The organism is Chryseobacterium sp. WLY505 (assembly GCF_030846215.1).
Taxonomy (GTDB): Bacteria; Bacteroidota; Bacteroidia; order Flavobacteriales; family Weeksellaceae; genus Chryseobacterium.
Genome location: NZ_JAVCWI010000002.1, coordinates 1 through 115,343 on the forward strand (window position 1 = coordinate 1; position 115,343 = coordinate 115,343).

The window sequence follows — 115,343 nt, forward strand, 5'->3', positions numbered from 1 at the left end:
ACATGCTTCCCTTTGTGAGATATGTTCTGTTTCGATGGTTTTTAGAACTTTAACCTTGAAATTCAGGGAATAGCTCATATTTTTTCGAGGGTATAGTCCCGAGATTCCGTACTTGCTATAAAAACCAATCCACTTGCGCAGATTGCTTTCATTAAATCCTTTCTCTGTTGCTATAGATTTAATTGAACGATGAGAATTTTTGTGAAGATTAATACATTCTAATTTAAAAGCAACGCTAAATTTTTCTTTTCTATACATAAAAAAATGCCCCTAAAAAGTGTCTAACTTTTTGGGGGCAGTCCAATGAAAGGGATTTTTGTTTTTTACAGTCATTGCGAGCGTAGCGAAGCAATCTCTTTAACGCAAATGACGCAAGGATTTTTCGACTACTAATTGTTTCAATGTTCACAAAGGCGTTCCACTCAGCAAAGCTTAAGCGATATGTTTTTTCGACAAATTAAGAGACTTGTACGACCATCGTCATTGCGAGCGTAGCGAAGCAATCTCAATGATTTTTACTTGCTTTTAATCAGTCCTTCAAGCCTGGTCATCATATCATCTTTTTCTTTCAGCATTCTTTCATAAAGTGCAATTTTTTCTTCATGAAGCTGGATGATTTTATCAATAGGATTATAATTATTGACAATTACACCTGTTGCGTTATCATGGAAGTTGCTTGCAATAATATTGATAGCCTGTTCTTCATCAAAATTTTGAAATGCTTCCACAGGAATTTTTAAAACCTCAGAAATCTTTTGAAGAAGCGGATCTTCAATGGTTTCTTTCTGTTCCAATAAGGAGATTTTCTTCTGGTTCCAGTCATCACCTAAATCCAGCGCCAAAGCTTCCTGTTTGATGCCCAGCATCTCTCTGAATCTTTTTACATTTCTTCCCTGATGTATCTTTTGTTCCATTTGTGGTTTTAAGCTTATTTGAAGGTTTATGATCAGTAAAGATAAAAAAATGTGGTGAATATTAAGATGTGACGCTGAAGATTGTACCAAATTATTTTTAATTAAAACAAAACCTCAAGCTACGCAAAGTCTCCTGACTTTGAGTGCATTATTCCTCATCATAATGGTTATATTTCCAAAATTCAGAACTTCTATTTACATTAATCACTGGATTTTCTGCAATTTCAATTGAATTTATTATTCCTGTACCATTAGAATAATTAGTTGCTGAAGAATAAATGTAGTGATTTGCTTTTGATACAATTCCGGCACGAACCGGGTTCATATGTATATAATTTAATTTATCCCATAGGAACTTTAAGCTGAAAATTTCCTCAGAATGATTTCCATATTGCCAAACCTGAAAATTTTTATTTCTGGAATGAGTTTCAGTAGCTTTAGCCAATCGTTCCAGAATCCAATCTTTTCGGCTTTCCGGTTCTGTTTGTATTTTTTCTAATATTTGTTTCGCTGTAAATTTTTTAAAATCTCTGATTAGATCTGAAAGTTTTCCATCTCTTGACTGTACAATAAAATGTAAATGGTTACTCATAATGACATAACCATAAAGAATCATTCCTTTATTTTTTATACAGAATTCGAAGCATTCTACGATGGTATCTCGATATATTTTTCGGGTAAAAATATCTATCCATTCAATAATGGTACAGGTTAAAAAATGAGGTCTATCCTGATCTCTGATAACATATCCTTCTTTCATCTTTGGTTTTTATCAAAGATAATTAATGGAGTTGTAAATTAGATATTTTACAGCATTTTTTTTAATGCCGCAAAGTCAGGAGACTTTGCGGAGCGTGAGGTCTATCCTGATCTCTGATAACATACCCTTCTTTCATCTTTGGTTTTTATCAAAGATAATTAATGGAGTTGTAAATTAGATATTTTACAGCATTTTTTTTAATGCCGCAAAGTCAGGAGACTTTGCGGAGCGTGAATGCCAGTCATTTAATTAAAATTTTTAAAACAAAATCACCTCCCAAAAATTGAGAGGTGCCTTAGTATTTAAATTCCGGCTGTTATCTTCGTTTAAAGCTATACGCCAGCAAAATAGCTACGCCCATAGTAACGCAGGTTATAATTGAAATGGTTTCAATGGAAATTCCACTTTTCATCTGTGCGTTTTCTTTTTCACATGAAAAAAAGAATAATAATGTCATGAACAGACATACCGATAGTAATTTTTTATCCATAAATGTATTTGTTTGGTTACGAAATGTTTACAGCAAAAAGTATACCGGATTTGTAGACTAAGGAATGAGTTTATTGACTTGTCCCTTTAGTTAATACCTGGGATAACGAGTAACAAAGGTTTTCTTATTAATAGCCCTTCGACAGGCTCAGGGTGACAACCCGAATACCAACCGAAATTTTTAAGCGTTGTCAGGCTGAGCCTGTCGAAGCCCGTATTACTAAAGAGATCGTTTTTACTGCTTAATTTTCGTTTAAATTTTTGGAAACGTTATCTATTACCAAAATATAATGACAATAATGAATAATGATACCGGCAATGAAAAGGAGAAATGCTATTATTATCTCAGTAGTCAGGTGATGTAGGATAAAATGCAGGATCAGGAAAAGTACAGCGGAATAGATCAGGGAAAATAGTATAGAATAAAATGCTGTTGTTTGGTAGGTAAGAATTCTTGTATTTTTATTGTAGTAGAAGTATTCTTTGCCAGGCGAGAAAACTAATGGAGATTTGTTGGCAAAATCAAGTTTAAACATTTTGTTTTCACCTATGATGGTGCCGTCAGCAAGAACAATAGCAGTTAAGCCTCTTTCTGTGATTGAATGACATACTGCATCAGTGACATTTTTAAACGTTTTGCTATTTTTTATTTCTCTCTCAAAAGTATAGGTAAATGGAAACATATAGTTTTAAGCTTCGTTATTTATTTTTCCTTCATTCCAATAATAGCTGTCCGGATAAATTCTCGCTCCAAAAACAGCAGTCCCCACCCGTACAATGGTTGAGCCTTCTTCAATAGCTGTTTCCAGATCTCCGCTCATTCCCATAGAAAGTTCTTTCATTTCTACATTGGGAATATTTTCGGTGATGATGTCCTGCTGAAGTTTTTTCAGGATTTTAAAGCATGCTCTTACTTTCTCGGTTTCAGCACTGAATAAGCCAATCGTCATCAATCCCTTTATCTTTAAAGTAGAGTAGTGAGAGACCTTTCGCGTAAGTTCAATGGCCTCACTAGGATCCACACCAAATTTACTTTCTTCATTGGACGTATTCACCTGAATCAAAACATCCATTGTTCTGTTTTCAGCTAAAAGCTTTTGATGAAGTTTCTCGGCAAGTTCCAGACGATCCAGAGACTGAATACAGGTAACATCATATTTCAGAATATCTTTGATTTTATTGGTCTGAAGATGGCCGATAAAATGATTTTCATGGGGAATATCCTTTAGCCCCTCATATTTCTCTTTCAGTTCCTGGACTTTATTTTCAGCAATTAACGTCTGCCCATGTTCCAGTACGACTTTGATGCGCTCTGCAGAAACAGTTTTCGTCGCCAGTAATAATCTGACTTCATTACTATTTCTTCCGCATTGCTCACAAGCCTTTTTTATCCGATCATTGATCAAAGCGAGATTGTGGAGAATATCTTCTTTCATGATGAGATGGTTTCTTTGGCTTCCAGTTTTTTAATTAAAGCAGCTTTCACGGCTGTTAGTGCGTAATCTTTAGCTTCGGCAAAGGAAATAGAATACTTTCTTTCAATAGTGCGCATATTTTCCGGAAACTGAGCTAATAACCGATCGTAGAAGGTATCCAGAATCTCAGCAGAAGGCATTTCATAATTAATTTTTAATTGGAAACGTCTTAAAAGAGCAGTATCAATAATTTCAGGATGATTGGTGGCACAGATTAATAAAGCATTTTCAGGGTAATAATCAATCAGCTGAATCAAAGTATTAACCAATCTTCTCATTTCGCCGACGTCTTTGTCATCGCTGCCTCTCGCTTTCCCGATCTGATCCAGTTCATCAAGGAATAATACCGATCTTTCTCTGGCGGCTTTATCAAAGATCATTTTAATATTCTGTGACGTTTCTCCAATACGGGCTGAAACAATATTACTAAGATTTAAAATAATAATATTCTTTCCAAGGGCATTGGCAATTGCTTTTGCCGTCATGGTCTTTCCACATCCGGAACTTCCTTCAAGCAAAATTTTATGGTTAACCGGCAAGCCATACTCCTGGAGTTCTTTAACGTAATTATGCTCTTTAATAAGCTGTACAAGCTGCTCTCTGTTGTTGGCATTAAGAAATACTTCGTTAAGGTTTACCTGTTCTTTATCTTGAATAATAAGGTTGTACAGATTCATGATGATTAATGATTATTGAATAAACAAAGATAAAGCTTTATTGAATGTTAAAAATAATCCTGAAAAATAATAAATACCTGGTCCAACGGATACTGAATGATAAATAATAAATGATAAATGATGCTGGTATTAGCAACAATCTGTGAAAATCTGTGAGATCTGTGGGAAAAAGACTATAAAAAAAGAAAAGCCAGACTTGCGGCCGGCTTTTCTCATTTGGATATTAAAATTTGTTATGAAACTAAGATCTTTCTGCTTATGTTTTTGGGCCCTTTTACCCGATGGTAAAAGAGCAATCCGATCTCTCAGACTAAAAACATAAAACAATATAATTAGTATAGATTTTCTATAGGCTTGTTTTGTTTTAAGATTAGTTTCTTTCTCTTCTTACTGTCATGAAATATGAAGTGATTACGACTAAACCTGTTGCGATACCGATATAAGTTACCATTTTGTATTATTTTTAATTATTTGACTTTTTTTTATCAATCTTTCAATTGCAATATTACTACTTTCAAATCATGTGCCAAAGTAAAACACTATGATGTTTATCAGTGTATTACGGTGATTAGTGTTCATGTATTAGTGAATTTTTGTTTACAATAAATTAATGTATTATTTGAAATTTATTAATACTTTTATTATTCTATCTGTAAAATTATGTGAATGTGCTAACTGTTTATTGACTTCTATATTGGAGTTGATAAAACAAATAATAAATAATGCTTAGCATAATATTGTAGTAAAGTGTCATTCTTGAACTTTAATTTGTTACTTTAAATAGATTTTTATGTTAATAAAATTTATTTTTAGCGCTAATTTTTACACTGGAATTTTTGTCAGCTGTCACATTTCATGTCATAGAGAAATATTATTTTATGCCAGAAATGAAAATAAAAGTTGTCTGCTGTCCGATTATTTCAGATCACACCATGAAAATGAATAGCTTTGAAAATAAGATACTTAACGGTATTTAGACTCCTGTGAAAATTATTGAAGTTTCCAAAGAGCAGACCTTTCATGGGTGAGATAAACATTTCTTATCTCGCGAATAGAGAGGGGGGGAGAATTCTCTTTTTGAATTCCCCGGAGGCTTTTACTACTTTTGCAGAAAGAATGAATTTATGGGACGCAGTTATATATTTCTCGCCTTGGCAATCATATTTGAGATTATTGCCACGACTTTTCTGAAGAAATCTGAGGAATTTTCTAAATTATGGCCATCGGTAGTGACGGTGATTGGATATGCGTGTGCTTTTTATTTTCTGAGTCTTACCCTGCGTCATATTCCTGTAGGAATTACCTACGCCATCTGGTCCGGAGTAGGAATTATTTTTATAACGATGATTGGAGTAATAGCATTTAAACAGGTTCCAGATCTGCCTGCCATTATTGGGATTGCCTTGATTGTGATTGGTGTGATTATTATCAATGTATTCTCAAAAATGGGAACTCACTAAAAAATAATTTCCTGATGCTTCTGCTTCTGTTTCCAGTGTTGAGATCGTGTTTTGTATAAAAAGAATTTTCCCAGTTTATATTTGAACTTTAAATATCCGCGGAACTCAATACCGTTAAATAATGTAAACGGAATGGTTGGATTTTCCTTTAATGATTCCCTTATTCCTTTACTGAATACGGTAGGACCAGTAGTAGCATGAATATTATGAGGATAACGGTGGGTGTCTATATTATCAATCATCAATTCTAATGTTTTCTTTAGAAAAGGATGGTTTTTATTGAAAATAAGAGCCCATTGAACATACAGATTTTCGTGTCTTTCTACACTGATCACCGCTTCATCATCTTCACTGATGAGTTTTTCAAAGGGTTTGATAGTGCTGCTGTCTATATCCAGGTATATTCCCCCTTTTTTATATAAAATGGCATATCTGAAGAAATCTGCTTTTGCTGCTCCAATAGTCAGCTTGCGGTAACTGTTAATGTATTCAGGAGGAAATTCTTCAGCAATAAATTTCTCAATATCCTGATCATCATAGAAAAAATAGCGGTATCCCGGATTTTTCCTTTTCATATTCCAGATGTGATACCTTGTAATCAAAGGAAGTTTTTTAGTTATGAAAGTCTGAAATATTTGTTTGGGTACTGCCATTTTCTTTTTTTAATTATATTCTTATATAAAAACCGAAATCATTTTTCACCTGTGACGTGTAACAGTAATAAGGTTTTTCATGAAATAGAGAGAGATCTATCTTTGAAATAGCTTATGCTGAGCTGAAGTTTTGATTCTGTTTTAGACGAATTGTTAAATAGTGTGGAGAAAAATTTTAATTTTTTTTTAATCTTCCGGGTGAGGAACTTCAAGAATAAGGTTCGATATTATAGAGATTGATTGTCTCTTGAATTTATTTTGTTCTCGGTCTTTCAAAAGGGTTATAAGAAATTCCAATATTGAAATAGAGTGAAGGTTTATAAGTTGCTTTCCATAGATAATCATTAAAAGAATCCTGCTTATTAAATGCTCTCGAATTGATATTAGCTCTGATTCCTGTTTTGAAAGTACCAATGAAATTTCCGCCAAGATTATGCTCATAAATAGCTCCTGAATTGATGGCAACCTGCCGGAATTCATAAGTGTTATCATTATGGTAAGTATAAAATGAAATGTTATCCATTTCTGTTCCCAGAGAAATCCTGCCGCTGGAAAAAATAGCTTTTCTTACCAGTACTTTTTTCGGAAGAAGGATGTCCAGTACCCATCCGTTATTGAATCTGTTCTCATAGGTAAAAACAGGGAGCACGGGAATTTGAGAACTCGGGTCAATAATACCGGCCAGTCCGAGACTCATTTTTGTTTTTGGAGTTGCCTTTAAAATTAATGAAGCAGTTACTAATCCTCTGATTCGTTCAAAATGCTGTTCACTTCCATCTGTAGAAATACTGGCGGAATATACTGCGGTCTTATTAAATAATCTTGAAAAGTAGCTTAAATTAATAGCTTCGGAATGATAATGAAAGTTTTCTTCATTCTGAATTCCTGGGATGACAGGATTTTCGTTCGTGATCGAAGTATAACGATAGCTCAATGCAGTACTCAAAAGCCAGCTTCTGTTCTTAATAAAATAAATATTGGCATCTGCCTTCATTTGCTGAAAACTTTTAACCTTATTATCCGGCAGATCCTGGCCTTGTAACTGTGAAGAAAAAGACGATGGACCTACCAGAGTATATTCAAGATTGAAGTTCCGTGACTGCGGGATTTTATCTGCAAAGAATGCACGGACTTTCAATGGAATACTGTCCTTTTTCTGAGCATAAATAATATTTTTAAAAGGAAGTATTGCCAGGGGAACAAGTACTCTTCTCAATGTTTTCATGGGTTGTTTATTTTAATGGCTGAATAATAGATTGGAAAAAGCTGAAGGTAAAAATCCTGTCATAGAAAATATCCAGACTGTTTTCAATAATGGCATCCGTATAGCACGCAGTATCCTGAACATAGGTTTCCTCCACAAAAACAAACCAGAGTTCCGAGAGTCCGTATCTTCTTCTAAACTCTTCAGAGGCATTGCTGTCTGGCACAGCAGAATGTTTAAGGTCACAAAACAGAATTCCTTTTTTCTCTCCTTCATGTTCTACAATATTAATAGAATGGTGGAGATAGCTGAGAATTTTCATTTCCGAATCGAAACATTCTACAAAATGATGCAGATCAATAAGCTGTATTACTTTTTCTTCCTGTTGAGATTCTGTCATAAAAAAGCATTCCAGGGATATTTCCTGAGTGAGTTCGTGAAAAACTGTTAATTCCATATGTGTCATTTTACGGTACAAAGGAATAGAGAAAAGAAGGGTGTAAATTTGTTTTTATACAAAATGGCTGGTATTTTATACAAAATCCCCGAGCATGATAATTGGTATAATAAAATACAGGTTTTGTATAATAAAATAGTTGTAATTTCCGTTATTGAGTATTTTTGTTATCAATAAAATGAGCCAGTCGCATGAAATACAGTCCGTGGAAATTTGAAGAAACCTTTGTAATGGATTTTTTGGTGGAGGCGAAGTACGGGCTCCGGAGGCACTTGCTGTTTCTGATCTTTTTTTTCTTTTTAATGTACAGCGCAAGGTTCTGGCATTGGTATTCCGGAATTTATCAGTACTATGTTCTGTTTTTTGTATATACCATTCTGATTGCAATGGTATACATTAATATATATGTGCTGGTTCCGCGGTTTTTCTTTAAAACAAAATACATCACTTATCTTGTACTGCTGGTTCTTATGGGAGTTGTGGGACTTAATTTCATCGGCTATAGTTTCAGGCATCTCTTTCAGGATTTCAGAACACAATACATTCCGAAAGATAATGAAAGAGGAGGTATTTATGAGGGCGTTTTGATGTGCATTCCGATAATCCTCACGACTACTACCATAAAGCTTTTACAGAAATGGATCAGTGATAATAAAAGGATCAATGAACTGAGCAATCTTACTCTGAATATGGAATTGAATGAACTGAGAAACCAGATCAATCCGCATTTTCTGTTTAATATGCTGAATAATGTAAAAGCGCTCATCAGAACTGATCCGGCAAAAGCTTCAGTGGTAATTGTAAAGCTGTCCGAATTTCTCAGATATCAGCTGTATGAAAACAGTGAAGAAAAGACATTACTGACTTCGGAAATTGATTTTTTGTCCAATTTTTTAAACCTGGAAAAAATAAGGCGTGACAATTTCTCTTTTGATATTCAGATCAATATGGAGAAAAGAATAATGAGCAGCACTTTTATTCCTCCTAATCTGTATACGACTTTCGTTGAAAATGCCGTGAAACATAGTGTAGATCTCAGTGGAGGAGAAACCTATGTAAAAATAGAAATCAATATGGAGAATAAACAGCTTTATTTCAGGTGTATTAATTCAAGAAGTACTGGCTATACCGTTTCAGATAAAAAAAACAGTGGACTTGGGCTTGCTAATATCACCAGAAGACTGGAGCTTCTTTACGGTGATACCTTTGATCTGAAGATAGAATCCGGTGATAAAGAATATGTTGTAAATTTAAAAATTCCTGTGTGATGAATTGTATTATTGTTGATGATGAACCGCTGGCAAGAGCCGAAATGAGATCGCTGATCGCTGAAATTTCTACTATGGATGTCCTGGGCGAATTTTCCAATGCTCCGTCTGCCCTTGAGTTTCTTAAAGATCATGACGTAGATCTTATTTTCCTCGATATAGAAATGCCTATGGTAACAGGTCTCGAATTTGCAGAAATGCTTCCGAAAAAATCCCTGATTATCTTTACCACTGCTTATTCTCAATATGCATTGAAAAGCTATGAACTGGAAGCCGTAGACTATCTTCTGAAACCTATTGATCCCCAAAGGCTGAAAAAAGCAATTGATAAAGCGGTACTTTATACAGAGCTTTTATCTAAAGATACCGTTAAAAATACCGTGGAATCTAATACGGCAGACTTTTTATTCATCAAAGCAGAACGAAGATTCTATAAAATCAGTTTTTCTGATATTAAATTTATTGAAGGGCTCAAAGATTATGTCGTTATTCATACAAAGCAGCAAAAGCTCATCACGGCAATGAATTTAAAAACCATTCATCAGAAGATTTCAGGGGAAACCTTTATCAGAGTCAGCAAGTCCTACGTGGTGAATATGAATTATATAGATTCATTTGACAATCATAATATATATATTGAAGACTCCGAGATTCCTCTTGGAGAAGTATACAGAGCCGAGTTCTTTACAAAATTTGCCGGAGGACTTCTGAATTCAGATTGATCATGAGTAATGAGTAATGAGCAATGAGCAATGGGTAATGAATAAAGAGTAATAGGTTAGATATCATTCAAGTGATATAAAAATCTGTGAAAATCTGTGTAATCCGTGGGAAAAAATAGAATACTATGATTCAATAGCAACGGGCTTTAGCCCGTTAAATAAATAAAAACAATCAAAGGCTTCAGCCAAAACATAAGAATAGCGGTTTATTCAATAAAGCTTCTGATCCTTTTCACAATAGAAACTTCTCCTTTTTCCCACCCCGGTTTGCTTTTTAACTAATTTTTGTCCACAAATGGGGCACACAGATTTTGTATGGACCAGCCAATGTTTTTTCAAAACAAATTCTCTTTTCCATTTCAAAAAATCAAAACTGTAATTCCTGGCTTCAGCAATGAGTTCTTTTCTTTTTTTAGCAGGAAGATTACCCAGTAAACTTTCAGGCTGCACTCCAATTCTGAAAAGAACCTCATTCTTAATAATATTGCCTACACCTGAAAAAATATCCTGATTCATCAATGCATCACAAACCATCATTTTTGGATTGGATTTTAATTTTTCTTCGGCTTTTTTGGGGTTCCATTGGTCGCTCATTATATCGGCTTCCCAATCAATGGTGGAAAGATATTCAATAGGTACAGATTTTACGGAACAGGTATAAAAATAGATGCTTCCGGTAGAGAAAAACAAGGCCAAACGTAAACTTTTATCCGGTTTGGTCTGCTCATCAACACTGTAAGAACCGAACATTAATAAGTGAATTCTGATAGCTGCCTTTTCAAAAACGAGGTAAGTCTGTTTTCCAAAAGTACGGATTTCAAGGAGGGTTTGGCCAATAAAAGAATCTTTCTCAAATTGGGCATTCCCTGAAACTTCTGTTACTTGCTGCCCTGCAAATGGCTGCAGGTTTTCTTTCATTAATATGATGGATGGACCTTCAGGCATACGTTTGTTTTGAGATAAAGCTTCAAATAATATTCCATAGCCGTATACAATCTGATCTTTTATCCCAAAACAAACCTTTTCAATAACTGTTGAGGTACTCAGACCAGTTTTTGTCCCACAAAACGAATGACCGAACCTGTCCCATTATGGAATAGTCCCTCACTGAGCTCAATTTCTGTTTCTGCTAATTCAATAATATCATAATCCGGAAAATCAGCTTTGATTTCTTCAATAGAAAATAAGGATTCAATGTCCTTTGGACCGCCTACCTTTTCGTTTTTTGCAATATATTCAAGATGATTTTTACTGAAAGCTTCGAAAATAATAAAACCACCTTTACGGAGATATTGATTTAACATCTGATGAATAGAAGATTTGATCGCACCCGGAAAATGAGCGTAGATAAGCGCAATAGCATCAAACTGCTCTTTCTGATAATCCAAAGCGGAAAGTTCTCCCACCTGATAATCAATAGTAATTTGTTGTTTCTCTGCAAGCTGTAACGCTTTATCTCTTCCGTTTGCACTGATATCAAAAGCAGAAACCTTCCATCCTTGTGTTGCTGCAAAAACTGCATTTCTGCCTTCACCTTCTGCGGGGAAAAGTATTTTACCGGGAGTTAATTGTGATAATTGTTCTCTAAGATAATTGTTGGGTTCTGTTCCATACGCAAATTCTTCGCTGCTGTACCTTTCGTCCCATCTGTTGAGCCATGTGTTGTCTGTCATAGTTATAATTTAAAATTTGAAAGAAGAATTAGAGGGATTCTTCAACTGTATTGTTTGTATCAAATGTAAAATATTTATTCAAGCTTTCCGATCCCTAAAAAACGTTTACTATAATAGATTTTTTGAATGGAAGATCTCTTTAATAAAAATCTAAATACTATTCCGTACAATTAAAATTTGGAGTAATTTTGAAAAATGATGAATTTAAACCAGATTTTCACCAATCAACGTACAGGAAACAATCCACAGACCAAAGCTTCACGAACTGATTTTCAAAGGGATTTCGATAGAATAATCTTCTCTTCTGCCTTCAGAAGACTGCAGAATAAAACGCAGGTTTTTCCTCTTCCGGGAAGTGTTTTTGTACATAACAGACTTACCCATTCTCTGGAAGTATCATCCGTAGGAAGAAGTTTAGGAAGTATTATCGGTGAATTTATTGCTGAAGATTTTAAAAATGAACTCACTGAAGATTCAAAGAATTTTTATCTCTATAATTTAGGAAATGTAATTGCGGCAGCATGTTTGTGCCATGATGTGGGAAATCCTGCGTTCGGACATTCCGGAGAAGATGCCATAGCCAGCTATTTTGAAAGAAATGAAAAAGATCTGAAATCAAAGTTCAATGAAAAAGAGTGGGCAGATCTGGTTAATTTCGAAGGAAATGCAAACGCCATCAGAGTATTGGCACAACAGCAACAAGGGAAAGATGCTGGTGGTATTCAGCTGACATTCTCTACACTGGCAAGTATTGCAAAATATCCGTGTGAAGCGGTTGCAAAGAAAAAAGGAATCATTCACAGAAAGAAATTCGGTTTTTTCCAGAATGAGAAAGATATTTTCCTGGAAATAGCCAAAGGAACCCAGCTTATTTCCGAAAGTGAGGAACCTCATATTTTCAAAAGACACCCATTTGTATGGCTGGTAGAAGCCGCTGACGATATCTGTTACAATATCATTGATATGGAAGATGCCCACAGATTGGGAATTGTTTCCACAGCAGACTGTAAAAACCTGTTTTTCGAGCTTGTAAAATCGGAAACGGATGATGTTCAGAGAATTGAGACAAAGCTAAGCTCTATCTCCAATGAAAATGAACAGATTTCCTATTTAAGAGCAAAAGTGATCAATGCATTAATCAACAAATCGATTGAGATGTATAAGCATAACTTTGAAACAATTCTTGAAGGAAATCTTAGCAATGGATTACTTGATATTTATAAAAAGGAAAATAAAGCGCTCCAGGATATTGAGAGTTTCTCAGTAGAAAAAATCTACAATCATAAAGCTGTTGTTGAAATTGAAAATGCAGGGTATAACGTAATGTACGAATTGCTGGATCATTTTATTCCTTCTATTCTGAAGTCTAAGGACAACAGAAAATCCTATGATGAAAAAGCTTTGAAACTCATTCCAAAGCAATTTATTTATAATGACGGAACCGATTATCAGAAAGTTCTCGGAGTCATTGATTTCGTTTCAGGAATGACGGATAATTACGCTACCGATTTGTACAGAAAAATAAAAGGGATAGACATCGGAATGACGGTGTAGATCCTATTTATTGTAATAATTCACAGGCCTCTTCTATTAATGATTTCATTAAAGTGGAGGCTTTTTTTGGGTTTAAAAGCGGCTTTTCCGCTGAAATTTGTACTTTAACTCTAATTTTATTTTTCTTATATTTAAACAAACACTGCAAAAAATGCTTTTAACAAAACAGGATTTGTGACGACATATTAATAAAAATTAAAGCTATGAGTATATATTTTGCGCCCGTTATTTTCTTCGGGCTTATTATTTTATTCGCTTCGTTTTTTGTAGTTAAGCAGGAAACAGCAGCGATTATAGAACGCTTCGGGAAATTCCGTGCGGTAAAGCATTCCGGTCTTCACCTGAAGCTGCCGATCATAGATCAGATTGCCAAAAGACTTAATCTGAGAATTCAGCAGCTGGATGTTATGATTGATACCAAAACATTAGATAACGTTTTCATCAAAATGAAAATTTCTGTTCAGTATCAGGTGATCAGAAGTCAGGTGGGAGATGCTTATTATCGTTTGGAAAATCCTGAAAATCAAATTACTTCTTTTGTTTTTGATGTTGTGAGAGCAGAAGTTCCAAAACTGAAACTGGATGATGTTTTTGTAAGAAAAGATGATGTGGCCATTGCAGTGAAAAGCGAGCTTCAGGAAGCCATGAACAGTTATGGTTATGATATTATCAAAGCATTGGTAACCGATATTGATCCGGATGAGCAGGTAAAACATGCCATGAACAGAATCAATGCAGCAGAAAGAGAAAAAACAGCGGCTGAATACGAATCTGAAGCACAAAGAATCAGAATTGTTGCGGTGGCAAAAGCAGAAGCAGAATCCAAGAAATTACAAGGGCAGGGAATTGCCGATCAGAGAAGAGAAATTGCCAAAGGACTTGAAGAATCTGTAAGAATGCTGAATAATGTGGATATCAATTCTCATGAAGCCTCAGCGCTTATTGTGGTAACACAACATTATGATACTTTACACTCAGTGGGGGCCAGCAACAGAAGTAATCTTGTACTTCTTCCCAATTCACCCACTGCAGCCAGCGGAATGCTGAACGATCTTGTAGTAGCGATGACAACAGCCAACACAGTAGGAGAGGCTACGAAAGGAAAATATCCTGATCCACCACAAAAAGAAGCAGGATTTTAAGATAAAGTGGAAGAAATAACCTGAAACAGATGGATGATTGACTGACTTTCCTATAACTTTAGACTTCAGCCTTCGTTCTTCCTACAAAATAAAAAACCGCTTCTGAATTTTCAGAAACGGTTTTTTTTTATTATTTCTTCGTTTTAGAAACCTGTTCTACCAATGTATATTTGATTGAAGAAGCATCTGCCGGAGGATTAGCGATTTTTTCTGTTTTTACTTTTAAAACATATTCGTAACCCGGCTCATAAGTAAAGCCTTCAATATGGCTGTAGAAATTTGTCCAGTTTTCAGAAGCACTTTCTTTTACCTGCATACATTGCATACGGCCAGCTCCGGCAGAACATTCTACGGTTTGTGGTCCTACGATAATGGTTTTTTCATTGGCTGCCAGTTCTGCTTTTTTCGTTTTAGAAACCTGCTTTACCAAAGTGTATTTTATGGAAGATCCGTCAGCTGGCGGATTTTCAATTTTTTCTGTTTTTACTTTTAAAACATATTCATATCCCGGTTCATAAGTAAATCCTTCGATATTGCTGTAGAAATTCGTCCAGTTTCCGGAAGCGTTTTCTTTTACCTGCAGACATTTCATAGGAGCTACTCCTGTACAATCTGCTGTTTGTGGTCCTACGATGAATGTTTTTTCATCACCTGAGGATGCGTTGGCTGTGGTTGTACATTGCGTCATTGCGAATAATGCTAATGCGGGTGCTGCCCCTTTTAGAATTGTTGCTATACTTTTCATAAACTTGATTTTCCCCATACCTCGCAATTACCATGCCGAAAAAAAATCCCGAATTTGTAGTACTTCTGCTATTGTTTTTTACTTTTTTAATCATTTAATTTGAATTTCTTAAACACTAACCAAAATATAATTCTTATAATCAATATGGATAATCAAATGCAAGTTGAAAATTACAGGATTCAAAAACCTGAAATGTGGGCAGGAAATATCGGGGATGAGGAAATAAAAAACCGAATCAAAGACTCCGAATTTGCCAGAAGACAAATTGATGAAGGTCGTGATTACTGCTATTTTTTAGACAAAAAATACTATACCAGCAACACTGAAAACAGTGAGTATGTCTGCATGGCATATACTCTGAACGAACCTGGAAACCTGGAAAGAGCTTCTGTTTCTGATGTGATTGTGGAGGAAAATGAAGTCTATCAGATTCACAGGATCAGTGTGTTGAGGGATGGGGTTTTAATCGATAAAATTCCGGATACGAAAATCAAAGTCCTAGACAGTGAAAACCAGAGCAGTGGAGGCGTCTTGAGCAGTAATAAAAAGATTAATATTACCATCAAAGATTTAAGATTGTATGATGTTCTGATCTTAGAAGATTCAAGAATCAAAGAATTTACAGACCGCGATTTTCTGAGAAAGGAGTTCTCAAAATATGTCTGGGTAAGTCCGGATAACTATTGGGCTTATGGAAGTTTTAAATTCACGTTTATCAATGAGCGTGAACAGATTATTGCTTACAAAAAAACATTTTTCAGAGATCAGGAGGGCCATGTTCTTGAACCGGAAATTAATCACCTGAAAAAAGGAGAAAGGTTTGTGATTGAAGAAGAGAATTATATCAATCCTGTAGACTCAGGACGTGAAATTTTTCCTTATGTGGATTTTGCTACAGAAAGCAACTGGAAAGATCTTTCCAACTATATTGTTCCATTTTATGAGGAGATTTTTAACAAATCTTCTTTACAGGATTTTGCGCCAAACCTGGTTGAAAAACTGGATGCTATTACTGATCAGGATGAAAAACTGCAGTTTGCCATAGAATATGTACAAAATCATATCTATTATGTATTCAATGCAGATGAAATGAATGGTCATAAGCCACAGGAGCCATCGGTAACCTATGAAAATAAACAGGGAGATTGTAAAGCGAAGTCGGTTTTATTGAAAGTGATCCTGGATTATATAGGAGTAGATGCATCTGTAGTGCTCGTGAATTTTAATACGGATTATTATATTAAATACTATCTGCCATCACTGTTAAGTTTCAATCATGTCGTCGTAAAAGTGAATTACAAAGATGAAGAATACTTCATTGATGCTACGATCCGTGATGAATTCGGATTGATTGAAAACAGAGGATTTATCTATTTTATGCATTATCTGGAAGTGAAAAAAGATCAGGAACTTCAGGTTAGAAAATCTTATAAATTCCCTTATTTCTGCATTAATGAAAAAGTTGATTTAACAGCACATGGCAATACCGGAAAACTTACTTTGTCTACGACTTACAAAGGAAACAGAGCCAATGCTATGAGAAGGTATTTTAAAAGTACCAATAAAAGAGAAATCATAGACAGCTGGAACAGCTTCCTCTTCTATGCACTCAATTATTCAGGTGACCGTAACGGTACAGATGTCCGAAATGTATTCAAAGATGCTGCTATTGATGTAGTAAGTGATGATAAGAGACTGAATGAAGTAAAGATCCAGTATACCGCAACTATTGAGAATCCTTATTTTGTAGATCCACAGAAAAACCGTTTCCTGATGTACTTCGATCGGAATGTAGTAAAGGCGAGTGCAAGAGATTTCATTCACAAAGATTTACCGTTCTGGCATAATTTCGACAGCGAAAAATATGAAATCAATTTGCATACGGATCAGAAAATTGATACTGAAGAAAAATATACAGTTCAGGAAAGTACTATTGCCAATCCATATTTTGATTATAAAAGCCGAAAAAAAGTACACAAAAACGGGGCAAGTGTGTCTATTGAATACAATCCTCTGATCAATCTTGAAATTCCGCAAAGTGAGTTTGAACAGTTCAGGACAGATCATCATACCGTTGCCGACAGCAATTTCGGACTGGGAATTGATATCATTGAACCAGGGCTTATGAATATGCTTAAATTCAGTTTTAAGAAGAAGTTTAAATAGAGCTTTGAATTCAAAGTTTAAGGTTTATTGTTTAAAGTTTAAGGTTTAAAGTTTCGGCGGGCGGCGAAGCCGCCCGCCGAAACTCCTTAGTCTCATTATATTCGTTTAAAGTAAAAAAAAACACAAATCCTTTGATGTACAAGATATTTTTTCTTGCTTCTTTTATGACCGTTTCTCTGGTCAGTGCGCAAAAATTAACCAAAGAAAATGTTACAGGATTCTGGAAACTGAAGGAAGCCGGATTCTACGAAGATCAGAAGAAAGTAATAAAACAGTTTGATAACTGCCGTTTGATGAGAAATTATGCCATCAGGGAAGATGGCTTTGCCATTTACAATTATGTAGAAGGGAAGTCAGGTGATTGCAGTGCTTCAGAACCAAGACTTTCTTTTTGGAGGATTGTTGAAAACAGAATCCAGTTTTATGTGGATGATCAAAGCATTCTGGAAGAGGTAGAAGTAACCTTGAATAAAGATAAAACCATCACTTTTTCAAGTTATATTTCTGAACAGAAAAAAGTGAATGGCGATGCTTTTGCTGAGAAAATAGCAAACACTGTTCACTATGATATCCTTGAAAAGCAATATTGATTGTCTGTAATTAAGCATTTTGACGTATGAATTATGTAACCGTAATCTATCTCCTGAATATCGTATTATATGTCCTGTATTTCCTGGGAAGAACCGGAAGTGAGGTGGCAATGTCCAGCCTTGATTATATGGTTACCGGAATCCTGTCCCTCTTTCTGGTGTTTGCAGGATACCTGAATGCAAAAAAAAGAATGATCTACCGAACGGTTCTGTGGGTATTTTTTGTGAATTTATTTTTATTTGTCTGTTCCGGTTTGTTTGATCAGTTTGGAAGTGATTTCAACATCCTTTCTACCAGTAATAGTGACAGTGTTCTTTTTTCATTGGCACTTATTGTTTATAATGGATATCTTTTTCCGTTAACGCTTGTTCTTGACGGATCAGGTCTTGCATTGATAATTCCGGTGGTATTGTCGTTTATTCTGCCTTCATTGGGATATCTGATAGGGAAGAAGCTTCATCACAATAAACAGAATTCTACAGACACATAGTCATTGCGAACCGAAGGTGAAGCAATCTCAATCGAAAAGTAAAGGTTGGAAAACGCAAAGGCGCAACTATTATTAGAATGAATGCTTTTAGGCACAAGATTTTATCGGAGATAAAATTTCAATACTACGTTTATCATTCCGGGCGTAGCAAGGAATCCTGACTTTAATACTCTCGCAGATTAGGCAAATTATGCAGATTACTATGAAAAAACTTTACCTTTCTGCAAGTACTATTTATTGAATGAGTTCACCAGCATTTTTGTCATTCCGAGCAAAGCAAGGAATCTAAACTTTAAAATTCTCTCGCAGATTGAGCAAATTAAGCAGGTGATAGTGAAAAACCTGCGAAATCTCCACAATCTGCGAGAAAAATAATACCATATCATTTGCTGAAAATCTCACATTGAGCAAAGTCGAAATGTTCTTGCGCCTTTACATTTTCCAAAACCAAGAAGAACAAGAAAGTCCTAAATCTATTTCTGTTTCTGCGGCTGATTATTGGAGGTGAAGAATTTCTGTTTACCGATCAAAAGTTCAAAAAACAGTCTGAAATCTGAAATCAGAGACCATAAAGGATATTTAAAAGTAGCCGGTTTATTCTTCTCAATCACGGCATGACTGAACCAGGCAAATCCATAGCCTACAATCGGTATGTACCAAAGAAATCGTTCTTTTCCGGAACTGATGACATACCATATCACGAAAAATACAAGGAATGTTCCAATAAAATGAAATATGCGGGTGCCAGTTTTACTGTGCTCAGTAAGGTAAAACTGGTAAAACTCTCTATATGTTTTTATTCTTTCAGCCATGGTGATTTAGTTTGTTGATTCTATTGCAGTTAAAGCAATAATGCTGCCGATTTTTGAAAGAGCCCTAAAAAAGCAAAAAGGCAGAATAGCCCATCAGTCTCTCCATAGGGATTAACCTCTTTGCTATTCTGCCTTTCCGCAATTTTATTAAGTGCTTATTTAGCTGTCTTTCAATTCTTTTCCAAGCTTACTGTTTTTGTATCCATAGCAGAAATAAATGACCATTCCGATCAGGAACCACATTCCGAACCAGAACCAGTTCTCATGGCTCATTCCTGTAAGAAGGTAAAGACATGAGCTTAATCCGATCAATGGAATTAATGATAAATTCTTTATAAAAGCTACGACACATAGAATCAGATTGATGATAATAAAGAAGAAAATAGAAGCTCTGAATTCTCCTTCATTAGGATCTGACCAGTTCATCAGGTTATCAAAAAACTCCGGCTGCCATTGGTAGAAAGCCAGCAAACCACCAATGAAAATAACAGGGAAAATGATTTTACCATTCACATAAGGAAGGTGGAATCTGCCTTTAATTTTCTCTTTGGCAGGAAGAAGAAGAACTCCCGCACACACCAATACAAATGCGAAAATGGTCCCGATACTTGTAAAATCAAGGATGAAAGTTTTATCTGTAAACAAGATAGGAATACCTACCACAATTCCCGTAACAATAGTTGCGTATGAAGGTGTTTTATACTTTGGATGTATTTTTTGAAATCTTGCAGGCATTAGTCCGTCACGGCTCATGGCATACCAGATTCTCGGCTGTCCCATCTGGAAAACCAATAATACGGTAGTAATAGCAACAATCGCAACGAAAGAAACTACAAGTTCCATCCAGGCTACATTAGCATTGGTTTTTTCAAATATAAAGGAAAGCGGATCTCCCACGCCGTCAAATTTCTTGTAATCCACCATTCCGGTCAATACAAGCGTTAATGCGATATAGATCACTGTACATAATACAAGAGATATAATCATTCCTTTTGGTAAGGTCTTCTGCGGATCTTTAGTTTCTTCAGAAAGTACACTTAAAGCATCAAACCCGATATAGGCGAAGAATACTCCTGATACCGCACTCATTACTCCTGCAAAACCATTTGGCATGAAGGATGGAGTTCCCGTTGCAGGACTTACCGGAGCCCAGTTTTCAGTATTGATATAGGAGAAACCAACCAGGATAACCAGTAAAATAACTCCAAGCTTTAAGATAACCAAAGAGTTGTTGAAGTTTTTACTTTCTTTTACTCCTACATAGCAAAGCCATGTAATTAAGCCATTGATCACCAATGCCGGAATATCTACAATAAATTTCAAACTTCCGATCAATGGAGCAGTTTTCCACGCATTTAAAAGTTCTTTGTTTTCTGAACCATATTGAACGGCTTTTCTCGCTTCTGTATAGCTGCAGGTCAGATAATCAGGAATATGCATTCCGAGACGTCCCAGGAAACTGGTGAAATAATCCGACCAGGAAAAGGCAACGTAAATATTCCCGAAAGAATATTCCATGATCAGAGCCCATCCGATTACCCAGGCAATAAGTTCACCGAAACTGGCATAGGCATAGGTGTAAGCAGAACCTGCAGTAGGAATTCTGCTGGCAAATTCAGCGTAGCATAAAGCGGTAAACCCACAGGCAAAACCGCAGATCAAATATAGTAGAATAACGCCGGGGCCTCCTCTGAAAACGGCTTCTCCCAAACTACTGAAACTCCCTGCTCCTATAATAGCCGCAATACCAAAAAATACAATGTCCCATACACCTAGGACTCTTAAAAGTCCCGTTGAAGTATCTGTATCTGAATAGATTTTTCTTCTAAAAAGTTGACTCATTCAATAACTATATTTGATTTGAAAAAAAGCAAATGTAATGATTTTTTATTTTGATGTTAACAGTTGTTAAAAACATTTGGGTAAAAATGCGCAAACAAAAATCTTTAGTCTTTATAAACAGGTATTTCCACATAGCTGTCATTGTACCATTTGATCTCGAGCGGCTCCCCGGAATCCTTTACTGTTTCATCACTCACATCTTTACCGGAACCATAATTGATCTGCCAGTTAGGATTTTTATTCACTCCAACCAATAGCAGGAGTTTGCTTCCTTTTTCAATCTTTTTACTCATAAAATAAGAATTGTTAATCGGAATCTGTTCCATTGTATGGGGTTCAAGAAGCTGTCGTTTTTCATTGTTCTTCGCATAGCTGGCTCTCACAATGTGAGTTGATAATAAATAGGATTTTCCATCCGGAGAAATCTGGTACAGATAAGTATCCGTATCAAAATCTCTTTTATTGATGGAAACATTGAAAACTCCGGAAAGGTTTCCGCTCATGATGATATCCTGGTCAAGAACTTCACTTTCAAAAACAACAGAATTTGTCATTTTGATGCTGTCTTTCTTGCTGACTTTGTAAAAAGTGTCTTTCTCATCTCTGTTTTTAAAGTCAACAATTTGAGTTGTGAAATTTTTGGTTTCAGGTTTATTAAATACAGAAGATGTGTTTTTTTTGTCCTGAAGGTAGAATTTCAAAGAAGAATTATGCATTTTATCAAGATCGGCTACATGTTTCCATGTATTGGTGTTCATCACCTGAAAATTGATTCTGTCTTTTAAAATTTCTGGTTTTTTACCGCCTTTAAGAATATAGTCAAACCATGAGAAAGCAAGGTCGTCAATACTTATTCTGGCTACCGGATCAATAGGATTGCCATTCACGTAAGTAAACCCGAAACTTTGTGCTCCTCCATGATTATAAGGGCCTATGACCAGATAATGATCCGCATTTTTATTATACAGATGATGCTGTTTAAAATAATACAGCGCACCAATCTGATCATCATCATAATATCCCGTTGTAGTCAGAACAGGAATATTGATTTTAGAAAAATCCTCTTTGTAAGGAACCATTTTCTGCCAGTATTTATCATATCCCGGGTGATCCAGCCATCGTTGGAATATTTTACTTGGCTTTCCGCTTATTTTATCTAACGACCTGAATGATTCCCCGCTTTTATACCATTTTGTAAAAATAGAATCCCATTTTACAGCATTGGTAAAATCTGCTTCATCGGTAAACTTATTATTGGTAACATACTGGATCCACTGCAGCATATAGCTCATAAAGATATTGTTCTGTGCCGGATAATCAATCCCGATGCCTACTGCAACCTGAGGAACAATCGTCTTCAATGCCGGATGCAATTTTTTTACGGCTGCCCACTGGCTGAAGCCTAAATAACTTCCTCCGATCATTCCTACTTTCCCATTGCACCAGGGCTGTTTGCTGACCCAGTCTATCATTTCATAAATATCTTGCGATTCATGCTCAAAAGGATTGTTCGCATCATTACTGTTTCTCTTGCCTCTGGTATTCACAACAACCCCTACGTAATTGTATGTAGCGGCTCTCTTTCCAAAAAAACCATCAATGGGACCTGCATAGATATTATTGGTTAAAATAACAGGAAGTGGGGATGTGTTTTCCTTTCTGCGAACAATAGTGATTGATAAGGTATTTCCATTGATCTTAAGATCTTTCGTTTCAATAATGAATCTTTCCTTATCTTTTGAAGCCAGAAGCTGCATGACCTGAGGCTTGATGCTGGAGTAGGTTTTATAGTTCAGATAACTTTTACATAAAGCCAGCGCTGTTTTGTAATCGATGCTGTCCTTATCTTTTTGTTTATCAAGCAGGTTCTTCAACAGTTTTCTGGATGCGTTCACATCTCCGTTAAGAGCGAGTTCCAGTCTTGGAATCAGTTTTTCCGGAAGGCTTTCGTATTTTTGATTAAATACTTTCTGAAGAGAGGCTGAAAAAGAGGTATTAGTTTCTTTTTGTGCCAGTTTAGCCAGACTGTACAGTTCAAATCCTATATTTCTGTACCCTCCCATATTATGGTCTGCAAAGAGATTACGGTTTTCGAAAAGGGAGGCCAATGAATTTTTATAATCCTGAGCCACCAGCTGCACGCGTAAAAGATTATCCATAAGATCAACCGTATTTTCAGGTTTATACTTTGCAGACTGAAGGAGAGAAATCACTTGCTGTGCAAGTCCCGGCATCTGCTTTTCCAGTATAACGGAGTCATTTACAGCTGTCTTTGGAAAATAAAATTTTTGTGCCTGCAGGAGGTTTACAAAAATTAATGCTAAAAGTATCTTAAATTTCATGGATTGGTGTGTTTATGGTATGTTTTTAGCTGCTGTTGAAAAAGTATCAAATTAAAATGTGTTTTTGATAACTGTTTATTAAAACTGTTTACATTTTATCAGACGAAAGTAGTAAATTTTATCATTGTACAGTGAGAAAATTTTCATTGTTATTAAATTGTTATTTTCGACCATTAAATCTGTTAAAACTTGCTTAAACAATAAGTTTTTAATATTTTCGTTAACTTATTTAGACTAATTTTCTTATATCAAGAAGAATGAAATCAAAAAAAATACTTTTAGCGGCTGCTGTAATTTATTTCGGAATCACCGATGCTCAACAGTCTCAATATTTTACCCAGAAAGAAAATTACAGGTTCAATCTAGCCGAAAATCTTTATCAGACCAAAATATACAACGCTTCCCAATACGAATATGCAAGACAATACTTCTATAATCAGAATTTGTCCCGTTCGAAAAAAGAAGCTGCGCAGTTTTTTGATAATGTAATCGGTGTGATTCTTCAGAAAAATCATGCTGAAGAAGGGTTAACGGCTTTCATCAAAGAATATCCTAATTCTGCTTATTTTGCGCAGGCTAATCTTCCGCTGGCAGATTACTATTTGGCAAAAAAGGATTTCGACAAAGCACTGGAGACTTTGAAAAAAGTAAACCAGTATCAGCTTTCGAAAGAGGAAAATACCCAGTATATTCTGAAACTGGGGTACGCAAAGTTTATGACGGGTGATTCTAAAGGAGCTACTGATGCCCTGGAAGAAGCTTATAAAACTGCAGATCAGTCTCAAAAAGGAGATATCGCGTATATGCTGGGGCATTTATATTACAGCAACAGACAGAATGATAAAGCTTTCCAGTATTTTGATTCGATAAAAGATCAGGATAAATTCTCCAAACTGGTACGTCCTTATTATGTACAGATGTATTATAACGATAAGAACTATGATCAGGCTATTACCGAAGGAAATGCTTTGCTAAATGAAAATATTTCAGATTCTTATAAAGCAGAAGTTCATAAGATCATCGGGGAGAGTTATTTCATGAAGAATGATTATACTTCTGCCTACCCGCATCTAAAAGATTATCTGAGTGTACAGCAGAATCCATCTGAAAACGATTTGTATGAGATGGGATTTGTAGCCGCACAGCTTAAAAAATATGATGAAGCGGTTTCTTATTACAACCAGCTTCTGAACAGCAATTCTGCTTTGGCACAAAATGCTTACTACCAGTTAGGAAATGCTTATCTGGCCGTAGATAAAAAACAGGAGGCTCTTTCTGCATTCCGTTCTTCTTATCAGATGGATTATGATGCAAAAGTGAAAAAGCTGGCTCATGAGCAGTACGCTAAATTAAGTTACGATATCGGTAACCCGTTTGAAAGTCCTTCGGCGGTCATCCAAAGTTATATCAACGAAAATCAGAACGGAGCCAATGCTACTGAGATGAGGTCTCTATTGGTGAAATCCTATCTTTATTCTGGAAACTATAAAGAAACGCTGAATGCGATTGACAGATTGCAGAGTTCAACCCCTGAGATCAACAAAGTAGATCAGGAAGTTTCTTATTTACTAGGGACTGAAGAATTCAACAAAGGAAATTATGATGAAGCGGAGAAATATTTCTTAAGAAGTCTTGGTTTTAATATCAATAAAGAATTCAACAGCAGAGCTTTGTACTGGCTGGCACAGGTATATTACCAGAAAGGAAATTATCCTTCTGCCATTGTACGTTACGAAAAGCTTCTTACTGAAAACTTCCCTGAAAAACAGCAGCTGCCTTATGATTTAGGATATGCTTATTTTAAATCCAAGAAATTTGATCAGGCGGCTACTTATTTCAAACAATATCTTGCCAATCCGAAACCGGAATTTAAAAATGATGCAGAACTTCGTCTAGCAGATATTCATTATGCCAATAATGATCTGAATGAAGCGATTGCCATCTACGATAAAAATGAGGATGCCACGGACTATACTTTGTACCAAAAAGCAATGGCTTTAGGATTCAAGGGAGATACACAGGCGAAGATTAACAATCTTAAAAACCTTTTATCAAAATATCCGGATTCCGAATATTATGATGATGCTCAATACGAAATAGGAACGGCTTACGCAGCTCAGGATGATTTTGCGAACTCCAACGATTATTTCGGAAAAGTAATTAAAGGATCTTCTGATAAGGATTTAATTGCGAATGCTTCTATCTATAGGGCGCAGAATTACATCGACCAGAATCAGAATGATAAAGCACTTTCTGAACTGAAATCTCTGGGTGAGCAGTATAAAAATACAGCTTATGCTCAGAAAGTAGTTCAGGCTGCAAAACCAATCTTTACGAAAAACGGAGATGTTTCAGGATATGAAACTTTTGCAAGAAATATCGGAGTGAATGTAGATGCTGCTGAAATTGATGAGATCAACTTATCTACAGGTAAGCAGTTATTCGCGAAGAAAGATTATAAGAATGCCATTTCTTACTACGAAAAGTATCTGACACAGAATCCGACAGGTGAAGGATTGTACCAGGCTAAGTACGAATTAGGAGAAAGTTATTACCAGACTAATAATTCAACCAAAGCTTTACTTGTGCTTCAGGAAGTGGCTGGAATTCAGAACGATTACCAGGATGATGCACAAACTCGTTTAGCTCAGATCTTCCTTGCACAGGGGAATACTGCGGAAGCTAAAAAGTACCTTGAGGGCATTAAAAACTCTTCCAACATCAGCATTAAAAACTATGCGAATGTGGAACTGATGAAGCTGTATGCAGAAGAAAACAATTTCTCTGAGGCGGAAAAATTAGCCAATGCGGTCATTGCCAATTCTAAAAACTCGGCAGCCGTTATTGAAACAGCGAAAGTGATCAAAGCAAGAAGTCTGATGAACTCAGGAAAAGATAAAGAAGCACAGGCGGCTTATGTTTCTCTTGAAAAATCATCCAATACTTCGGTTGCTGCAGAAGCTTTATATGCTAAAGCGTATTATCAGAACAAAGGAAAAGCTTTCAAGTCTTCCAATGAAACGATCTTTAAACTTGCCAACAACTATGCTTCGGAAGAATTCTGGGGTGCAAAAGCCCTGGTATTGATGGCGAAAAACTATATCGGTCTGAAAGACAACTATCAGGCAAGTTATACCTGTGATCAGATCATTGCGAACTACAAAGATTTCCCTGAGATCGTAGCGGAAGCCAAAGAAGTTAAAAAGCAGATTAAGAAGTAGGAAATGAAGGTGTTTAAGATGGCCATATATTCTTTTTTAATTTCTGCTTCTCTCTGGAGCTGCATTCCTTCGTACAGTGCATATCCAAAGGAATATAACCATGCAAAAGCGGATTTCAAAAAGCAAAAAGTTTTTGTGGTGAATAAGGATCTTGAGAAAGAATTTAAAATTTTAAAACACTCCAATATTTATGAAATTGTAGAAGACAGTACCAATGCAGCAAAGATAATACTGCATCCGATGACGACCCGTACTCCTCCCTGCGGAAACCCAATGATTGGAAGTATGCTTACCGTGGGATTATTGCCTTCAGGATTTCCGTATGATATTTCTTACAGCTATGATGTAGCAGAGAACAGTGAAACAAAAAATTATCAATACAAATTACAAGTTTATCAAAGCCTTTGGCTGTTTAATATATTCAGACTGGGAAGAACTTTTTCAAAACAGTCGGGGAAAGCTTTATTAGGCAGTTATATGGCTTCCAATAAATAAAAGCCCGTTATATATTTTTTTCAAATAAAGAAAATATGAACAAGAAAATTCAATTATTATCCATATTATTTTTAGGGTTCTCGTCGGTGGCGTTTTCCCAGATCAAGGAGGAAAAACTGGTTCTTAATAAAAAGAGAGAGCCGGAAGTGAAGAAGATCGAGAAGAAGAAAACTTCTGTGGAAACCATCAAAAACTATCCGCCGGAGGAGAAATCGCAGACTCCTGTGAAGTATACCATCACGGATGTTCCGGCTGTTTCTGACTTCAAAACGTCAACCATTCAGGGCGAAGATGTGGCTCCGAAATTTGACGGAACGGCACAGAATAACTATTTCCAGTTTGGAATGGGTAATTACGGAAAGGTTCTGGTAGACGGAAACATTTCAAAAACCCTTCAAAACAAGCTTGAAGTAGGAGCAGATGTTCATGTTTTGTCTACGAATGGTCTTAAAAAAGATTACGACTGGAAATCCGGGCAGACTTCAGCTAATATCGGAGCTTTCTTAAATTCTTACGGAGAAAAAGGGAAGTTCAACCTTAATGCTGAGTATGGTTTAGACAGCTATAATTATTATGGAATCTATGCCATGCAGCCTACGGGAGAGCTTGATCTGAAACAAAAAGTAAATCAGTTTAAGGTAAACGGTTACTATGATTTTTATTCCAATGAAATCTTAAATGATGTAAGGGTAAAATCATCATTCCTAAAAGATCATTTTGATGCTTCGGAAAACCAGGTTTCCATCCTTGCCAATTTCTCCAAACATGCTGTTGAATTAGGAAAATCAGGAATCAACCTGAACGCTGATCTGGGAGTAGGTATTGATGCGGTGAAGACCGATTTTGCCATCAGAGATAAAAACTCTTCCAATTTCTTCAATACCAGCCTGTCTCCGAAAGTTACATTCAGAAAAGGAGATTCTTATTTGACGTTAGGATCTTCATTCTCTTTCCTGAATGCTAAAAATTCCAATGACCAGCTGGAACAGCAAAAAAATAATAAAACTTACTGGTTCCCGCAGGCAGAGTTCCAGTTTGCAGCAGCCAATGAATTTAAATTCTACGGAGGGGTAGACGGAGGTTTGAAACTGAACACTTACGGTGATATGTTACAGACCAATCCATTCATCCTTTCTGACCAGTTTTTAAAGCCAACAGAGACGAAATATCATTTTTATGTAGGATTGAGAGGAGATATTGATGAAACGCTGAAATACGACTTCTCTGCAGGTTATGGAAAGATGAGAGACATTATGTTCTTTAAGGCTAATGGTCTTTTCGATAACACGTCTGTAAACCGTTCTGCCTATAATTTTGCCAATACCTTCTCTGCCGTTTATGATGATGGAAATGTAAGCGACATTAAAGGGAGTATACAGTATTTCCCATTGGCCAATCTTATTATAGATGGAGAATTAAGGTTTACCAAGTATGATCTTAAGAATTACGATAATATTTATAACGTTCCTTTATTCAATGCGAGCATCGGAGCAAAATATACGATGCTTGACAAGAAGTTATTGTTAGGATTCAAAGGGATCTTTGCAAGTGACAGAACAACAAACTCTTACGCTATTGAAGGTGTAGGGGTTCCGAATGTAATCTTCCAGTCTACGGAGAATACGAATGATAAAGTTGGCGGTTATGCTGATTTAAATCTTTCCGCAGAGTATAAAATTCACAAAAATTTCAGTATTTTCGCACTCGGAAATAATCTTCTGAGCTCAAAGTACCAGACATACAAAGGATATAAAGTCCTGGGTGCACAGATTCTGGGAGGTGTGAAAATTACTTTCTAAAACATAAAAGGCAATGATGATAAGTAATCAGGTATTACTCATTACTTATCATTCATTACTTATGAATACGGCTGCATAGTTTAATGGATAGAACTTCGGATTTCGGCTCCGACAGTGAGGGTTCGAATCCTTCTGCGGTCACTCAGACGGACAAAACATTTTTTAGTTTTTTGTCCGTTTTTTTTTGTAAACTATTTTTCATTCAAACTCAAGATATAGAGAATTGCATATAGTGTCCGGTTTGTTTCCATTGATTAGTTGAATTGTATATTATAAACATTTCCAATGTTCATCAATTGACCGGAAGACTTTTTAAAAGTTTCTGAATCTATCCTCAGATGTGAATTCTGCCATAGGAGTGGAATATTAAAAACTTAAGTTTTGCAGGAACAAATTCAGGTCCTGATCCTTAGGCAAACCTATCTTTTGTTTTAATCTGTATTTTTGTATTTTCACCGTGTTAGGATCAGTTTTAAGTAGCTGAGATATATCTCTGTTATTCATATGCAAATAGATATATCCGGCGTACTTCAGATCTAAATCTGTGAGCTTCCTGCCTGAAATTTCTATTAATTTTTTGTAAAAACCGGGATGAATTTCCTCAAATAAAACCTTAATATTTTTAACATCATCTGAAATAATTTTGTCTTCTTTTAATTCTCTTTCTATATTGATATCTTCCTGATTGCTTACTTTTGTCGACAGATTATGTAGAAAATTATTCTTTTGCTCCAGCTGTAAAGAAGTCGCAAGTATTTGCCGGTATAATTTTTCCTTTCTTGTTTTTGTTAATTGTAATTCTTCTCTTACCTTATTCTTCTCCTCTTTTTCCCTGATAAATGATTGCTCTATTTCTACTTTCTCCCTTCTGATTATATTCATTTTGCGAAGTTTCAATTTTAATCTGTTACGATAATAGTACAGTAAGAGAGCCATACCTATGAGGGATACAGTAATAATAATGAAAAGGATAATGCTTTTATTCTTTAACTGTCGCAGCTGAAAACCTTCTTTTTTTTCAGACTGGTAAATTACTTCATAGGTAGAATTATAATTATTAAACAATGATTCATAGTATTTATTTGTAATATCACGACCTTCTTTGGTATACTTTATCACTTTATCATAATCTTTCATACTTCCATACAGATTGGCAAGATTATCGATGATCATTACAAGATTCAAAGCGTTGGTATCATCATTATCTTTAGATAAATTATAGGCTTTTAACAGATATTTTTCTGCAGTTTTGTATTCTCCTGATGTATAATAATAAGTGCCTATATTGTTGTATATAAGAGGGGTAAAGTAAGAAAGCTTAGGCTCGTTGGCTGCTATTTGCAGTGCTTTAGCATAAGCCTTCTGACTTTCTGCCTGCTGATTTTTGTAAAGTTCTCCATATTGTAAATAGTATTTTACCAGGCATCTTTCGCGTGCCGCTTGAAATTTTATCTTTTCTGCATATTGATAAGAAACCTGCAGCGCATTTGCGGCCATTTTTCTATAATCCTCATTGTTTGTCTTTGCCAATTGTTTTATATAATAACTGCTCAGGTTTGTATAGGATGAACTTATTGCTATTGGATTTTTGGAGCGTTGTGCATATCTGGTTAACTCTAAATAATATTTTCGAACGTCATTTTTTATATGATGCTGAACATAAAAAGTTACTTTCAAATACGCTAAAACGGCAAGAATAAAATTGTTGTTGTTCTGCTTTTCGAAGATATTGATGCTGCTGTTTACATATTTTCTGAAGAGGTATTTATCATTAAGACCTGCATAATAACTTGCGTAGCCGTAATCAAGGTATGCTGTTGATATTTCTTCCTTATCCTCTGAAAGTAACCGGGATGCTTTTTCCAAGGTTTGTTTGGCTTCCGGGTACTTTTTTAATTTGGTATAATAATCTACAAGATATACCATCCCTATGATTTTCTTAGAATGATCAGTTGAATTCAAAAACTTACTTTCTATATTATCTTTGGCTTTGTCAAAATCTCTCCCGAATAAATAGGCATACGTTTCCTGTTGTTCCCAATCTGTATCACTTTGAGCATAACATTTATTGGTACAACCTAGTATGAAAATCAACAATAGAAAATAAAAACGTTGCATTACTTACATATTTACAAAATGAACTCATTTTTACTACAAAAATATAAGAAATTATACTTTTTTACTAAATGATTTAATTCACGGTTTTTCACTAACGTATTGATGGTTATTGAGTTATATTAAATTGTATACGGAATGTATACCAGTTTTTTCGCTCTGTGCACTCTAAGTATACTTTGGTTTCTTTCCTCTTCAAAATCGTCTGCGGAACTTTGCATAGAAGTTAGGAACAGATCATACTTTTTTCATTTAGATAATGTTTTTACTATTAATCTATTAAAATTAAGAATTTATATCTATAAAAAACGACTAAATGTGAAATAATATTCTAAACAATGGATTTTATTTTAAAAGATCAATAAACAGTATACAGATACTGGTATCTCACTTATCAATTTTTTTTCAGGATGGTGGTAAATACACTAAAATTATTTCAGATTACATTTAAAATTATTCTAAAATGGATAGACCCAACTACAGGCAAATTTATCATGATATTATTCTTGAACAGTTTCCCAATAAAATGAAACAATGTCAAAATATTCTTAGTAAAAGTGTTTTGTCTGCATTAGACGTTATTAAACTTAATAGTATCCTTTGGAGAAAGCATAATGTTAATAACCAGAAACATAAGTCGTATGATAAAGCAAGTATTTTAAAAATGCTTGAATTTCAGAAAAAAAATAAGATGAATAATCTGCAGCTTGCTGCCCATTTTAATGTCAGTAGAAACACAGTAACTGCCTGGAAGAAAAGATTTTTAATAAAATAACAAAATCAGATGATCAATTATAACCATATACATATTGGATCCTATATCAAAATGCGTTGTAAGGAGTGTGAAATAAGTTCATTAAGAATAACTAATTTTTTTGGGTGTTCAGTTTCTGAAATTGATAAAATGTATCAACAGGAAGCGATGTCTACAGATGTGCTGCTGAAGTGGTGCAAATTACTGGAATATGATTTTTTTAGAATTTATACCCAACATTTGATTCTGTATTCACCGCCCTCCAAAGAAAATAATAACAAATCGGGAAAAACACTATTGCCGAAGTTCAGAAAGAATATTTATACACTGGAAATCATTGAATTTATCCTTGGTAAGATCGAAAATGGAGAGGTAACCAGAGCTGAGGTAATTGCTAAATACAGAATCCCGAAAACAACCTTATACAAATGGTTTCAAAAATATAGAAGTGGAAATTTCCCGAATAATAGCAACTAATGTAAATTCTGGTAGTACACACATTAATTATATAATCCAGAGAAAGAGCTACAAGAAAGATCTTTCTTCTTTTTAAAAGCTAAAAATTCTAAAAACAAGATGGTAACAAAAAAAAACATTTTAATAATCTTGACCACATTATTAAATCTATTTTCCTTTGCACAGGTCGGTATCAATACTGATAAACCAGCCAGTTATTCCGGTTTGCATGTCTCCGAAAGAAAAGATCCGGCTAATGCAAATCCTGACAGATACAATGGTATTATTATTCAGCGTTATACTGAAACAGAACGTGATACGCAACTCACTCCCAATATGGGAATTACCCAAAACAGTTTACTTATTTATAATACCAGCGAAGACTGCTATAATTATTGGAATTATGCAGATATGGAATGGAAAAGCCTTTGTGGCGCCCTTGGAAAATCTGCTTTCACCTTTGACTGCTCTGTAGTAACTGTAAGAGGCTCATATGTAGAAGGCAGAGAACTTACGAATTCCAATTTTCTCACTATCCCCGTGGTGGTTACAAAACCGGGAGAATATACCATCATGGCTACAACAACCAATGGATATAGTTTTTTCACTTCAGGAACATTTCTCAATACTGGTGAGTATACAATACAGGTTCCTGGACAGGGGAAGCCTGTAGCTGTTCAGGTAGACACTCTGAATATTAATGCAAACGGAATTGATGTAAATTGTACTCCTCCTGTGCAGGTAAATGTTATGTCTGCAGCGGCCACTTATACAATGAGCTGTGGTAGTGCAACTGTTAATGGGGTTTATAAAGTTGGTAATGCCTTAACAGCAAGTAACACAATTACTTTACCGGTAAATGTTTCCGTGATGGGGAGTTATACTATTACTACCAATACAGTAGACGGTATTTCTTTCACTGGAATGGGTTCATTCACATCTATTGGGCAGCAGAATGTAACACTTTACGGAACAGGAACACCAACTTCTACAACTGTTAAAGCAATGACAATTACATCGGATAGTCAGGGAACTGTAGAAACAACCTGCAGTGTAAATGTTATAGTTGTTGTTCCCACAAAAACTTTTCTCCAGATAGGGAGTTCCTCTTTTTCACTGGGCTATGTAGGAGAAACATCAGCTTCCCGCGCTTTTTTATCTGCTCCTGTTAATTTCGGAGCTGCAGAAAACAGTAAAATAAAAGTGGAAGGATATAATTTTTCTACTGCATATAGTGCTTCAGCCGCAATAACCGGACTTAATAATAATCCTGATATTGTACTAATAGGATATCATTTGGATATTACAGATGATTTGGCCACTGCCTTGGCAAATTATGCTAAAAAAGGTGGTGTTATTATGATGATATCTGAAAATACAAGCGTTGAGCGTTTCTTTCGAAAGTTGTATGGAATGTCCAATATTGATGCTTCGGGATCAACAACGGCCAATACCGGTTCTGCTTATTATTACACTATTCAGGGCATTGATGATGAAATTACAAATGGAGTTTTTGGTGATGTACGAGGATTATATTGGGGAGCAGATGTAGGAAGTACTACGATAAGAATTTCGAATCTTCCTGTTAATGATGCTATTATTTACTCCACATCAAATGCAAGTGGCGGAAATGCAGCGACATTTTTCCGAACAGCAAGTTATAATGTAATTTTCGTTGGTGACGGCGGATGGCTTTCTAATCTGAGTACCGGAGCGGATGTGCCTAATACCGGGCCTACTGCCCATGCAGGTTCATCTACAACTGCTTATGTATTTGCTATTAATCCTGATTTTACTGTCAGACCGCGTACAGGTTATGACGATGGGGTAACCATTTATAACTCCACTGTTTTTGCTAATATGATGGCCTGGGCTGTAAAAAAAGCAGAAGAAAACAGGTTGAAAAAATAATCAGCATAAGCCTTCATGATAATATAATTTTAAGGGTAAGCATCGCAATAATTTCTCAGTATAGCCTCATAGATAAATATAGTCTATGAGGCTTTGATTACCAGTCACATTCCTGTCTTATACCCTAATCATGGAGCAGAGAACATATGAAGTTCAATGAATAGTTCTGTGTCTCTCGGTAATACCAATCTGAATAAGCCCTAAAGCTATTGGAAATAAAGATGCTGCAATCTATGTTCAACTAAAAATATCTAAATCTATTGAAAGACTTATTTTATTATTCGCTGAAAGGGGAAACAAGAGCCAATACCGTTACAAAGCTGAAAGAAAATGCTGGATGCATCATTGAAAATGACGACAGCATTACTGTTATTATCCATAGATGGTATGTAAAGATGGTAATTTCTCTGATATTATTAAATGATTCTGTTACAGTAATTGTTATAAGAAAAAAATGTACACCCTTCTTTGAAAAATATACAGTATTTTAAGGAAAAATGGGTTTGTTATAGATCGATCCACACATAAAGGCAAAAGAGAAAATGTCTTAGAAGTTATGAAGCACCTTGCAAATCTGTAGAGCCGGACGATGTAGAAATAAAGTGAATAACCGGGGTGTTATATTTCTCCAAAAATCAGAACCTGATGAAAAAGGTTGAAAGCCAATTTTTAGCTGACAATTCAAATTTTGCTGAAATTGATATCAACTATTAAAAATATTTCTGGTCTTCAGTTTTCTCTGTTTATAAGGTTTAAGCTATTGAACAGATGCTAATGTTTGATGGATATGTAGAATCAATACTATACTTTTACTTGAGAAATACGTTGATATTTTAAATTTCTGCTAGCAGATTATCTCCAGGGTGACTATCTGTTTCTTCTTCAGGCAGCTGTAGATTTATGGGAAAATATGGCTTGCTTAAAATTGTGAGAACAATACCAGCGCCTTGCCAGTCAAAGTGCTAAAAATCAATTAAAAAATGCGAAGCTCTTTTGAACTTCGCATTTCTAGCGACTTAGATTTCTATAACGCTAGACCTAAAACCATAAAATATAATTTTCACTATTGCCTACCTGATTAATCAGTATTTTTTACATAAGATTGAATGGTGATAGAACTTCTGTTCGTAAAATCACTTGTGTTTGTTGCTGTAGCAGGTTTCTTTCCGACATATAAATCCAGATTCCCACCTAAATAATTGTAGCGTCTGGCTACAGCTACTCTGATAGTATGTTGTCCTGCAGATAAGTTATTTATTGTTGTGGCAACCGTTTCTGTCTGGAACCCGTCAATCACATCATAACCAAAAAATCCAAGTCTTACAGCATGCAGTTTATTATCTATGAAAACTCCTATCGCAAAACTCGTATAAGAATTGGCTGTGGGCAGATTTCCAACAAATTGTATGATGGTTTGTAATGTTATTGATACTTTGTTATCATTGGCTGTTCCGGGAATTGTCATGTTAGTTTTAAGCCCGTCTAAGGGATACCATACCTGTTCGCCGGCATTCGTAGCACTGATGTCCATTCCTTCATTATATGGTATAGTACCACTGTCAGAACTCCCGGATAGAGTTACTCCTTGATTACCGTCTCCATTGATTCCTAAATCAGATATCGATTCTGCATTAGCCAGATAGTATGATCCAGGGGGTACAACTGGAATGTTTACAGTTGTCCATCTTGGAGCTGTGGTGTCACCTGTTGAAACCAAAAACTGACCATTGGCCCCTCCATTACCCATATCCGGATTTCCGGAATCAGGAAATCTTAAGGTATTTCTTACTAATAGATCACCATTTATATCCAGTTCCTGTTTAGGTTCTGCAGTATTGATTCCTACTTGTCCATAACTATTTATTATGGCTGAAAATGCTAGAATAGTTACTATTTTTTTCATTATTTATTGTTTAAATTTTACTTGTAAAAAAGAGAAAGGAATTGTTTTCATTTTCCTTTCTCGGGGAATTAGAATTTAATGTTAATACATATGGAGTTGTGAATGTGAACTGAGAGATAAAAAAATCATTTTTTTGTTGTTTTAACAGATTAATTAAAAAAGAGGAAAAAGGAACGTTATCCTGATCAAGTATTAACAATAGAAATACATGCCTTTTTCCTGATTATTACCGCTTTAAAATCTCAAAGTGCTGCATAACCTATGAGATTTTGCGGCTGTAATACAAAATAGATCCTTATCACAGCCATTTTGAATGAGGGAACTTACGGTTATATTGTTAAAGGGTGCTTTCACTTACTCAGTCCTGTACCGGATTGAAATTGTGGAATCATCTATCCCTATATTTAATTGCTTTATTTTATTTCCAACGAGTATTGTTCGATATCCAAAGTCGACAGATGCGGCGTGGATAGCATATTTAATAATTGCCTCTCGGATAATTTTCCAATAGAAAGGGGATTTGTTTTATTATTTTGTTCTTTTTGTTCATATAGACTTAATTTTAAAAAGTATTGTATAATAAATATCAAATAAGTGTCTTTGAATTTATAATGAAATAACCTTGTATTTTATATTTATTAATTCTTGGACAAAGATCCGCAGATTATCAAAATCATGAAAGAAAACACAGTATACATCTGGTAAATAGCTGGTAGAAGTATGGTATACATTATGTATACGGATTTGCGTAACATTTTGTTTTTCAGGTTTAAACTCTATGGATGCGTGATCGGAATCTGCACTCTGAGAAATGATCTGCTATGGGATAACAATAGTTTTCTCAATAGCTATAGGAAGAAATTACAGTGCTGCTATAAGCTGTCTGTAGCTGGAAAGTTTATCATTTACAAACAATCTACAGGTCTCTGGATAAACTGAAAATAAAGCGAAAAGTGCATTAGTCTTTTTTGAGTAAATAATAATTATTAGTTTTGAATATTGGATTTGGAATATCGTCCATATAAAGTTAAGAAGAAAATAAAAGTACAAAATAGAGCAATGAGCGATTTGTTTGAAAATTACCTATCCTCAACAGGAGAACTATCAGCGGAGGAAATCCACTTTTCTGTGCAGTTTTTCAAACCAACTGATTTAAAAAAAAATGATTTTTTTATTCGTGAGAACGAATCCTGCCGTTATATCGGATTTATTGCCACAGGTGCTGTAAAAGCATATGTTCTTGACAAGGAAGGCAATGAAAATGTAACCTGTTTCAAATTTGAAAATGAATTTATTACCTCATTTCAGGAATTTGTAAAACAGGAAAATTCCATAAGGAGCATCAGGACGATAGAAAACAGCATACTCTATCGGATAAATTTCCAGGATTTCCAGGATCTGCTTACCCGGATACCCGCCTGGAATAACGTTATAAAATCGCTGATGGAAAAAGAGTATAGCCAAAAGGAACGTTATCTGCTGAATTATAATAACAGATCTGCTGTGGATAAATATCAACATGTTCTTTCTAACGAGCCCATGCTTGTTCGGAGAGTTGCAACACAGGACCTGGCATCCTACCTGGGCATCACCCAGCGATCGCTTACAAGGGCGAAAAGACAAATACACAGCCACAATATAGTATAGGACAAATGTCCTTATATTGTCCTGATGAGTAATGTAGCTTTACACAAAAAAATATGCTACGTAAAATTGCTCCGGAAGTATTTCAGATTTCACTGATGCCGAGAAACAGTATCAACTGCTATATTATTGAAGGGGTGCTGGTAGATTCCGGTATACGGAATTCATACAGCGCTGTAAAGAAGGTCATTCAGAAAATTCCCGTTTATCAACATGTACTCACCCATGCGCATGCAGACCATCAGGGTTGTAGTGACCAGATATGTGCTGAATTTGCATTACCCTTACTTTGCCATCCCGGGGAAGTTTTTAGAACCGAAACAGGTTTGGTAACCTACGATTATCCAGCTCCGCAGCATTGGGTAGCAAAGTTACAGCAAAAATACTGGGCAGGGCAGGGACATCAAGTTGAACGGACCATTACTGAAAATGATAGAATCGGAAACTTTAGAGTAATAGAAACTCCCGGACATTCAGCTGGTCATATCTCTTTATTTCGTGAGCAGGATGGTGTACTGATCATCGGAGATGCGGCTACCAATATGAACCTTCTCACTACAGCAACGGGTCTGCGGCTTCCGCCCAGCCTGTTTACTTCCGATCGGAATCGTAATATTGAATCGCTACAGAAGTTAGCAGAACTAAACCCTGCTATTATTTGCTTTGGTCACGGACCGGTGATGTTCAACACAGACAGGAAATTTGAGCAGTTTGCGGCTCAATGCAGTAACGCTCGTTAAGCATAAAACGATTGTGATGTAAGGCTTTTTATTGCTTTTATCCAATTTTTTTTAAATTTAATGATACTTTCTAATAAAGATTGTCAAAAAGCTGTATATTTGCACAGCAAAAAAAGAAAATGATATTGTCTAACTTAAAAAAGGGAAAGAAACAGTACTTACGTCCAACGTCGTGAGTCATTTTCCTGTGGGTTAGAAATTAAATAAACGAGGAGCTTGTCATCACGACAGGCTCTTTTTTTTTTTGATAAAAATTTAACAATTTAATTTATTATGAAAGTATTGAAATTTGGTGGAACTTCGGTAGGAAGTCCGGAACGAATTGAACAGTTATTACCAATTATCAGATCTCAGGAATCGGATAAACACCTGGTTGTTTTATCAGCTGTTTCCGGTACCACAAATGATTTGGTGAAATTATCAGAGTTATATGAAAGTAAAGATGTTGAAGCCGCTTATAAGCATATTGATGTACTCCATCAGAAATATATAAAATTTGTAAATGAATTGTTTAAAACAGAGAAAGGGCTTCTGGAAGCATTAGCTTTTATTGACAAAATTTTTGATCTTTTTTATCAGTTTAAACATAAAAATTTCAATTCCAGTGCCGAACGTATCATACTTGCACAAGGTGAGATTATTTCAACAACGCTGTTTCATTTATATTTAAAGGAAAAAGAAGTATCTTCTGTATTATTATCAGCATTGGATTTTATGGTCATTGATGAGGATAAGGAACCCAACATTGACGAAATAAGAAAGCAGGCAGGTCTTGAAATTGCAAAATTCCAGGAAGAAACCTTATTTATTACTCAGGGGTATATATGCAGAAATGCCCAGGGCGAAATCGATAATCTGCAAAGGGGAGGTTCAGATTACACCGCCTCATTATTAGGAGCAGCATTGCAGACAGAAGAGATCCAGATCTGGACTGATATTGATGGATTTCATAATAATGACCCCAGATACGTCCAGAATACAAAATCTATAGCCCGACTGAGTTTTGATGAAGCAGCAGAATTATCTTATTTCGGAGCAAAAATTCTGCACCCTCAAAGTGTTTTTCCTGCAAGAAAATATAATGTTCCTGTAAGATTATTGGATACAATGAATCCCTCTGCTGCGGGAACATTGATTTCAGGAGAAATCACCAATCAGAACCAGATTGTAGCCATTGCTGCCAAGGATGGCATTACGGCAATTCGTATTCAATCTTCCCGTATGCTGATGGCGTATGGATTTTTGAGAAGGGTTTTTGAAGTTTTTGAAAGGTACAAAACTCCTATAGACATGATTACTACTTCTGAAGTAGCTGTTTCGCTTACCATCGACCAAACGGATAACCTTTCTGAGATTGTAAGAGAATTAAATACCTTCTCGGCAGTTGAAATAGACGGTGAACAGTCTATTGTATGCATTGTGGGAGACTTCAGAAAAAATAATCACGGCTATGCGACCATTGTCTCAGAAGCAGTAAAGCATATTCCCATCCGAATGATTTCCTATGGTGGAAGTGAGAATAATATTTCATTATTGGTTCCGTCTGTTTTTAAAGTAGAAGCTTTAAGGTCTTTGCATAACAGATTATTTTAGAAATAAGCTGGCCAGAAAAAAATAAAGGGTTATTCTGATGAGTGATACTAAAATGTACCACAAAAATTTAGATTTCTTTAAACGGTGATGTATATGGCATAGGCATTGTTAGTGTTAAAGCAGGTTTTTAAGAGAAGACTTATTTAACACCACATCACTTTACTAATAATTCATTTTGAACTTTTGCCTCCCTATTGACACGGGAGGCTTTTTTATGCATACATAAAGAAACAAATGAAAAAGGATGCACTATGGCATCCTTTCCCGTTATGTTTTGCTTAATATACTATATGCTATATCAATGCTTTCCTTCGTTGATTTCTTCTACCAGTTTCGCATTGAAAGCGGGGAGGTCCTCAGGCGTTCTGCTTGTTACAAGCCCGGAATCTACAACAACTTCACGGTCTTCCCAGTGAGCCCCCGCATTTTTTAAATCCTGACTGATAGAGTGAACGGAGGTTAGGTTCCTTCCCTGAACAACTCCTGCATTGATAAGAACCTGAGGTCCGTGGCAGATAGCTCCTACAGGCTTATGCCCGGTAAAGAAATCTTTCACAAAAGAAATTGCCTGCTCATTGGTTCGCAACTGATCAGGATTGATAACTCCACCCGGTAATACCAATGCATCATAATCTGAAGCATTGGCCTGATCTAAATTTCTATCTACAGGGTACTCTTTTCCCCAGTCTTTTTCTGCCCAGGCCTTAATGCTGCCACTTTCCGGGCTTATAATGTGTGTGGTCCAACCTTGCTCTTCAAGATATTGTTTAGGGGAGCTTAACTCACTTTCTTCAAAGCCGTGAGTAGCCAGTATTGCAATTTTCTTTGACATAATTCTTTTTTTTGATGTTAAAAAACAGCTGATAAAATTTTTAACATACCAGCTGGTGATCCTTTGAAGTTTCAGGAAGCAGATATTTATCAGCTCTTCAGATCCTCAAGATTCTGAAATTTATCATGGGAAGCTTTTAGCTGATGAAGCTGATCAAGAACCACACGGGAACTTTCAGGACATAAGTCACCACTATCAAGGGCATCCTGATACGCATCAATAGCAGCGTTCTCACCATATACTACATTTCCAAGTGTAGAGCCGGCTGTATCTCCTGCAAAAGAGTTTTTCACATCAATCCAGGCTCTGTGTATGGCTCCCGCTGCAGATCCCGACTGATCCGGCGTACCTCCTCTTTGCACAATCAGTTCTGTAAGTTGATTTTTCATTATCCTTGACTGCGATACCATGGTGTCATAGTCTTTCCTTAGCAAAGGATATTGTTCCCATACCTTGTCTTCTACTTTAGAAAATCCCTGAATTCTGTCATTTGTAATGTTCAGTAGATCATTTAATACTGAAACTGTTTGTTCGTTGTTCATACTGTATATTTTTAAGATGGTAGTATAAACTTTACAAGCATTATGCCTTAAACAGGCTTTTTCGTGAGATGTGGTACTTAAAGAAATCTTAAAATTATAGATTGATCTGGAAAACCGGAGTATCACAGGCATATCAGACCGTTCGGAGTAAAAGAATAAGACACGCATGGTGATCATTACTTATCTAAGGAATAATTTGTCGTTTTAAGTAATAAGAAAGAAGCTGTATCAAAGTATAAAAACTTTCAATACAGCCTCTTGTTTCATTGGTGCCGTTTGAGTGGAATTATTCAATACAGAAAAACTCAAAAGATGTTCAGCACATTTATCTTTGCAGATGAAACATAATTGATTATTGTGCTTTCACCTGTTCCAGCTTTATAAATATTTTTGAGAGATTAGGCTGAGCACTCCCTGTAGTAGGTGCACCTACCATAATCGTTGCGGTATACGCCGTTTTTGAAGTAGGGTTACTGTCTATCCAGGTATATCTTCTGTGTTCAGGTCCTCCACCGGAGCCGTCTATAATCCCAATATTTCCCCAATAAGCATTTCCTACTGCTCCTGTGCCCTGAGGGAACCAGTTAGTTGTTGCATCTGCCATACCTCCCCATACTCCTGATGTAATATTGGTTGTCGTTACAGCACCACCAATATAACCGCCATATTCGGTATTATAATTCCAGTACAGATTAACCGTAGCCCCTGTATTGTTATATAATTGAACATTAGGAACTGCAGCAGTGGTCCCACTTGTGGTGTCAAATATGACCCTGATAGAATATTTACCATCTGGGGTAGGGAGCGCTAGTGTATAGGCTTGTTTTCCGTTGGCATCGGTTGTTAAAGAAGGGTAGCCCATCACGGCAACAGGTGTAATATCAGCGCGACTGCTGTTTCCTACTGTAGCCGTACAGTTTTGTGCTGCTGTTAAGAAAGGAACTGCAGCAGTGTTGATAGGAAGAGTCATATTATTATCATTGGTAGGAGTTCCGGAAACAGAAAAGACCAATTCCCCATCTCCAAATTCAAGCGTTCCCGGTCTAAGCTGGAAGGTTAACCCGTTCACTGTAAATGGAGTTCCTGCGCTATAGCTCCCTCCGTTTCCCTGACTATAGGTAACTCTTAGGTTACCATTGAAGGGTGTACCCGCAGTATAAGTTGAAGGATTAAGGTAAGCAGAGTTACACTGTAATGCAGTAATGGCGGGAGCAATTGTATTGCCAGCTTCCAATAGTTTTTGCCATACCGTTCCGTCAAAGTAATAGTAACCCATGGAATTAATATTTACACGCTGTCCTGCATTATCTCCACCGGTAACATCAGTAATGTAGATTAAAGCCCCTCTCTGATCACTATTATAGGTCGCTGTATTTACGGTGAGCTCAGCCCTTGTAAGCCTCGGAGCCTGCAACCCGTAAGTTTGTGCATTGTCTGTAATCAGCCCTGAATTGTCTCTTTTAGCTGATACATCCATTATTGTTTTAGGTGTGGCGGTGTTGATTCCTACTTGGGCAAAAGAAATTCCTGAAATAAGAATGATACTCAATTGTGTAAATTTTGTTTTCATGCAAGTATTATTTTATGTGTTTGTAGTTCAGTCAAATATAATATTATTTTTTGGTTAAAAAAAATAATACACTCACATTTTAGTGAACTTTTGTTAACAAAAAGCATCTTCGTTAACAATAGAATTTATTTTTTTCACTTTTTGTTTTTAGGGGTGTGTTTTAGATTTTTTATAGTACAAAATTATTACTATTGAATACCTCAATATTTTGCTGAATCCTGCAATTAATATTTACATCATTATAGTGCAATGTTTACGAATCAAATTATTCAATGTACTGGTTTTTAAATAGTTTTGCATATGCTTTCAAAACCGTTAACAAAACAATAGTATTTAAACTGCAGCTCAAACTATAAGAGGTGAGAATTCTCTCAAGAGCATTATAGTCTGTTTACAACTAAGCGAATGAGCGAAAAGGCTTAATAATATTCCTGATAGAATTAATCTGGCAGAATTCGGGACTTGTTATTCTGACATAAGATGCCAGAAGCAGGTCAGTAAAAAAAAGCTGAAGTTGATCAAAGAATACAATTCTATAGACAGCAACAATCAAATAATAACAATTTTAAAATAAAAAAATATGTCAATTAAATTAGGTGATACTGCACCGGATTTTCAGGCTGATTCGTCGGCTGGTCCAATAGATTTCTATAAATATCTTGGGAATTCATGGGGGATTTTATTTTCTCACCCTGCGGATTTTACTCCTGTGTGTACTACGGAGTTGGGAATGACGGCAAAGTTGCAATCTGAATTTACTAAACGAAATACTAAAGTGATTGCATTAAGTGTTGATGGAGTAGAGGATCATCAGAACTGGATAAAAGATATTAATGAAACACAAATGACTTCTGTTCAGTTTCCGATCATTGCTGATCATAATCTTGTCATTTCAAAGCTTTATGACTTTATCCATCCAAATGCGTCCGCCACAGCAACCGTCCGCTCCCTGTTGATAGTTGATCCGAACAGAAAAGTTCGTTTAATTATTACCTACCCTGCATCTACAGGCCGGAATTTCGATGAAATACTACGCGTTCTGGATTCTTTACAATTGGTGGATACCTGTACTATAGCAACCCCTGTCAACTGGAAGGCTGGTGATGAAGTAATTATTCTTCCGAGTATTTCTACAGAGGATGCAATAAAATTATTTCCCAAAGGAGTTAGAGAAATTACATCTTATCTAAGGTATACGCCTCAGCCCGATAAATAATAAAAGTAAATAAAAAAACACATCTGATGTTATGAATGGGAAAGGAAAAATTTTATTAGTGCTGTTAGCTTGTGGATTAACAATTTTATGTAAAAAAACAGAAAATAGAGAAAGCCAATCAGATAATTCTTTTCATGTTATGACAAGAGACCAGCAGCATAAATTAATCGGTGAAGAGATTCTGAAAGATTTAATCGAAGGAAATAAAAGATTCCAGAATGGAGTGGCAAGAATGAGAGATTATACAAAACAAACAGGAAAGCCTGTACCTGGCCAGTTTTCTAAAGCTGTGGTTATAAGCTGTTTGGATAACCATGTTCCTGTGGAGGATATTTTTGATCAGAGTTTGGGAGATATTTTTGTGGAAAGAGTAGCCGGAAATTTTGTAGATGAAGATTTATTGGGAAGTATTGAGTTTGCTTGTGTAGTAACAGGTGCCAAACTTGTCATGGTGATGGGACATGAACATTGCAGAGCTGTAAAAGCAGCCATTGACAATACTCAGTTGGGTGATATTACAGGGACGCTTTATAAAATAAGACCGGCAGTGAATATTAGTCTGGATTTTACGGGAATGAAAAATTCAAAAAATAATGAGTTTGTAAAGTTTGTTTCTGAAAATAATGTCAGACTGGTACTCAGTGATATACGAAAGAAAAGTCCGATCCTTAAGGAAATGGAGGATAATGGAAAGATCAAAATTGTCGGAACATTTCATAGGCTTACCGATGGAGCATTACAGTTTGTAAAATAGTTCAGACTGTTAATTTGTTTCGAATTGATATTTTCAATATAATAATTCTCCCTGAAATTAGTTGACATAAAATTAACAATACCAAATCTGGAGAACTGTTTTCTCCGGATTTTTTATTTCTTGAGTTTCAGTCTCACAATAATTTAATATTTACTCAGTGATTCTTTATTAACTACAATCATGTAGTCGTATTATGTTGACTCAACAACTTATATCTACAGAACATTTTTTTTGAACATAGCTGAATGGTATATTTTTACAAAATGAGAATTTGCCTTTATGGTTCTCATACCAGGATAAAAAAATGCTGATTACCGACGGTAAAAATACAGATGAATTCTACCTTATACATGAAGATAATTGTAAGTATTTAAAGTGGATCAGAAATAAAGATTTACATATAACATCATACAAATACAATTGATGATGAAGCTTATAATTACATGACAAGAAGCAATGATATTACATAATTTTTAAAATTTAAATAATGAAAAAACCATCAATTTTATTAGGAGCTCTTACTTTGGGAGCGTTTACGTTAGGAACCAACGCTGCTTTTGCGACTGTAAGATCAATGGAAACACATTCTTCTGACGCTGCTTGTGGAAATAAAGCGGAGAAAAGCGGTGAAGCCAAGTGCGGAGGTAAAAAAACTTCAGAAGGAAAATGTGGGGAAGGGAAATGCGGAGGTAAGAAAACAGAAACCAAAACTAAGGAAGGAAAATGTGGAGGTAAAAAAACTAAGAATGGTGCTAAAAAAACACAAAAAACAAAAACAGCATCAACGAAATAGTTTTTTGGGATCGGCAGACTTGTATAACAGGTCTGTTGATTTTTTAAGGACCATCGGCAAATAAAAGATTATGGTAGGAATTGGTTATAGAAAAGAATTCTCGAAAACATTTTTAAATACAGATGTTTTACAACCTGATTTTGTGGAAGTAGCACCCGAAAACTGGATGGGAATCGGAGGATACTGGAAGAAGGAATTAAAGCAGGTACTGGAAAAATATCCACTTTACTGTCATGGATTGTCTCTCTCTGTAGGCAGCCCCGAAGGAATAGATAAGGGTTTTGTGAAACAGGTAAAGCAGTTTTTGGAAGACACTGAGGCTGTATTGTATTCCGAACATCTTACTTTTTCTAAAGTGGATAATGCCCATTTGTATGATTTGCTGCCGATCCCTTTCACCCAGGAGGCAATAGAGTGCGTTTCTGAAAATATTCTTCAGGTCCAGGATATTTTAAAAAGACCACTGATTTTGGAAAACGGAAGCTATTATACAGTTTTAAAAGCTGAAATGTCAGAGTCAGATTTCATCAATGAAATTGTCAGGAGAACCGGCTGCGAATTGCTGCTGGATGTAAACAATGTGTATGTTAATGCCTTTAATTTCAAGTATGATGCTGAAAAATTTATCCAGAGGATGCCCCTGGATAAGGTGAAATACATTCATATGGCAGGCCATTATCAGGTCAATGATCATTTAATTATAGATACCCATGGAGAAGATATTATTGATCCTGTATATAACCTATTGGCATGGGTTATAGAGAAAACAGGCAAAGATATTCCTATCCTTCTGGAAAGGGATTTTAATATTCCGGAGCTGGAAAACTTACAATATGAAATTGATACTCTGAAATTATTAAAAAACGAAATCTTAGAACTTCATTGGGATACTGAATATGGTCAATAAAACATCTTCTCTTCAAAAAGACCTTGCTTTGTATTGCAGAACCGGCTTACTTGAACCTCAAACCAGTATTCAGGAGCATACATTTCACTACCGAAAACTGGTGTATAATGTGATAAAAGACACATTGAAAAGAGCATTTCCTATGACAAGGGAACTGATAGGTAAAAGAAGATGGAAAAAAATGGTAACGCATTTTTTTGAACATCACCAATGTCAGACTCCTCAGGTATGGAAGCTTCCGCAGGAATTTTCAGACTATTATCAGCAACATGGTTTTCCTTTTAAGAAAAAGTTTTCCTTTCTTGTCACTCTTCTACAGTATGAATGGCTGGAGATTGAAGTTTTTATGATGGAGGATTGGCCCATTGATGAATTCGGCAGAGAAAAAAAATCACAGGAAAATGGCATTATCCCTAACCCGGAAATTAAGATTTTATCTACAGAATATCCTATTCACCTAAAAAATGGGAAAGAAATTACAGAAGAAGACAGAGGTCAGTATTTTGTTTCTGTACATCGGGACTATTATACAAAACAAATACAGTTCAACGATCTCTCATATCCTTTTGTGGAAATTATTTTAAAAGCCAATGAAGGCTGCTTTAGCAGAAAGGATTTCATAGAATTATTGGCCGGATATGATAACGACAGGGAAAAAATCGTGAAATTATATCAGGATTTTGAACAGTTTGCACTGCAGAATACTATTTTTTTGGGATATCGGATATAGCCTGATTTACTTTTATAAAGGATCATTGTTATGGTCTTTTCTTAACATTATTACATTAAAATGAAAAAAATACACGAAATAATTAATAGATCTTATAGAATAAAAGATTTTGTTTTATTAGGTTTACGTTTAGTGCTGGCATATGGCTTTTTTAATCCGGCAATAATGAAGTTGAAAGATATCGGCAGTATTGCGGAGTGGTTTGAAAGTATAAACATTCCTTTACCTGTATTGAATGCTTATGTAGCAACAGGAACAGAGCTTTTGGGAGCAATTCTGTTAACCTTAGGCCTGCTTAACAGATGGATTTCAATTCCTTTGATCATCACGATGATTGTTGCAATTGTTACTGTACATTGGGGTAATGGTTTTGATGCGGGAGATAATGGCCTGGAAATCCCATTGTATTATATTATGATGCTCCTTACTCTTTTATCTTTTGGAGCTGGAAAATGCAGCTTAGATCAATTTCTAAAACTAAACAGAATTAAAAACTGAATCTATCCTTATAGATCCCCCTTCGGCAGGCTCAGGGTGACAACCCGTATACCAACTGAAATTTTTGGACGTTGTCATGCTGAGCCTGTCGAAGCAACTATTACCAGAAGAGATTCATACTATTTGTTAGATTATCATAAAATGAAAAAAGCAGGTGTTCTTACACTTGCTTTTTTTATAATCTTTTACGGCGATATGATTCGTAATTCTCTGAAAAAAGGTTATTTATAGAAATATAAAAATCAGTTTTAATAGGGCTTGGGTTCACTCTCATCTAAAAAACATACCATTGCTGGTAAGGTTAGTTCAGTTACAGATTTTTTTTGAAAATTGTTTCAGATTATTGAACCCAAAGCACTATTGGTGTGAAGAAAAATATTTATAAGTGATTTTTATAATGGTAAATTTAGGGAAATTGTTATCATTTGAAGATAAAAGCCAGTAGATATAAAACTACATGGATGACATTATTTATTGTCTTTCTTTCTTTCTTTCTTTCTTTCTTTCTTTCTTTCTTTCTGCAGTTTACATACTTAAGGATGAATAAGGCTGTCCTTTGTGTTGCTATAGTCAGAGCTTCAATTTCTAAAGTTTCGTTTTCTGTATGGGCACCTTTGCCCCAGGTTCCCAGGCTGGCTAATTCCGCTTTTATATAGGGAGAAGCGTAAGAGAGATCAATGGTTAACAAAGGTTTATTATAGATCCCCCTTCGACAGGCTCAGGTGACAATCTGAATACCAATCAACATTTTCAAGCGTTGTCAGACTGAGCCCGCGAAGAAGGGTTAAGTCAATAATTTTTTCTGATTATCAAAGAAACGGATCTGTTGGTTTATCTTCTGTGGTTTTGATGTTTGAAAGTAATTTTTCCATGCCTGAGATTCCTTTTAAAAAGAATATGCAATACTTTCGTTTTGATTGCTGTCATTTGTTTGGGTTGAAGTAATAGTTTTTCCCGCAAATTGTTATTGGTTCTGAGACTCGTCATTAAATAGGAAAAGAGAACAACGGATGCAGTTACAATTGCAATAGTAAGTAAATCGTTCATAGTATCTTTTATTTTTAGCCAGTTTGAATCGTTATATTATTCAAGATCAATGGTCTATTATATAGTGGGTAAAATTATTGATTAAATATTTGAAATACAGGTGATTAGTTGTAGTTATTATACTGCCGGGATGAAAATATATGGGGTGGTTTTGTACATAGATTAAACTACTGACGAATAATATAATAACATCAGAGATACAGTATGATTTTTTACTTATCAGCACGAATAAAAACTACATGATTCCCTGTTTATTCTTACAGTTTTATTTTCTTGCGAATTATCGATTCCCTTAATTTTGCAAATTATTAATAATTAAAAAATAGGTCGTTTTAATTACATTTTATGTAATAGGTAATCTTCTTATAATAGCTTTTTAAATCCATCATGAATCATTGATTGTATATTTTAGAGGTGAGTAGTGAGCTACAAAAACACAGGGTCTCTTAAGTGTATCTGCTGAAGGTAATGTCATTTTTTTTCAGCTCATCAACACGAATAAAAACTACAGGCGTAACGGTTTATTCTTACGGTATTAATTTTCAGTGGATTCTAACACCTCCTAATTTTGCCAATGATTAATAGTTAAACAATAACGGGATTTTAATTACACGTTGCGCAACAGATGTTCTGCTTAAAATAAATGTATTGGGGAACTATTTTCAAAAAATCAGTATTAATAAAATCAGTACAAAAAATGAAAACAAAAACAAATGTCTTTTTAGACTTCGATAACACACAATTCGATGGCCATCTTCATAATACTATGATTAGATATACAGGGGAGTACGAAGATCATGACATTCCCGGATTAACAAAAAAGCAGTTAATGAAGGAGCTTATGGGTACAGGACCTCTTTCAGAGGAATCTAAACAGGCAGTTCAGGAGGCTTTAGCGGATTCCGCAAAGATCGATGTCTTAAAGGCTAAGAATAATCCTAAATATAAAGCTCATACATTTGATTTTTTTGATGCAGAGGGTTTGAATGAATTAGCTGGTAAAAGCAAAGGTCAGGGTGTTGATGTTGTTGTATTAACGGCCTCTATGTTTCCGAATGCGATTAAAGCAGTATATGAAATGAATGGCTTAACTCATTTAAAGGATATTTCAATAATTTCTGTTCCCATTAATACTAATCGTACTAAAATGGCTGAAGATAAGAATACAGAAATACAAAAATATGAAGAAAATCAAAGATTAAAAGATAAAGAGCTACATACTGTTCATAATATTTTTGTTGATGACAGTAAGGAAAATATTCAAGTATTTACCAAAAGCAGAAATCCGGCTACTAATATTGGAATTTTAACACCTGATGGGATTGGTAAAGTAATGAAGAGTCTTGAGAAAGAGATTGAAAATACACTTGAAAAGAAATCTGGTAAACAGGAGTCTGTTTCTGCGAAAGTTAATCCACGTGAGAGTGTGGAAAATCAAAATACAGAAGAGGAAGAGGGGTTGTATGCATATCGTGATAATAAAGGGGAACTTCATTCAAGTAAACATAAATATAAAGAAAATGTATTCTCTACCGGTAAAAATGATATGAGAGGAAATCTTTCAATGTTTACTGAAACTCAGAATCAACCACAAAGAAATAGAGAACAGGGACTTAGAGCTCAGGCGTCTCATTCAAAAGGAATGGATAACATTCAGGTTGCTCCTGCACTCCCTCCTAGATCCCCTAAAGTTGATCCTAACGCTCCTGCACTTCCTCCTAAAGGTAAAGTTGATCAAGCGCCTCCGGTTCCTTCTAGAACTAAAGCAAATCAGGCTCCTGCAATTCCTCCCAGAGGTAAAGTTGAGTCAGCTCCTGCACTTCCTCCAAGATCACCAAAAATGCGTTAAGAGATATTTAATCGATAAAAACACAAGCAAAAATAGTACTTATAGATAAGGTACTGTTGGATTTAAAAATAGTATTTCTAGATGATTATCAATTTGCTACACACTCAAAGGATTCACAGCAGGACAGTAAAAAGCCGCATGGATAGAAGTTGTGAGATAAACCTGTCGCTGCTTACTCTGAAAAGTTTTGCAATTTTAAAGCCCTTTAGTATTCACTCAATATAGGTTAGGGTAATGTGCAGGCTGAGAAAATAGGGATATGCTTCCTGATCAGCCTGCCATTCTTTACGATCAGACCAGATTTCATAAGTGATTTTTTGTGATGTAAAGAACTTTTTCTGGTAAAATAAACACATTTATATGGAATATAAAACCCCAAAAACCTTAGAAAGGGTCCCTTTAATCTTTGGTTATCCCGTAATTACAGCGATGATAATTGTTATATGTCTGATGCTGTTTCTTTTTATTGTCTTTAAAAAGGTACTCTTATCATTAGTGTTTTTGGTAATTCCCGTACTGTATTTATACATCATAAAAAAATATCCCAGAAAAGGAGAGTTTAAGGAATACTTTTTTGATTTTAAGATGGGAGTACAATGTATCAGATTTGATGAAAAACTAGAAAATTTGATTAGTAACAATTCAAAAGATAACAGGGAATTTAAAACAAAAAAATAGGATACTACATTTTCAACACATATTCCGATTACAAATAAACATAAACAAACAAAAATTAAAATTTAGTTTTAAAATAGAATAGAAATGAAAAATTTGAAATTTAATAGAAGGAATTTGATCGCATTATTGTTGCCTATAGGTAATTTATTATATTCTCAAGCAGGAGGTGCAGGAACAATTGATGCAAAAATTTCCGGATGGACAACCACTCTAAAAACTTCATTGAATGCAGGGGTGGCAGCTTTTGCAGTTGTGGGGGCTTTTCTGATATTTGTTCAGTATATGCAGGGTAACGAACAGGCTCAAAAGAATTTTGTCCGTTTTGTAATAGGTTTAGCTATTTTTGGCTTGGTTGATGTTATTACTCATGTATTCATTTAGAAAATACAGCTCTTTAGGTTTAAGCTATACACTTTAAGGAGTTCATAGCTTAAATCTAAACTCAACACTACGATCTCTGCAGGAATATTGGATATTTTTAAAACATATAATCTTCAATATTATTTTTTTGCAATTTCTTCCTGAAATTTTGTTTGCGGCATATATTCTCATCGTATGCCTGTTAAGAACGTCTTTATTTTACCTATGAAATTTAAATCTTTTCTTGAACCTTCAAATAGTGAAGAAGAAAAAGTGAAGTTAGCTTCAGGAGAACCTGGAAATAATGCATCGAAAACTAAAAATAACCTGTTCAATAAAATGTTGTGTGTAAAATGCAAAAGTGACCAGGATGTTAAGTTGGTTAATATTGCTCCTCTATCAGAAAATAAAGATGAAAATCAATATCCTTTATGTGAAAACTGTAGAAAAGCTTCTTTTAAAGTTAAAATATTCAGATAGAATGCTTTTCTGTTATCTGTATCATCATTTATCAATATTAAAAAAACAATGGATTTAAAAAAATTACGTGAGATTCCTTCTACTTATTCTTTAGTTAAAAAAGCACTGTTTCTCAGCTTTTTTATCACAATAATAGCAATCATTTCCAGTTCAGTCTGGGCGGTTTATGTAAGTAAGGTTTTTACCAAAAAGATATATGTTATTACTGAAAAAGGGCAGGCTGCGATTGCAAACTCTATGAATAACGATCAGGACTATGAAAATTACAGACTGCCTGAGATTAAGAATCATATTAAAGTGCTTCACAGGTTATTTTTTGGATATGATCAGTTTAGTTACGATAAGAATATCAATGAGGCTCTTTATCTGATCGGAAATTCCGGAAAACAATTGTATTTATCGCTTAAAGCAAACGGACATTTTGCGAGGATACAATCTCAGAATCTTGTTCAAAAACTGGATATAGATTCCATAAAAGTTAATGAAAAAGAATACCCTTATCACGCCTCTGTTTATGGAAAACTGAGTGTTTCCAGAGTGGATCAGAACGTGAGTACAAAAAACCTGTTCTATGCCTCATTTGATGTATATAATGTGGCAAGAACTGAAAATAATCCTCATGGTTTACTTGTTGAAAACTATCTGTTCAAAAGCAAAGGACTTGAAGATAATTCGGCCCGGGAAGCGGTCAATAACCGACAAGAGGAAACAGAAGGTTCTCAGAAGACAGAGGATAATTAATAGGGTGATAATCCGGAATTTCAATCGGAATTCTGTTATAATTTATGTATAATGAAAAATGACAAATATTCTTTAGATATTTTAATTATATTTTCCTTTTTAATAAGTATACTATTGATTTTGGTAGATATTTATTATTCTAAATACAGTTATGTAGTTGAGAAAGGATTAGGTAACGAATATATCAATATATTCATCATCAAGTTATTTGTAATCTTCCCGTTAATTAAAAATCCTTTAATACTGCGAACTGTAAGTCTTGCTATTGTTACCTTTTGTTGCTTTGGCTTTGAAGTGAAGAGAGAAGTAGGAGAAAATTCTTCTTTTATGAGGAATGTTGTCATCGTAGGATCATCTCTTATCATTTTCTTAAGTATATCGGTTGTGAAGATTGAGATAATCTCTTATACCATCATATCTTTTGTTTCTTATATTGTTTATATCGTCGGGTTTTTAAAGTTTAGAAAATACTTCAATTTTTATGATAAGAAGGATGAATTTAATGATAAAAATCAAATCTTTGAACAAGAGAAAGTCGTTAAGAAAAATCCTTATTCTGTAAATTTTAAAACAGAAAACGGGGTGATTAATGTAGTGAATCCTTTCAGGGCTACTATGGTTCTGGGAACTCCGGGATCAGGAAAATCTTACTCGGTAGTTGAAGAATATATACGACAGCATATTCAAAAGCAATTTTCGATGATGGTGTATGATTTCAAATTTCCCGCATTGGCAAAGGAAACATTTGCTTTTTATGAATACTATAAAGAGCAATACAAAATTGAACCTCGTTTTTGTGTGGTTTCGTTAGATGATCTGGAGAAATCAAATTTTGTGAACCCTCTGGATCCTCAATTGATAAGGAAAGCAGCAGATGCCATCGAAGCATCACAAACCATCTTATTCAATCTGAATAAAGAATGGATTACGGAAAAAGACTTCTTTGCACAATCAGCGATTTCTTATTTCGCTGCCTGTATTTATTTCCTGAGAATTTATGAAGACGGGAAGTTTTGTACACTGCCTCATGCCATATCTTTAGCTTCTTTGCCGGATGAAAAAGTATTTAAGGTTTTTGGGAAATATGCTGAACTGAGATTCTTTATGACTCCCTTTGCAGATGCTTTAGCCAAGCAGGCTTACGAACAGCTTTCTGGTCAGACAGCATCTGCGAGAATACCGCTGTCTCAGTTGGCAACCAAGGAATTGTTTTGGGTAATGGGTAATAATGTTTTTCCTGAAGAGAATATTTCATTAAGTATCAATAATCCGGAAAGTCCATGCATATTAATTATTGCCAACTCACCAAGTACCCAGACCACAAATTCTCCTGCTTTAGGGCTTGTGGTTACCCAGCTTCTGAAAGAAATTAATCAGCAGGGAAGACAACCTTGTTCCGTGATCCTCGATGAGCTGCCAACCATGTATTTTATGGGGTTAGATAATCTGATTGCAACCGCCAGATCCAACAAAGTTTCTACAACCATAGGAATGCAGGATCTTGAACAGCTGAAGCGCGATTACGGGGATAAAGTAGCTGAAACAATATTTAATATCGTAGGTAATATTTTTAGTGGTTCAGTAAGAAGTGAGACTGCAAGCAAGCTTCAGGAAATATTCGGAAAGAAAAAACAAAAATTAAAAAATGTAACCATTGATACCAATAACTCATATTCTATCAATGAGAATTTAGAGTATGCCATTCCGGTATCCGCAATATCCCAGCTTTCTCAGGGAGAATTTGTAGGGGTTATTGCCGATAATTTCGGAGAAGAAATTAACAGAAAAATTTTCAGAGGAAAAATAAAAGTTGAAAAGCGTACTGATCAGATCAAGAAGGAGATCCCGACAGTTATAGAAGGAGAAATGATCAATGAGGTTTTAAATGGAAACTTCGAAAGAATTGTAAAAGAGGTTGATATTCTTATTGAAAACGAATTGTACAGAATTTCCCAGGAGGAAGAAGCTCATATGGACAGTGATCCATCCTCAGATGTGGAAACTCAACAGAATTGATTACTGTAATTGAAAAAATATAAAATGATGATAACGTATTATGGAGGTATGGCTTAGTAAAAGAAATAGGATGCTTCCTGTGTGTTTTATTTTTTTTATCCTATTTCCTGATCAGAAATTTAAATCACAAATGATGATACCGCCGGTTGAATCCTATAAGAAAATTGTCTCATCCCATTATGGGTATAGAAAACATCCTATTGATAGAGTACTTAAAAAGCATCAGGGCGTTGATTTCTCTGTACCTAGCGGAACTGCTGTATTCTCTACCTATTACGGTATCGTATTAAGTTCAACCTATGAAAAAGGATATGGAAATACAATCTTAATTGATAACCAGGGAGGTTTCAGAACCCGGTACGGACATTTAATGTCTTTGTTTGTTGGGAAAGGTGAATATGTAACACCCGGACAGTTGATAGGATTGAGCGGAAATACAGGACATTCTACAGGTCCACATCTACATTATGAAATAATAGTTGAAGGGAAAAGAATTGACCCCTTATTGTTTCTGAATATTATGTGTAAAAATAGTTTATAAAATATGTTTGCAAATCTGGATAAAAAAAAGAAGATCATTATTGGAGTTGTTTTCGTGGCTGCTCTGGGTATTCTTACTTTGATTATGAGTCTGATATTATTCCCGAAAATGAAAGAGTCAGATGACAAGTTGATTGTAACTCCTAATGTGGATGAGAAGCAGCTTGAAGAGAAGTCAAAATTGGAAATTTATAATCAGGATGAAAGGGATTTAAAGAAATACTTTTCAAAGGATGGAAAGTATGGTATAGATACAGAGTTTCCTGAAGATGAAAAATTATTGCAGGGACAGTTTCAGAATTTTGATGGCAAAACGGAAGAAAATGATTATACCAAAAGGCAGGAACGCTATATGAAAGCTTTATCCAATATCGCTTCACCGGGAAGAAGCTACTCTTCCGGTTCCGGGTATAGTTCAGGATATGGTTCCGATTATGGTTCCGGCAGTGAAAGTAGCCTTAGCAAAATATTTGAGCTTCAGGATAAAATCCGTGCAGGCTTAACGCAAGGTGCTGCCTCCCGTAATGCCGCGGGCCTGGAAGATACTTTAGAAATCAGGGAAAATAAAAAGGATTTGGTTAAGAATGAAGTTCGTGATCAAAAGAATTTTTTCCAGGGAACAACAGGAGGAAACAATAATAAGATCTTACAGCTGATTCCTTCAGAAACCATAGAACAGAAGAGAATATTGGATAAAAATATTATCCCTATCAGAATAAAAGAAGACATGAGGCTTTCAGATGTGCCGGGTGGGCTGGTAATCCCTAAGAATACCATTGTTTATGGAAGGATATCTCTAAAGGAAGACCGGATCAGTATTGATATTGAAAGTTATAAAAAAGATAATGTCCTGTATCTGTTAAACTTCAGAGTGTATGACTATGACGGACGAGAAGGTATTCATATGAATAATCATTCCTGGCTGAAAATTCCATCCACCGTATCGCAGGATGTCTTTGATTATGCCATTAAAAGAGGAACCAATGCAGGCAGTTCTGTTTTAGGCGGTGGAGCCAATACCGGGATAGATTTAAAAGAGGCCAGAAACCTGGCCATTTTATCAGCAGGAAAAGAAATAAGCAAAGAAGTGTTCGAGAAAAAGAGAGTGTTTTTACCTAAAAAATACCAGCTGTGGATCAATATAAGATCCGTAAATAATGGCTCCGGTTTTAATTAGAGTCTCTTATTGCGAAAGTAAAGTAAAATGATTTAATAATTATTTCCTAAGATTATGAAAGATATAGATATCAAAAAAGCATTTAACATATTGGCAGTAGATGATGATTTGTTAATCAGTAAAAAGGGAGATGTTGGCTTAGTGTATAAGGTGATGCTTCCTCAGATATATTCGCTTGACAGCGATCAGATTGAACAGATCAGTGTTATTTTTGATAAAGTAATCCGATCTCTGCCTGCCGGAACAATCCTGCAGAAACAGGATTTCTTTTTTGTAGACTCGATCACAGAGCAAGTATCGGACAGTCCTAATTTTTTAGCATCAAGTGATAACAGGTTTTTCCATGAAAAGCCGACCATGAGCCACGAGTGTTATCTCACCATCATAAAGGACTCTAAAAGTAAAGTAAGTATCCTTAATAATTCCAGTCAGTATAATAAATATTTAGATGGAATAGATGATTTTATCAAAGGCGTAGAATCAAGTCTTTCATTTTTAACAAAAGAAAGCTTTTTCACCGTAGAAAGGTTGAATAATAATCAGATTATTAATCTTTTAGGGAAGTATTTGTCTCTCTCAAAGGAAGGGGAGACGAACCTGAGAGATATATTTTTTGATAAGAACTTACAGGTAGGAAATAAATTTGCAGAATTGTATACGATATCTTCCAATAACCAGCTTCCTATTACCATTAACAGTACCATCAAAAGCATTGAATATTCCACACCCAAAACCGATTTCAGAATTCCTTTTATACAGCCGGTCTCTACAGGTCTGGATGTAAACCATATCTATAATCAGGTGATTTTTATTGAGGATTCGGAAAAAGTTTTTTCTTCCCTGAAGACCAAGATGAATCAGTTTAAAAGTATGGCGATTCTTTCAAGAGAAAATCAGGTTACATATTCTCAGGTAGAAGATCTTGTAGAAGATGTGTTGGAAAGGGAACTTGTGTTTGTTTATCAGCATTTCAGTGTTATCGTCTGGAATGTCTCGCAAAAGAGATTGGAACATGATGTCAACTTACTGGAAAATGCTTTCAGGGATCTGGGAATTACTCCTTACCAGGTAAAGTATGCTCTGAATGATTTATATATGAACAATTGCCCCGGTGCACCTGCTTATATTTCGGAGAATCATAAATTTATCGGTATATCCGAGCAAACCTCTTCATTACTGAATTTTGAGTCCTATTACGAGAGCAATAAAGATGGAATTCTTTTCTGTGACCGTAAAAACGAATCTCCTTTACGTCTGGACTTATGGGATGAGCCTGTCAAAAAAGGAATCATCGTAAACAGAAACAGATTAATTTTCGGGCCTTCAGGAACCGGGAAATCCTTTTTGATCAATCATATTGCGAGCCAGTATTATGAGCAGGGCCACCATATCGTCATGATAGATATAGGAAACTCCTATAAAAAGTTATGCGAATTGGTGGAAGGTGTTTACTTTACGTATGACTTAAACTCACCTTTACAATTCAATCCTTTCTATTACTATGATGAAGATGAAATTAATATAGATAAGAAAACCTTTCTCCTGTCACTGATCTTTTTCTTGTGGAAAGGAGAAGAGGGAGCTTCAAGAGAAGAAAAACAAATATTATCCAGCTATCTGGATCTTTATTACGAGCATGTCGTCAATAATGATATTTTTCCAAGTATGTCTACTTTCTATGAGTTTATCTCAGAAAATACCGCTGTTGAAGAAGAATCAACTTATTTTGACAAGGTCAGCTTTAAACTCTCTCTTCGAGATTTTTACGATGGACATTATAAAGATATACTCAATGCAGCAGAACCTGCCAACCTGATTCACGAGCGTTTCATTGTATTCGAAATGGACAATATCAAAGACCACCCTACATTGTTCCCTTTAGTTACTATGTTGTGTATTAATCTGGTGATGACTAAAATACAAAAGATTCCGGGAGTAAAGAAATCAATATTTATAGACGAGTGCTGGAAGCCTATTTCCAAAGGAGAAATGGCTGAATTCATTAAGTATTTGTACAAGACCGTCCGTAAGTTTTATGGAGAAGTTGCTATTGCAACCCAGGATCTGGAAGATATTTTAGATACTGCTGCCGGGCCTGCTATGGTGAATAACACAGATACCTTGATCATGCTTTCCCATAAAAAGAAAATGGCATCTAAAGATAAGTTTTCCAAATATTTATCACTGAGTGAAGCTGATCTTCAAAAACTTTATTCTACAGACAAAGGAGAGGTGTACGTTAAAGTAGGAAGTATGTCTAATGTATATAAAGTAAAAGTATCTCCCGAAAGATACGCCTGCTATTCTTCCAATGCCGATGAAAACAAAATAATCCGGGGAATATACGAAGCCAAAGGAAACATGTCGGTGGCTATTAACGATTTTATTGATTTAAATTCTCAAAAGAAATGAAAAAACACATTATATTATTTATTTTATTTTTTATCTGTTCTCAGGGAGCTTTCGCCCAGGAAATATTGGAACCCTTATACCAGCGTCAGGCCATTGATGTTTCAGATGTGAAGACAACCCACATTATTTTTGATGAAAAAATAAAGTATGTGGATGTAGGATCTACTTTTTTCGTTGCAGACACCATTGGTAATATGCTCAAATTAAAGCATACCGGTGAAGAATTGGAGAACTTAAAGAGCCAGCAGGCGAATCTTACCGTGATTAATGGCAAAGGAAGCTATTATTCTATTGATATGAACTATAACAGAAATCCGGATATCACCACCTATAAGGCCATTGAAACCATTACCACCATAGATTATTTTGCAAAGGAAAGTATTTATAAAGCTGAAAAGGAAGAAAAGACGGCACAGGATCTTCAGGAATTGTGTATGCTCTCTGAAAGTGCTCCTTCTACCGTAAAGATTAAAGATAATAATGATGGATTGAACCTGACCTTAAACGGAATCTATTACAGGAACTTTCAGAATAAAATTGTCTTGCGCGTAGAAATCTATAATACGTCTAAAATCACTCTGGATATAGACCAGATTCTTTTCAGATCAAAACTTAAAAATAATAATGCTGCAAAAAAAGATTATGTCTATCAGGAAAGAATACTGACTCCCGTTAAAATCTGTGGAGAGCAGCGAAATATTAAACTGGGTGAAACAAGGGTTATTACCTTCATCTTCGACAAATTCACATTAAACGAAGATGAGATATTGAGTCTTGAAGTAGGGGAATATGCCGGAGGCAGAAGCGTCAATATCCGTATTCCCAGAAAAAAACTTTTGTTTCCCGAATATATATAAAGATATTTAATGTATTCACTTATGAAATACCTGATTCTGCTATTTCTGTTTTTTTCATTGCAGTATAAAGGACAGTTACCCTACATTGATCCCATAGGTCTATTGGAAAGGTATTTAGAGAACAGTGCCACTGATGATTATGAAAAAGCTACCAAAAAAAGCCTGGATGAGCTGGGCCAGATTGCAGCGATCAATGAAGTTGAAAATGCAGCGAGGACTACCATTTCTAAAAAAGACCTTATCAACTTTGCCGGGTACTCCAACGTCTGCAACCCTTATTTTAATCCCATTAAGAAAAGCAAGTGCAGAAAAAAACTGGCATATATTAAAGCTGCGAACAGCATATTGGAAGATGCATTTATAGCAGGGGTAGGGATAAACATTAACCGCGGGAACAGAGAAAAGCTGGATGCAGGATTTATGAATACGTTAAATTTTCTGATTCAGGAACTGGAAGCAATGAAATATGAGGCAGAACAAAGTAATCTATTCTACAGATTAGGTCTTATCCCTAAGTAACTTCAATATTTACATCTATAATAAGTTTTAATAATACAGTATTATGAAAGTATTAACCATCTTGTGTTTTTTTACATTTCAGCTGTTTTCAGCTCAGTTTGTACATCTTGCCATTCATTTGAATAATACCGATTCAGATACCAGGAAAAAGCTTTTAGAAATTGCTGGGCATACGGCGGCAAGAGCTATACAGCTAAAGCTTCAAAATGATTACCTGGAAGAAATGATTAAGAACGATGAAGAATTTTTAGAAAGGAATTATAAAAAGTCAGCTCAATTTGATAAGCAAAACAGCTTTATTGCTAATTCTGTAAAGACCGGAGCTTTAGGTGCAGGGCCGGTTATATTGAACAAGTTTAAAAAGCTACCCTATATAACCAATGTTAAGAATGATTATTTACAATCTCTGGCACTGGATAAATTAGTACTTCTTTCCTTGCAGAATGTTGATGCTTCCAAAATAAAGGCGTCTGAAAGACAGGAAATTTATAGAATTCGTGATCAGTTAGTAAGAGTATATTCTAAAAACGATAAGGAAGTTTTTGGTGTAATGGCTTTGCCTGCTTTGGCATTTCTGATACAGAGCAGCCCGGAACTTATCCAGTTGATCAAGAAACTTGAAATTGTATTCTAGTTTTTCGATACTATTTTGTTTGTAACACAATGATAAATTTATTTCAATATGTTTAGGTTTCTGATAGTTCTGTTACTATTGACTTCAATTAGAGCTTACTCTCAACCGGTTTCCAATAACCCTATCGGTCCGATTTCAGATGTTCCTTCCAATCTTGGATCAGGTGCAATTATTTTTGAAAAATATGCTTTGAAGGGAAGGGAAGAAACAACCGAACAAAGGACTAAGGATTTTTTAAAAGAATATAGAAAAAGGCTTATCTATTATCCTGGATCTGTTGCCTGGCTGTTTACAGTAGATGGTATCATCAACAATGTTAAAGACAGAGCCCGTCAACTCAGACAGGATAATGAGCAGCTTTCTTTCCTGTATTATTCAAAAAAGAAAGAAAACAGAGTGTATTTGCTTTCAGCACACAGACAGATTGAGAATATGTCTTCCCATTTTTTAAATGGTGAAAAAGCTGCCATTATGGGAGAAAAATTTAATCTGTATGAAGACCTGAGATCCTCACTGTCTGCAATTAACCGCAAGCTTGATAGGGTAGAAGATAATATCAAAGGAAGTACCCTCAAGAGGAAATTAGTGCAGCAGTCTGCTAAATAGTTAATCTAAAATTTTTAAAGTCATGAATAAATTATACATCAAATCACTTGGTGTTAGGACATTTTTCGCAGGACTGTTATTGTTGTCTGTATTCTTCAAAGCTCAGATTGTAATTAATTGGACATGGAGCTGGTCAGCTAATGATCTTCTGTCAAAGGAGTATTACAAGGATATGGCCACAGCGCATAGAAAGCTGAATGGGTATGCGGCACTAAAAACAGGTCTTATGAAAAGAACAAAAGATATTTATATAGAACCTAATCAGGAGCTTACCCGTATCTCATCAGGTTTAACTTCAAAAAAAAGCGATATCCTGAACTTTGTATCCGGAACAAGCTATGATTATATAAAGTATAAGTATCCGATAGTGGCTGTTTCCCCGCTTTCAAGTGGTAAACTTTCCAATGTTTTGGTAAGAAGAAGATTCAAAACAAAATTTGATTCGGAGAAAGAAAATATCACCAATTATCTGGATGCTGCGAACTATATTCCTGAAGGAGAAAGGCTGCGCCTTATTCAGCAGGCACTAGACAAAGTAATACGAGTAACACTGGAAGATGAAACATATTAAATCAATATCCGCGTTTTTGCTGCTTTTTAGCTTTAGTTTTTTTTACACTCAGACCTGGTCTTTTGATATTAATGATTATACCGTTGCAGCAAGCAAAGCTGGAATTGTTCTAGGATTAGGGGGAGAAATTTATCTCAAAGACGAACAAAATAAGTTGTTTGAAAAACTTATAAAACTGGAAAAAGAGATTGATGACAAAAAAAGCATTAAAAGTGTACAAAGCCTCGCGCTTGCTGCTGCTGCCATTGCTACGATTGAAAGCACCAAAAATGATATACAGGATCTCAGAAAGGTAATAAGCATCATAAAATACAATCCATTATTTATTAAACATTCACTGGGAAAGAAATCCGACGATCTGGCCACTGAAAACAGATATTTGGAAGAAGCCCAATCTGACTATTACAGATATTTAGCATCAGGAATCCTTTCCGGAGGTTTGGGACAGGTTTATACAGTTTTTGGAAAACTGTTAACAAGGATTTTGAAAATCAGAGCCGCTGTTTTGTCTATAAAAAAGGATCTGCAGTCTCTGTCGGTAATCAATAAAGTCTTAATAAAATAATAGCAGGAGTAAGATGAGCAACATGCAAAAAGCAGTGATGTTTAAAAATACAAAGTAAATGACAATACAAGAAATTTTAAATCAATACAGATCAATTCTTCAAGGTAGAATTGATCTCTTTATTAACGAGTCGAGACCCTATGTTCTTCTCATGGCTGTTACACTTACTTTTGTTTTCGTAGGGTATAAAGTAATGAAAGCAATGTCTGATCCGGATGAAAAAATGGGCCGGGATGCTCTTTTAAGGCCTATTCTCACTCTTATGGCTATTACATTATACATTCCTTTGGTCAAATTATTATTATTTGATACAGTGGATATTGTATCAGAAATCGTAAAACACGGCGCCTATAGAGTGACAGGACGAAGTCCCGCTGATTTTGAACAGGCCTTTCAAAGCGGGATCACCCATGTGCAGGGAACAGGAGCAGACGGAAATGGAGTATATGATCTGCTGCAGGTCAATCCTTTTTTAGAATTTATCCACATCATTATTTATTTTGTTGCTTCTGTTGTTGGGGGATATATATTAATGAGACAATTATTGATGATATTCATCTATTATATTTTGGGAATGTTTGCTTTACCGTTTTCACTGATTATATCTAATGAAAGAATTCTGAAGTCATGGTTCTTCGGATTCTTGTCAATACTGTTATGGGAACCCATACTAACGATTATGAAGGTGATTATCGTTCTTTTACCTGTTGGAAATACAGCATTTACTAATGTTCTCCTTTCTGTTGCTTTTCAGGTAATTATGATCCTTATGGTATTAAAAGTTCCACAATTTGCGAATCTTCTGGTAGATCCTGAGTCAGGTAACAGATTTAGTAATAAAGCCGGTTCTGTTCTAAGAGGCGCGCCTGGAAAAGCTTATGATACAGCCGGAAAAATTGTTAATAAAATAAGAGGAAAATAATCAATCTTATTAAGCGCTTTGAGTGATAGAGTAGGCACAAAAAATGAATACTTGAAACTCCAATACATACAACAATTATATAACAATTCAAAAAACACTACTCTGAGATGACAGAGAATACTTTTAAAAATAATGCCTGCGAAATAGTATACTCAATACTTCAGGCCAGGCTTTCAGATGTCCAGATGGATTGGATGAAAACAGTGATGCTATTTGAAGATGAGACCCATTTCTTCGAGAACTTCGGACTGATTTCCCAAATGATCTCACCCGTTTCACCAGAATGGAGCTCATCAGAAAAAATTAACCTTGAACAATTGTATCCGGGCCTTACCTCCGGCCAATGGAACCTTCAGCAGCTCTGCCGGTGTTTACTGATGATTTATATTCCTGAAGATCAGAATGTAACTGTCATAAAAAAACTAACGCAGCTAGTAGATATCAGTGAACTGATCAGTATCTACAAAGGAATTTTCTTCCTTGAAAATGCCTGTGAGTTTGTTCCTCTTGTTGAAGAAGGTATCAGTATCAATATCACTTCTGTTTTTGATTCCATAGCCCTTTTAAACCCTTTTGCCGCTAAATATCTGCCTGTGGATTCCTGGAATCAGTTGGTTCTTAAGGCTCTCTTCATGGAACGTCCACTGTATAAGATCACCAATTTGGATCTGCGCAAAAATGAAAAGCTGGTTTTTATCGTTACTCAGTATATTCGCGAAGAATGGGCTGCAGGAAGAACAGTATCCCCGGAGGTATGGCGTTTAATGGATGGATACGTCAATAAGGAGGTCACAGCATGTCTGGTGAAAGTCATCGAAGCAGGCGACCGGCTGTCAAAGCACGCAGCCATTATTGTGCTCAGAGAAAATGCTTCCAATACATGCAATAATATATTAAGGCCTATCAATATTACCTTGTGGAACTATATCGGAGAACAATATTACCGTCAAAATAGAGAAATGTAAAAATTGATCAAAATGATGAGTTTTGTTGATCTCAAAATAACGTGTATTTTAAACTAATAAATAGTAAGATTTAGATTTTGACAATAAAAATATTAATACGTTCCTTATGAGTTTGTAAGTGTCTCAATTATTGCTCTAGGATTGGATAGCATATAAATTTTTACTTTTCATTGGGAGGCAAAATCATCTAAAGAGGTTTTTGCCTCTTTTTTTGTGTAGAAGCTTTGGAAATATCTTTTATATCTGTAAAAGTAAATAAATAGAAGCAGCTGAAATGAATAGGGGATGAAAAAAGAAAGATGGGCATAACGCCCATCTTTCATTGTACACTTACATACTAATAATACACTATATCCTTAAAAAGTTTCCTGGCTTATTCCGACTTCAATACCATAAGGCTTAAAATGATGAAATTTAGTGTTATGAATAATATGATAGTACTAAAAATCGGAAATTGATCATGTGGATATATTTTTTATACTTAAAGAAGTCCTTCTAACTTTTATTTACTTTGAGTATTAATAGTAAGTATACATCAACAACTTAATGATGACAAACTTATTAAAATAGCTTAAGTAATAAGAAATAGAAGGTGTAGATATAAAACCACATCAATGAAGTTATAGATTGCCAAGTGAAGTAGTTTTTGATTTAAGGGTAGAATAAAAAAAAGATGAGCTCAATGAGCCCATCTTAATCCTGTATCATCGTAAAAATACAGGCAGCTAAATAGAATGAATGTTAAATGATTCTTATTTAAGGGATGTCAATAGAAATAAGCATAAACACAATAACTTTAATAGTATTTCTTTTATGAAGCAAAGCTATACAATTATACAGCTTGGCTGACTATCAGAGCTGTAGTTATTTAATGATAGGTCTGACGTTTTTTATTGTGATTATTAAAGGGGGTTAAAGTTGTGGGAAGCCCTGCAGATTTAAAAGTATAGATTTACTTATTGATAACCCATCGACAGTCAGTGACAATCCGAATACCGACCGAAATTTATAAGCGTTATCAGGCTGTGGAAGCAATGATTACTAAAAATGGATGGGACATAATGTTTTATTCAATAAGGTCTTTATTGGGATAATTAAGGCATAGCTGTAGTTGCTTTTTGTCCAGTTGATTCTCCCAGTTAGCCACCACAACGGTAGCCACAGAATTACCAATAACGTTTGTAATAGCTCTGCATTCACTCATAAACTTATCAATTCCTAAAATAAGGGTCATTCCGGTAAGAGGAATTTCAGGTACAATAGCCAATGTTGCTGCTAAAGTAACAAAGCCTGCTCCTGTAACTCCTGCTGCTCCTTTAGAACTGAGCATGGCAACCAGAACGAGGGCCAGCTGTTTTTCAATGGGAAGCTGGATATTGAGAGCCTGGGCAATAAAGAGGGAAGCAAGAGTCATATAAATATTGGTTCCATCAAGATTAAAAGAATAACCGGTAGGAACTACAAAACCCACAATAGTTTTTGAGCATCCTGCTTTTTCAAGCTTTTCCATAATCCCGGGCAGTGCAGATTCTGAAGAACTCGTTCCTAATACCATAAGAACTTCTTCTTTAAGATAAACGATGAGTTTGAAAATATTAAATCCATTGTACCACGCCACACCTCCTAAAATGATAATAACAAACAGGATAGAGGCGATATAAAAAGTACCCACCAAAAAAATCAGATTTAAAACAGAATAGAGTCCGTATTTCCCGATCGTAAATGCCATCGCCCCGAAAGCACCGATAGGGGCAAGCTTCATCAGCATATGAACAATTTTAAAGATAGGAGCTGATAAATTCTGCATAAAATCGATGATATTTTGGCTTTTATCTTTAGTTAATACCAAAGCAACCCCAAGTAAAATGGAGACCAAAAGTATCTGAAGAATATTATCACCCACAAGAGGACTGAATAAAGTGTCCGGAATAATATTGGTGAGAAATTCTGCAATAGTAGTTCCATGGGCTTTCTGCTGGTATTGGGAAATATCACCCGAAAGATTGGCGGGATCAATATTCAATCCGGAGCCGGGCTGCAATAGATTTCCTATAATAAGTCCGATGAAAAGTGCCACGGTAGAGAAGGTGAGAAAATAGATCATCGATTTTACAGCGATTCTTCCCACTTTTGTAAGGTCTGTCATATGAGCAATTCCCAATGTGAGGGTAATAAAAATAACCGGTGCTATAATCATTTTAACCAATTTAATAAAACCGTCACCCAACGGTTTCATTTTCTCACCTATTTCAGGATAAAACTGGCCTAAAAGTACGCCGGCAATGATTGCAATAACAACTTGAAAGTAAAGCTGCTGATATATTTTTTTTGATTTCATAAAGGGGTTATAATATTATATAATAAGGCTGTTATAATTCACGGGAATGCACGGCAAACAGAAGCATAGACGTTCGGCAACGCAAAAAGAAAAGGACATTCTTTTCAAAGGATTATTTTTTATGTGCTTGATTCCGTTCTCCCATCCTTACGAGATCAACGGCGTTTTTTATATTTAATTTTTTATAAATTCTTGCTTTGTAAGTGCTTACGGTAGAAAGGTGAAGGTTCAACTCATTCGATATTTCAATATTTCCATAGCCTTTGATCAACAGATCAAATATTTCCTTTTCTCTTTCGGATAGCATTTCCAGCGGATTGATGGGGGTGTCTTTTTTAGCTGAAGACACGAGTTTTTTTACGATATCCGGAGAATAATATGTTCCGGTTTCAAATATTTGCTGAACAGCTTCCACGATATTATTTTCATCCGATAATTTATTAATGTAGCCGTCAGCTCCTTCAATGATATACTGTACGGCAATATCATTGTCATATACTGAAAAAACCAGGATTTTAAGATGGGGCTGTATTATTTTTATCTCACTAATCATACCCAGGTATTTGCTTTCCGGCATATTGATATCTAAGATCAGCAGGTCAAAAGACTCTGCATATAGTTTGTCTGTGAGTTCCGTATAGGATTCTGCGCAGGAAATTTTCACATCTTTGTGGTGAGATTCCAGAATTAAGGTGGTTCCTAATCTTACTACAAAATGATCATCTGCAATAATAATTTTCTTAATCATATTTTTTAATTTTAATGGATACAACAGTTCCCTTTGGGGTATTGTTTTTAAATTCAATTTTACCATTGATCATCATAAGAAGCTGAAGAATAAGATGTAATCCTAAGCTGTATTTTTGTAAAACCAGTTTTTCATTTTCAATATTATCCTGAAGTTTTTCATAATAGGTCATTTGTTCCTTACTCATTCCTTTCCCCGTATCTTTTACCTCCAGGAAAAAGGTTCTGCTGTCTTCACTTGTAGAAATCTCTATGCTCCCATCAGTAGTATTTTTAATCGCATTGTCTATGAGATTATGGATGATAACAGCAATTACATTCTGATTTTTTTTCGAGTACGTGGGATCTTTAATATTGTTGATAATACGCGTATTTTGCTCTTTGGCAGCGACCTCAAAAAGTGCTTTTTTAGCTTCCACAACTTCGTAGACATTATATTTCTCATTTTTTTCAGAAATGTTATAGATCTCAGCGTATTCCTTCAGGGTCTTCACGAAATTGTAAAACTCTACAGAAGATTTGTAGAAACTCTCGAAATATTTCTTTTGTATGTAGCGGTCATGTTCATCGGTTTCATACAACTTTTGGGCTGTAATGGATAAATACTTTATGGGAGTAATGATATCATGGCTTATTGTCTCCAATAGTTTTTTCTGCTGTAAGCTCTCTTTTCGGAGTTGTTCCTTGGTGTACTCTAATGTTGAAACTGTTTTGGATAGTTTCCGGGTTCTTACTGTAATAATTTCTTCAAGTTCCTTCTTTTTTAATATTTGTCTTTTTAGTCTGAATTTTATTAATTTTAAAATGAGAATTGATATAATAAATATGATAAAAAGCTTAAAGATGAGTATCTGATAAAACAGGTGTTTTACGTTGATATTAATTGTTTTATAGATATATTTTCCTTGTGGAGAAGCCAATACCCTCACCATAAGCTGATATTGGCCCGGTTGCAGGTTTGAGATGTAATATTTGCCATCACTTCCCACTCTTTCCCATTTTTCATTCTTACCGCCTTTCAGTTTTCCTTCGATAACCAAATTAGCTCTGTTGGTATAATAAGGAACATCTACTACAATCACCGCTTTATAAAAATTGTTTTCCAGATTAATATTCTGTCCTTGTATGTTGCTTTTGCAATCATAGAATATAACCCTTTCCAAAAAGAAGTTTTTAGGGTAATAGCTTCTTATTTTTTCCGGATCAAAAAATAAAAGTCCTTTGATAGAAGGGAATACAAAATTTCCGTTGGGAAGAGCAGCAGCACTGGGTGAACAGCCTCCATTGAACTCGTTGGTATTAAAGCCGTCTTCTTTGCTGTACCGGTAATAGCTGGGCATGTTTTTTCTGTCTTTAGCATATTGCAGAAGGCTGCTTTTCAGTACCTTGAACAAGCCATTGTTGGTGCTGATCCAGAAAAAGCCTTTTTTGTCTTCCAGAATAGTATGTGAAAATAAAAGATATCGGTTTTCATCCACGGGCATTTTGATAAGCTGGTCTTTTTGATAGAGAAAGAAACCGTTTCCCTGAGTCATGATCCAAACATTTCCATCCTTTGTTTTAGTGATTTCTCTTACATGTAATGAAGCAGTAGATATTTTTTTAGGACTAAAATTGGGTGCTTCTATTATATATAAAGCATCTCTGGTCCCTACCAGCCATTTGTCATGGTCATATTCATGAACAGTAGTTACAATATTAGGAAGAGAAAATTGTAAAAAAGGATTTTTAAAACCGGAATCTTTATAAAAAGAAAGAGTAGATTTTAAAATAGGTTTGTGAAAAGTTGCTACATAATAATTCCTCAGTTTCCAGGCACGGGAGGGCTCATTTTTCAGAGCAAGCTTTTCTTTTTTAGAATAATCGGAATTTTTAAGAAAGCGTAATAAGCCTGATTCCCGCTGGACAAGGATATTCTGTTGATTATCATACAGTAAAAAAAAATGATCGGTCGTGTTAAAATGATATTTTTTTACCAGTCCGTTTTCATTGTATACATCACCTAAGGAATTGATTACCTTGTCATTTTCAAAAGGAAGCAGTGAATGAAAAATATTTTCATAGGATTTATCTGACCGGTTGGCTACATGAAAATTGTTGAATTTTATAACATTCAATCCATCGGATAATGTACCCAGGTACAGCTTATTGTTCACTTCATCATGATAGATGGAAGATAAGGAATTCTTATTAAGGTCATAATCTGCTAATTTTTTCAGACTAAAGCTATCGCACTCGTAATGTATTCTATACAACGAATGATTCTGGATAATAAAAGATTGATTGTTGATCTGGCTCCAGTATACTTTTATATCATTCTTAAAAAAAACTTCAGGGGCATTCAGGTAAGTTATCTGGGCCGGAGAAATTTTAATTATTTTTTTTAAAGATCTGGAAATGATAAAAATATTCTGGTTAAAGCAAAATGTATCCAGAATATAGTTTTTATGCAGATTTTTCAGTGTTGCAATGGTGTGATCCTTATATTGTATTGTTCCATTGTGAAACAAGTGATAGTAGTTCTTCTTATCAAAATACACAAAGAAATCCGTATTTTCAAATGGCTCCGGTATTGCATTCTTAGTGAAAATAAAGTTTGATCTGCTTTCACGTATTACCCTTTGAAGGCAGCCCGATTTTTGATTCAGAAGTTTTACATTTCTTTTGGAGATCAATGCGATATTTTCATTGTAAGCAGTGGTATTGTAAATAGTGTCTTTTTTGGCATTTCCCAAAAAGGAGGTAAATCTGTTATTCTTAAATTTGAGATGATTATAGGTTACAAAATTATTTCCATCATACCGTACCAATCCATTTTCTGTACTGATCCAGATAAATCCGTACTTGTCTTTGATAATATCCTTTACACTGTTCTGAGGAAGTCCTTTATCTGTATCATACCATACCGATGCCGTCTGCTGGCTGTAATACAATTGAATATTTATGAAAAATATAAATATAAGTTGTTTATAAAACATTTTTAATACTTGTAGTTATAAAGTATTCATGGTATATAATTATAAAATTAGCAAATTTTAAAAGCTAAAAGAAGCGTTGAGTGTCATTTTAAAACTACATACTTTTAAATTAAAAATGACAGCCATGTCAGTTTATAGGGCTTTTTAGGATGAATTTTAGCTGTTAATTAAACACATGCTACATTTTGTGTTCTGTGATGGGTGTGAAACTTATGGGATTGATATTCTGATCAATGGCTTTTGGTAATAATGATGAAATAAATGTCATTTGTTGTATTTGTGATAAAATAAAATCAATGATATGAGACGAATATAAACAGCTGATTTTTATAATTTAAAATCCGTCCATGGTTTTCAATGGCAGCATCAGAATATCATGGACAGAAAAGAATTCTTCTTTTTAACTGTAACTGTTTGAAGAGAATAATGCAGATGATCAATCAGAGTGCAGATTTAATTTTCCTTGTGATAAATCTCTTCAATGTTGGATGTAGAATCTCCTGCTAAAGATAAAACAACCAAAGATTGATGATCCAGTTTTTTGATCAGCAGCGTATCAATATCACTTGAAACCTGTCTTATGCCTTCGGTGTGGTACCATAAAAATAATGTATCGTGAGAAACTTCCCATTGTTCATACAGTAAAGTGTGCCTATTTATGGATGTAGCAACACCATTGGCATGAAATTCAATACCTTGCTTTCCATTTTTTTGCCCTGGAATAGGTTGAACCCATTTTCCTGTAAGCGCAGCCATTTGGATATTTGCGTTGGATACTGATTCCGAATTTACCTTTGTATTTTCTTTTTTGGGGGAGCTACATGCTGTCAAAATACCAAGGATCATTAGTGAAAGTGCCTTTTGCATTATAATTCTATATTTTTTTTTATATCTGTAAGTTTTTGATCTATGTAAAGAATGATCCTGTAAAGCAACTACCATGTAAATGATAATCTGAATTCTCTTAAAAATTGACAGTAACGTTCTATTATTTTTATCAATATAGTGCCACTACCTATTATCAGCAAAAGTACGTAAATGTTCCCGATAGAACTTTTTCTAACCCGTAGTTATAAAACTACATAAACTACAATTTTAATTGTCATCCATCAATAATTGTCGTAATTTTTTATTGATATTTCACTTATTTAAGAATTATGTAGTTTTTAAACTACATAAGTGAGACATATTACTACATGTAGGGTGATGTATTTTTACATACTAATCTTAAGTTTTTTGCATTGTGAGATTTAATTTTGCATTATCAATAAGTTCGTTCCCTGAAAAATAAGAGAACTGCTAATTCAGTAATGATCAAAATACAAAACAGAAGAATAAAAATATATTTAAACTCACCAAAAAGTACCAATAAAAAGCTATCCGCAGAACATCCATTTACACCGTTCCCTAAAGATTTTGAGTCCGCTTTTGTTTATCATTAGACAAAAACCTCTTTTTTTCCTATTCCCCTTTAAAGTAAAGGAATATTTCTCAGTCTTGTGGTAGTAATGCCCAGGTACATATTGGATTTACTTACTGGTCTTATATTTTATTTCAAAAAAATAAACACTAAAATTGAAGCAATGAAAAAAGATTTAACAACTTTATTAACAGCAGTTCTATTGATAGCTTCTGCGAATACTTTTGCACAGACAGCAGGTATAGGGATTAATACTACAACGCCTAATTCCACATTGGATGTGAATGGAAAATTAGGCGTTACGGATGTTGACGGACTTCAGGCACCGAGACTTACCCGTGCCGACCTTTCTGCTAAAGGAGATGCTCTTTACGGAACTAATCAAAAAGGAGCATTGGTGTATATTACTGATATCTCAGCTGGTGATAATTCAGGACCAAGACTTAATATCGACAGCATCGGGTATTACTATTTCGATGGTACAGCATGGCAAAAACTGATCAGTAATTATAGCAATATGTATAATGCTGATGGTACTCTTACCAATACCAGAACTATTACCCAAAATGGGAATGATCTGAAATTCGTGAATCAACAAACGACAACTATTAATAATAGTGTAGGTCTTGGTATCGTACAGGATTCGGGTGCAGGAACAAGAGCAACAATATCCTTATCGAACGGAGGGAATCCAAGTATGCATATTTTTACAGATACCAACGGCGGAGCACAGATCAGGGCTGCAGGAAACAGTACCAATTTATCAATAGGGACAAGCTATACTTCAGCACCCAGTGGTATTTTATTTGTTACAACACCTACCGATGAAGCCGCTGGCACTGAACAACTCCGTATTACACCGAATGGAAATTCATTCTTTGCCGCAAATGTTGGTATCGGATATGCCAGTACAACGTTTGCCCCAGGTGAGAAATTAAAAGTAAACGGAAGCATTACCACAGCAACAGCCACCTATCCTGATTATGTATTTCAAAAATATTACACTGGAAAATCCTTACTGAATTCCAGATATAAATTTGCCAATATCTATGACACAGAAAGATTTATTATGCAAAACAAACATTTGCCTGGAGTAACTTCCATCAAGGAGCTGGAAAAAACCGATGAGGGTTATTCTTTTGATATTACCAAATTGTCTACTCAGACTCTGGAAAAAGTAGAAGAATTGTATTTATATGTTATACAGCAGCAAAAGCAAATTGATATGCAAAAAAAACAAATACATACTCTGCTTGGCTTAACCCAAAAATTACAAAAAAATAAATTAAAAAAGCATCGATAAAATTGTAATAAAGAATTTTGCGGTTCTTATAGGATACACAGATGATTAAAAAAAACGGAATGTTTTATTCCGTTTTTTTAATATACCCACATGTCCTTCAATTGATCTTTCTCTGGCATTATTACATACCGGGAGTTTATTTAGGTTTGTGGGTCTGGTTTTTATCTCCTAACCGTACCAGATCAACAGTGTTTTTAATGTTGAGTTTTTTATAAACTCTTGCTTTGTAAGTGCTTACGGTAGAAAGGTGCAGGTTCAACTCATTTGATATCTCAATATTCCCGTACCCTTTGGCCAGAAGATCGAATATTTCCTTTTCTCTTTCGGATAATGTTTCCAGCGGATTGATAGGACTGTCTTTTTTAGCTGAAGACACGAGTTTTTTTACGATATCCGGAGAATAATACGTTCCGGTTTCAAATATTTGCTGAACAGCTTCAAGGATATTATTTTCATCCGATAATTTGTTAATGTATCCATCAGCTCCTTCAATGATATACTGTACGGCAATATCATTGTCATATACTGAAAAAACCAGGATTTTAAGATTGGGCTGTATTATTTTTATCTCACCAATCATACCCAGGTATTTGCTTTCCGGCATATTGATATCTAAGATCAGCAGGTCAAACGACTCTGCATATAGTTTTTCTGTGAGTTCCGTATAGGATTCTGCGCAGGAAATTTTTGCATCTTTGTAGTGAGATTCCAGAATTAAGGTGGTTCCTAATCTTACTACAAAATGATCATCTGCAATGATAATTTTTCTAGTCATCTTTTTGTTTTTTTATTTTAATTGATAGTATCGTTCCATTAGGGGTATTATTTTTAAATTCAATTTTACCATTGATCATCATAAGAAGCTGAAGAATAAGATGTAATCCTAAGCTGTATTTTTGTAAAACCAGTTTTTCATTTTCAATATTATCCTGAAGTTTTTCATAATAGGTCATTTGTTCCCGGCTCATTCCCTTACCCGTATCTTTTACCTCCAGAAAAAAAGTACTGCTGTCTTCATCAGTAGAGAGTTCTATGATTCCATTAGTGGTATTTTTAACCGCGTTGTCTATAAGATTATGGATAATAACAGCGATCACATTTTGATTGTTTTTCGAGTAGGTAGGATCTTTAATATTGTTGATAATCCGGGTGTTTTGTTCTTTAGCCGCAACCTCAAAAAGTGCTTTTTTAGTTTCTACCACCTCATAAATATTATAGATCTCATTTTTTTCAGAAATGTTGTAAATCTCAGCGTATTCCTTCAGGGTTTTCACGAAATTGTAAAACTCTACAGAAGAAGTGTAAAAACTCTCGAAATATTTCTTTTGTATGTAGCGGTCATGTTCATCTGTCTCATACAACTTTTGGGCTGTAATGGATAAATACTTTATGGGAGTAATGATATCATGGCTTATTGTCTCCAATAGTTTTTTCTGCTGTACGCTCTCTTTTCGGAGCTGTTCTTTGGTGTATTCCAATTTTAATACTGCTTTTGATAGTTTTTGTGTTCTTATTTCAATGATTTTTTCAAGTTCTCTTTTCTTTTGTTCCTGTCTTTTTATTCTTATTTTAAAAAGTGTAAATACAATCATTGTCAATAGCAACACAACAAAGAATTTAAAAATGAGTGTTTGGTGAAATAAGTACTTTACATTGATATTAATTGTTTTATAGATATATTTTCCTTCGGGAGAAGCCAATACTCTCACTATAAGCTGATAGTAGCCCGGCTCCAGATTTGCAATATAATATTTACCGTCACTGCCCACCCTTTCCCAGTTTTCATTCTTACAACCTTTCAATTTGGCGTCGATAACCAAATTAGCTCTGTTGGCGTAATAAGGAACATCTACTAAAATGACCGCTTTATAAAAATTGTTTTCCAGATTGATCTTCCGCTCTTTTATACTGCTTTTGGAATCATAGAATACAACCCGTTCCAAAAAGAAATTTTTAGGATAATAGCTTCTTATTTTTTCAGGATCAAAAAATACCAGACCTTTGATAGAAGGAAACACAAAATTTCCGTTGGGAAGAGCTGCAGCTGTTGGAGAACTTCCTCCATTAAACTCATTGGTAGTAAAGCCGTCTTCTTTGCTGTACCGGTAATAGTTGGGTAACGTTTTTCTGTCCTTTGCATACTGCAGGAGGTTATCTTTCAGGATCTTGAATAATCCGTTGTTGGTGCTGATCCAGAAAAAACCTTTTTTGTCTTCCAGAATCGTATGAGAAAATAAAAGATATCCGTTTTTATCCTCAGGCATTTTAATAAGCCGCTCGTTTTGATATAGAAAAAGACCATCTCCCTGAGTCGTGATCCAAAGATTCCCATCCTTTGATTTTGTAATTTCTCTTACATGTAACGGCGCTGCAGATATTTTTTTAGGGCTAAAAGAGGGAGCTTCTATCACATATAAAGCATCTCTGGTTCCTACCAGCCATTTATGATATCCCAGTTCCTGTATTGTCGTGGCAATATTAGGAATTGTAAACTGTAAAAAAGGTTTTTTAAAGTCAGAATCCTTATAGAAGATGAGTTCAGAATGTAGTGAAGGAAGATGGAATACCATCACGTGATAGGGAGGGATATTCAAAACATAAGGTCTTGTCTTCGTGAAATTCAGAGATTCATTTTTTGAATAATCAGAATCTCTGAAAAAACGGACTAATGAAGTACCGTTTTGGACGAGAATATTTTTATGGCTGTCATAGAACAGAAAATACTTGTTTGTTGTAGTAAAATGATACTGTTTTACCAGTCCGTTTTCATTGTAAACATCTCCTGAAGAAGTAATTACTTTATCCTTTTCGAAAGGAAGTACGGAATAAAAAATATTTTCATAGGATTTATCAGACCGGTTGGCTACATGAAAATTATTGAATTTCACTACATCCAGCCCGTCTGATAATGTTCCAAGATATACTTTATTATTAATTTCATCATGATACACGGAAACTAAAGAGTTTTCGTTAAGATCATAATGGAACATCTTTTTTAAACTGATTCTATTGTTCTGATAGGAAACTTTGTACAAAATATTATCATGAAGAATGAAACATTGGTTGTTGATTTGGCTCCAGTATACCTTCACATTATCCCGGAAGAAAATCTCTGAACTATCCAAATAATCAACTTTTCCTGACGAAATTCTGATGATTTTTTGTAATGTCCTGGAAATAATAAAGATAGTGTGTCCCAGGCAAAAAGTATGGGTTGTATAATGCTCGTCGAGTTCCTTTATCGGGACTGTCGTTTTATCGTTATATCGTATAGTTCCATTCTTAAAAAGATGATAGGAATCCCTGGTATCAAAATAAACGAAGAAGTCTTTGTGATCTGTTTTTTCATGAGTTCCATTTTTTACAAATAATCCGTATAACTTGCTTTCGTGCAATGCTCTTTTTACGTAATTATTCTGATGATTTAAAATACTTACGTTTCTTTTGTTGAGTAAAACGGTGTTTTCAGTATAAGCCGTAAAATTATAAATGGAATCTTTTTCAATATTTCCCAAAAATACTGAAAACCGGTTGTTTTTAAGATTAAGATGATTATATGTTACAAAATTATATCCATCATAACGCACCAGGCCGTTTTCCGTACTCAGCCATATGAATCCATATTTGTCTTTAATAATATCCTTTACACTATTCTGAGGAAGGCCGTTATCGGTGTCATACCATACCGAGGCAGCTTGCTGGCCATAACAAAGCTGCGCCTGGAATAGTAATAGAAATATGAATGCTTTAAAAAACATTGGTATAAGTTAAAGTAGTTGATGCATTTGTGTTTACTTCATTCAGTTCATATAAATGTAGTAAAAATTAATCATTGTTTAAAGAATTAAATGACATTTATAAACTACAAAGAGCCGGATGAAAAACGACAGAATCCATCATCTATCTTTACAGTAATTATTTTATGTTTTGTCAATGTTATCAGATATTTGCGGTGTTAATTTATTACTTTGTTTTAATGATTATAGTGAATTATTTACTTAAATAATTTAGTTTAAAAATCCAGATTATATTTCACTTTTATGTGATTACAATTCCTTTGTTTAATTAAATAATAAATTTTTATAATTAAATTTTGGATTAAAATAACTTTTACCTGAAAAAAACAAAATATAAGCGATAGGTAAATAAATGTGAAGGAAAACCAGGTATGGTTAAAATCGCAAAGATTGCATCTTAAACAGCGGAACTCCCGGGTTTCTGAAAGAGTGTGATATCATTTACAAAGACTATTGCATAGAACGAGTATTGAGTAGGAGGCATTAGTCTGTTATTATTGCTTCTGGAGTTCAGGTAGAAAAGACATTGATAGAAAATAAATAAGAAGAGAAAATTTTAATAATTGAAGGGCAATGAAAATAAACAATAAGAAAAGAGTAAGTTATCATGTGGGGGTTCAGCTGGTTATATTGGCGCTGCTTCTTTTAAGTATTTCTGTTCTCAGATATTTGGGATACACGTATTTCATAGGAATATTTTTCCTGACAGCGTTTCTGGTACTCGTGTACGGATTTTTAAAAAACCAGTTTATCTTCGAATATGAGAACTCCGGTCAGGTAATTTCTATTAAAAGCTATCGATGGATTTCAAGTGGGAAAAAATTCCCGGTCTTTGAAATGCCACAAAAAAAGATTGTAAGAATAGAAATACAGGAGCGCACCTTTCGAAAATATCTCATTATTCTTTTTTCAAATTCTTCAGGGAAAGTATTAAGAAGAAATATTGATATCACTTTCTGCAGTGAGGATGAAATCCAGCTGCTCTTTGAAGATATTGCAAACAATTTAGTAAAGGAAAAATCAGGAACATATTTCCTGTAAAAAGGATGCTTTCTGAATACAAATAAATAGTTTAAGATGGAAAATTTGAAAGACATTCATATTGGTACTTTGGTACGGGAGTATGTAAATGAACAGGGGATTGATATGAACCGGATCTGCAGATTCCTGCATTCAACGGAAAATGAGATTCTGGAAATGTATTCTATGAAATCATTGGACGCAGATGTGCTTCTGAAATGGGCGAAATTATTGAAATATGATTTTTTTCGTCTGTATTCCAGTCATTTAATTCTATATGCCCCTGTTGGCAGACAAAATAAAAATGAAGTAAAATCAAAACTGCCTCAGTTCCGGAAAAGTTTATATACAAAGGAAATTATAGATTTTATATTGGAACTGCTGGCAGATAAAAAAAAGACTCCTGTAGAAATCATTAATCAATACGGGATTCCCAAATCAACACTGAATAAATGGATAAGCAAGTACAAACAGTAAATACAGGTCCTAATTATAAAAGGATTTATCATGATTTCATCGAGTCCAAATGTCCGGATAAACTGGAATATATAAAGCGTTATATGTCAAAAGAATCAATGTCTTTATCCGATGTTTTGAAAATTAATAATATTATATTTTTTGATGGGGTATCTGAAAATCAGAAATTCAAATCCTATGATAAACAAACCATTTTTGAAATTCTTGAGTATCAGAAGAAATATAAATTAAATAATAGTCAGTTAGCCAAACATTTTAAATTAAGCAGAAATACTGTTACAAAGTGGAAGAGGATATTTTTAGTATAAACTGCATATTTTTATCATAAAGCAATTATAATACATAAGTTTATGTTTTTCTCATTTTTAAAGAGTATCTGCAGTTTTACTCTTTTATAACTTTCTACAGCGATTCTGCAAAAAACTAAAAATGAAAAACTTAGAGTAAAAATCTTACTCTAAGTTTTTACATCTGAATATAATAATCTGCTTTTTTGCTTGTATGTCGAGGAGTAAGCTCTTTGTTATTTATTATGCTTTATTATAAATTTATTTCTTCGCGTGTAGAGACAGGTTGTCCATATATACAGCCTGATGAACTCCATTCAGCATAACTTTCAAACCTAAATGTGCGTCTTTTTTTAAAGAAACGGTAAATGTTTTTTTCTCCCCGGTTATTTTGGAAGGCCTCGTAATAGAAGTATACGTTTTTACATCAGAGGGATGATCTACTGAGAAAAGTTCTAAAGTAGTTTCTCCGCCATTATCAGAAAGATCAAGTGATAGGGTATAGGTGCCGGCTTTAATTTCCGGCGTTACCAGATACATATCTTCCCTGGGATTGCTCATAGAATAGAAGATAATTCGTTTATCACTTGCATACAGCATGGCTTTCCCGGATTGAGCAGTCCAGCATTTATTGATATCTTTCCAGGTATCAAAACTTTCAGCGAGAGCAGTGACAGGTTTACACTGAGCATTTGCTGTAAGAACTCCTCCTATAACTGCTAATCCCGTAAGTAGTATTTTTTTCATGTATTATTTTTATTTATAATGAGTAAAAATAACAAAAAAAGATTGCACTTCACGCTGTTGTTTTATGATTTAAATTGGTTTTTATATAATAGATGGTACGAAAATAAATAAATTGAAACGTAAAATATTGTAAAACAGTACTATGCTAAGAGGTTGTGTATGTCACTTGATGAGTAATGCAGTTGAAGAATTTATGGAACAATAGTCTTTGCATTAAACGCTATTTAGTTAAATTAAAAATAATGGTATATCATAGTAGCTACCTATCACTCAGCTTATGAAATAAAAAATTTCTTGGAAGGATTGAAAAAAATGTTTTGTAACTTGTAATCTGATTGTGATGGTTGTAGATGATGAATGGCGCTTTTCATAGAGAGGCAGATCATTTCAAACTTAACTGATAAAAGAAAGATGAGAATCTTATCTCGGACCTGGCTAAAAATACGAAGAAATGAGAAAAATACTACTTTTCATGATCACTCTAACAGGTACGGTACTGACGAAAGCACAAACGATTGAATCAAGCAGCCGAAGTACTATAGGATATATTAAGAGTGACGGAACGATCGAAAACAGCAGTCATTCCACCCTGGGCTATATCAGAAGTGATGGCACTATCGAAAACAGCCGCCGCTCTACGATTGGCTATATCAGGAACGACGGAACTATTGAAAGCAAAAGCCGATCCACAGTAGGTTACGTAAAGGAAGACGGAACAGTAGAAAACAGCAGCCGCTCTGCTTTAGGGTATATTAAAGACGACGGAACCGTTGAAAATGCCAGCCGAAGTACCATTGGCTATGCCCCTGGTATTAAAAAAGAATGGGTTGCCGTGGTGTATTTCTTTTTCAAGCTGTAGAAAGAACTTTTTATGATTTTAGCTTATTATTTTATAATCTGAATGTAATACATTAATAAAACAAATACTTTTTTCTTTTAAAAATTGTAATTTATACAGTTGTATTTCTGGGCTTACTTGGAATATCAAGAATGTAAAAACAATGTTAGATCTCATCTGAGATGAAACTATAATAAAAATGTGCCTGTTAAATAAAGTGGGCTGTACATAGAAAAATTTCCTAAATGTGGTAGTTGTTTAAGCATTATTGGCGTATAAATTGATACTACAATCTGAATTGAATTTTGATGACTAATGACTAGAACGACTCTAACTCTGATTTTCTTTTTAAGTGGTTTTTTCTTTTTAAATGCACAGGAGAAAAAAGATTCACTGTATTATAAAATAGAAGAATTTTCTGATAAAAGAAAAGTTACCAAATTCATTCACCGCCTTATATTTCGTAGAGAGCCGGATTCAACATCTGTTAAATCCAATACTGAAAAACTTTCGCAAAAGACTTATGATAAAAAAATTATCAGAAATGTCAGGATAGAAACCATTGACCCTTTCGGATATGGCTCTAATGACAGTAAGGAAATAGGCAAATGGTATGATTGGATAAAGGATCATCTTCATTCCAGTACCAGAAGATCAACAGTCAATAATTTTTTACTTTTTAAAGAAGGAGAAGAGTACAATGCCCAAAAGCTCTATGAATCTGAACGTTTGCTCAGAACAATGCCTTTTGTCAACAGAGTGAATATCAGTGTTTCAGACAGCACTTCCGGTAAAGATTCCGTAGATGTTGTGGTAAAGGTCCTTGATTCCTGGAGTCTGAAGCCGAGAATCAGCTATTCCGGAAGTAAAATTGGTTTGGGAGTGACTGAAGAGAATGTACTGGGACTGGGACACACCCTGGATTTCCTTTACAGAAATGATTCCAAAGAAAAGCAGGATTACCTCTTGGGAAGCTATACCACTTATAATCTTTTTGGTACCTATATCAACGCCCAGATTCTCGGAGAACGGGACTTTTCGAGAAATGAAAGAATTAATTTCAGCCTCAGAAGAGACTTTTTCTCCCCCTTAACGAAGTGGGCGGGAGGTTTTACATTTGAATATTTTATGCGGAAAGTTTTGCTTCCGATAGAAACGGATACCACTTTCCCGGAAGTTCAGATTAAGGTGTACAGCGAAGATATTTGGGGTGGGTATCAGATTCCGGTTTCATCTGATCCCAGTGAGAAGGTATCCAGCAATATTGCCATTATAGGAAGATTTCAGAACTATCAGTACAAAGACAGTCCGGGAATTGACCGGTATAAATATTTCAGTTCTTACAACAGTTTCCTGATGTCTGTTGGATTTATTCAGAGAAACTTCTCGGTTCAGAAGAATATTTTTCAGTATGATTTACCGGAGGATGTTGCTTACGGTAATTCCGTAAACATCATTGGCGGAGGCTTATCAAGAAATAAGGAAGTGAACCCCTACGTCGGGATTTCTGCATCGTACGGTCGTTTTACCAAATTGGGCTACTTCACCGTGAAAGCACAGTTTGGAAGGTTTTTTAATGAAGACAGCCGGAACAGGGAGTCTTTCCGCTTTGACGGAACTTATTTTACCAATCTTATGGACTGGAAATTTGCCAAAGCAAGACATTTCTTCTCTCCAACACTGGCACTGGGAAATCCACAGCATAACCACTCGTATAAGGACAGAATCAACCTTTCTTCCGCAGACGAATTTCCTGTTTATAATTCTGATTATATCGGGACAAAAAAGATTGTGTTAAGATATCAGCTGCAATTGTTTATTAATAAAACCTGGAAGAATTTTCATTTCAGTCCTTATTTAACTACCGCGGTGGGCTGGCTCGGAATGCCTGATGATAAACTGTTTAAAACTAAGGCCAATACAAAAATCGGAATAGGTGTTTTAATTAATAATCCCTATCTGGTTTTCAACAGAATTCAGATTTCTTTCATGTATTATCCACGTGTTCCTTTTGATAATAATTCTGTTTTTGATTTTAACAGTAACAGGAATAATCTTTTACCAATGAACAGTTTTGCAACGGATGTTCCTCACTTTGTCAATTTTGGAAATTAATAAAGTTAATTAGATGCCCGGCGATTTGTAAACACTTCGTCTTTCAGGCCATATATCAGAGTTGTTTTTGATATAATATTACCCATTTGGGTAATTGACAGGTTGTTATATAATCACAAAATTTGTGATGTAATACACTGTATGCTGTAAAGTACATTCAAATGGAGTTTACAACAAATCATAACAACTTCAAAACTAATCACTATGAAACCATTGAATTTTCTTTTATTATGGACAGCACTTTTTACGCCTGTCGGTATGTATGCAAACCCAACCGGGGAAACACCGTGTGTGCCAAAAGCAATTCCTATAACCGATGCTGAAAAGTGGATTGCCTTTTCTCCAATTTTGCTCTTTCTTTTTATTACATGTATTGTATTTCTTAAGCTGAAAAAAGATAAAGTATCTTTAAAAGATCTTCTTCTGGATAAGGATGCGAATGTTCAGATGGAAGTAGAAAGAACAAAACAAAGAGTGGCTTTTTTATCTGCTTCTACTGAAAGCCAGCAGGCAATGGAGGCCGCTGACGCAACAGCTGACAACGGTGAAGATCCCAATACCTCAAAAGCTAATACGAGTGTAAGCCGTTTTCTTGCATTTATAAGCGGGCTGGTTTCTGTAGGCCTGGCTTGTGTTCTCACTACTTTTGCCACCTGGAACTATTTTGATGTAAGTGATTTTCCCAACCTGAATGATCTCGTTGGTGTTTTACTGACCCTGGGAATCGGAGTCGTGCCTTATGCATTTAATAAGATTACGACAGCTGCTAAATAGACATACTTTTGTATCCAGGCTAATTGCATCATGCAGATTTCAAGACAATAGAAACCTTCCTTGCTTTTGGCAGGGAAGGTTATAATCAAAATGTAATCACACTCTGAAAACTAAACTACTACATCTATTTTGACATTAATATTTCCACGGGTCGCTTTTGAATAAGGACATGTTGCATGGGCTGTTTCCACAACTTTTCTGGCTTCGTCTATGGCAAACCCCGGTAAAAGTACCTGTAAATGGGCCTGCAGGAAAAATCCATCATCATTGGTGGCCAGATCTACAGAGGTATTGACAGATAAGTCCGGAGGAAGGGTAACTCCCATTTTTACCGCACCTAAATGCATCGCACCGATAAAACATGCCGACCATCCTGCTGCCAATAGCTGTTCCGGATTGGTTCCGTTTCCCTTTGAACCGGGAGAGGTTAATTCAATACTAAGTTTGCCGTCGCTGCTTTTTGCTTCTCCGTTACGGCCTCCGGTCACAATGACATTCCCCGAATACAACACTTTACTGATATTGATAACGGTTGTATTTTCTACTTCCTGAATGGTATTTAATTCCATATTTTTATTATTTAGATTAAACGATTCTGTTGATTGATCCTATGATTGTTAAAGTTTTTTTCTTAAATCTTTGAAAGCTGCTCTAAGCTCTTCTGTAAAGACCTGTGGCTGTTCCCAGGCTGCAAAATGTCCGCCTTTCGAAGCTTTATGATAATAATATAAGGTAGGATATGCCTGCTTCGACCAGCTTTCCGGAGCCTGATAAATTTCGTGAGGAAATACCGAAATAGCTACAGGAACTTTAATGTCTTTTGTCTTCTGTGCCTCAGCACTGAAATTATTCTTGTTGTTTTCCCAATAGAAGCGTGAAGAAGACGCTCCGGTATTGGTAAGCCAGTAAAGGGTAATATCATCAAGGATAGCATCACGGCCAATGATATTCTCAGGATGAAGATCACTTTCACTCCATTCTGCAATCTTTTCGTACAGGAATGCTGCTAACGCTGTTGGAGAATCGGAAAGCAGATATCCTGTGGTCTGTGGACGGGTAACCATCATTCCTCCATAAGCTGCATTTCTTCCAAAGAATGTACTCATTGCATTGTATGCTTTTGCTTCTGAAACAGAAAGTCCTGATGGCGCAGGATCACCGGCATTGATTGGCTTTACAAGCTCGGCTGGAATGGTTGCAGGCATTGTGAGATGAATTCCTAGAAGACCTGAAGGAGCCTGTTTAGCCAAAGCATCAGAGATAACAGAGCCATGGTCACCCCCTTCAGAAACATATTTTTTGTAGCCGAGTCTTTTCATCAGTACATCCCAGGCAAGCGCAACACGGTCCGGATTCCAGCCCAGTTCAGTTGGAATTTCTGAAAAACCATATCCCGGAATAGCCGGTATAATTACATCAAAAGCATCACTCGCTTTACCTCCGTATTTTACAGGATCAGTTAAAGGATCTATGGCATTGATAAATTCCAGCGGAGAACCCGGCCAGCCATGGGTAAGAATCACAGGCATTGCATTAGACTCCTTTGAACGTACATGGATAAACTGAATATCAAGTCCGTCAATATTGGTTACGAACTGCGGAAGAGCATTCAGCTTATTTTCCACTTTTCTCCAGTCGTATCCGTTGCCCCAATAGGTGATCAGTTCTTTTAACTGTTCAAGCTGAATTCCCTGGGAAGCATCTTTCACGGTCTCTTTATCCGGGAACCGGGTTTCAGAAATACGTTTTTTAAGATCATCCAGTTGAGATTGCGGAATACTGATGCGGAAAGGGCGGATACTGATGTCATTTTTTGATGATAGAGTAGCAGTCTCGTTTTTTTGTGCTTTAGAAATAGCAGGTGTACCTAAAGTAAAAGTTGCTAATAAAAGGATGGTTGAAATTGTTGTTTTCATTGCTTTTTTGTATTAGATTTTAGATCTGTTTTTCTTTTTGATGAGACAAAATTATGCTCATGGAAGCCCATGAGAAATGAGTAATTTGTTCAAGTAGTCATATTTCACAGTGAAACAGACATTGAGGTGGGCGAACAGGAAAACAGCATCAATATGAAGCAGATGAAAAGTAATGCTAAGAAAAGTGAGTGAGTTGCTGGTCTCAAAAAAGGATAAAGAATAAGCTCCGTTCTTCTATAAAACGGAGCTTATTTTGTGAAAACATTCTTTTTGATGTTATCCGTGAGCTTCTACAGATACATCATTCCATTCTTCCCAGACTTTAAGACGCTGCTCGTAATTCTGTTTTACAAAAGGAAGTGCTACTTTTCCCAGCAATAGACGCAATGGAGGATTTTCAGTTTCTGCTAACTTTATCAATGCCGGAGCTGTAGCTGCTACGTCACCAAAAGAAGTTTCAGATTCTGAGAAAGCCTTTTTAACACCATCGTAAACCGGATTGCTTTGCGTATTAATTCCTGTATGCCAGATATTGGAAGCATAGCCATTGGGCTCTACCAACGTTACATGGATTCCAAAGCCTTTTACTTCCGTTGCTAAAGTTTCACTTAAGCCTTCCAGTGCAAACTTAGACGCATTGTAAAGTCCCATGGTTGGCAAAGTGGCCAATCCTAAAATAGAAGAAACCTGGATGATATGACCACTTTTCTGATCTCTCATGATGGGAAGTACCGCCTGTGTAAGCCATAAAGTTCCAAAGAAATTCGTTTCAAACTGTGCTCTTGCTTCCTGTTCGTTGGTTTCTTCCACCGCACCCGTTAATGCATATCCTGCATTATTGATCAGAATATCAATGCTGCCGAAGTGTTGATGTACTTTCTGAACTGCTGATAATGATTCTTCTCTTTTATCTACATCTAAGGTTAAAGGCAATACGGAATCACCATATTTTTCTTTTAAATCATTAAGTGTTTCTACATTTCTGGCTGTTGCTGCCACTTTGTATCCTTTTGCTAAAAAAGCTTCTGCCCATGCTTTTCCAAAACCTTTTGATGCTCCTGTAATTAAAACTGTTTTTGACATTGTTCTGTTTTTTTAATTGATTTGATTGTTATGATTATATTTTTTAAAAAATTTTATGTTTACATTTAAATGACCGATCGGTCATATTTTGGGTAAAAAAAATTACACACTGTTTTCTTCAATCATTTTTTTCAGATTGCTTGCGATAACTTCCATTCTATCATTATTACCGGACATTCTTGCCATCAGGTGACCGCCTTCAAGCATTGCAAATAAAACCGTTGCAAAATCTGCCGGATTCCAGTCTGCCCTGAATTCTTTATTGGAAATTCCTTTTTCTATAATACCGGAAAGCAATTCCTGTCCCTGTTTAATGGCACGGTTTACCTTTTCCTTTACCACAGGATTGGTGTCATCAGCTTCTGTTCCGAAATTCAACAAAGGACAGCCTCCTGCAACCGGTGGATGGTTGGGATCACTAAAAAAATCAATATAAGCGAATAACTGCTCTTTAGAAGTTTTGTACGGGCTTAAAGCTCTCTGAAGTCTTTCCGTCAGCATTTTCATATTGTGCTCAACAGCTGCACAGGCAAGTACATCTTTATTCTCGAAATGAACATACATACTGCCCTTAGACAACTTGGTGGCCTCCATAATATCACTCATAGAAGTAGCCGCAATCCCTTTTGTATTAAAAATAGGAGCTGCTTTTTCTATAATGAACTGTCTGGTTTCTTCACCTTTGGCCATAATACTACCCAATAATGATGCAAATATATGACCGATTGGTCATAAAAGCAAAATTTATTTGATATTTTTTATAGGAAATACCAAAATAATCTTCTCCCTGGTCTGATAGATGTGAAATATACCATTGAATCCATTATCCGAATATGCTTAGTGCAACATCCTGTGATAGTATGATTTTGATGTGCTGTATTGATAGCCAATAAGTTTTTTAATCCTACATTTGCTGTGCTAAAAGGAATTATGAAGAAACTGGAGATTAAAAAAAATATTCAGAAACAGGAAGATAAAAATCTATCTTTTCGGGTTTTTGATTTGAATAAAGACCATTTGGCCCAATATGTAAAACCTCACAAAAAAGACCATTTCTGTATTTTTATTGTAGAACAGGGAAAGCTTCAGGTTTGTATTGAAGATAAAATGCATTGGATGAAAGCCGGGAAAATCTCGGTGATATTTCCGGAACAGGTACATTTTGTGGCAGATTGCAGCGAAGATCTCATCGGGAAGATTATTCTGTTTGAAGAAATACTGTTTTGTTCTGACATTCTGAAAAATGAACTGAGCACCTATAATGTTAATCTTTCTACACATCTCAACTGTACGGTGCTTTCGCAGGAAGACTTTGAACAAAGTTTACGCAATACTTCAATCATTCAAGACATTTACGAACAGCCAACCCTTATCAGGAAGGAACAGGCCAGATTTTATATTAAAATTGTTCTCCTTGGGCTTATTGAATCTATTCACGGGCTGCACCCCGTTTTGCATGAAAAAACTGCTGACCAGCCCATGTATGTAAGGTTTAAAAAGTTGTTGAATGAACATTACAAACAATACAGAACTGTTCAGTATTATGCAGAAGAATTGGCTATTACCACTAAAAAATTAAATTCTATCACCAAAAAACATTGTGGAGAGACAGCTATTCAGGCCATCCATAACCGTATTTTAACGGAAATTAAACGTCAGCTGATGTTTTCAGATCTTTCCCACAAGGAAATTGCTTTTGATCTGGGATTTAATTCTCCATCTGCTCTCAATAAGTTTGTCAAAGCAAAACTCAAAGAAACTCCCACCGAGCTTCAACAGGAACTGGCGCAAATGTATAACGCATAGTCTCGTTTGTATAACATGGCTTGTGAAGGCTTGTCTAATTTTGTATCATTAAAATCAGATAAGAAAAATGAGCAAATTATTTATTGCAGGCGAAGTCTTCCACGGTGCGGGAAGTCTTGATGAATTAAAAAATATCAAAGGAAAAAAAGCAGTTATTGTAACAGGAGGAAGTTCCATGAGAAAAAGCGGAACTCTTGACAAAGCGATAGCTTATCTTAATGAAGCCGGAATCGAAACACAGATTTTCGAAGGAGTAGAGGAAGACCCTTCATCAGCAACATGTCTTAAAGGCGCAGAAATCATGAATACCTTCCAGCCAGACTGGATTATCGGATTAGGAGGATGTTCCGCCATTGATGCTGCGAAAATTATGTGGGTGTTTTACGAATATCCTGACGTAGAGTTTGATGCTTTGATTAAACCTTTCACCGTTCCGGTTTTGAGAAATAAAGCTAAGTTTATTGCCATTCCTTCTACCAGTGGTACAGGAACTGAAACTACCGGACTGGCAGTGATTACCGATAGAGAGAAAGGGGTGAAATATCCTGTTGTTTCTTACGAACTGACACCGGATATTGCTATTATTGACGGCGAAATCTGCGCGTCAATGCCGGCTCATGTGACCTCTAATACAGGACTTGATGCACTGACACATTGTGTTGAAGCGTATGTTTCAAATATTGACAATAATATCGCAGATGCTTTATCTAAAGGTGGTTTGGAGATTGTTTTTGATAATCTTAAAGAAGCGGTAGAAAATCCCAATAATATCCAGGCCCGCCAGAATATGCATGATGCCTCATTTATGGCTGGTTTAGCCTTCAACAATGCATGGTTGGGTATCGTTCACTCTCTTTCTCACCAGGTAGGAGCATTGTATGGAATTCCTCACGGAGCTTCAAATGCTATTTTCCTTCCGAATGTTATCCGTTATAATGCTATGGCTACAGAACGTTATCCTGATCTGGCAAGAGTAATTGGGAAGGAAACTACCGAAGAACTGGCTCAGGCTATTGAGACTTTACGTTCTGAAGTCAACAATCAGTCAGCGATCAAAGATTTCGGAATCTCAAGGGAAGATTGGGATAAAAATCTTGATTATATTGCAGCCAACGCTTTAGCAGACCCTTGTACAGGTTTCAATCCGAGAGTGCCTGTTTTGGAAGAGTTGAAAGCAATTTACAATGCCTGTTATGAAGGTGTGGTATATGCAGAAAAAGTGGTTGCAGGCTAGTTTTTTGTAAATGATTACCTCATAATACAACAAAAAAGAGAACTCAGACGAGTTCTCTTTTTGCATTTATTTAACCATGATTTTAATGCTTTCCCTACGATCGTTTTCATAAAGAATACTGATCATGTAAACGCCTTTACTATAAGTTGAAAAATCTAATTGTATATCATAGACATGAAGGTTTTTCCGGTCAGAAAGCTTTCTTTGAGCCATATCATAAACCATAATGTCCTTTATTTTCTCTTTACTTTTGAGGTAACAGAAATCTTTCACAGGATTAGGGTAAAATGTAAGCTCAGGCTGTACCTTCATATCCGCAGTTCCCAGAATACAATCTGAAAAAAAAACTGAGTATTCCCGGTGATATGGATATTTATGTATGGTTTTCCCAATTAATGAAATAAAAAAGAGACTATTTCCTTTCGAAATAGTCCCTGTAGTAAAATTAATTCCCGATTAAAAACCAGTGGTTAATTTCTTATGGTGGAAATATGGATACACTGCAATCCGCTACAATCTTTAAGTTCAATGTTGGTGATCATTTCACTGTAGATCCGAGTAGTGGTGTCGTTAAATTGATATCCTTCTATAAACACAGGTCTGTCTTTAGGAAGATTGCTCTGCTCATTAATCATTTCCAGCGACAAACTATCAGGATAGCCTTCATTTTTTTTAAAAGTAATCTCTATTAAACCGTTGTCAGCCAGGTAGTCAAACTTCTTTAAACGAGAAGGCAGGCTTGCTTTGGTTTTAAAAACATTTAATTTTTCAATACTGCTTTTGTAAAGGTTAAACATGCTGGCAGTTCCAATAGCATCATTGTACACCGCAAATTGTATGGTGTTGCTTTTCTGGCCCCAAATTAATAATGAAGTAGTAATGAAGAGTAGAGATAGTAACTTTTTCATAACAAAAATAGAGGTTTAAATGTTGGATGTTTTACTTTGAAAGATTGGTGTTAGTTCCTGTTTTTTACTACGATCCATCCGGTATATTTTATTGGAGTTTGCGTTGTGTTGTTCTCATTCCAGCCCATTTCAAACCAGTAAGTTCCTGTAGGTTCTTTTTTACCGTCCATAGTTCCGTCCCATTTGAATCCGTTTGATTTACTTCCTACATGAATTCTGCTTCCATATCTGTCATAGATACCGAATGAGAAATTATTTTTATTTGCCAAAGCAGAATAATCAAGTACGTCATTGATTCCGTCACCATTAGGAGTGATGATGTTAATCAGATTAGGAACAGTAACTTCTATCTGCACAGGAACGCAGTTATACGAATCCCTTACATAGAAAGTATGGCTTCCGCGGGATATATTGGTAAATATGTTTTCACTCTGCCAGTTGATATTGTCCATAGAATATTGATAAGGTGCTGTTCCTGCAATTACATCTAAGGTAACCATATTATTGTTAATGGTAACATCTGAAATAACAGGGTTTTCAGAAGCATACACCTTCACAGTTTGTCTGGTGGTACATTCTCTGGTTTTCAGATCTACCCAGTAGGCCCCAACTCCTACATTCTTGATGGATTGCGTTGTCGCTCCTGTACTCCATTCGTAAGAAGTATAACCTGGTCCTGCATCTAATGTAGTTGTATTTTCCATACAGATGATTTTGTCCTTTAATGCTTCTGAGAAGCTAGGGGGAATAACTGTAAGGGTTACTTCTGCAATCTTATAACATCCGCTGGCATTGCTCACCTTAATATAAACAACGCCGTTCGGAGCAGTGTAATTGGCTGGATTCAGAATTTCGTTTGTCCCGTTATGCGCATCAGTGGGAGATGGATAGTACTGCTTGGTAATTCCTGGTTGTACATTAACGCCTGCCGATGTTAAATCAAATATCCCAAGCAACGGATCAGATGGCAGAAAACATGATCTTAAAGCTGCATCTTTTACGATTGGGCTTTCAGAAACTGTTAATGTTACAGTTACCCGTTCACAATCTGTAAAATCCGGGTCATTTCCGCAAAATTTATAAACAATAGTATCAGTACCCAGATAACCGAAGTTGGGAACATAATTAATCACTCCCGCTGCATCAATGGTAGCAGTACCGTTTGTTGGAGGGGTAATAATCGTTACTGTACTCGGAACATAAGTTTGGGTAGAATTGGTAAATTCCGGTACGATAGTAATGTTTCCTTCGCAAACAGTAATCGCCTTTGCAGATTCCTGAAGACATGTGTATACTTTATAGACAGGGGTAGTTGCCGGTGGACAAGTGCTTACTGCAATTTTCACTGTATAATTCCCTGCAGCCAGTGGAGTATGTGTATTGGTAGTGGCTCCGCTAATAGGATTTCCGTTGAGAAACCATTGGTAGGTGTCGTAGCTGTCATTTACTTCCAATACAATGCCCGGAATACAATCACCGGTTTTTTTTGAAATCAGTGGGATAGAAGAGAAGCCTGCAAAATAACCTCCATATCCGGATGTGCTGTAACCCCCGTTAATACCTGCTGTTACAGCTTTATCAGAAACCACGGTTACATTTCCGGTGATAGATGGGATGGCATATGTTACCCAGCTGCTGTTTCCTGTCAATGGGAAAGGTCCTTGTGCGGCGGTGGGAGTAATGCCGTTTACCATCACATTGGCTCCGGTTTCCGTTAAAATATTCAGTTTTACAATAGTTCCGGTTGGGACAGTGCTTGTTACTCCCTGTCCTGTTGGCATTTCATTGATCTTCCCGATTTCATCAATTTTTCGGGGTAAAAAACAGTTCAATGGCGGAATGTAGTTGAACCCACACGTTGCACTGCTGTTATTTACAGAAACCAACTGATATAAATAGACATTTTTTGAAGTCGTAATAAACATATTGAAGTGTCCGGAATTTCCCTGCTGTACATAGTTGCTTCCTGAAACTCTGTAAAATTCCCCACTGTTTATTGTAGCGACAGGAGTGTTGGAACCGTTGATAAATATTTGGGTATTGTTTTCAGTTCCTATGATGATACCACCTTCAAGATCCGGATTGGTAGATCTTGTTCTCACCATGGCAAAAGTACTCCCAAGTCTATCCGTAGGTACAGACTGATCAAGAACCGCATCAGATCCCATGCTGGTGTTGTCTCCAAAATTTCCATTGATATTTCCGTTGGTAAGGGTAATCGGCTTATCAGAAACAATTTTAGCTCCAATAAAAGCCGATATGTTTTGACCTCCTATTCCAGCACCTCCTGCGAAAATAAAAGACTGTCCTTTATTGAGAGTAATTGTTTGCGAATGGGTGGCAGGTGTTCCTCCAAAGAATGTTACATTTCCATTCCATGTAGCAGTGATAACTGTATTATTCTCTGTTGCCAATATGCCTGCTGAGAAGTTAAATATGTTAAGTGATGAGGTAGTAGGAGTTGCGGCTACAAAAAATTCTTTGCCGATCCCGGCTTTTCCTTTGCTTGTTATAATTTCAGCGTGTACAGTGCCGCTTACCATTCTTAATGAACAGTAAAATGGCTTGCTTCCATGTACATATAAACCTTTAGTGATAGTAGTGAATGCATTTGAAGCCACATTAGCTGCTATGATACTAGCCGGCACTACAAAGATCTGAGGAGACCCTTTACTGATGGTGACATTACCAATCGGGATGTTATTATTGTTAATTGTAACAACAAAAGGGGTTGCAGAATCGGTAGAAAGATAGAGTGCCTGCGTATAATTTACAGACCCGTAATAAGGTGCAAACCAATGGTCTGTATCTCTTTGTGCCGAAAGAGGTAGACCCAATATAAGGAACATTAAACAAAATATAAAACTTTTCATGCATTGTTAAATTTTCGTTCTAAAAATTACGAATTCTTTTTCAAAAAATGATTATGACTCCTTTATTAATTTTTTATGAATTGTAAAAAAAGTATTTATTGGATGATCAGAAAAAATAAGAAGGAATCTTAGAGGCAGATGAGTGATGTTGGATACTTTTGATACCGCATCGTTCACCTGTATGCCTGTTAATTGAATGTTTTTAATAGGTTAAGATTTATTTAATTTTTATACTTTTCTTATGGCAGTTTCCATTTTATTACTGAGTAAAAATAATTTAATAAAAATACAAATTGACTATACTTTCGTCTAGTTTTAAATCAAAGTTTAATGAATTAAATTAAATAAGACCTATGATAAAACACTTTCAGTAAAGAGAATACCTGATTTCATTTAAGGTTTTTTATTATTTAATTTCCAAATTAATTCTGTTTTTATGTGTATATGATACAGAAAAAATACTTTCAATGCTAAAAGCGCAATGGATTTCAGATTTAATTGGTTTTTTACTATTGAAACAATTGTTTTCTGAACTTAAGTTTAATTATAATTAAGTTTAGATAGGTTTTTTATTTAAACCAATTTGAATATGTTTGCAAAAAATAATCAATAGAAAAAATGGTTTTTCACGCCTATTAGCAAAAAACATGAGTGATAAAATAAAATCATTGGATGCCAGGAAGAATGCGTCGGGCTTATCAGTTTCTGAAAAAAGGGAAACACAGGACCACTATTATAATGTCCTTAAAGCAGTCTCGGGCAACAGTCAGGGGTCTATCTATATAGCAGATCTTAAAACAAAGAAATTAGAGTTTATTTCGGAAAACCCGCTTCTTTTATCAGGTCTGAATTCTACTGAAGTTGAAAAACTGGGATATAATTTTTTTCGGAAATATGCGAGGCTGGAAGATCTTGAAATTTTAAGAAAAGTAAATATTTACGGGCTTAAATTTTTTGAATGCCTTTCTCTGGAAGAGAAAAAAGCGCACACAATTACTTATGATTTTCATCTGAAACATATCAATAGTGTAGATGTACTTGTGAATCACAGGATCACACCTATTGAGATTGATAATCATGGTGAAATTTCAAAAGTAGTCTGTGTAGTATCTTATTCCCTGAATAGAAATGCGGGAAATATCAGGATTATATCCAATACTTCAGAAATCTACTGGAAATTTAACCTCTTAACCGAAAAATGGACAGAAGAATCTAAAGTTACACTAAAAATAAGGGAAATCGAAATAATACGGCTTTACCTTCAGGGATTAAAAATAGAAGAAATTGCAGAACAATTGTTTGTGTCACCAAGTACCATAAAGTTTCACAGGAGCAAATTGTTTGAAAGAATCGGAGTGAAGAATATCATCGAAGCAATATCCTATGTAATAACGAATAACTTGATTTAAACTGTACTTTTTTAAATACTTCCAGGCCGAAATCGCTGAGAATCCAAATAGAATGCTCAGTATAACGTATAGTTTTTAATTAAAAACCGTTTGCTTTCTGTGTATTGTTTTTCCGGGCATTCTCCCTCTGCACAATGGTAGAAGGAGAATGTCCGGAACAGCTTAATTAAGCTGATAATTTGTGATTACTAAACTCAGGATGAAATGAACATAATTCTGTTCTACCTCTTTTCTGTTAATCAGTTTGTTTTTGTATTCATAAGAGTTCAGGTCTCTGGATAATTTCTGATACGTTTCAAAATCATCACCCTTTATCTTTACTCTTATATTACCATCTTTTCTGTTGATAATGACATTATCTAAAGTTCTTACTTTAAATAAAACCTCGCATAATGTAGGACGAGCCTTCATTGACCCGATATATCTTTCAACTATATTAATCTTGAACGAATCAAATATGATATTATTAAAAACGATTTTAGAATTAGGCTCCTGAGTGTTGAGTTCAAGTTTATAGTTCATTACTTTATAAATTTTGGCAAATATAAGTTTAATTATGCCAAAAAACAGACTGTTTTAATAGATCATTCCCATATTAATGATTGAATTTTATTCTGCAAACTCAAAATCATATGAAAATGTGAATATTAGAGGCTTGTAAATAAGGGAAAAACAAATGTACTCTCAACTTTTTATTTCCTTTTATTTTTTTCATAATAGGCATTTGCGTAATTTTATTCTCTGTATAACAAAATTCATATTAATACCAATATAATGGAAAGATATAGTTATGGAATGGTTGGCCTTGGAGTAATGGGGCGAAATCTGCTTTATAATATCGCTGACAACGGGTTTTTAATCGCAGGATTCGACCTTGATCAGGAAAAAGTGAAAGAATTAGAAGGCGGAGCTGCTTCAGAAATGAAGGTGAAAGGTACAGGCTCTTTAGAAGATTTCGTATCCGCACTGGAAGTTCCAAGAAAAATTATTCTTATGGTTCCTGCAGGAAAACCTGTAGATGCTGTGCTGGAAAATATTACCCCACTTTTAAGCGAAGGCGATATCGTGATTGATGCAGGAAATTCTTATTTTGAAGATACCAACAGACGTGTTGCTGATCTGGCATCCAAAAAACTCCATTTTATGGGAATGGGAGTGTCAGGAGGTGAAAAAGGAGCCAGAACAGGTCCAAGTATAATGCCGGGAGGTGATCTGGAAGCGTTCAAACTTCTGAAACCAATGCTGGAAGCCATTGCTGCAAAAGTAGACAACGAAGCATGTACAGCATACATGGGAAAAGGATCTGCCGGGAACTATGTGAAAATGGTACACAACGGTATTGAATATGCTATTATGCAGCTTATCAGTGAAGCTTATGATCTTCTTAAAAGAGGAGCGGGTTTAAATAATGAACAGCTCTATCAGGTTTTCAAAGAATGGAATAATGGAGAAATGAACTCTTTCCTTATTGAAATTACCAGAGATATCTTTACTCAGAAGGATTCATTAACAGATGGTTACCTTGTAGATCATATTTTAGATAAAGCAGGAGCGAAAGGAACAGGGAAATGGACTTCTGAGCAGGCTATGGAAATAGGAGTTTCTATTCCTACCATTGATATTGCTGTAACTTCAAGAATTTTATCTGCTTATAAAAACGAAAGAATTCAGGCTTCAAAAATCTACACGGAAAGCGAAATTATAAAGCCGGAAAATACAGAATTGTTCATCAGGGAAGTGGGCGACGCTCTTTTCCTTTCTACCTTAATCAGCTATGCACAAGGTTTATCTTTACTGGTAAAAGCATCTGAAGAATATGGTTTTGAAATTCCATTGAAAGATGTTGTGAAAATCTGGAGAGGAGGATGTATTATCCGTTCTGTATTGCTGGAAAAATTCTATTCAGCGTATACCGAAAACCCTAATCTTTCTAATATTCTACTTGATCACGATATTTCTGAACTGGTAAAATCAAAAATCAAAGCCTTAAGAAAAACAGCCGGATATGCCGTTACTAACGGAATTTCAAGTTTGGGAATCCAGACTGCTTTAGGATATTTTGATGCTTATACCACAGAATCTCTTCCTGTGAATCTGATCCAGGCTCAACGTGATTATTTCGGAGCTCACACGTATCAGCGTATTGACAGAGAAGGAGTTTTTCATACTTCTTGGCAGAGTGCAAACAATTAAAAATTCGGAAGAAATGAATCAAAATAGAATCTTGCAGCCAACAACTATCGTTATTTTTGGTGCTACAGGAGATCTGGCAAAAAGAAAACTTTTTCCGGCATTTTATAACTTATATATCGATGGCAGAATGCCCAAAGGCTTCAATATTGTAGCATTGGGAAGGGCAGAAAATACCAACGAAAATTTCAGAAATTATATCAAAGAAAACCTCGAGAGCTTTTCCAGAAAAAAAGTGACTTCTGAAGACTGGGCAGGATTTCAGGCTCATATTACTTACTTCCAGCATCAATTGGATGAAGAAAGTTCTTATCAGAATTTACAGCAAAAATTGCAGGATTTTGACTCCGTGTATGGAATAAGAGCGAACAGATTGTTTTACCTATCGATCGGACCCAATTTTATTGCCACGATATCCAATCATATCAAAACGACTTCATTAGCTTCTGATCCGAAAAAAGACCGTATTATTATTGAAAAACCTTTTGGTCATAATAAACAGTCAGCGATAGAACTGAACAGTCTTTTGGCTAAAACTTTTGAAGAAGAACAGATCTATCGTATTGATCATTATCTTGGGAAAGAAACGGTGCAGAATATATTGGCATTCAGGTTTGGAAATTCAATTTTTGAACCTTTATGGGATCATAAATATATTGAATCGGTACAGATTACCGTTGCGGAAGAAGTTGGGGTAGAGACTAGAGGCGCTTTTTATGAACAGACAGGAGCATTAAGGGATATGATTCAGAATCACCTGTTGCAGATCCTTTGTATGGTGGCTATGGAACCACCGGCTTCATTGCAGTCTGGTGAAATCAGAGACCGGAAAGTAGATGTTCTGAAATCAATCCGTAGAATATCTTCCGATCAGGTTGATCATTATGCGGTAAGAGGACAATATGGAAAAGGAACTATCAATGGAGTGGAAGTGAAAGGCTACCGCCAGGAAGACGGAATTGCTTCAGATTCCAATACGGAAACTTTTGCTGCAATCAAGTTCTATCTGGATAACGAAAGATGGCAGGATGTTCCTTTCTATGTGCGTACCGGAAAGAAAATGAAAGAAAAGCATTCTTACATTACCATCCAGTTTAAACCACTTCCTCACTCAACCTTCTCAGACAGTCCACATCTTTTATCAGCCAACAGGTTGATTATTAATATTCAGCCGATGATGGATATCAGATTACAGTTCATGACCAAAAAACCGGGGCTGACACTTGATCTGAAGCCAGCAGAAATGATTTTTGATAATTTTGCCTGTCAGGAAGATACTCCGGAAGCTTATGAAACCCTGCTGCAGGATGCTCTTTTAGGGGATCTGACTTTATTTATGCGTTCCGATCAGGTGGAAGAAGCCTGGGATGTGGTTACCACCATACAGGAAGCCTGGGAAAATAATAAAGACCTTTCTTTCCCGAATTACAAAGCAGGAAGCTGGGGACCGGAAGACGTTAATGCTTTGGTAGAAAGACAAGGGCACAGCTGGGTATAAAACAATATAATTTTAAACAAACAGACAATGAATATTACAGTATTTGACGATCTGGAAAAACTGTACACAAAGGCAGCAGACACATTTGTTGACCTTTCAAAAAAATCTATTCTGAAAAATGGCCGTTTTGTGGTTGCATTAAGTGGAGGTTCTTCTCCCAAAGCCATTTTCAAGCTTTTGGCAACACCGGAATATAAAGAACAGATTGACTGGAGCAAAGTCTACTTTTTTTGGGTAGATGAGAGATGGGTTCCGTTGAACGATGATAAAAGCAACTTCCGAATGACAGATGAAGCACTTCTCAATCACGTTCCGGTACCTGAAAACCACGTCTTTCCCATGTATGCTGACGGAATAAGTCCTGAGGATTATGCTAAAGCGTATGAACAGCAGATCAGAACTGTTCTTGGTGACGAAGGTATTTTTGATTTTATCCTGCTTGGAATGGGAGATGATGGTCATACAGCTTCATTATTTCCTGGGGAAGAAGTTTTAAATGAAAAAGAAAAATGGGTTTCTGCCTATTATCTTAAGCCTCAGGAAATGTTCAGAATTACGTTAACTGCACCTATTATCAATAATGCCGGTCATATTCTCGCTATTGCATTTGGTGAATCCAAAAAACATGCGCTGAATGAAGTTCTGAATGGTGAATATAATCCTTCATTATATCCAATGCAGCTTATTGAGAAGAAGGAGGGCTTTCAGTTTTTTACAGACGAAAAAGCCAGAGGTTAATATACTTCAATCTTAAAAAATAAGAGACTGTCCTTGGGCAGTCTCTCTTCATATCAACTATTCTATTACCGGATTCCCGGTAAATACAATTTTCTGTAGATTACATCGAAAATAAGATCTGCTAAATGAAAACAGCATCATTAGAGAATTCATGACGCTGCTGCATTTAGTGTTTTTACCTTAGTTGCTTTTTGTTCGAAACTTTTAATTTTTCCAACTCAAATAGTGTTTCTATGTAAAATGGTTATTAGTTTGAAGCAAATATACAAAATAAGACACTACGTAGTGTCTAATTTTTTAAAAAAATGAAAAATATTTTGATCAGCAATTTGGAACCTCAAGAAAACCCTTTCGCATACAGCATTATAAGAGAATAATAAAATTGTAAAAAGTAGATTGAGGTATGTAAAAAACGACAGCATGATAGGCGACCGCTAAAAATATCATCATTACTAAAAGCAACACCATTACATCCGTAATGATGCTGCTGAAGTAATGTTTTACCTCAGTATTGAATAGTAAATATTTATACTGAGGGAACTAACGGTGCAATCTGATCTCACTCAACCTCACAACTCTGATTGTCTGTTTATATAAAATGGTTATTAGTTTCTGCAAATATATAAATTTAGACACTAAAAAGTGTCTAAAATGAAAAAAAATTCATAAACTTGTACGATTGAAAGTTTACCATGGAAAGAAAGTCTGTAGCAGGAAGTATCCGGAACAAGGAACGCAGTAAAAAAAAATTTTTGGACGCGGTTGGAAAAATACTGAGAACAAAAGGATATACTGCCTTGAAAGTGAATAGTATTGCTGCTACAGCCGGAGTTGATAAGAAAATGATTTATTCGTATTTCGGGGGAATAGACGGTTTGATTGATGAGTATATCCGCACACAGGATTACTGGAGCAAAGTAACGATTGAAGAAATTGAAAAAATAAAACCCAAACTGGATGATGGAGGGAGATCTTTCATGGAAGGAATGCTTTTATCCCAATTTGACTATGTTTACTCCAGCAAAGAAGCACAAAAACTGCTTCTTTGGCGCTTATCAGAACCTCGTAAATCTTTAAAAAAACTTACAGAAACCCAGGAAGAAAACGGAGAATATATTTTCAAACTTTTGATGGATTCCCATTTTAAAGAGAATGCTGAACAGGTACGCTCTATTATGGCGATTATGGTTTCAGGGCTTTATTATCTGAACATGTATGCTGCCGTAAATGGAAGTATTTTCTGCGGAATAGATGTTGACAGCCCTAAAGGACGTGATAAAATCAAGAAAGCAATTTCTTTCATGTTGCACCATACCTACGAAAACCTGTAAATCCTTATTTTTGAAAATTGAATTTCAATACAAAAAACAAAACCATTAGAAATCTAATGGTCTGTCTATAAGTTGTGTTTCTTCCTTAGTTGTTTCGTATTCGAAATTGTCTTAAAGTAAGGGAACTCAATAATACAATTTGGATTGTCTTATTTTTCAACCTAATAGTGTTTTAAAATATATAGTTGGTTTTAGTTTGTACAAATATATAAAATAAGACACTGTAAAGTGTTTAAAATAATAAAATTTTTCTTGTTTTTGTTTAATATTTTGAAATTCAGTGTATTAAATTTTGCAATAAGTGTAAAAATTTCTCTTTATCAATACCGATTGATCAGTTAAATTCATAGAAAAGAGAAGAAGATGTCTTTACCAATGACGGTGCTTCTCAGTGTAAAAGTAAAACTGATAAAAAAAATCTGTAGAAAAGTATTTTATTAAATATCAAACCATTTTTTTAAATAAAAACAGCACCATTATACAAAAATGATGCTGGTAGTTGTGTTTTTACCTCAGTCGTTGATGTTCGAAATATTTTAAACTGAGGGAACTAACGATACAATCTGAATAGTTTTTAATTTTTCAACTTCAATCGTGTTTTATATTGAGAATGGTTTTAGTTTGTGCAAAGATATACAAATAGATCAAATTAGACACTGTATGGTGTCTAAAATAATAAAAAAATTTCTTAAACTTGTATATTGAATGATTAGTCATGGAAAGAAAGTCAGCATCAGGTAGTATTAGGAATAAAGAACGCAGCAAAAAAAAGTTTTTGGATGCCGTTGGAAAAATACTGAAAACGAAGGGACATGCAGGGTTGAAGATTAATGATATCGCTGCTACTGCCGGGGTAGATAAGAAAATGATCTACACCTATTTTGGAGGAATGGATGGTCTCATGGACGAATATGTTCGTACACAGGATGTCTGGGTAAAAGTAACCAGCGAGGAAGTGGAAAAGATGAAGCCTAATCTTGAAGATGGAGGCAGAGAATTTATAGAGCATATGCTTCTTTCACAATTTGACTACGTATATGCCAATAAAGAAGCTCAAAAACTATTGTTGTGGACTATTTCTGAACCCCGGAAATCATTAAAAAAACTGATTGACACTCAGGAAGAAAATGGAGAATATATCTTCAAATTATTGATGGAATCCCGCTTCAAAGATAAAATGGATACTTACCGTTCTATTATGGCCATCATGGTTTCAGGACTATACTACCTCAATATGTTTTCTTCTCTGAACGGCAGTATATTCTGTGGTATAGATACCAATACTCCTGAAGGACGGGAAAAAATCAAAAAGGCAATATCTTTCATGGTAGAACAGACCCACGACAATCTTTAATCTATTATAAAGAACATAAAAAAAGAGGCAAATTACTGCCTCCTTTTTTATGATACTTATGCCAGTTTATCCTTTATGATAAGGACAGCCGGAAACTGTACCGGAATGTCCGTCAGTACTAAAGAATTGTTCTTCAATAATCTTTCTCTGGTCCTCAGGAATATCCTGGATCTTACGAAGAGTGTTGACCTGGATGTGAGGCCAGCTTGTAGTTCCTCCATCGTTCCCGAAATCAAATTCAAAGAATACGATTTGCTCATATTGAAGCTGGAGAATCTCTTTTCCATCCTCAAGTACTGTTTCTATCCACATATCCATATCCACTTCAACAGTCGGAACAAAACGATTGACAAACGGGACATTCAAAACACCTCCCTGCGCTCCGGTTTTCATTTTGGAAGACATTCTCACATGAACATGATTGCTGACGTGTTGACCTCTTAATGTATCTCTTAATCTCAGATCAGGCCGTACAGAGTAAGGATACAAATTATCAGCCAGTATTCTCTGGGTATAAATTTTGTTTGAACCCTCATCATTCTTGTCGTCTAGAGTTTGATGAACCCACTCTGGTGCTGGTTGATCAAGATCAATGATTTCCTGAGGAGTTACTCCTGCATTACCCATGGTACGTGAAATGGAAAGATGATTGGTTTCCCATGCCTCTTTACCGTAAGGAAACTGGGGAGAACCTTCAATTAAATAGTACGTTTTTTTATCTTTATTTTGAGGAATGATATCTCCAAGCAAAGTAATGGTACTTCCATGAGGAATAACACCGCTTCTTGAGATAGAGTAGTCCGGGATAAAATAAGGACCATCAAGCCCTGCTCCCGGCTTTATTTCCTGTGCCGGAATAATTTCATAATAAGGCTGTCCCGGCTGTAGCTGGCTTTGAAGAACATATTGAGGATTGGCTTCTCCGTCCGGTGTTATCCTTAGCAAAGGCTCATCTCTATACTCGCCGGTATATCCGTATTTAGCATCCTCTGTTGAAATGGCGTGAATACCACGGTCTCTTTCAATAGATTCTTTCGTAGCTGCATGGTTATAGACATCACTCAGCCATAGGTACATTCCGTTTTCTTCGTGGATAGGTGTATATTTCAGGGCCTCCTGTTCTGGTATAGCATTAACACTTTTAATGCTTTGTTCGTATTTAACTGCTCCGCAGAAAAGTTCACTGGCACCACCACGATTACGTACTCCTCCGGGAACGATGGAAAATGTCAGTTTCTCAATATATTCTTCACTGGTAAAAGCGAATTTTCCAGGTATCGTCCCCGGATTGGTTCCGGGTGAAGGCATAATCGTAGTATGTACTCCGCTTGCTAATGATGATTTTGGAATATCTTTATTGTAATTGACATTATAGCTTACCCAGGTGCCATCCAGTGCAGCCAGAACTCCATAATCAACATTGTTTTCAATGGCCTGCAGGTTGTCTTCTCTGAACGGTCTCACCGGATCATCAATAAGAAGTTTTGAATATCCGTCCATTACTTCAGCCAGATTAACTTCCTTCTGACCCGGCATTTTGCGGAATAACTGTTCCCCTCCTGCTTCCGGACTTTCTTTTTTTCTTTTAAGCATGATATATCGTTTTTATGGTTATAAATTAATGTATTCGAAAGTTGGACCTGCATTGGTTTGGGCATCCAATGGTTGTTTCATCAGATTAACAGCCTGCTCTTTCAAAGCATACATATACATTATGGATTTTTCCAGTTCTCTGTGATTTCCTTCCACAGCGCTTTGTATGGCATCTAATAAACGTCTGTAGGTTTTATTGAACTCAACAGCCTGTGTATGTAATGCTTCGTTTTCTTGGTAGTCTGCCATTTTCGGATTAGGTTTCATGGGATAGGCTGCATTCCAGTCTACAGGAAGATCTTTTCCTGTAGGTGGTGTCGTTACAGGCATCATTCCGTTTTCATCCATGAAAGGCTCATAGTTGCCTCCCAGATAGAAATGCTCGTGAAAAACTTCTTTGAATCTGAAATAATGTGCCAGTTCAACCCCTTCTTCAAACTGGGACGGGTCAACATCAAAAATAGAATCATCAGCACCTTCACCTTGTCCTTTGATTTCCTGGAAAACAGCAATTACTCCGGCCAAAGCCTCTACAGAATGTAATTTTCCTCCACTTCCATAATATTGTTCAGGACGGATCTGTTTTTTTGAATCTCCTGTAAAAATCCCACCTGTATTTAATTCTTCAAAAGTCTTCGGAAGTTTTCCATGCTCTTTGTAATAAGCAATGATTTGGAAAACAACAATATAGAAGAACAATACATCATAGTATTCACCAATGGTATGTACGTTTTCCATGATGAAACCTTTCATATTTTCAAGCGTCCAGAAGTTATTTTCCAGCACTGCCGTTCTTTGGGAATATAATGCAGAAGTGTCAGCTTCGTGATCATATTTCGGAGCTTTTACCAAAGGTTGGCTTGGACTTTCAATGGCTATAAATGTGGCAATGCTGTTGCTTGAAAATGTTTCCAACCCTACATAGAAATCAACGTTCATCGGTAATTTCATGGGATAAGTAGGGTAGTTTTCCTGTTTGTTGACAGAAGGCTGAATGTCGATGGCATTCAGAACATTACAAACCATAATCAGGTGGAGCATTTCTTCTACAGCCACACTTCTTATAATTTGTGAAGCCAGCGCATTAGTTCCATCCTTGATTGAGTACAAAGCCGTAAGGTAGGGAGGAATTGTAGAATGTTCAATAAGAATGGCCGTCTGTAATAGGTCTTGTAGAACTGGTTTATAATCAATTTCTGTTATCCCCTTTTTAAATTCTGAAACTCCAGAGCCAAACTCAGATTCCAGATAAGTATCGAAATCTTTGATCTGATCATTAAGCAGGAGATTCGTTAAAGTTTTACTGTGATGTTTTAACCCTTCTATCCAGTCTTCTTTGCTAAGTGTTGAATCAAATAATAAAGAAGGTAGTGAAACACTTTCAGTAACAACGGCATTTCTCGCTGCCATTCTGCCTGCTGTTAATAACGTTTCCTGTGGTTGAACAGTTTTATTGATAAGTCTTTGTCTCATGTTGTTATTTTTTAAGTTGAATTTCAAGATCAGCAAGAATAGATTCTACCGAACGGATCGTGAATGCTGATAAGGTTAAAGTAGGATTTGAAGTTCCCAGAGTAGTCATATTTCCAGCGCCTACCACATATAAATTCGGGTGATCCCAGGCTTTACAATAGCTGTTGGTTACTGAATCTTCTGCTGTAGCACCCATTCTGTGAGTACCTACGATGTGGCCAGCTCCGTTATAAGAATATCTTTCTCCGTTGTACATTACAGAATTTTTGTCTTCCGCAGTATACTTTGTGAAATCCTTAATGTTTAATCTTTTAAACATTTGATCCGAAGCTTTTTTTGCCTGCTCCATCGCTTTCATTTCATACTCTGTCAGTTCATAATGAATGACAGGCCGCGGAATTCCAAGGACATCCAGATACTCATCATTAATGGTTACTCTGTTATTTGGATTCGGAAGCTGTTCAATCTCAAAATGGAATAATACCTGCTTTGAAAGTCTGTCAGTGAGGAGTTTTCTTAATTCTGTTCCAAAACGTTTATCTTTGATGAAGTAGGCTACATCAGAGCCTGGAGAGAAGGCAGGCCATCCCCATCCCCAGTTGTCGAGTGGAGAGATCCATGCTGAAAATTCACCTCTGAAATTTCCGTCGCGGAAAGACGAAATGTTTGTGGTAGAACCGGGACCCCTGTAAGGATAAACCGGTTCAGGGAAAAGTCCCCAGGTAAGCATCACCATATGATCCATAAGGTTTCTTCCTACCTGATCACTGCTGTTGGCTGCAGTCTTTACACCATCCGGAGTTGTATATTTGGAATTCAATAAAATTTTTGGATTTTCAAAAGCATTGGCCGCCAGAATAACGATGGCATCCGAAGTATCAATAGATTCTTCAACAAAATCAGTTTTTTCTTTTGAGGTATATCTTCTCAGATGGACTTTTGAAATTTTATGATTATCATTTTGATCTATACTTAATCTGTAAACAACACTCTGTGCCTGAATCTGCATGTATGGATTACGCGTAAGGTTTTCATTATCATTAAGTTTGTATAAAGCTTTTTTCAATGTTTTTAAAGCATTGTACTTCGCCTGAACGGGGCAGATTGGAACACAGGAGGCATTTCCTTCACAGCGCTCACCCATGTAAGGATTCCACACAGAACCAAGAGCTTTGTATTCTTCTTTTTCGGAGCTGTCTAAAACCAGTTGATATCCAGAATCTTTAGGTTCTGCTTTAATAATTTTTGTTTTTCCGTATTTCGGATTGGGGATGGAATTTCTTCCCTGTGGAGAGGGCACCATCATCAATGGTATTTCTCCGGAACTTAGCTTTACACTTGTTCCTTTAAGCCCATCAATAATCTTATGATCCATATAACTCTGAGGGATTTCTTCCATCGGGAATACATAGTTTCCATAATATTCTGCCGTTTTCTCGGTAATTGGATATTCCTGCCTTGAAACATCTCCGGAAACTCCGATTTCGAATTCCGCCATTTCATAATAAGGTCTTAATTCTTCATAACTTATCGGCCAGTTCACGGGCGTTTTTTCATCAGAATTTGGTTTTGGAATGGTGATGCCGTATTTTTCCGTAAGTTTGAAATCGTTGGGAAGCATTCTTGGAGTAGTTCCCAGCCAGTGAAGAGTTGTTCCTCCGCCTACTCTTATGGCATCACTTGCAAAGGGCATGGGCCCAAATTGCACCAGATAACCTTTTTTATCCGGATACGGCTGAACAATGTGTTCCATATCCAGAACGTTGGGAGAAGGAGCCTGCTTTAAGTTCGGATAAGGAGAGTTGGGAACTTTGGCTTCCTCTCTGTAAAAAGTACGGATATATTCATTGTAAGTGGTCATTGAGGACACGGAATCCAGTTCAATACCAGCTTTCAGGCCTGCCTCATACATCAGGATTGATATTTCCTTGATATTATCCGTTTTCCCGGCATCGGCACGATGAATCATTTTTCCTTTGGTTACATCAAACACATGATCAGACAATAGCTTTGCGATCAATGATCCTGCGATCCCCGTTCCTACGATGATCACATCTTTTTTGTTATTGGTCTGGCTCATGAGTTACTGTTTACAGGTTTAATATTCCATGATTTATATCCCGGCTGTTTGGCTCCCGGAGGATGGGAGTGCATCAGATTCCATACAAGACCTTCCTTGTAAGAAAGATCATTGATATAGGCTCCTTCCCAGGTTCCCAAATACCACATGGTGATTATCTTTCCGGCAATGTCATTCATTCCCGGGTTACCGATAATTTCAGATTGAATAGCCTTTTTTAATTCCTCTTCACCGGAAGAATTTTCAAGAATATTTTTAGAAACGGTAAGGAATTCTACGAAAGTGGCGGCTTCAAGGCTGTTTAAAACATAGATGTAGTAGGTTTCTGCCAGACCTGTGGACTGCAGTTCGTTGACCGTAAATCCGGCAAGCGCTTCCGAGATAGACATAAACACGTCGAAATAATAATCGTCGACGTTGAGAATTTTGTTAATAATATTCATTTCGTAAAAATTTGGGTTAGATATCTTCAACTCCTTTTAATGGGAGGTTATCATGCCGATCGATCTATAGTTGCCGGATTCTTCAGATAACACCTCTTTTTTAGAAATGATTGAATGTATTTCAAGCGATCCATAGTTATCAATTTTGTTTATCCGAAATTAATCAGAACTCAGCAGATGAGATTCAGTATTTCTACGTAATTTGTGTTTATGCAATTTTAATTTTTTGTAAAAAATCCTTTATATTAGGGCGTTTCAAGAGGTTGTATTTTCACCTAGTTTAGAATTATTTTAAATAATGTGGTATTGAATAGAGAATTAGATTTTAATGTCGGAAAAGTCAATACTTTAAAAAATAATAATAATTTGATGATCAGAATGTAACGAAAGCGAAACGGCAAATGTCTAATCTGTATAATTGAACTTTTTACCCAATTATCACTGATCATGAAACGACTTATCTTAACTTTATTATGCTCTGCTTCCTCTATTTTGCCTGCACAAGGATTTAATAACAAAAAAGAAAAAGCTATTCCTTCCAAAAATTTGAATGAACAAACAATTCATCAGTCTATTCAAAAGGAAACAGATAAGATATTCAATAAATTGGTGAATATCAGACGGGATTTTCATGAAAACCCGGAGCTGTCAGGGAAGGAGAAGCGAACACAGGAAAAAATTAAGAAGTATCTGTTGGATCTTGGAATAGAAGTGCAAACAGAGAGTTACGGACATAGTGTTGTAGGGATTCTGAAGGGTGGCAAAAAAGGAAAAAAGATTGCTTGGAGATCAGATATGGATGCCCTTCCGAATGATTATCCCGATCCTGAAACTTTCAAATCAAAAATAAAAGGGGTTCAGCATGGTTGCGGTCATGATATTCATATGGCGATTGGATTAGGAATTGCAGAGGTTCTTGCAAAAAATAAACAATCATTAAAAGGGACAGTCTATTTTGTATTCCAGCCTGAAGAGGAAACCTTCAAAGGAGCAAAAGAAATGCTTCATAATGGATTACTTTCCAGAATAAATCCCGATGAAATCTACGGATTGCATGTGACAGCTACACCCGTCGGGCAAATTATGGTAAAGTCCAATGAAATGTTTGCTTATCAGAAAAAGATAAGAATTCAGCTAAAAAACGGATTATCAGAAGATGAACTTAACAGCTTGGGAAAAAAGATCAGCAATTCATTATTCCGGACTTCTCACGGAGGCAAACCCTGGGAATTACAATCTATCGTAGATCCTAAAATCGGACTGACAAATCCTGATACTATTTTCAAAGACTATCTGTTCACTGACGGAAAATTCAACATGTATTCCAAAAACAACGAGTCTTTTCTTGAAACGTATCTGTATGAGACAAATGTTTCTCATTTGGAAAAAATAATTCCTACAATTCAAAAAGTGATTGAAGACAACGGGTATAAAGACCAGTTTCTTTCCGTTTCATTTGTTCAGGAAAATCCAACGATCATCAATGATGAAAGGTTGACCCGTTCAGCAACAGAAATACTTCAGAATCTGTATGGTAAAAATGCAATTGCTCCGGATTATGGCCAGGTTCCGTTTTTTAATGATGACTTTTCTTATTTTCAAGAAAAAATCCCTGGAGTGTACTTCTTCCTGGGTGGTTCCAATTTTGAAAAAGATGTGATCGCCATGAATCATTCTCCCAATTTTCAGGTGGATGAAGAAAGTATCAGAACGGGAGTTAAAAGTTTTTCATCATTAATCATTGAGCGTCTTAACAGAAACTAATTTTCCACCGCAATGGCATCTATCTCAAACAACATTCCAGGTAAAGCCAACTGATTTACCGGAATAAGGGTACTGGTAGGCAAGTATGAACTTTTCCATACTTTCCTGGCTTCGTCAGCCCATATCTGAAGTTTTTCCTGGTTGTGGTCAACAATAAGTAAGGTGATTTTAACGATATTTTCAAATGTCATTGAATGGTTCTGTAAAACGATTTGTAAATTTTTCAAAGCATCCTGAACCTGAGTTTTGAAGTCATTTGCCAGTACATGATGTTCACCTACGCCGCCACTCTGTCCCGAGATAAAACACATCCTGGATGGAGATTCCACAGAAATGCTGTGAGAAAAACCATAAGGGCTGGGGTTGAATAGTTCTATAGGATTAATCAGTCCGGGTTGTTTATTATTGTCCATAATCTGTCATTTAATAGAGTAAAAATGAGCGAAAAAAATATAAAAAGTCTTTACATATGTTGAGAAAAATATTCTTTTAATTCTGTAAATATGGCTTGCGTTTATCATTAGATTCTGATATAAAAAATGCTGTTCACAGGAACAGCATTTTTTTAATTTTTTACTCTACAACAATACTTTCAATGCCTTTTTGCAATGCCGTATCCTGGATAACCGGAACAGAAAGTCCTTCTGCTCGCACAACAGAAATATCTGTCATTCCCATAAAACCAAGAGTTTGTTTTAAGTAAGGAACTACAAAGTCATAAGCTTGTCCTTCTCCTTCAGAATACACTCCGCCACTGGAAAAGGCAAGATATACTTTCTTATTTTTTACCAATCCTTCGGGACCATTTTCGCTATAGCTGAATGTTTTTCCTGCTCTGGCGATATGATCAAGCCATGATTTCAATGTGGACGTGATACTGAAGTTGTAAAGAGGAGCTTCAATAATGATAATGTCAGCCTCCTGCAATTCATTAATTACGGTATCTGAAAGTTTTACTGTTTCCAACTGTTCAGAAGTACGGTTTTCAGCTGGAGTAAAAAATGCATTGATGTGCGCTTCTTCCAAATGCGGAAAAAGAGGATTGGTTAAATCACGTTTTTTTAAAATACGGTCCGGATATTTGTCCGTAATTTTTTCTACTACAGCATTTCCCAGTTTCTTGCTGACTGACGATTCTCTTCTTGGACTTGAAGTGATATGAAGTACTCGTTTCATTTTTTATTTTTTTTAAAATTGATGTTTCAAAATTATTTATATTTACTAATAAAAAGATAGTAGTTACCAAAAGGTTAGTAATAACATTTTGGTTAGTAACAAGAGAAAACAGAGACTATGGAAGAAGAAAAAATAGTGTATTCCAGACCGCAATGCAGTACTCATCTGTCTGCCACAGAGGATGCCTTGTATGTCTTGGGTGGCAGATGGACCATCCGGGTGATGATTGCCATTTTGGGCGGTCATACACGCTTCAATGAACTCCAAAGAACCATCAGTGGCATTTCAGCAAGAGTATTATCCAGTGAATTGAAAAAACTGGAGGTTAATCATTTGGTTGAAAGAACCGTTGTCACAGACCAGAAGCCGGTGTTGGTAGAATATGTTCCCACAGAATACAGCGAGTCATTGAAAGATGTGATTGCAGCACTGGCAGATTGGGGCGCAAAACATAAAAAGAAAATTACAGCCTGATAAGTAGATAGAAGAGTGGTGTCGAAATTAAAAATACTGCGTTTTTGTGGTATTTGATAAGTTGTAGCATTGCCTGCACTTTAAGTATTTTTACTCAAATTAATAATAACAAGATGATCATAAGCGAAGATTTATTATTTTCTCACGAAGCTACTCTGGAAAATTATGAAGCAGGAGATGCTGTTTTTCAGGAAGGTACTGCAGCGAAATATTATTTCCAGATCAGACAAGGCACCGTGAAACTGAATACGTTTTTGGAAGACGGAAAAGAGTTTGTTCATGGGTTCCCCTTTGACGGACATTGCATTGGTGAAAGCTATTTATTTACCGATCATCATTATGCCATTAACGCTATTGCCGTTACCCACTGTGAAATTATTAAAATCTCCAAAAACAAAATTCTCGAAATACTGCTGGAAAAAACTGAATTAATGCTTGAGATTAATAAATACATGGCGGACAGAATGCATTTCAGATTTATGATTTCCAGCTTTCTGGCTATTTCAGATCCTATTGTAAAGCTCATGAAACTTTTTGATCATATTAAAAAATATTTCGGATTTGAAGAGCCCTATTCATTCCTGGTGCCTTACACCAGACAGCAAATAGCAACCTTAACCGGTCTTCGGGTAGAGACGGTGATCCGATATGTCAAGAAAATGGAAGAGCAGAAAATGGTTAAAATTGAAAGCACTAAAATTTATTATTAGCTTTCAGAAATTCATTTTAAGGTTTCTTATTAGGAAGCTGTTTAAACTTTTATTTTTTTGAAATAGTAAGATTTGCATTAAGAGGTTTAGAATATTAAGATAATTTACGCTTAAAGCGTAAAAATCAGAATGATTTATCTTAACTATACTTTATTTCTTAAGTTCATTCTTAATGGTTTATTTTTTAAATACTGTCGATATAAAACTATTTCTATTTTAAAATTAAAACAGGCTGAGAGGTGTTCTGGTAAATTCCTTCGGAAATACTTCTGCTTGCCAGATAATACAAAAAGCTGTGCTTACCGGGTAGCGCTATAATAAGGTCTGCCTGATCTGATACAGCAAAGTTCAGGATACCCTTGATAATATTCTCATCATGAGAATAATGAATACTGCTCGGAATTTCCGTTAAGTGTTCGCGGATATAATCTTCCAGTTCCTTTTTTTGGTTCTCGTCCTCTTTTTCGCGGGTATTGATATTTAAAAATGAAAGACGAACATCTTGTTTATGAATAACAGATTTGTGATGAAACAGTCTTTCCAATCTTTTAATACCCTTGATATCACAAGGAATAAATATATTCTTAACAGGAGTGTAATGATAGCTGTGAGGTACAATCAGGGTTTTTACAGGACTTGTTCTGGCAATGCTTATAATATTCTCAGAAACAAAACTCTCAGTGGAAGAAGTCTGATCATCGCTTCCCAGAATAATCAGTTCTACAGACGGCTGGTTTTTTAAAAGTTCATTAATACTTCTGGTAAGAGTCCAATCACTTAAAACTCTGGAAACTTTAACTTGAGGTGACTTTACCGTGATAATACTGCTTAGCTGATCGAATAACAATTCTGTCCTTTGCAATAGATTATTGACACTTTCTTCGTTCACAAACGAATGGCCTTCTGCGATATGCAGATAATCAAATTCAGATTCTCCTGCTGTTTTGAGTAGGATAATATTTTGATATTCGTAGGCTTTTGCCCAATCTGCAGCAATTCTTACTGCATTTTCTGTAGTTGATGTAAAATCAACAGGTACAAGGATGGTTCTCATAGTGCAATATGTTTTGGTCCTGATTCTTCCAGGTTGGCTGTCATTTTTTTTACCAGAAGCAATGCTTTAATGATCTCTTCTTCATGAATGTCATCAGCTGCTTTTTTATAAAGATCCAATGCCCAGGGATAAACAGTTTCTACAATTCGTTTACCTTTCGGGGTCAAAAAGATCTGCTTATTTCTCCGGTCGTTTTTATCCGCGATCCGTTCAACAAGATCTCGTTTTACAAGACTGTTGATGAGATAGGTAATGCTAGACTTGTCTTTGCTTACCTTATTTCCTATTTCCTGCTGGTTGATGCCGCTATTTCGTGAAAGCAATCCCAGGATTTCAATCAGCTCAAAAGACAAATCCGGATCATATTCATTAACAATGGTTTGAATTTTCTGCCGAAGACGGCTTTTCATTTCACTCATTGCAAGGCCAAGCTCCAGAGCAAGTTCCGATATATTATTCTGTTTTACGGGCATACTTTTATAATGATATAAAAGGCTAAAGCGCATGGTCAAAGGATTTTTAGCATGACTTACCCTAACAAATATACGAAAAATTAGTTTTAATTGAAACTAATTAATTGTGAAATATTACATTGGAAATAAAGGAAAAGTAAATCTACAGGAACAGGTTTTGCACTCTTAAATGTAGAAGTAAAAGGTATTAATTTAAAAATCTTGCTCCGTCAACAGGATTAAGACGATGGCTTTATTGCGATTTGCTTTTTGGAAAGAATTCTCAGAAAAATATAGAAAGGAACTTCATGGAAGTAATCTTGGGAATGATTTCCTAAAACAACATGAAAGAATTACCTTGTTATATGCTGCTAAATACGATGAGCATTGTCATGCGATTATTTTGAAAAAATACCTTGAAAGTCTACAACAGATATAAAAAAAGCAGAGATTAATTCTCTGCTTTTTCTTTTTTAACGGCCTGATGCATAATAAGAATGATCCCCAAAAGGAAACATGCAATGATCAGGTAGCGCCAGGAAAGACCTTTTTGATCCGTCACCGTTCCACTTACTGAGATGATAAAACTGGTTACAGAAGTGATCACATATACCAATCCACCCATCAGTCCACCGGCAGTACCTGCGTTTTTCGGAAAGTAAAGCATACTTGTTGTAAAAAAAGAGGTAAATAAAATTCCGGAGCAGATATGAATAAAAAAGGCAAATGGAATCATAATGAAAAGACTTTCTGCAAAATAGCTGGTAGTGATCAACCCTCCAATCAGAATCAACTGAAGAAGGATAGGCTGTAATATTCTTGGTTTAAAATCCAGAGTCAGCCTGCGTTTTCCTATAAAACCTCCAATCATCCACGAAAATCCTAAGATTAACGTACAGTATCCAATCACTACAGGCGTAAAATGAAAAGTGTTTTCAATAATAAACGGTCCGGTAATATTAAATAGCATTACGATAGAGTAGCTCAGTCCCAAAATGAAAATACCCAGCATAAAAATCCTGTTCTTAAGCATCATTTTGTAAAGGCTTATATTTTCTGAAAGATCCAGCTTCTTTTTCTGGGGAAGACTTTCTCCACTAAAAAACCATTCAAAAAGAAACAGAAATCCCGCATAAGCTGCCAGGAAGTAGAAATTAGCATGCCAGTTAAAAATTTTCTCAAGATATCCTCCAAGGAAAGGCGCTAAAATAGGGCCACAAGACCATACAATGGTAAAATAACTCAAATAATGCTTTACCCTTTCCGCATCGTAAATATCCACAAAAATAGCACGCGTTGCTACAACAAGTACTGAAACCGCAGCTCCCTGAAGAATACGAAGCAGACAGATCAGTAAAATACTGTTGGTCATCGTAATTAAAATGCTGGTCAGAATCAGCAGGAATAATGCTATTAATTTGGGACGGTAACGACCAATGCTATCCAGAATTCCTCCTACAAACAATTGGGAAATTCCGTAGCTCAACAGATATGAAGTCAGGGTAATCTGAATATCTTTTTCCGAAACCATCATTTCTTTGGCCATAGAAGGGAACGATGGTAAATAAATATCCGTGACAAACCCGGAAAGCGGGATAGACACGAAAGCCATAATGGTAATTAATCTGATTCGTTGCTCAGATGCTTCTCTCAACATATTCATTCATTTTTTACATTGCAAAAATAAGTCAAGAAATACAAAACCGGATTTTAAAAGACAAAGTAAAAATTACAAAAATCAAATATTAGGATAGGTTCTTGAATTTTAAGGGTGAAGTCTGAGCATGCTTTTTAAAGAAATTATTAAAATGAGCAGGCTGGTCAAACCCTAAAGTATATCCTATCTGGGCAATATCCCAATTGGTATACTTCAACAGGTTTTTGGATTCTTCAAACATCTTTTCTTTAATAATCTGTGTTGTAGTAAGGTTCGTTACAGATTTCACAGAAGAATTCAAATGATTGACATGAACATTCAGATGCTCGGCAAAATCAGAAGGTGTTTTTAAGGCCAGCGGATAAGCAGGAGAGTCCAAAGGAAACTGTTTGTTGAGCAATTCATCGAATAATTTGTATAAACGTACATTTGCAGGAA

Annotated in this window: 106 protein-coding genes and 1 tRNA gene (1 of these 107 running past the window's edge); 60 read left to right on the top strand and 47 right to left on the bottom strand. The window is 35.6% G+C overall.

Annotation, left to right across the window (positions count from 1 at the left end; genetic code table 11):
- The 6 genes from RAH34_RS05405 to RAH34_RS05430 form a co-directional block, all read right to left on the bottom strand.
- Positions 1-258: transposase (locus tag RAH34_RS05405; protein ID WP_306595422.1), on the bottom strand; the 258-nt coding region annotated here is incomplete at its 3' end.
- A gap of 257 nt (positions 259-515) precedes the next feature.
- Positions 516-914: a helix-turn-helix transcriptional regulator gene (locus RAH34_RS05410; protein ID WP_114821059.1), complete on the bottom strand. Its 399-nt coding sequence runs from the start codon at positions 912-914 to the stop codon at positions 516-518.
- Between the two features lie 148 nt (positions 915-1,062).
- Positions 1,063-1,674 (bottom strand): transposase, encoded by a 612-nt coding sequence (locus RAH34_RS05415; protein ID WP_306595423.1) that lies wholly within the window; start codon positions 1,672-1,674, stop codon positions 1,063-1,065.
- Between the two features lie 731 nt (positions 1,675-2,405).
- On the bottom strand, positions 2,406-2,846 hold the full coding sequence (locus tag RAH34_RS05420) for a hypothetical protein (protein ID WP_306595424.1): 441 nt from the start codon (positions 2,844-2,846) through the stop codon (positions 2,406-2,408).
- Positions 2,847-2,852: 6 nt separating this feature from the next.
- Entirely contained in the window at positions 2,853-3,599 is a 747-nt protein-coding gene (locus RAH34_RS05425; protein WP_306595425.1) for a YggS family pyridoxal phosphate-dependent enzyme, read from the bottom strand.
- Complete coding sequence (locus RAH34_RS05430; RefSeq protein WP_306595426.1) at positions 3,596-4,315, bottom strand: AAA family ATPase; 720 nt, start codon at positions 4,313-4,315, stop codon at positions 3,596-3,598. The genes RAH34_RS05425 and RAH34_RS05430 overlap by 4 nt, the downstream gene beginning before the upstream one ends.
- Before the next feature lie 1,124 nt (positions 4,316-5,439).
- Here RAH34_RS05430 and RAH34_RS05435 point away from each other — a divergent pair.
- Complete coding sequence (locus RAH34_RS05435; RefSeq protein ID WP_114821066.1) at positions 5,440-5,775, top strand: multidrug efflux SMR transporter; 336 nt, start codon at positions 5,440-5,442, stop codon at positions 5,773-5,775.
- Here the strand turns inward: RAH34_RS05435 and RAH34_RS05440 are convergent.
- The 3 genes from RAH34_RS05440 to RAH34_RS05450 all read right to left on the bottom strand — a co-directional run bounded on the left by RAH34_RS05440 (position 5,772) and on the right by RAH34_RS05450 (position 8,089).
- Entirely contained in the window at positions 5,772-6,428 is a 657-nt protein-coding gene (locus RAH34_RS05440; protein WP_114821067.1) for a glycosyltransferase family 32 protein, read from the bottom strand. The two genes, RAH34_RS05435 and RAH34_RS05440, sit on opposite strands and share 4 nt — an antisense overlap.
- 253 nt (positions 6,429-6,681) lie before the next feature.
- Positions 6,682-7,653: a hypothetical protein gene (locus RAH34_RS05445; protein ID WP_306595427.1), complete on the bottom strand. Its 972-nt coding sequence runs from the start codon at positions 7,651-7,653 to the stop codon at positions 6,682-6,684.
- A 7-nt stretch (positions 7,654-7,660) separates the two neighbouring features.
- Complete coding sequence (locus RAH34_RS05450) at positions 7,661-8,089, bottom strand: hypothetical protein (RefSeq protein WP_306595428.1); 429 nt, start codon at positions 8,087-8,089, stop codon at positions 7,661-7,663.
- A 191-nt stretch (positions 8,090-8,280) separates the two neighbouring features.
- Here RAH34_RS05450 and RAH34_RS05455 point away from each other — a divergent pair, with 191 nt between their 5' ends.
- A complete protein-coding gene (locus RAH34_RS05455; RefSeq protein WP_306595429.1) occupies positions 8,281-9,357 on the top strand; it encodes a sensor histidine kinase in 1,077 nt (358 codons plus the stop codon).
- Positions 9,357-10,079, top strand: a complete 723-nt coding sequence (locus tag RAH34_RS05460; protein ID WP_114821071.1) for a LytTR family DNA-binding domain-containing protein — start codon at positions 9,357-9,359, stop codon at positions 10,077-10,079. Before RAH34_RS05455 ends, RAH34_RS05460 begins: the two co-directional genes overlap by 1 nt.
- Before the next feature lie 210 nt (positions 10,080-10,289).
- Here the strand turns inward: RAH34_RS05460 and RAH34_RS05465 are convergent, their stop codons facing one another.
- Both RAH34_RS05465 and RAH34_RS05470 read right to left on the bottom strand, forming a co-directional pair.
- Complete coding sequence (locus RAH34_RS05465) at positions 10,290-11,024, bottom strand: DNA-formamidopyrimidine glycosylase family protein (RefSeq protein ID WP_306595430.1); 735 nt, start codon at positions 11,022-11,024, stop codon at positions 10,290-10,292.
- A 98-nt stretch (positions 11,025-11,122) separates the two neighbouring features.
- Positions 11,123-11,752, bottom strand: coding sequence for a bifunctional 2-polyprenyl-6-hydroxyphenol methylase/3-demethylubiquinol 3-O-methyltransferase UbiG (locus RAH34_RS05470; protein ID WP_306595431.1), 630 nt, complete (start codon positions 11,750-11,752; stop codon positions 11,123-11,125).
- 198 nt (positions 11,753-11,950) lie between these two features.
- Between RAH34_RS05470 and RAH34_RS05475 the strand changes: the two genes are divergently transcribed.
- Both RAH34_RS05475 and RAH34_RS05480 read left to right on the top strand, forming a co-directional pair.
- Entirely contained in the window at positions 11,951-13,306 is a 1,356-nt protein-coding gene (locus tag RAH34_RS05475) for a deoxyguanosinetriphosphate triphosphohydrolase (RefSeq protein ID WP_114821137.1), read from the top strand.
- 203 nt (positions 13,307-13,509) lie between these two features.
- The gene (locus RAH34_RS05480; RefSeq protein WP_306595432.1) at positions 13,510-14,448 is read left to right on the top strand and encodes an SPFH domain-containing protein; all 939 of its coding nucleotides are present in this window, start codon (positions 13,510-13,512) and stop codon (positions 14,446-14,448) included.
- Positions 14,449-14,578: 130 nt separating this feature from the next.
- Here RAH34_RS05480 and RAH34_RS05485 read toward each other — a convergent pair whose 3' ends face one another.
- On the bottom strand, positions 14,579-15,193 hold the full coding sequence (locus RAH34_RS05485; protein WP_306595433.1) for a DUF4377 domain-containing protein: 615 nt from the start codon (positions 15,191-15,193) through the stop codon (positions 14,579-14,581).
- A 156-nt stretch (positions 15,194-15,349) separates the two neighbouring features.
- Here RAH34_RS05485 and RAH34_RS05490 point away from each other — a divergent pair, with 156 nt between their 5' ends.
- From RAH34_RS05490 to RAH34_RS05500, 3 genes are all read left to right on the top strand, one after another.
- Positions 15,350-17,359, top strand: a complete 2,010-nt coding sequence (locus tag RAH34_RS05490) for a hypothetical protein (RefSeq protein ID WP_373427980.1) — start codon at positions 15,350-15,352, stop codon at positions 17,357-17,359.
- 134 nt (positions 17,360-17,493) lie between these two features.
- Positions 17,494-17,949, top strand: coding sequence for a lipocalin family protein (locus RAH34_RS05495; protein ID WP_114821076.1), 456 nt, complete (start codon positions 17,494-17,496; stop codon positions 17,947-17,949).
- Between the two features lie 26 nt (positions 17,950-17,975).
- Entirely contained in the window at positions 17,976-18,440 is a 465-nt protein-coding gene (locus tag RAH34_RS05500; protein ID WP_306595434.1) for a hypothetical protein, read from the top strand.
- A gap of 473 nt (positions 18,441-18,913) precedes the next feature.
- Here the strand turns inward: RAH34_RS05500 and RAH34_RS05505 are convergent, their stop codons facing one another.
- The 3 genes from RAH34_RS05505 to RAH34_RS05515 form a co-directional block, all read right to left on the bottom strand.
- Complete coding sequence (locus RAH34_RS05505; RefSeq protein ID WP_306595435.1) at positions 18,914-19,252, bottom strand: DUF962 domain-containing protein; 339 nt, start codon at positions 19,250-19,252, stop codon at positions 18,914-18,916.
- A 159-nt stretch (positions 19,253-19,411) separates the two neighbouring features.
- Positions 19,412-21,094 carry an APC family permease gene (locus RAH34_RS05510; RefSeq protein WP_306595436.1) on the bottom strand — a complete coding sequence of 561 codons (1,683 nt, stop codon included), beginning with the start codon at positions 21,092-21,094 and terminating at the stop codon, positions 19,412-19,414.
- Between the two features lie 104 nt (positions 21,095-21,198).
- Positions 21,199-23,436 (bottom strand): CocE/NonD family hydrolase, encoded by a 2,238-nt coding sequence (locus RAH34_RS05515; protein WP_306595437.1) that lies wholly within the window; start codon positions 23,434-23,436, stop codon positions 21,199-21,201.
- A gap of 257 nt (positions 23,437-23,693) precedes the next feature.
- On the opposite strand from RAH34_RS05515, the gene RAH34_RS05520 reads away from it, so the two are divergent.
- The 4 genes from RAH34_RS05520 (at position 23,694) to RAH34_RS05535 (ending at position 29,092) form a co-directional block, all read left to right on the top strand.
- Positions 23,694-26,657, top strand: a complete 2,964-nt coding sequence (locus RAH34_RS05520) for a tetratricopeptide repeat protein (RefSeq protein ID WP_306595438.1) — start codon at positions 23,694-23,696, stop codon at positions 26,655-26,657.
- 3 nt (positions 26,658-26,660) lie between these two features.
- Complete coding sequence (locus RAH34_RS05525; RefSeq protein ID WP_306595439.1) at positions 26,661-27,152, top strand: hypothetical protein; 492 nt, start codon at positions 26,661-26,663, stop codon at positions 27,150-27,152.
- A gap of 35 nt (positions 27,153-27,187) precedes the next feature.
- Positions 27,188-28,951 carry a TonB-dependent receptor gene (locus RAH34_RS05530; protein ID WP_306595440.1) on the top strand — a complete coding sequence of 588 codons (1,764 nt, stop codon included), beginning with the start codon at positions 27,188-27,190 and terminating at the stop codon, positions 28,949-28,951.
- Positions 28,952-29,020: 69 nt separating this feature from the next.
- A tRNA-Arg gene (locus tag RAH34_RS05535) sits at positions 29,021-29,092 on the top strand.
- Positions 29,093-29,317: 225 nt separating this feature from the next.
- Here RAH34_RS05535 and RAH34_RS05540 read toward each other — a convergent pair.
- On the bottom strand, positions 29,318-31,069 hold the full coding sequence (locus RAH34_RS05540) for a tetratricopeptide repeat protein (RefSeq protein WP_306595441.1): 1,752 nt from the start codon (positions 31,067-31,069) through the stop codon (positions 29,318-29,320).
- 460 nt (positions 31,070-31,529) lie between these two features.
- On the opposite strand from RAH34_RS05540, the gene RAH34_RS05545 reads away from it, so the two are divergent.
- From RAH34_RS05545 to RAH34_RS05560, 4 genes are all read left to right on the top strand, one after another.
- Positions 31,530-31,841, top strand: coding sequence for a helix-turn-helix domain-containing protein (locus tag RAH34_RS05545; protein ID WP_306595442.1), 312 nt, complete (start codon positions 31,530-31,532; stop codon positions 31,839-31,841).
- Between the two features lie 129 nt (positions 31,842-31,970).
- Positions 31,971-32,297 (top strand): hypothetical protein, encoded by a 327-nt coding sequence (locus tag RAH34_RS05550; RefSeq protein WP_306595443.1) that lies wholly within the window; start codon positions 31,971-31,973, stop codon positions 32,295-32,297.
- Positions 32,298-32,426: 129 nt separating this feature from the next.
- Positions 32,427-34,187 (top strand): hypothetical protein, encoded by a 1,761-nt coding sequence (locus tag RAH34_RS05555; RefSeq protein ID WP_306595444.1) that lies wholly within the window; start codon positions 32,427-32,429, stop codon positions 34,185-34,187.
- A 260-nt stretch (positions 34,188-34,447) separates the two neighbouring features.
- Positions 34,448-34,678 carry a hypothetical protein gene (locus tag RAH34_RS05560; RefSeq protein ID WP_306595445.1) on the top strand — a complete coding sequence of 77 codons (231 nt, stop codon included), beginning with the start codon at positions 34,448-34,450 and terminating at the stop codon, positions 34,676-34,678.
- A 587-nt stretch (positions 34,679-35,265) separates the two neighbouring features.
- On the opposite strand, the gene RAH34_RS05565 is transcribed toward RAH34_RS05560, so the two are convergent.
- Positions 35,266-36,090 carry a hypothetical protein gene (locus tag RAH34_RS05565; RefSeq protein WP_114821102.1) on the bottom strand — a complete coding sequence of 275 codons (825 nt, stop codon included), beginning with the start codon at positions 36,088-36,090 and terminating at the stop codon, positions 35,266-35,268.
- 1,059 nt (positions 36,091-37,149) lie between these two features.
- Here RAH34_RS05565 and RAH34_RS05570 point away from each other — a divergent pair.
- From RAH34_RS05570 to RAH34_RS05580, 3 genes are all read left to right on the top strand, one after another.
- Positions 37,150-37,737, top strand: a complete 588-nt coding sequence (locus RAH34_RS05570) for a Crp/Fnr family transcriptional regulator (protein ID WP_306595446.1) — start codon at positions 37,150-37,152, stop codon at positions 37,735-37,737.
- Between the two features lie 53 nt (positions 37,738-37,790).
- Positions 37,791-38,474, top strand: coding sequence for an MBL fold metallo-hydrolase (locus RAH34_RS05575; protein ID WP_306595447.1), 684 nt, complete (start codon positions 37,791-37,793; stop codon positions 38,472-38,474).
- A gap of 273 nt (positions 38,475-38,747) precedes the next feature.
- Positions 38,748-40,067, top strand: a complete 1,320-nt coding sequence (locus RAH34_RS05580) for an aspartate kinase (protein WP_306595449.1) — start codon at positions 38,748-38,750, stop codon at positions 40,065-40,067.
- Positions 40,068-40,365: 298 nt separating this feature from the next.
- On the opposite strand, the gene RAH34_RS05585 is transcribed toward RAH34_RS05580, so the two are convergent.
- From RAH34_RS05585 to RAH34_RS05595, 3 genes are all read right to left on the bottom strand, one after another.
- Positions 40,366-40,899: a type 1 glutamine amidotransferase domain-containing protein gene (locus RAH34_RS05585; RefSeq protein WP_306595450.1), complete on the bottom strand. Its 534-nt coding sequence runs from the start codon at positions 40,897-40,899 to the stop codon at positions 40,366-40,368.
- Positions 40,900-40,988: 89 nt separating this feature from the next.
- Positions 40,989-41,441, bottom strand: a complete 453-nt coding sequence (locus RAH34_RS05590; protein WP_306595451.1) for a PA2169 family four-helix-bundle protein — start codon at positions 41,439-41,441, stop codon at positions 40,989-40,991.
- A 352-nt stretch (positions 41,442-41,793) separates the two neighbouring features.
- A complete protein-coding gene (locus RAH34_RS05595) occupies positions 41,794-43,011 on the bottom strand; it encodes a hypothetical protein (RefSeq protein ID WP_306595452.1) in 1,218 nt (405 codons plus the stop codon).
- Between the two features lie 580 nt (positions 43,012-43,591).
- Between RAH34_RS05595 and RAH34_RS05600 the strand changes: the two genes are divergently transcribed.
- The 6 genes from RAH34_RS05600 to RAH34_RS05625 all read left to right on the top strand — a co-directional run bounded on the left by RAH34_RS05600 (position 43,592) and on the right by RAH34_RS05625 (position 47,909).
- Positions 43,592-44,227 (top strand): peroxiredoxin, encoded by a 636-nt coding sequence (locus RAH34_RS05600; protein WP_114821107.1) that lies wholly within the window; start codon positions 43,592-43,594, stop codon positions 44,225-44,227.
- A 139-nt stretch (positions 44,228-44,366) separates the two neighbouring features.
- Positions 44,367-44,981, top strand: coding sequence for a carbonic anhydrase family protein (locus RAH34_RS05605; protein ID WP_228411986.1), 615 nt, complete (start codon positions 44,367-44,369; stop codon positions 44,979-44,981).
- A gap of 487 nt (positions 44,982-45,468) precedes the next feature.
- Positions 45,469-45,774 carry a hypothetical protein gene (locus tag RAH34_RS05610; protein WP_114821109.1) on the top strand — a complete coding sequence of 102 codons (306 nt, stop codon included), beginning with the start codon at positions 45,469-45,471 and terminating at the stop codon, positions 45,772-45,774.
- Between the two features lie 70 nt (positions 45,775-45,844).
- Positions 45,845-46,681 (top strand): DUF692 domain-containing protein, encoded by an 837-nt coding sequence (locus RAH34_RS05615; RefSeq protein ID WP_114821110.1) that lies wholly within the window; start codon positions 45,845-45,847, stop codon positions 46,679-46,681.
- Positions 46,671-47,411 (top strand): DUF2063 domain-containing protein, encoded by a 741-nt coding sequence (locus RAH34_RS05620; RefSeq protein WP_114821111.1) that lies wholly within the window; start codon positions 46,671-46,673, stop codon positions 47,409-47,411. The genes RAH34_RS05615 and RAH34_RS05620 overlap by 11 nt, the downstream gene beginning before the upstream one ends.
- A 60-nt stretch (positions 47,412-47,471) precedes the next feature.
- The gene (locus RAH34_RS05625; protein ID WP_114821112.1) at positions 47,472-47,909 is read left to right on the top strand and encodes a DoxX family protein; all 438 of its coding nucleotides are present in this window, start codon (positions 47,472-47,474) and stop codon (positions 47,907-47,909) included.
- 421 nt (positions 47,910-48,330) lie between these two features.
- On the opposite strand, the gene RAH34_RS05630 is transcribed toward RAH34_RS05625, so the two are convergent.
- Both RAH34_RS05630 and RAH34_RS05635 read right to left on the bottom strand, forming a co-directional pair.
- Complete coding sequence (locus RAH34_RS05630) at positions 48,331-48,597, bottom strand: hypothetical protein (protein ID WP_306595453.1); 267 nt, start codon at positions 48,595-48,597, stop codon at positions 48,331-48,333.
- Between the two features lie 143 nt (positions 48,598-48,740).
- Positions 48,741-48,956 (bottom strand): hypothetical protein, encoded by a 216-nt coding sequence (locus RAH34_RS05635; protein ID WP_162800923.1) that lies wholly within the window; start codon positions 48,954-48,956, stop codon positions 48,741-48,743.
- Between the two features lie 697 nt (positions 48,957-49,653).
- Here RAH34_RS05635 and RAH34_RS05640 point away from each other — a divergent pair.
- The 16 genes from RAH34_RS05640 to RAH34_RS05715 all read left to right on the top strand — a co-directional run bounded on the left by RAH34_RS05640 (position 49,654) and on the right by RAH34_RS05715 (position 64,848).
- A complete protein-coding gene (locus RAH34_RS05640) occupies positions 49,654-50,805 on the top strand; it encodes a hypothetical protein (RefSeq protein ID WP_306595454.1) in 1,152 nt (383 codons plus the stop codon).
- Positions 50,806-51,567: 762 nt separating this feature from the next.
- Positions 51,568-51,864 (top strand): hypothetical protein, encoded by a 297-nt coding sequence (locus tag RAH34_RS05645; protein ID WP_114821117.1) that lies wholly within the window; start codon positions 51,568-51,570, stop codon positions 51,862-51,864.
- Positions 51,865-52,068: 204 nt separating this feature from the next.
- Positions 52,069-52,323 carry a hypothetical protein gene (locus RAH34_RS05650; protein WP_306595455.1) on the top strand — a complete coding sequence of 85 codons (255 nt, stop codon included), beginning with the start codon at positions 52,069-52,071 and terminating at the stop codon, positions 52,321-52,323.
- Positions 52,324-52,371: 48 nt separating this feature from the next.
- On the top strand, positions 52,372-53,064 hold the full coding sequence (locus RAH34_RS05655) for a hypothetical protein (protein ID WP_306595456.1): 693 nt from the start codon (positions 52,372-52,374) through the stop codon (positions 53,062-53,064).
- Positions 53,065-53,115: 51 nt separating this feature from the next.
- Positions 53,116-55,080, top strand: coding sequence for a type IV secretory system conjugative DNA transfer family protein (locus tag RAH34_RS05660; RefSeq protein WP_306595457.1), 1,965 nt, complete (start codon positions 53,116-53,118; stop codon positions 55,078-55,080).
- A gap of 130 nt (positions 55,081-55,210) precedes the next feature.
- On the top strand, positions 55,211-55,621 hold the full coding sequence (locus RAH34_RS05665) for a M23 family metallopeptidase (protein ID WP_306595458.1): 411 nt from the start codon (positions 55,211-55,213) through the stop codon (positions 55,619-55,621).
- A gap of 3 nt (positions 55,622-55,624) precedes the next feature.
- Positions 55,625-56,797, top strand: a complete 1,173-nt coding sequence (gene traM, locus RAH34_RS05670) for a conjugative transposon protein TraM (RefSeq protein ID WP_306595459.1) — start codon at positions 55,625-55,627, stop codon at positions 56,795-56,797.
- 54 nt (positions 56,798-56,851) lie between these two features.
- The gene (locus RAH34_RS05675) at positions 56,852-59,209 is read left to right on the top strand and encodes a TraG family conjugative transposon ATPase (RefSeq protein ID WP_306595460.1); all 2,358 of its coding nucleotides are present in this window, start codon (positions 56,852-56,854) and stop codon (positions 59,207-59,209) included.
- Positions 59,206-60,066, top strand: coding sequence for a DUF4138 domain-containing protein (locus tag RAH34_RS05680; protein WP_114821124.1), 861 nt, complete (start codon positions 59,206-59,208; stop codon positions 60,064-60,066). Before RAH34_RS05675 ends, RAH34_RS05680 begins: the two co-directional genes overlap by 4 nt.
- Positions 60,067-60,075: 9 nt before the next feature.
- A complete protein-coding gene (locus tag RAH34_RS05685; protein ID WP_306595461.1) occupies positions 60,076-60,585 on the top strand; it encodes a hypothetical protein in 510 nt (169 codons plus the stop codon).
- Positions 60,586-60,628: 43 nt separating this feature from the next.
- Positions 60,629-61,219: a hypothetical protein gene (locus RAH34_RS05690; protein WP_306595462.1), complete on the top strand. Its 591-nt coding sequence runs from the start codon at positions 60,629-60,631 to the stop codon at positions 61,217-61,219.
- A 78-nt stretch (positions 61,220-61,297) separates the two neighbouring features.
- Complete coding sequence (locus tag RAH34_RS05695; RefSeq protein WP_306595463.1) at positions 61,298-61,825, top strand: hypothetical protein; 528 nt, start codon at positions 61,298-61,300, stop codon at positions 61,823-61,825.
- A gap of 22 nt (positions 61,826-61,847) precedes the next feature.
- Positions 61,848-62,396, top strand: a complete 549-nt coding sequence (locus tag RAH34_RS05700; RefSeq protein ID WP_114821128.1) for a hypothetical protein — start codon at positions 61,848-61,850, stop codon at positions 62,394-62,396.
- Positions 62,383-62,961, top strand: coding sequence for a hypothetical protein (locus RAH34_RS05705; RefSeq protein ID WP_114821129.1), 579 nt, complete (start codon positions 62,383-62,385; stop codon positions 62,959-62,961). The genes RAH34_RS05700 and RAH34_RS05705 overlap by 14 nt, the downstream gene beginning before the upstream one ends.
- A 58-nt stretch (positions 62,962-63,019) precedes the next feature.
- A complete protein-coding gene (locus RAH34_RS05710) occupies positions 63,020-63,883 on the top strand; it encodes a hypothetical protein (protein WP_306595464.1) in 864 nt (287 codons plus the stop codon).
- A gap of 107 nt (positions 63,884-63,990) precedes the next feature.
- Positions 63,991-64,848 (top strand): EboA domain-containing protein, encoded by an 858-nt coding sequence (locus tag RAH34_RS05715; RefSeq protein WP_306595465.1) that lies wholly within the window; start codon positions 63,991-63,993, stop codon positions 64,846-64,848.
- Between the two features lie 1,066 nt (positions 64,849-65,914).
- On the opposite strand, the gene RAH34_RS05720 is transcribed toward RAH34_RS05715, so the two are convergent.
- The 4 genes from RAH34_RS05720 to RAH34_RS05735 form a co-directional block, all read right to left on the bottom strand.
- A complete protein-coding gene (locus tag RAH34_RS05720) occupies positions 65,915-67,186 on the bottom strand; it encodes a dicarboxylate/amino acid:cation symporter (protein ID WP_114821132.1) in 1,272 nt (423 codons plus the stop codon).
- A gap of 112 nt (positions 67,187-67,298) precedes the next feature.
- Entirely contained in the window at positions 67,299-67,934 is a 636-nt protein-coding gene (locus RAH34_RS05725) for a response regulator transcription factor (protein ID WP_306595466.1), read from the bottom strand.
- The gene (locus RAH34_RS05730; protein ID WP_306595467.1) at positions 67,927-70,911 is read right to left on the bottom strand and encodes an ATP-binding protein; all 2,985 of its coding nucleotides are present in this window, start codon (positions 70,909-70,911) and stop codon (positions 67,927-67,929) included. The genes RAH34_RS05725 and RAH34_RS05730 overlap by 8 nt, the downstream gene beginning before the upstream one ends.
- A gap of 453 nt (positions 70,912-71,364) precedes the next feature.
- Positions 71,365-71,778, bottom strand: coding sequence for a lipocalin family protein (locus RAH34_RS05735; RefSeq protein WP_114822640.1), 414 nt, complete (start codon positions 71,776-71,778; stop codon positions 71,365-71,367).
- Between the two features lie 716 nt (positions 71,779-72,494).
- On the opposite strand from RAH34_RS05735, the gene RAH34_RS05740 reads away from it, so the two are divergent.
- Entirely contained in the window at positions 72,495-73,634 is a 1,140-nt protein-coding gene (locus RAH34_RS05740) for a hypothetical protein (RefSeq protein ID WP_306595468.1), read from the top strand.
- A 136-nt stretch (positions 73,635-73,770) separates the two neighbouring features.
- On the opposite strand, the gene RAH34_RS05745 is transcribed toward RAH34_RS05740, so the two are convergent.
- A complete protein-coding gene (locus RAH34_RS05745) occupies positions 73,771-74,409 on the bottom strand; it encodes a response regulator transcription factor (RefSeq protein ID WP_306595469.1) in 639 nt (212 codons plus the stop codon).
- A complete protein-coding gene (locus RAH34_RS05750) occupies positions 74,402-77,392 on the bottom strand; it encodes a two-component regulator propeller domain-containing protein (protein WP_306595470.1) in 2,991 nt (996 codons plus the stop codon). Before RAH34_RS05750 ends, RAH34_RS05745 begins: the two co-directional genes overlap by 8 nt.
- A gap of 612 nt (positions 77,393-78,004) precedes the next feature.
- Between RAH34_RS05750 and RAH34_RS05755 the strand changes: the two genes are divergently transcribed.
- The 3 genes from RAH34_RS05755 to RAH34_RS05765 are packed head-to-tail and all read left to right on the top strand — an operon-like array spanning position 78,005 to position 79,236.
- On the top strand, positions 78,005-78,472 hold the full coding sequence (locus RAH34_RS05755; RefSeq protein ID WP_306595471.1) for a hypothetical protein: 468 nt from the start codon (positions 78,005-78,007) through the stop codon (positions 78,470-78,472).
- Positions 78,473-78,508: 36 nt separating this feature from the next.
- A complete protein-coding gene (locus RAH34_RS05760) occupies positions 78,509-78,928 on the top strand; it encodes a transposase (protein WP_114822618.1) in 420 nt (139 codons plus the stop codon).
- Positions 78,904-79,236, top strand: a complete 333-nt coding sequence (locus tag RAH34_RS05765; protein ID WP_306595472.1) for a helix-turn-helix domain-containing protein — start codon at positions 78,904-78,906, stop codon at positions 79,234-79,236. The genes RAH34_RS05760 and RAH34_RS05765 overlap by 25 nt, the downstream gene beginning before the upstream one ends.
- A 240-nt stretch (positions 79,237-79,476) precedes the next feature.
- Here RAH34_RS05765 and RAH34_RS05770 read toward each other — a convergent pair whose 3' ends face one another.
- Positions 79,477-79,962, bottom strand: a complete 486-nt coding sequence (locus tag RAH34_RS05770) for a hypothetical protein (RefSeq protein WP_306595473.1) — start codon at positions 79,960-79,962, stop codon at positions 79,477-79,479.
- 451 nt (positions 79,963-80,413) lie between these two features.
- Here RAH34_RS05770 and RAH34_RS05775 point away from each other — a divergent pair, with 451 nt between their 5' ends.
- The 3 genes from RAH34_RS05775 to RAH34_RS05785 all read left to right on the top strand — a co-directional run bounded on the left by RAH34_RS05775 (position 80,414) and on the right by RAH34_RS05785 (position 83,689).
- On the top strand, positions 80,414-80,821 hold the full coding sequence (locus RAH34_RS05775; protein WP_306595474.1) for a 5-fold beta-flower protein: 408 nt from the start codon (positions 80,414-80,416) through the stop codon (positions 80,819-80,821).
- A gap of 294 nt (positions 80,822-81,115) precedes the next feature.
- A complete protein-coding gene (locus tag RAH34_RS05780) occupies positions 81,116-82,915 on the top strand; it encodes a POTRA domain-containing protein (protein WP_306595475.1) in 1,800 nt (599 codons plus the stop codon).
- Positions 82,916-83,119: 204 nt separating this feature from the next.
- The gene (locus RAH34_RS05785) at positions 83,120-83,689 is read left to right on the top strand and encodes a hypothetical protein (protein ID WP_114822623.1); all 570 of its coding nucleotides are present in this window, start codon (positions 83,120-83,122) and stop codon (positions 83,687-83,689) included.
- Positions 83,690-83,799: 110 nt separating this feature from the next.
- Here RAH34_RS05785 and RAH34_RS05790 read toward each other — a convergent pair whose 3' ends face one another.
- The 4 genes from RAH34_RS05790 to RAH34_RS05805 all read right to left on the bottom strand — a co-directional run bounded on the left by RAH34_RS05790 (position 83,800) and on the right by RAH34_RS05805 (position 87,378).
- Entirely contained in the window at positions 83,800-84,258 is a 459-nt protein-coding gene (locus RAH34_RS05790; RefSeq protein WP_306595476.1) for an organic hydroperoxide resistance protein, read from the bottom strand.
- A 48-nt stretch (positions 84,259-84,306) separates the two neighbouring features.
- The gene (locus tag RAH34_RS05795; RefSeq protein WP_306595477.1) at positions 84,307-85,605 is read right to left on the bottom strand and encodes an epoxide hydrolase family protein; all 1,299 of its coding nucleotides are present in this window, start codon (positions 85,603-85,605) and stop codon (positions 84,307-84,309) included.
- Positions 85,606-85,881: 276 nt separating this feature from the next.
- Positions 85,882-86,688, bottom strand: a complete 807-nt coding sequence (locus RAH34_RS05800) for an SDR family NAD(P)-dependent oxidoreductase (protein WP_306595478.1) — start codon at positions 86,686-86,688, stop codon at positions 85,882-85,884.
- Positions 86,689-86,790: 102 nt separating this feature from the next.
- Positions 86,791-87,378, bottom strand: coding sequence for a TetR/AcrR family transcriptional regulator (locus RAH34_RS05805; RefSeq protein WP_306595479.1), 588 nt, complete (start codon positions 87,376-87,378; stop codon positions 86,791-86,793).
- 240 nt (positions 87,379-87,618) lie between these two features.
- Here RAH34_RS05805 and RAH34_RS05810 point away from each other — a divergent pair, with 240 nt between their 5' ends.
- Together RAH34_RS05810 and RAH34_RS05815 are read left to right on the top strand one after the other, a co-directional pair.
- A complete protein-coding gene (locus RAH34_RS05810) occupies positions 87,619-88,494 on the top strand; it encodes a helix-turn-helix domain-containing protein (RefSeq protein WP_306595480.1) in 876 nt (291 codons plus the stop codon).
- Positions 88,495-88,561: 67 nt separating this feature from the next.
- On the top strand, positions 88,562-89,728 hold the full coding sequence (locus tag RAH34_RS05815; RefSeq protein ID WP_306595481.1) for an iron-containing alcohol dehydrogenase: 1,167 nt from the start codon (positions 88,562-88,564) through the stop codon (positions 89,726-89,728).
- A 66-nt stretch (positions 89,729-89,794) separates the two neighbouring features.
- Here the strand turns inward: RAH34_RS05815 and RAH34_RS05820 are convergent, their stop codons facing one another.
- The 3 genes from RAH34_RS05820 to RAH34_RS05830 form a co-directional block, all read right to left on the bottom strand.
- Entirely contained in the window at positions 89,795-90,040 is a 246-nt protein-coding gene (locus RAH34_RS05820; protein WP_114822629.1) for a T9SS type A sorting domain-containing protein, read from the bottom strand.
- 158 nt (positions 90,041-90,198) lie between these two features.
- Positions 90,199-90,636: a hypothetical protein gene (locus RAH34_RS05825; RefSeq protein WP_162800986.1), complete on the bottom strand. Its 438-nt coding sequence runs from the start codon at positions 90,634-90,636 to the stop codon at positions 90,199-90,201.
- Between the two features lie 50 nt (positions 90,637-90,686).
- Positions 90,687-93,485, bottom strand: coding sequence for a T9SS type B sorting domain-containing protein (locus RAH34_RS05830; RefSeq protein WP_306595482.1), 2,799 nt, complete (start codon positions 93,483-93,485; stop codon positions 90,687-90,689).
- Between the two features lie 671 nt (positions 93,486-94,156).
- On the opposite strand from RAH34_RS05830, the gene RAH34_RS05835 reads away from it, so the two are divergent.
- Positions 94,157-94,918, top strand: coding sequence for a response regulator transcription factor (locus RAH34_RS05835; protein ID WP_306595483.1), 762 nt, complete (start codon positions 94,157-94,159; stop codon positions 94,916-94,918).
- A gap of 162 nt (positions 94,919-95,080) precedes the next feature.
- Here the strand turns inward: RAH34_RS05835 and RAH34_RS05840 are convergent, their stop codons facing one another.
- A complete protein-coding gene (locus RAH34_RS05840; RefSeq protein ID WP_034696561.1) occupies positions 95,081-95,440 on the bottom strand; it encodes a hypothetical protein in 360 nt (119 codons plus the stop codon).
- 252 nt (positions 95,441-95,692) lie between these two features.
- Here RAH34_RS05840 and gndA point away from each other — a divergent pair, with 252 nt between their 5' ends.
- The 5 genes from gndA (at position 95,693) to RAH34_RS05865 (ending at position 102,029) form a co-directional block, all read left to right on the top strand.
- Positions 95,693-97,111: an NADP-dependent phosphogluconate dehydrogenase gene (gene gndA / locus RAH34_RS05845; RefSeq protein WP_306595484.1), complete on the top strand. Its 1,419-nt coding sequence runs from the start codon at positions 95,693-95,695 to the stop codon at positions 97,109-97,111.
- A gap of 13 nt (positions 97,112-97,124) precedes the next feature.
- Entirely contained in the window at positions 97,125-98,606 is a 1,482-nt protein-coding gene (gene zwf / locus RAH34_RS05850; RefSeq protein WP_114822638.1) for a glucose-6-phosphate dehydrogenase, read from the top strand.
- A gap of 27 nt (positions 98,607-98,633) precedes the next feature.
- A complete protein-coding gene (gene pgl, locus RAH34_RS05855; RefSeq protein ID WP_114822634.1) occupies positions 98,634-99,344 on the top strand; it encodes a 6-phosphogluconolactonase in 711 nt (236 codons plus the stop codon).
- A gap of 692 nt (positions 99,345-100,036) precedes the next feature.
- A complete protein-coding gene (locus RAH34_RS05860; protein WP_114822635.1) occupies positions 100,037-100,675 on the top strand; it encodes a TetR/AcrR family transcriptional regulator in 639 nt (212 codons plus the stop codon).
- 715 nt (positions 100,676-101,390) lie between these two features.
- Positions 101,391-102,029 (top strand): TetR/AcrR family transcriptional regulator, encoded by a 639-nt coding sequence (locus tag RAH34_RS05865; protein ID WP_306595485.1) that lies wholly within the window; start codon positions 101,391-101,393, stop codon positions 102,027-102,029.
- A 66-nt stretch (positions 102,030-102,095) separates the two neighbouring features.
- On the opposite strand, the gene RAH34_RS05870 is transcribed toward RAH34_RS05865, so the two are convergent.
- The 4 genes from RAH34_RS05870 to RAH34_RS05885 are packed head-to-tail and all read right to left on the bottom strand — an operon-like array spanning position 102,096 to position 107,618.
- On the bottom strand, positions 102,096-103,622 hold the full coding sequence (locus RAH34_RS05870) for a peroxidase, FMP-type (protein ID WP_306595486.1): 1,527 nt from the start codon (positions 103,620-103,622) through the stop codon (positions 102,096-102,098).
- Between the two features lie 18 nt (positions 103,623-103,640).
- Positions 103,641-105,095, bottom strand: coding sequence for a ferritin-like protein (locus tag RAH34_RS05875; RefSeq protein ID WP_306595487.1), 1,455 nt, complete (start codon positions 105,093-105,095; stop codon positions 103,641-103,643).
- A 4-nt stretch (positions 105,096-105,099) separates the two neighbouring features.
- A complete protein-coding gene (locus RAH34_RS05880) occupies positions 105,100-107,175 on the bottom strand; it encodes a GMC oxidoreductase (protein ID WP_306595488.1) in 2,076 nt (691 codons plus the stop codon).
- The gene (locus RAH34_RS05885) at positions 107,172-107,618 is read right to left on the bottom strand and encodes a hypothetical protein (RefSeq protein ID WP_306595489.1); all 447 of its coding nucleotides are present in this window, start codon (positions 107,616-107,618) and stop codon (positions 107,172-107,174) included. Before RAH34_RS05885 ends, RAH34_RS05880 begins: the two co-directional genes overlap by 4 nt.
- Before the next feature lie 447 nt (positions 107,619-108,065).
- Here RAH34_RS05885 and RAH34_RS05890 point away from each other — a divergent pair, with 447 nt between their 5' ends.
- Entirely contained in the window at positions 108,066-109,382 is a 1,317-nt protein-coding gene (locus RAH34_RS05890) for a M20 family metallopeptidase (RefSeq protein ID WP_306595490.1), read from the top strand.
- On the opposite strand, the gene RAH34_RS05895 is transcribed toward RAH34_RS05890, so the two are convergent.
- Positions 109,379-109,795 carry a RidA family protein gene (locus RAH34_RS05895; RefSeq protein ID WP_306595491.1) on the bottom strand — a complete coding sequence of 139 codons (417 nt, stop codon included), beginning with the start codon at positions 109,793-109,795 and terminating at the stop codon, positions 109,379-109,381. The two genes, RAH34_RS05890 and RAH34_RS05895, sit on opposite strands and share 4 nt — an antisense overlap.
- A gap of 160 nt (positions 109,796-109,955) precedes the next feature.
- Positions 109,956-110,558 carry an FMN-dependent NADH-azoreductase gene (locus RAH34_RS05900; protein ID WP_306595492.1) on the bottom strand — a complete coding sequence of 201 codons (603 nt, stop codon included), beginning with the start codon at positions 110,556-110,558 and terminating at the stop codon, positions 109,956-109,958.
- A 117-nt stretch (positions 110,559-110,675) separates the two neighbouring features.
- Here RAH34_RS05900 and RAH34_RS05905 point away from each other — a divergent pair, with 117 nt between their 5' ends.
- Positions 110,676-111,032, top strand: a complete 357-nt coding sequence (locus tag RAH34_RS05905; RefSeq protein ID WP_114822434.1) for a helix-turn-helix domain-containing protein — start codon at positions 110,676-110,678, stop codon at positions 111,030-111,032.
- A 113-nt stretch (positions 111,033-111,145) separates the two neighbouring features.
- Positions 111,146-111,742: a Crp/Fnr family transcriptional regulator gene (locus tag RAH34_RS05910; protein ID WP_306595493.1), complete on the top strand. Its 597-nt coding sequence runs from the start codon at positions 111,146-111,148 to the stop codon at positions 111,740-111,742.
- Positions 111,743-111,953: 211 nt separating this feature from the next.
- Here the strand turns inward: RAH34_RS05910 and RAH34_RS05915 are convergent, their stop codons facing one another.
- Positions 111,954-112,796 carry a universal stress protein gene (locus tag RAH34_RS05915; RefSeq protein WP_306595494.1) on the bottom strand — a complete coding sequence of 281 codons (843 nt, stop codon included), beginning with the start codon at positions 112,794-112,796 and terminating at the stop codon, positions 111,954-111,956.
- The gene (locus RAH34_RS05920; protein WP_306595495.1) at positions 112,793-113,269 is read right to left on the bottom strand and encodes a MarR family winged helix-turn-helix transcriptional regulator; all 477 of its coding nucleotides are present in this window, start codon (positions 113,267-113,269) and stop codon (positions 112,793-112,795) included. Before RAH34_RS05920 ends, RAH34_RS05915 begins: the two co-directional genes overlap by 4 nt.
- Before the next feature lie 226 nt (positions 113,270-113,495).
- On the opposite strand from RAH34_RS05920, the gene RAH34_RS22790 reads away from it, so the two are divergent.
- A complete protein-coding gene (locus RAH34_RS22790) occupies positions 113,496-113,687 on the top strand; it encodes a DUF488 family protein (protein WP_373427981.1) in 192 nt (63 codons plus the stop codon).
- A gap of 12 nt (positions 113,688-113,699) precedes the next feature.
- Here the strand turns inward: RAH34_RS22790 and RAH34_RS05925 are convergent, their stop codons facing one another.
- A complete protein-coding gene (locus RAH34_RS05925) occupies positions 113,700-114,905 on the bottom strand; it encodes an MFS transporter (RefSeq protein ID WP_114822429.1) in 1,206 nt (401 codons plus the stop codon).
- A gap of 88 nt (positions 114,906-114,993) precedes the next feature.
- Positions 114,994-115,343 carry the end of an AraC family transcriptional regulator gene (locus RAH34_RS05930; protein ID WP_114822428.1) on the bottom strand. 565 nt of this gene lie beyond the right edge of the window, so the window shows 350 of its 915 coding nt (coding positions 566-915); the start codon falls outside the window, past its right edge — the gene reads right to left on this strand; its stop codon occupies positions 114,994-114,996.

Excerpts from the sequence above, each read along its gene's own strand:
- RAH34_RS05410 (WP_114821059.1), bottom strand. The coding sequence starts at position 914 with ATGGAACAAAAGATACATCAGGGAAGAAATGTAAAAAGATTCAGAGAG.
- RAH34_RS05415 (WP_306595423.1), bottom strand. The coding sequence starts at position 1,674 with ATGAAAGAAGGATATGTTATCAGAGATCAGGATAGACCTCATTTTTTA.
- RAH34_RS05420 (WP_306595424.1), bottom strand. The coding sequence starts at position 2,846 with ATGTTTCCATTTACCTATACTTTTGAGAGAGAAATAAAAAATAGCAAA.
- RAH34_RS05425 (WP_306595425.1), bottom strand. The coding sequence starts at position 3,599 with ATGAAAGAAGATATTCTCCACAATCTCGCTTTGATCAATGATCGGATA.
- RAH34_RS05430 (WP_306595426.1), bottom strand. The coding sequence starts at position 4,315 with ATGAATCTGTACAACCTTATTATTCAAGATAAAGAACAGGTAAACCTT.
- RAH34_RS05435 (WP_114821066.1), top strand. The coding sequence starts at position 5,440 with ATGGGACGCAGTTATATATTTCTCGCCTTGGCAATCATATTTGAGATT.
- RAH34_RS05440 (WP_114821067.1), bottom strand. The coding sequence starts at position 6,428 with ATGGCAGTACCCAAACAAATATTTCAGACTTTCATAACTAAAAAACTT.
- RAH34_RS05445 (WP_306595427.1), bottom strand. The coding sequence starts at position 7,653 with ATGAAAACATTGAGAAGAGTACTTGTTCCCCTGGCAATACTTCCTTTT.
- RAH34_RS05450 (WP_306595428.1), bottom strand. The coding sequence starts at position 8,089 with ATGGAATTAACAGTTTTTCACGAACTCACTCAGGAAATATCCCTGGAA.
- RAH34_RS05455 (WP_306595429.1), top strand. The coding sequence starts at position 8,281 with ATGAAATACAGTCCGTGGAAATTTGAAGAAACCTTTGTAATGGATTTT.
- RAH34_RS05460 (WP_114821071.1), top strand. The coding sequence starts at position 9,357 with ATGAATTGTATTATTGTTGATGATGAACCGCTGGCAAGAGCCGAAATG.
- RAH34_RS05465 (WP_306595430.1), bottom strand. The coding sequence starts at position 11,024 with ATGCCTGAAGGTCCATCCATCATATTAATGAAAGAAAACCTGCAGCCA.
- RAH34_RS05470 (WP_306595431.1), bottom strand. The coding sequence starts at position 11,752 with ATGACAGACAACACATGGCTCAACAGATGGGACGAAAGGTACAGCAGC.
- RAH34_RS05475 (WP_114821137.1), top strand. The coding sequence starts at position 11,951 with ATGAATTTAAACCAGATTTTCACCAATCAACGTACAGGAAACAATCCA.
- RAH34_RS05480 (WP_306595432.1), top strand. The coding sequence starts at position 13,510 with ATGAGTATATATTTTGCGCCCGTTATTTTCTTCGGGCTTATTATTTTA.
- RAH34_RS05485 (WP_306595433.1), bottom strand. The coding sequence starts at position 15,193 with ATGAAAAGTATAGCAACAATTCTAAAAGGGGCAGCACCCGCATTAGCA.
- RAH34_RS05490 (WP_373427980.1), top strand. The coding sequence starts at position 15,350 with ATGCAAGTTGAAAATTACAGGATTCAAAAACCTGAAATGTGGGCAGGA.
- RAH34_RS05495 (WP_114821076.1), top strand. The coding sequence starts at position 17,494 with ATGTACAAGATATTTTTTCTTGCTTCTTTTATGACCGTTTCTCTGGTC.
- RAH34_RS05500 (WP_306595434.1), top strand. The coding sequence starts at position 17,976 with ATGAATTATGTAACCGTAATCTATCTCCTGAATATCGTATTATATGTC.
- RAH34_RS05505 (WP_306595435.1), bottom strand. The coding sequence starts at position 19,252 with ATGGCTGAAAGAATAAAAACATATAGAGAGTTTTACCAGTTTTACCTT.
- RAH34_RS05510 (WP_306595436.1), bottom strand. The coding sequence starts at position 21,094 with ATGAGTCAACTTTTTAGAAGAAAAATCTATTCAGATACAGATACTTCA.
- RAH34_RS05515 (WP_306595437.1), bottom strand. The coding sequence starts at position 23,436 with ATGAAATTTAAGATACTTTTAGCATTAATTTTTGTAAACCTCCTGCAG.
- RAH34_RS05520 (WP_306595438.1), top strand. The coding sequence starts at position 23,694 with ATGAAATCAAAAAAAATACTTTTAGCGGCTGCTGTAATTTATTTCGGA.
- RAH34_RS05525 (WP_306595439.1), top strand. The coding sequence starts at position 26,661 with ATGAAGGTGTTTAAGATGGCCATATATTCTTTTTTAATTTCTGCTTCT.
- RAH34_RS05530 (WP_306595440.1), top strand. The coding sequence starts at position 27,188 with ATGAACAAGAAAATTCAATTATTATCCATATTATTTTTAGGGTTCTCG.
- RAH34_RS05540 (WP_306595441.1), bottom strand. The coding sequence starts at position 31,069 with ATGCAACGTTTTTATTTTCTATTGTTGATTTTCATACTAGGTTGTACC.
- RAH34_RS05545 (WP_306595442.1), top strand. The coding sequence starts at position 31,530 with ATGGATAGACCCAACTACAGGCAAATTTATCATGATATTATTCTTGAA.
- RAH34_RS05550 (WP_306595443.1), top strand. The coding sequence starts at position 31,971 with ATGTATCAACAGGAAGCGATGTCTACAGATGTGCTGCTGAAGTGGTGC.
- RAH34_RS05565 (WP_114821102.1), bottom strand. The coding sequence starts at position 36,090 with ATGAAAAAAATAGTAACTATTCTAGCATTTTCAGCCATAATAAATAGT.
- RAH34_RS05570 (WP_306595446.1), top strand. The coding sequence starts at position 37,150 with ATGAGCGATTTGTTTGAAAATTACCTATCCTCAACAGGAGAACTATCA.
- RAH34_RS05575 (WP_306595447.1), top strand. The coding sequence starts at position 37,791 with ATGCTACGTAAAATTGCTCCGGAAGTATTTCAGATTTCACTGATGCCG.
- RAH34_RS05580 (WP_306595449.1), top strand. The coding sequence starts at position 38,748 with ATGAAAGTATTGAAATTTGGTGGAACTTCGGTAGGAAGTCCGGAACGA.
- RAH34_RS05585 (WP_306595450.1), bottom strand. The coding sequence starts at position 40,899 with ATGTCAAAGAAAATTGCAATACTGGCTACTCACGGCTTTGAAGAAAGT.
- RAH34_RS05590 (WP_306595451.1), bottom strand. The coding sequence starts at position 41,441 with ATGAACAACGAACAAACAGTTTCAGTATTAAATGATCTACTGAACATT.
- RAH34_RS05595 (WP_306595452.1), bottom strand. The coding sequence starts at position 43,011 with ATGAAAACAAAATTTACACAATTGAGTATCATTCTTATTTCAGGAATT.
- RAH34_RS05600 (WP_114821107.1), top strand. The coding sequence starts at position 43,592 with ATGTCAATTAAATTAGGTGATACTGCACCGGATTTTCAGGCTGATTCG.
- RAH34_RS05605 (WP_228411986.1), top strand. The coding sequence starts at position 44,367 with ATGACAAGAGACCAGCAGCATAAATTAATCGGTGAAGAGATTCTGAAA.
- RAH34_RS05610 (WP_114821109.1), top strand. The coding sequence starts at position 45,469 with ATGAAAAAACCATCAATTTTATTAGGAGCTCTTACTTTGGGAGCGTTT.
- RAH34_RS05615 (WP_114821110.1), top strand. The coding sequence starts at position 45,845 with ATGGTAGGAATTGGTTATAGAAAAGAATTCTCGAAAACATTTTTAAAT.
- RAH34_RS05620 (WP_114821111.1), top strand. The coding sequence starts at position 46,671 with ATGGTCAATAAAACATCTTCTCTTCAAAAAGACCTTGCTTTGTATTGC.
- RAH34_RS05625 (WP_114821112.1), top strand. The coding sequence starts at position 47,472 with ATGAAAAAAATACACGAAATAATTAATAGATCTTATAGAATAAAAGAT.
- RAH34_RS05635 (WP_162800923.1), bottom strand. The coding sequence starts at position 48,956 with ATGAACGATTTACTTACTATTGCAATTGTAACTGCATCCGTTGTTCTC.
- RAH34_RS05640 (WP_306595454.1), top strand. The coding sequence starts at position 49,654 with ATGAAAACAAAAACAAATGTCTTTTTAGACTTCGATAACACACAATTC.
- RAH34_RS05645 (WP_114821117.1), top strand. The coding sequence starts at position 51,568 with ATGAAAAATTTGAAATTTAATAGAAGGAATTTGATCGCATTATTGTTG.
- RAH34_RS05650 (WP_306595455.1), top strand. The coding sequence starts at position 52,069 with ATGAAATTTAAATCTTTTCTTGAACCTTCAAATAGTGAAGAAGAAAAA.
- RAH34_RS05655 (WP_306595456.1), top strand. The coding sequence starts at position 52,372 with ATGGATTTAAAAAAATTACGTGAGATTCCTTCTACTTATTCTTTAGTT.
- RAH34_RS05660 (WP_306595457.1), top strand. The coding sequence starts at position 53,116 with ATGAAAAATGACAAATATTCTTTAGATATTTTAATTATATTTTCCTTT.
- RAH34_RS05665 (WP_306595458.1), top strand. The coding sequence starts at position 55,211 with ATGATGATACCGCCGGTTGAATCCTATAAGAAAATTGTCTCATCCCAT.
- traM (WP_306595459.1), top strand. The coding sequence starts at position 55,625 with ATGTTTGCAAATCTGGATAAAAAAAAGAAGATCATTATTGGAGTTGTT.
- RAH34_RS05675 (WP_306595460.1), top strand. The coding sequence starts at position 56,852 with ATGAAAGATATAGATATCAAAAAAGCATTTAACATATTGGCAGTAGAT.
- RAH34_RS05680 (WP_114821124.1), top strand. The coding sequence starts at position 59,206 with ATGAAAAAACACATTATATTATTTATTTTATTTTTTATCTGTTCTCAG.
- RAH34_RS05685 (WP_306595461.1), top strand. The coding sequence starts at position 60,076 with ATGTATTCACTTATGAAATACCTGATTCTGCTATTTCTGTTTTTTTCA.
- RAH34_RS05690 (WP_306595462.1), top strand. The coding sequence starts at position 60,629 with ATGAAAGTATTAACCATCTTGTGTTTTTTTACATTTCAGCTGTTTTCA.
- RAH34_RS05700 (WP_114821128.1), top strand. The coding sequence starts at position 61,848 with ATGAATAAATTATACATCAAATCACTTGGTGTTAGGACATTTTTCGCA.
- RAH34_RS05705 (WP_114821129.1), top strand. The coding sequence starts at position 62,383 with ATGAAACATATTAAATCAATATCCGCGTTTTTGCTGCTTTTTAGCTTT.
- RAH34_RS05710 (WP_306595464.1), top strand. The coding sequence starts at position 63,020 with ATGACAATACAAGAAATTTTAAATCAATACAGATCAATTCTTCAAGGT.
- RAH34_RS05715 (WP_306595465.1), top strand. The coding sequence starts at position 63,991 with ATGACAGAGAATACTTTTAAAAATAATGCCTGCGAAATAGTATACTCA.
- RAH34_RS05720 (WP_114821132.1), bottom strand. The coding sequence starts at position 67,186 with ATGAAATCAAAAAAAATATATCAGCAGCTTTACTTTCAAGTTGTTATT.
- RAH34_RS05725 (WP_306595466.1), bottom strand. The coding sequence starts at position 67,934 with ATGATTAAGAAAATTATTATTGCAGATGATCATTTTGTAGTAAGATTA.
- RAH34_RS05730 (WP_306595467.1), bottom strand. The coding sequence starts at position 70,911 with ATGTTTTATAAACAACTTATATTTATATTTTTCATAAATATTCAATTG.
- RAH34_RS05735 (WP_114822640.1), bottom strand. The coding sequence starts at position 71,778 with ATGCAAAAGGCACTTTCACTAATGATCCTTGGTATTTTGACAGCATGT.
- RAH34_RS05740 (WP_306595468.1), top strand. The coding sequence starts at position 72,495 with ATGAAAAAAGATTTAACAACTTTATTAACAGCAGTTCTATTGATAGCT.
- RAH34_RS05745 (WP_306595469.1), bottom strand. The coding sequence starts at position 74,409 with ATGACTAGAAAAATTATCATTGCAGATGATCATTTTGTAGTAAGATTA.
- RAH34_RS05750 (WP_306595470.1), bottom strand. The coding sequence starts at position 77,392 with ATGTTTTTTAAAGCATTCATATTTCTATTACTATTCCAGGCGCAGCTT.
- RAH34_RS05755 (WP_306595471.1), top strand. The coding sequence starts at position 78,005 with ATGAAAATAAACAATAAGAAAAGAGTAAGTTATCATGTGGGGGTTCAG.
- RAH34_RS05760 (WP_114822618.1), top strand. The coding sequence starts at position 78,509 with ATGGAAAATTTGAAAGACATTCATATTGGTACTTTGGTACGGGAGTAT.
- RAH34_RS05765 (WP_306595472.1), top strand. The coding sequence starts at position 78,904 with ATGGATAAGCAAGTACAAACAGTAAATACAGGTCCTAATTATAAAAGG.
- RAH34_RS05770 (WP_306595473.1), bottom strand. The coding sequence starts at position 79,962 with ATGAAAAAAATACTACTTACGGGATTAGCAGTTATAGGAGGAGTTCTT.
- RAH34_RS05775 (WP_306595474.1), top strand. The coding sequence starts at position 80,414 with ATGAGAAAAATACTACTTTTCATGATCACTCTAACAGGTACGGTACTG.
- RAH34_RS05780 (WP_306595475.1), top strand. The coding sequence starts at position 81,116 with ATGACTAGAACGACTCTAACTCTGATTTTCTTTTTAAGTGGTTTTTTC.
- RAH34_RS05785 (WP_114822623.1), top strand. The coding sequence starts at position 83,120 with ATGAAACCATTGAATTTTCTTTTATTATGGACAGCACTTTTTACGCCT.
- RAH34_RS05790 (WP_306595476.1), bottom strand. The coding sequence starts at position 84,258 with ATGGAATTAAATACCATTCAGGAAGTAGAAAATACAACCGTTATCAAT.
- RAH34_RS05795 (WP_306595477.1), bottom strand. The coding sequence starts at position 85,605 with ATGAAAACAACAATTTCAACCATCCTTTTATTAGCAACTTTTACTTTA.
- RAH34_RS05800 (WP_306595478.1), bottom strand. The coding sequence starts at position 86,688 with ATGTCAAAAACAGTTTTAATTACAGGAGCATCAAAAGGTTTTGGAAAA.
- RAH34_RS05805 (WP_306595479.1), bottom strand. The coding sequence starts at position 87,378 with ATGGCCAAAGGTGAAGAAACCAGACAGTTCATTATAGAAAAAGCAGCT.
- RAH34_RS05810 (WP_306595480.1), top strand. The coding sequence starts at position 87,619 with ATGAAGAAACTGGAGATTAAAAAAAATATTCAGAAACAGGAAGATAAA.
- RAH34_RS05815 (WP_306595481.1), top strand. The coding sequence starts at position 88,562 with ATGAGCAAATTATTTATTGCAGGCGAAGTCTTCCACGGTGCGGGAAGT.
- RAH34_RS05820 (WP_114822629.1), bottom strand. The coding sequence starts at position 90,040 with ATGAAGGTACAGCCTGAGCTTACATTTTACCCTAATCCTGTGAAAGAT.
- RAH34_RS05825 (WP_162800986.1), bottom strand. The coding sequence starts at position 90,636 with ATGAAAAAGTTACTATCTCTACTCTTCATTACTACTTCATTATTAATT.
- RAH34_RS05830 (WP_306595482.1), bottom strand. The coding sequence starts at position 93,485 with ATGTTCCTTATATTGGGTCTACCTCTTTCGGCACAAAGAGATACAGAC.
- RAH34_RS05835 (WP_306595483.1), top strand. The coding sequence starts at position 94,157 with ATGAGTGATAAAATAAAATCATTGGATGCCAGGAAGAATGCGTCGGGC.
- RAH34_RS05840 (WP_034696561.1), bottom strand. The coding sequence starts at position 95,440 with ATGAACTATAAACTTGAACTCAACACTCAGGAGCCTAATTCTAAAATC.
- gndA (WP_306595484.1), top strand. The coding sequence starts at position 95,693 with ATGGAAAGATATAGTTATGGAATGGTTGGCCTTGGAGTAATGGGGCGA.
- zwf (WP_114822638.1), top strand. The coding sequence starts at position 97,125 with ATGAATCAAAATAGAATCTTGCAGCCAACAACTATCGTTATTTTTGGT.
- pgl (WP_114822634.1), top strand. The coding sequence starts at position 98,634 with ATGAATATTACAGTATTTGACGATCTGGAAAAACTGTACACAAAGGCA.
- RAH34_RS05860 (WP_114822635.1), top strand. The coding sequence starts at position 100,037 with ATGGAAAGAAAGTCTGTAGCAGGAAGTATCCGGAACAAGGAACGCAGT.
- RAH34_RS05865 (WP_306595485.1), top strand. The coding sequence starts at position 101,391 with ATGGAAAGAAAGTCAGCATCAGGTAGTATTAGGAATAAAGAACGCAGC.
- RAH34_RS05870 (WP_306595486.1), bottom strand. The coding sequence starts at position 103,622 with ATGCTTAAAAGAAAAAAAGAAAGTCCGGAAGCAGGAGGGGAACAGTTA.
- RAH34_RS05875 (WP_306595487.1), bottom strand. The coding sequence starts at position 105,095 with ATGAGACAAAGACTTATCAATAAAACTGTTCAACCACAGGAAACGTTA.
- RAH34_RS05880 (WP_306595488.1), bottom strand. The coding sequence starts at position 107,175 with ATGAGCCAGACCAATAACAAAAAAGATGTGATCATCGTAGGAACGGGG.
- RAH34_RS05885 (WP_306595489.1), bottom strand. The coding sequence starts at position 107,618 with ATGAATATTATTAACAAAATTCTCAACGTCGACGATTATTATTTCGAC.
- RAH34_RS05890 (WP_306595490.1), top strand. The coding sequence starts at position 108,066 with ATGAAACGACTTATCTTAACTTTATTATGCTCTGCTTCCTCTATTTTG.
- RAH34_RS05895 (WP_306595491.1), bottom strand. The coding sequence starts at position 109,795 with ATGGACAATAATAAACAACCCGGACTGATTAATCCTATAGAACTATTC.
- RAH34_RS05900 (WP_306595492.1), bottom strand. The coding sequence starts at position 110,558 with ATGAAACGAGTACTTCATATCACTTCAAGTCCAAGAAGAGAATCGTCA.
- RAH34_RS05905 (WP_114822434.1), top strand. The coding sequence starts at position 110,676 with ATGGAAGAAGAAAAAATAGTGTATTCCAGACCGCAATGCAGTACTCAT.
- RAH34_RS05910 (WP_306595493.1), top strand. The coding sequence starts at position 111,146 with ATGATCATAAGCGAAGATTTATTATTTTCTCACGAAGCTACTCTGGAA.
- RAH34_RS05915 (WP_306595494.1), bottom strand. The coding sequence starts at position 112,796 with ATGAGAACCATCCTTGTACCTGTTGATTTTACATCAACTACAGAAAAT.
- RAH34_RS05920 (WP_306595495.1), bottom strand. The coding sequence starts at position 113,269 with ATGCCCGTAAAACAGAATAATATATCGGAACTTGCTCTGGAGCTTGGC.
- RAH34_RS22790 (WP_373427981.1), top strand. The coding sequence starts at position 113,496 with ATGGCTTTATTGCGATTTGCTTTTTGGAAAGAATTCTCAGAAAAATAT.
- RAH34_RS05925 (WP_114822429.1), bottom strand. The coding sequence starts at position 114,905 with ATGTTGAGAGAAGCATCTGAGCAACGAATCAGATTAATTACCATTATG.